The organism is Kitasatospora sp. NPDC056731 (assembly GCF_040687675.1).
In the GTDB taxonomy this organism is placed as follows: Bacteria; Actinomycetota; Actinomycetes; order Streptomycetales; family Streptomycetaceae; genus Kitasatospora.
The window spans coordinates 1-115,343 of the sequence record NZ_JBFBNR010000013.1 but is presented as its reverse complement, the minus strand read 5'-3'; the positions used below and the strand labels follow the sequence as shown (position 1 = coordinate 115,343).

The following is a 115,343-nucleotide window of genomic DNA, read 5'->3' as shown; positions in this document are numbered from 1 at the left end:
TGCACCCGCCGGCCCGGCAGCAGCAGCACCGGCAGCGCCAGCAGCACGAAGGCGTAGAACACCGTGTGCGAGCCGAACAGGTGCTGGCCGAAGTGCACCAGGCCCCCGAGGTTCGGCTTCTCGATCCAGCCCAGCTGCCGGTCCGACTGCCGGCTGCCCAGCAGCACCACCGGCAGCACCGGCACCGCCGCCACCCCCACCGCCACCGGGTACTGCCACAGCAGCCGCCGCTCCGCCGCCCCGCGCGTGCGCCACAGGTGCAGCAGCACCAGCACGGCCTGCCCGGCCACCGTGCTGAACGAGATCAGGTGCCCGGCGCCGGCCACCGCCATCGCCGCGCAGTACGGCGCCCACCGCCGCCACGTCGGCCGCTCCAGCGCCCGCACCAGGAACCAGGTGGCCGCCGCGATCGCGAAGGTCACCAGCGCGTACGCGCGCGCCTCCTGCGCGTACCGCGACACCTCCGGCGGCACCGCGAACAGCAGCCCCGCACCGACCGCCGCCACCCGGTTGCCGAACAGCCGCTCGGCGGTCAGCGCCACGAACGCGGCCGCCCCCGCCATCGCCAGCACGGAGGGTATTCGCAGCGCCACCACGGAGTCGCCGAACACCGCCGTCCAGCCGTGCATCAGCAGGTAGTACGCCCCGTTGCTGGCGTCCACGTGCTGGAGCAGCCGGAGCAGGTCGCCCAACGACCGGGTGGCCACCGTCCAGGTCGCCATCTCGTCCCGCCACAGCTCCGGCGCCCCCAGCCGGTACCCGCCCACCGCCAGCATCACCACCGCGGGCCACACCCACACCTGCCCCAGCAGTCGCACCACCGGGTGCCCAGCAGGTCTCATCGGGTCCTTCGTCTCCTTCGCACGGCGCGGCAAGGCGGTCGAACACATTTCCGGCAGGCTACTTGACCCGCCCTGACCCCTCGTCGGCACCCGCACCCCGACCCGGCCCCGACCCGGCCCCGACCCGGTCCCGGCGCGGCCCCGACCGCTCCTGGCCGGAACGGTCCAGGGCCACTTCCGTCCAGTCGAAGTCCCTTCCACCGCCGTTGAGCTGCGACGAAGCTGGTGACCGCCGCCAGGGAGCACCGCTCCGGGCGGCACCGGAGAGCGCGTCACCGCGGGACGCGACCACCGGATCCCACCCTCACGTCGCAGCAGGAGAGGACACCGTCATGCTCCGCACCGTCATGACCGAGGCCGCCGCGGTCGCCATCCTCGCCGTCGCCGGCCGGGCTGCCGCTGCGGCCGCCCCTTAGGTCCTGTCCAGCCGGCCGCTGCCGCGGTCGCCCCGCGACCCGGCCCGGGGCTGACGGCCCCACCACCTCGCCCCGGCCTCGCCGGGCCCCACCGACCGGCTGCTCCTGCGGGGCGGCCGTCCCGCCGGGCCCGCTCCCGGGGCAGGCAGATCCGAGCGCCGCACCCCGGCCTCGCCGAGCGCCGCACCCCGGCGCCCCGCACCAGCGCGTCGAACCGCCGCCAGACCGGCTGCTCCCGCAGGGCAGCCGACCGGAATCCGCGCGCCGCGTGAGCCGCCCGTCACCGTCGGGCCCCGGGCACCTCGAAGCCGGGCCCACCCGCCAACCCCGTCCACCACGTCCGGAGGTCCGCCATGTCCGCCAACCGTTCGAAGCTCGCCAACGTCGCCCTCGCCGGGGCCCTCGCCCTCGGCGCGGTCGTCTCCACCGTCTCGCTGACCGCACCGGCGCAGGCCGTCGGCACCTCGTCCGTCAACGGCTCGATCAGCCGCTCCGAGATCATCGCCCGGGCCCAGAACTGGGTCGACCAGGCGGTGCCGTACAGCCAGAGCCTGTGGCACAGCGACAGCAACGGCTCCTACCGGCAGGACTGCTCCGGCCTGGTCTCGATGGCCTGGCACCTCGGCTCCAGCCGGGTCACCTCCACCCTCGACGACATCTCCACCCAGCTCGGCAGCCTCGACGACCTGCAGCCCGGCGACATGATCGACAACATCAGCACGCACGTCGTGCTGTTCGCCGGCTGGACCGACGGCAGTCACAACACCGCCGTGGTCTACGAGGAGCCGCGGCCGGGCCTGGCCGCCCGCAAGATCAACTACTCGCGCAGCTCCCTGATCAGCGGCGGCTTCAAGCCCTTCCGCTACGACAGGACCGTCGACAGCGCCCCGCTGCCGCCGAAGCAGACGCCCGTGGGCTGGGGCGCCCAGGTCGTGGTGAACGGCGGCGGCAACGTCTTCCACACCACCCGTTCCTCCAACGGGAGCTGGACCGGCTTCGGGAACGTGGAGAGCGCCGCGGGCGACATCGGCGGCGTCCAGTCCATCGCGGACGCCGGCATCAACGGCGACACCCACGTGCTCGCCGTCGGCGGCGACGGGAACATTTACCACACCATCCGTCACTCCGACGGCAACTGGGACCGCTTCACCGACATCGGCCCGCAGACCAACAAGCTGGGCAACGTCACCAAGGTCTCCGCGGTCTCGATCGGCGGTGACCTGCACGTCGTCGCCGTCGCCGACGGCAAGCTCTTCCACACCGCCCGGCTCGCGAACGGCACCTGGCTGCGGTTCGGCGACATCACCCCGGCGGGCGGCGCCGTGACCAGCGCCTCGGTCGCGAGCGTCAACGGCGAACTCCAGGTCGTGACGGTCTCGGGCGGCACGGTCTACCACGCCATCCGCGCCGTCAGCGGCTCCTGGTCGGGTTGGGGCAACGCCTACGACGCCGCCGGGAACATCGGCCCCGCGCAGGACGTGGCGGTCGCCGGCACCGGCACCGACGCGCAGATCGTCGTGGTGAACAACAACGGCCAGCAGTTCCACGGCATCCGCTACGGCAACGGCACGTGGCAGCCGTTCGCCGAGCTCGCCCCCGTGATCGGCTCGTTCAACGCCAACCGGGTCAGCGCGGCCAACATCGACGGCGAGTTCCAGGCCGTCTTCATCACCAACGACGACCGGATCATGCACACCATCCGTGACGGCTCCGGCAGCTGGGACCCGGCGGCCCCGATCCAGCTGAACGGCGTGAGCGGCAACCACTACGCCGTCTCCATCGGCGGCACCTACAACTGACCGCCCCCGCCCGCCGGTTCCACCCGCCGGCCCACCGCTGCCCCGCCGCGGTGGGTCGGCCCCCTTGTCGCAGCCGAGCACCGCCCCCGGCCCGGCGAGCAGCCGTCACCGCCCGCCCCGACGCCCCGTCGCAGCCCTGAGGGCGGCACGCCCGGGCCCGCCATCGGCAAGATCGCGAAGCCGCCGTCCGGGCGCCGCCCGACCCGCTACACTGAGCCGGTAGCGGCTTGCCCTCGGGCCGGCCGCCCCGGATCCGCTTACGGGATGCAGTCGCTCCCCGGCGGATCCTCGCCTCAGTAGCTCAGGGGATAGAGCACGGCTCTCCTAAAGCCGGTGTCGCAGGTTCGAATCCTGCCTGGGGCACCACCACGCGTGGCCGCAGGCCCCCGCCCACCAGGGCGGGGGCCTGCGGCGTTTCCCGGGCCGGGCCCGGCTCAGGCCAGGGCGAAGAGCGCGCGCGGGGCAGTCGGGCGGGCGTTGGCGGCGGCCAGGTCGGCGAGCATGGTCTCGCTCTCCCGGGCGGCGCGCAGGACGGCCGGGTCGAGGTCGACGACGACGAGTTCGCGCCGGTCCTCGCCCGCCTCGGCGAGCAGCCGGCCGTCCGGGGCCCACACCGCGCTGCCACCGCAGGTGTGCCAACCGCCGGTGTGGCCGATGTGGTTGGCGAGCACCGTGTAGAGGGTGTTGTCGAGCGCGCGGGCGGGGAACCAGGTGCGGGACTCGTGGTGGCCGTGGCCGACGCTGAACAGCGCGCCGACCAGGTAGGCGTGGCAGCCGTCGAGCGCGGCGGCGCGGGCGTGCTCGGGGAAGCCCGAGTCGTAGCAGACGCCGAGGCCGAGCCGCCAGCCGTCCAGCTCCAGGGTGCAACCGGCCGCCCCGGGGCGGTAGTAGCCGCGTTCGGCCTTGAACAGGTGCTGCTTGTCGTAGCGGGTGACGAGGCCGCCGTCCGGGCCGAGGACGAAGGCGGAGACCCGCAGCTCGTCGCCCACCTGCGCGGCGGCGCCGACGATCGCGGCGGTGCCGGTCGCGCGGCAGGCCTCGGCGATCGGCGCGAGGCGCGGATCGCCGGGCTGGACGGCGCACTTGAGCGGGTCGGTGCGGATCAGCTCGGGCTCGTAGCCGGAGAGGAACTTCTCGGCGAACAGCACCAGGCGGGCGCCGGCCGCGGCGGCCTCGCGGACCAACTCGGCGGCCTGGGCGGCGTTGGCGGGTATGTCGCCGGCCACGGCCTGGGCCTGGACGGTGGCGAGCCGCAGTGGGCGCTCGGGGTGACGGACGGCGACGGCGGGGACCGGGTCGGGAGGCATGGCCGTCACGCTAGCGGACGGCTTCGGGCAGTCCCGGACGACCCTGTACCGGCCCTGGGCGGCCCCGGACGACCGCACGCGGATGCCGGTGGTCTCAGTGGACGGCCTCGTCCGGGTGGTCGGTGGCGGCGTCGCCCAGCGGGTCGGTGCCGCGCGGCGACCGGACCGACGGCACGGTGATCCGCTGGACCCTCGGCCGGGTACGCCAGTTGACCCGCCGTACGTCGCGGGCCAGCGCGCCCGGTCGCCAGAGTTCGACGACGGCGGTCACGGCGCCCAGCACGAACCCGGCGGCCAGCCAGCCGGCGACCACGTCGCTCGGCCAGTGGACCCCGAGGGCGATCCTGGTCCAGCCGATGGTCAGTACCGTCGCCGCCGCCACCGCGCAGGCGGCGATCCGTCCGCGTCGACGGACCCGGTACCAGACCAGGCCGACCAGCACCGCGCAGGTGATCGCCGAGGCCATGGCGTGCCCGGAGGGGAAGGCCGGGCCGCCGGCGTGCGAGACCGGGTCGGCGAAGGAGGGCCGTTGGCGGCCGACAGCCAGCTTCAGCGCCCACTGGCCGCCCCAGCCGACCAGGGTCTGGGCGGCCACCCAGCCGGCCAGGACCCGGGCGCCGATCAGCCACAGCCAGACGGCCGCGATGCCGAGCAGGGTGCGCATCGTGACCGTGCCGCCGATGTCGGAGAGCGTCTGCACCGAGGCGGTCCAGATCCGGTGCTGCCGGGCGAAGGTGTGCAGTTCGCCGATCCAGCTCTGGTCGAGCTGTTCCAGCGGATGCCAGTGCCGGGTCACCAGGGCGGCCAGGAGGCCGAACAGCGCGGCACAGACCACCGCGAGCGCCGAATCCCGAAAGAGGCGGCGGTGACGCGCAGTGACGGTGGTCGAGCTGTTGGTCAGGTGCATGGCTGACACCTTCCCAGTGTCCCGGGCCGATCAGGACCACGGGTGATAGCGATTCGGCATCGTTTGTGGGGAGAACCTGCGTGTGCCGGGGTGCGGGCGCCGGCGGAAGGCGGGGGCGGAAGGCGGGGGCGCGCGGGAACGCGCGTACCCGTTCGCGGGTTTCACCCTGTACAGCGGCCGGTGGGGCGGCGCGCGCGTGTGCGGGGCGTGACGAAAGTGCTCGAAAGCGGTCGCGAAAACGACACCGAAGGTGCTCGACCGGTCACTCGGTGTCCATAGCCGGGGTGAAAACCGGCAGCATACTGCATCGCGGGGAAGAATCTGAGTAACTTGGGAATGTTGTCCGGATTCTGTTCGTTGGATCGTTACGTGTGAGCCCCGCGGGGCCCGCATTTCTTGCCCTCTCGGGGGGCAGGCAGGCAGACCTCGGCAATTCCAGCAAAGGGAGCAAGCATGGCCACCCGTGCCGTCGTTCGCGACAGGGCCGACCGGACTCGCGCGGCCCGCCCGACCAACCTTGAGGCCGACCGCGACCTGGTCGGTATGTACCTCGACGAGATCGCCAGGACACCCCTGCTCGATGCCGCCGAGGAGGTCGAGCTCTCACTGCGGATCGAGGCCGGCGTGTACGCCCAGCACCTGCTGCAGGAGGGCGTGTTCCCCGACGGCGTGAAGCGCGAGGAACTGGAGGCGATAGCCGAGGACGCCGAGCGCGCCAAGGACGTCTTCATCCGCTCGAACCTCCGGCTCGTGGTGGCGGTCGCCCGCCGGTACCCGCGCAGTGGCCTTCCGCTGCTGGACCTCATCCAGGAGGGCAACGCCGGCCTGGTGCGCGCCGTCGAGAAGTTCGACTACGCCAAGGGTTTCAAGTTCTCCACCTATGCCACCTGGTGGATCCGGCAGGCGATCACCCGGTCGATCGCCGACCAGTCCCGCACCATCCGGCTGCCCGTGCACCTGGTCGAGGAGCTGGGGCGGATCCGGCGGGTGCAGCGGGAGAAGTCCAAGGAGCTGGGCCGGGAGGCCGAGCCGGCCGAGATCGCGGCCGAGCTGGACACCACCGAGGCCCGGATCAAGGACGTGCTGGACTGGGCCCGCGACCCGGTCAGCCTCAACATGGCGGTCGACGACGAGGGCGAGACCCAGTTCGGCGACCTGGTCGAGGACACCGGGGCGACGTCCCCCGAGGACGCCGTGATGGTCATGCTCCGCCGCGAGGAGCTGGACGGCCTGATCGGGCGGCTGGACGACCGCACGGCCTCGATCATCCGCTCCCGCTACGGGATGGAGGACGGCCGCGAGCGCACCCTCACCGAGGTGGGCAAGCAGCACGGCCTCACCCGCGAGCGGATCCGCCAGATCGAGAAGCACGCGCTGGCCGAGCTGAAGAAGATCGCCGACCACGCGGGCTTCGAGGCCGCCTGAGAACCCGAGCAACTGCCTGCGGCTCCATCCCCGCCCCGGGCCCTGGTGCGGAGCACTCCGCACCAGGGCCCGGGGTGTGTCGCGGGGCTCTTAGGCTGGAGGGACAGGACGATCCGGACGGCAGTCGACGGGAAGCGGAAGTGAGCAGGGTGAGCGAGCAGGGGCAGGCGCGGGAGCAGGAGCAGGGACAGGGGGAGCAGCAGGGACGGGAGGAGCGGCCGGCGGCGCCGAAGGCCCGGCTGGTCTTCCGGGACCCGCTGGACCAGCAGTCCCGGGACGACACCGACACCGGCTGGGGTGAGCGCCCCGGGGCGGGGGAGAGCGGTGGGCGGGGGCTGGACTGGTACCTGAGCCAGCGCCCGCCGCACCACGGGGACTGAGGCGTGGCGCTCAGCGCTGCGGGGCGACCAGCGCGTCGCGGATCTCGGTGAGCAGTTGGACCTCCTTGGCCTCGGCCTCCGCCAGCGTCTCGGCGGTGCTCTTCCGCCTGGCGGCCAGCCTGTTCATGGGCACGATCAGGACGAAGTAGACGACGGCCGCCGTGATCAGGAACTGCAGCAGGGCGCTGAGCACCGATCCCCACAGGATGAGGATTCCGGACGTGACCTCGCCGGTGGCGTTCAGCTCGCAGGGCCCCTTGAGGCAGGAGCTGTAGGACGCCAGGTCCTTCGTTCCGAAGACGCCGACGATCGGATTGATGACGCCCTTGACGAAGGCGTTGACGATGTTGGTGAAGGCCGCGCCGATGACGACGGCGACGGCGAGTTCGACGACGTTTCCACGCAGCAGGAATTCCTTGAAGCCTTTCATGCCGCCGTGAACGACGAAGTCGTTGCCCGGTTACGGGTGATCTTCCGTTGGTCCGGATTGACAACCCGTCCGGCTCACCGGGCCGCCCGGGGGCGGCGGCAGCCCGGCCCGCGCGGGCCCGACCGCGAGCGCCGCGGCCACCGCGAGCAGCACCAGCGAGGGCACCCCGGCCCGGCGCCGTACGGCGTGCCGCCAGCGGTGCCACCCGCCGGCCCCGCGCCGGATCGGCGGGAAGCGCGGCACCTCCCGCCGGGGCGGTACAGCGGGTGCGGGCAGCGGTACGGAGAGGCTCATCGTCGTCATGGTCACCACCGAGGTCGTGGGGGGGGCGCCCCTGTGCGGGCCGGTCGTTCTCCGGCGACCCCTACGATGTGCGCCGCGCCCCGCCCCGGAAAGCCGTTATCCGCAGCCTGTGGACAACTCGGGCCCTGTGGATGAATTCGCACACCCGCACGAGTGCATCCGGCCCGCCCGGGCTGACGAACCGGGGCGGCGAGTGGTGACAGCGAGCAGGGACGACGAAAGGCCCGCCGCCCCGCGAAGAACGCGGGGCGGCGGGCCTTGTCGATGCGCTGTGTGCGTCCGGCGCCGAGGTCAGCTCGCGGCCGGAGCCGGGCTGGAGGAGCTGGAAGAGCTCGAAGAACCGGAGGACGAGGACGTCGAGGACGACGCCGGGGTCGAGCCGGACGACGCCGCCGAGGAGCTACCGGAGGAGCCTGCGCCCACCGTGCTGCTGGAGGACGAGCGGCTGTCGGTGCGGTAGAAGCCCGAGCCCTTGAACACGACGCCCACGGCCGAGAAGACCTTGCGGAGCCGTCCCTGGCAGTCGGGGCACGTGGTCAGCGCCTCGTCGGTGAACTTCTGCACCGCCTCCAGGCCGTTGCCGCACTCGGTGCACTGGTACTGGTACGTGGGCACTTGTCTTCCTCCTGGCACTCTCGCCTGATGAGTGCTAACGATGGTCAATGATGCGGCATTCCGCTGAATCAGTCCAGCGACTCCGATGTGAGATGAGCCGTGGCCGAGCCGCGAACGCTCTTCCACCGCGGCTTCGCGCGGTGCGCCACCGCGTGCCCGCTCAGCCCTTGGCCGCGCCCACCAGCTGCGCCGCGGCGCCGCGCTCCGGTGCGGCCGCGACCACCTGGCCCGGCCCGCCCGGAGCGGTCAGCAGGTGGCGCAGCGACACCAGCGCGATCAGGCCCAGGCCGGCGCCGGCCACCGGCACCAGGAACCCGCTGGACGGCCCGTGGCCGTCGATCAGCTGCCCGGCGATCATCTGGCCGACCGCCAGGCCGAGGCCGATGGCGCCGGTCAGCCAGGTGAACGCCTCGGTCTTGGCGCCGTCCGCGACGAGGGTCTCGACCAGGGTGTAGCCGCTGATCAGGGTCGGCGCGATGGCCAGGCCGCAGACCAGTCCGGCGGCGGCGAGCGCGACCAGGTTGGGCATCGCCCACAGCGTGGAGCAGCCCAGCACCAGCAGGGCGTAGCTCATGACCATCCGCTGCTGCACGGACCGCCGCCAGGCGATCACGCCGTACAGCACGCCGGCCACCATCGAGCCGCCGGCGAAGATCCCGTACACGGTGCCGGCGGCGCCGTGCTGCCCGACCGAGTCGGCGAAGGCGTTCACCGAGACCTGCATGCCGCCGAACACGGCGCCCACCCCGAGGAAGGCCCCGGCCAGCAGCCGGACGCCGGGGGAGGCGAGCGCGGAGGCGCGTCGCACGCCGGGCTGGGGCAGTGCCCGGGCGGGCGCGGTGCGCCGCTGGGCGGCGAAGGCCAGGCCGCCGACGAGGGTCAGCGTGGCCTCGGCGATCAGTCCGGCCGAGGGGCTGACCGTGGTGGCGACGGCGGTGGCCAGGATCGGGCCGATCACGAAGGTGAACTCGTCCGTCACGGACTCGAAGGCGAACGCGGTGCCCACCTTGGCCGCGGACGAGGCGGACGCGCCGTCCGCGGTGAACTCGGCGATCCAGCGGGCCCGGACCATGGCGCCGATCTGCGGAACGCTCGCGCCGGCCGGGACGGCGGCCAGGAACAGGCTCCAGGCCGGTGCGTGGCCGAGCGCCAGCGCGATCAGCGCGCCGACCGAGGCCGCGTGCACCACGACGGTCGGGACGAGGACGGCGGTCTGGCCGTACCGGTCGGCGAGCCGGCCGGTCTGCGGGCCGATCAGGGCCTGGGCGACGGCGGCGACGGCCGCGACGGTGCTCGCGGTGCCGTACGAGCCGTGGGTGTCCTTGACGAGCAGCAGGATGCCCATGCTGAGCATCGCGTACGGCAGCCGCGCGAGGAATGCCGGCGCCAGGAACGTCCAGGCGCCGGGCGTGCGCAGCAGTGCGCCGTATCCGACCCGCACGGGGGCGGGGGCGCCGGCGGCATCGGCGGTGCCGTCGGCGGGGGTGGCGTTGGCGGTGTCACGCGGGGTCGCGGTGTCCGCGGGGTCGTCGACCGTTCGGCGGGCCGTCACGGTCGGTCCTTCCTGCTGCCTGGTAGCGCGGCAGGGCATGGGGTGGCCCCGACGGCGCCGAGAGTCGTCCTCTCGCGCGTCGACCGGGGTAGATACCGGGCCGGACCGGCGTGGTGGCCGAGGTCCGGACCGCGGCCGCCGAACGGTCGCGCCAACTCTGCTTCAGGCAGATGCTGGGTGTGATCTGACCATCATACATATACGCGCGTAGATGTCGCGCGCATCCCCAGACTACAAGGCACGTCCAAAACTGTCCTGCCCATCGAAGGTGAACAGCGGGTGAGGCCTTCCGGTCTTCCGGTCACCACCCGCCGCCCACCCGCCGGGCTCACCGCCCGTGCAGCCACCCCGCGAGCTTGCCGCCCTTGTCCACGGCCCGCAGCCGCCGCTCGGCCGCCTCGCCGACCTCGTCCGTGGTGACCACTAGCAGCTCGTCCCCGCCGCGCAGCACCGTCGCCTTGTCCGGCACGAAGGAGCTGCCCTCCCGCACCACCAGGGTGACGGCGGCCCCCTTGGGCAGCCGCAGCTCGCTGACCTCCACGCCGGACATCCGGGAGCCGGGGGAGAGCGTGACCGACAGCAGGTGCCCGTGCAGCTTCTCCAGCGGGGCGGACTCGATGTCCAGGTCCTGGCCCATCGAGCCGTCGCCGATCCGCAGCTGCTTGGCCACCCAGGGCAGGGTCGGGCCCTGGAGCAGGGTGAAGACGACGACCAGGATGAAGACGATGTTGAAGACGTCCTGGGCCTTCGGCGCGCCCGACACCAGCGGGATGGTCGCCAGCACGATGGGCACCGCCCCGCGCAGTCCGGCCCAGCTGAGCAGCGCCTGCTCCCGGCCCGGCACCTTGAACGGGGTCAGCGTCAGCACCACGGACAGCGGCCGGGCCAGGAAGACCAGCACGCCGCCGATCACCAGCGCGGGGACCACCGCGGAGCCCATGGTCTCGGGCGTGCAGAGTAGGCCGAGCAGCACGAACATGCCGATCTGCCCGATCCAGGCCAGGCCGTCGGCGAAGCCCCGGACGGCCGGGCCGTGCGGCAGCTTGGCGTTGCCGAGGATCACCGCGCAGATGTAGACGGCGAGGAAGCCGGAGCCGTGCAGCAGCGCGCCGCCCGCGTAGGCGAGCACGGTCAGCGCCATCACGGCGATCGGGTACAGGCCGGAGGAGGGCAGTGCGACGTGCTTGATCCCGTACGCGCCGAGCTTGCCGACCGCGAAGCCGACCGCCGCGCCGATCGCCAGCTCGGCGATGATCGTGCCGACCAGGACGTACCAGGAGTCCAGCTCGCCGGTGGTGGCGAAGGCGACGACCAGGATGACCACGGGCGCGTCGTTGAAGCCGGACTCGGCCTCCAGCAGGCCGGTGAGCCGGTGCGGCAGCGGGACCATGCGCAGGACGGAGAAGACGGCGGCGGCGTCGGTGGAGGAGACGATCGCGCCGAGCAGCATCGAGGTCCGCCAGTCCAGGCCGACCAGCCAGTGCGCGCCGGCCGCGGTGACGAACACGCTGACCCCGACGCCGACGGTGGCGAGCACGGTGGCGGCCGGCATCACGGGTCTGACCTCGCGCCAGCTGGTCTTGAGGCCGCCCTCGGCGAGGATCACCACGAGGGCCGCGTAGCCGAGCACCTGGGTCAGCTCGGCGTTGTTGAAGGAGACGCCGATGCCGTTCTGGCCCAGGGCGACGCCGATCCCGAGGTAGATCAGCAGGCTCGGTAGCCCTGAGCGGGTGGATATCCGCACGGCGACCACCGCGACCAGCAGGATCACGGAGAACTCGAGGAGGAGCTGGTTCAGGTGGTCGATGTTCACGCAGTGGCACCTCGTGCAGGCAGGGGCGGGCGGGGTGTCTGGTGGTGCTGGAGGGTGCGACCCGTTAAGAAGGCGTCAATGCTCCTGTTGCGGATCGTTACTCAGTCTAACATTTTGCCATATCTTTAGTTTCTTTTCCTCCCCGGGCCCCCAACCGCCGCTTCCAGGCCTCCTCGTTGACCTCCTCCGATCCCACGGTGAGCGTCCCCCGTGCACGCCGCTCGGCCGACTCGGCCTAATGTGGTGCCCTGTCACGGCCCCCGGCCCTGGACACGCCCGCCCGCCCCGAAGTCAGGACCGCAAGGACCCAGATGCCCCGCTCGAAGAAGTTCCGGCGCGCCCGTCTGATCGTGATCGTGCTGGTCGTGCTGCTGGTGGCCGGCGTCGGCTACGGCGGCTACCGCGGGGTCACCGCGGTCCGCGCGTCCTTCCCGGAGGTCGACGGCACCGTCAAGGTGGCGGGCATGAGCGCGCCGGTCGACGTCAAGCGGGACGCCAACGGCATCCCGCAGCTCTACGCCGACACCAACGAGGACCTCTTCCGCGCCCAGGGCTACGTCCAGGCGCAGGACCGCTTCTGGGAGATGGACGTCCGGCGGCACATCACCGCCGGCCGGCTGTCCGAGATGTTCGGCGACGGCCAGGTCGACACCGACGCCTTCATCCGCACCATGGGCTGGCGGCAGGTGGCGCAGAAGGAGTTCGACACCAAGCTGTCGGCCGACACCAAGAAGAACCTCCAGGCCTACGCGGACGGCGTGAACGCCTGGCTCGGCGAGCACCCCGGCGGCGAGAAGGCCTCGCTGGAGTACGCCCTGCTCGGCGCCGTCAACGGCGACTACCAGCCCGAGCAGTGGAGCCCGGTCGACTCGGTGGCCTGGCTCAAGGCGATGGCCTGGAACCTCTCCGGGAACCTCCAGGAGGAGATCGACCGCTCGCTGCTGGCCCAGGACTTCGGCCCGGACAAGATCGCCGAGCTGTACCCCGACTACCCGTACACCCGCAACGGCACGATCGTGAAGACCGGCACGGTGGCCGGCGACAACTACCGCCCCGCCGACGGCTCGCCCCCGTCCGGCGGCGGCACCGCCACCACCCAGGGCGCGGCCACCACCAAGGCGCTGCTCCAGGGCCTCACCGACCGGATCGACGGCATGCCGCAGCTGCTCGGCCGCCCCGGCCAGGGCATCGGCTCCAACTCCTGGGTCGTCGCCGGCACCCACACCACCACCGGCAAGCCGCTGCTGGCCAACGACCCGCACCTCGGCCCCGGCCTGCCCTCGGTCTGGTACCAGATGGGCCTGCACTGCCGCACCAGCTCGCCGGCCTGCCAGTACGACGTCTCCGGCTTCAGCTTCGCCGGCATGCCCGGCGTGATCATCGGCCACAACAAGGACGTCGCCTGGGGCTTCACCAACCTCGGCGCCGACGTGACCGACCTCTACCTGGAGAAGGTCACCGGCCCGGACACCTACCAGGTCGACGGCAAGGACGTGAAGTTCGACCTCCGCAAGGAGACCATCAAGGTCGCCGGCGGCGAGGACCGCACGATCACCGTCCGCACCACCCAGACCGGCGCCCCGCTCATCTCCGACCAGAGCACCGAGCAGCAGAACGTCGGCAAGTACGCCCCCAACGGCAGCGCCGCCCCCGACCGCGGCACCGGCGGCTACGGCGTCGCCCTGCAGTGGACGGCGCTGAACCCCGGCAAGACCATGGACGCGGTGTTCGAGCTGGACCGGGCCCGCAACTGGGACGAGTTCCGGGCCGCCGCCAAGGACTTCGCCGTCCCCGCGCAGAACCTGGTCTACGCCGACGCCAAGCACATCGGCTACCAGGCCCCCGGCGACATCCCGGTCCGCGGCAAGGGCGACGGCAGCTACCCGGCCCCGGGCTGGGACTCCACGTACCAGTGGAAGGGCTCGATCCCCTTCACCGCCCTGCCGTACAGCCTGGACCCGTCCGCGGGCTACATCGTCACCGCCAACCAGGCCGTGGTGGACCCGAGCTACAAGTACTCGCTCACCAAGGACTGGGAGTACGGCACCCGGGCCAAGGAGATCACCGACCAGATCGAGGGCCTGCTCAAGAACAACGGCAAGATCTCGCCGGACGACATGCAGACCATGCAGCTGGACAACACCAGCATCATGGCCAAGACGCTCGTCCCGCTGCTGCTCAAGCAGCAGATCGACGACCCGTACGTGCGCGAGGCCCAGGACCTGCTGAAGGACTGGAACTACCACCAGGACGCCGACTCGGCCGCCGCCGCCTACTACAACGGCGTCTGGCGCCAGCTGCTCAGCCTCGCCTTCGGCCAGAAGTTCCCGGCCGACCTGCGGGCCAAGGGCAACTGCCTGCTGGTCCGCCAGCAGGACGACCCGACCAGGCCGGACAGCTCCAGCAAGATCGTCACCGAGTGCGGCACCCGCGACCCGGGCAAGGCCCAGCCGGACGGCGGCGACCGCTGGACCGAGGTGGTCCGGCAGCAGCTGGACAAGCCGGACAGCTCCTGGTGGACGTACATCGACTCCCAGCACAAGGAGCAGAAGGGCCTGGACAACCTGCTCAAGGAGGCGATGAAGGACGCCCGGCAGGATCTCACCTCGCTGCTCAGCAAGGACATCTCCACCTGGAGCTGGGGCCGCCTGCACAAGCTGACCCTGCGCGAGCAGACCCTCGGCACCGACGACTCCTCGATCGCCTCCGGCGCGGTCCACCGGCTGCTCAACCGCGGCCCGTACCGGCTCTCCGGCGGCTCCGCGGCCGTCGACGCGGCCGGCTGGAACGCGGCGGCCGGCTACCAGGTGGACTGGATCCCGTCGATGCGGATGGTGATCGACCTGAGCGACCTCGACTCCTCGCGCTGGATCAACGTCGGCGGCGCCTCCGGCCACGCCTTCCACGACAACTACAACGACCAGACCGACCTCTGGCTCAAGGGCAAGCTGCTGACCTGGGCCTACACGCCGGACGCGGTCGAGAAGGCCACCAAGCACAAGCTGGTGCTCACCAACGGCTGACCCCGCACGACCCGCACGACCCGCACGACCCCGGCGGCCCCGCTCCCTCCCCGGAGCGGGGCCGCCGCCGTCTCACCCCAGCCTGCGCAGTCCGGCGGGCGTGACCGCCAGGTCCACCGGGCGGTCGTGCGGCTCGGCCGGCACCTCGTCCAGCAGCTCGTGCTCGTACAGCAGCACCGCCAGCACCGGCCGCGCGCCCGCCCGCCCCAGCCGGGCCAGCACCCGGTCGTAACTGCCGCCGCCGCGGCCCAGCCGCAGCCCCCGCCGGTCCACCGCCAGGCCCGGCAGCAGCACCACCGAGGCCTCCGTGACCGCCTCCGGGCCGAGCCTCGGGCCGACCGGCTCCAGCAGCCCGCGCCCGGTCGGGGCCAGCTCCTGCGGGCCCTGGTAGGCGGCCCAGTCCAGGTCGTTGTCGGGCAGCAGCACCGGCAGCAGGACCCGCACCCCGCGCGCCCGCAGCGCGTCCAGCAACGGCCTGGTCCCGGGCTCGGCGCCCACCGACACGTACGCGGCCACGGTGGTGCCCGGCGCCGCCAGCTCCCCGGCGTGCCCGGCCAGTGCGTGCGCGGCCTCCGCGCGCCCGTCGGCGGAGAGTGCGCGGCGCCGGGTCAACAGCCGTGTCCTCAGATCGCTCTTCTCGTTGTGCATCGGATCCTCCGCAACTCTGTGCCGTCGAGCTGTGCCGCCGACCGGTCTCGCCGACCCGGTCCCGCCGGCCGGCGCCATCGACGCGCAGAGCCTGACACGCGAAAGGCCGCCGCGATTGTCCACCCCGCTGCTGGTCCAGGCCCTGGCCGTGCTCAGCGCCCCCGCGCTGGCCGGCGCCACCGTGCTCGGGCTGCGGCTGCGCCGGGGCGGCGCCGAAGCCGCCGCCCGGCAGGAGCAGCTGCGCGAGCGGATCGCCGAACTGGAGACCCACTGCGCCGACCTGGAGCGCACCGCCTCCTGCGACCCGCTCACCGGCGTGTGGAACTACCGCCACCTGCAGCTCACCCTGGACCGCGAGATCGAGCGCGCCCGCCGCGCCGAGCGGACCGACCAGCCCGAAGGACCGCGCCCGCTGGCCGTGCTGCTGCTGGAGATCACCGGCTTCGACGCGGTCGTCGCCGAGCACGGCCGCGGCCGTGCCGGTGCGGTGCTGCGCGACCTCGCCCAGCGGCTGGCGATGGAGATCCGCCGCGCCGACACCCTCGGCCGCTACAGCGGCGAGGAGTTCCTGGTGGTGCTGCCGGACACCGGCGCCGAGGGCGCCGCGCAGGTCGCCGAGCGCCTGGTCTGGTCGGTCCGCCGGCACCTGCTGCTCGACTGGTCCTCCGGCCCGCGCGAGTCCCGCCCGGCGCACGGCAACGGCCTCACCGCCGCCGTCGGCGTCGCCGTGCTGCCCGAGGACGGCACCCACGCCGCCGTGCTGCTGCGCGCCGCCGACCGCGCGCTCGCCGAGGCCAGGGCGGCCGGCGGCGACTGCTGGCGGGTCCGCCCGGGCCCCGGCGACCGGTCGGCGGCGCGGCCGACCGCCCCGCCCGCCGCCGGTGCGCAGCCCAACGCGACTGCCGAGCGTGACCGTTCAAAAAAGCCGGGTAGTCTGTCGCCCTGTGCCGGCGGGGACCCCCTCGCCCAGCCGGTCAATTCCCATACGCCTGCCGCCGTGGCCGGGCCCCGCGACGTGCTGTCCTAGCCGTCGACCGCGCTCGGCCGGGCGAAAACGTGCCTGAGTAAGGTAAACGCATGACGACGACCAACTCCCGAATCCCGGTAACCAAGGCCGTGGTACCCGCGGCCGGACTGGGCACCCGCTTCCTCCCGGCAACCAAGGCCACTCCGAAGGAGATGCTGCCCGTCGTCGACAAGCCGGCCATCCAGTACGTCGTCGAGGAGGCCTCCTCCGCGGGGCTGTCCGACATACTGATGGTCACCGGCCGTAACAAGCGGGCCCTGGAGGACCACTTCGACCGCGCGTACGAGCTGGAGGAGCTGCTCGCCCGCAAGGGCGACGAGGACCGCCTGCGCCGGGTCCGCGAATCCGTCGAGCTGGCCAACATGCACTACGTCCGCCAGGGCGACCCGAAGGGCCTGGGCCACGCCGTCTCGGTCGCTGAGCAGCACGTGGCCGGCCAGCCCTTCGCCGTCCTCCTCGGCGACGACCTGATCGACCCGCGCGACCCGCTGCTCGCCCGCATGATCGAAGTCCAGCAGGAGCTCGGCGGCTCGGTCGTCGCCCTCATGGAGGTCGACCCCTCCCAGATCCACCTCTACGGCTGCGCCGCCGTCAAGGCGAACGGCTTCGGCGAGGACGTCTTCCAGGTGACAGACCTGGTCGAGAAGCCCGAGACGAACGAGGCCCCCTCGAACTACGCCGTCATCGGCCGCTACGTCCTCGACCCGCTGGTCTTCGACGTGCTGCGGGAGACCCCGCCCGGCCGCGGCGGCGAGATCCAGCTCACCGACGCCCTGCGCGAGCTGACCACCCGCGACCCGGAGGCCGGCGGCCAGGTCCACGGCGTCCTCTTCAAGGGCCGCCGCTACGACACCGGCGACCGCGCGGACTACCTGCGCGCTATCGTCCGACTGGCCTCCGAGCGCGAGGACCTCGGCCCGGAGTTCCGCTCCTGGCTGCGCGAGTTCGTCGCCTCCGAGCTGCAGGACTGACACGACGACAGAGAGCGAGCCGCCGATGACCGGGTCCACCCACCACACCACCGGATCCGCCGCAGCCTGCTGCGACGGAACCACGGACCCGGCACCGGCGGCCCCCCGCCTCTGGACGGTGGACGAACACCTCAGCGACGTCCTGGCCGCGGTCGGCCCGCTGCCCGCCATCGAGCTGCAACTGCTCGACGCCCAGGGCTGCCGGCTCGCCGAGGACGTCCTCGCCGACGGCGACCTGCCGCCCTTCGACAACAGCTCGATGGACGGCTACGCCGTGCGCACCGCCGACACCGTCGGCGCCACCGACCCGTACCCCTCGGTGCTCGCCGTCGTCGGCGACATCGCGGCCGGCGCGGGCGAACTGCCCCGGGTCGGGCCCGGCCAGGCCGCCCGGATCATGACCGGCGCCCCCGTCCCGCCCGGCGCCCAGGCCGTCGCCCCGGTCGAATGGACCGACGGCGGCACCGGCACCGGCGTGCCCGCCGACGCGATGACCGCGCCCGTCGAGGACGAGGAGGTCCGCGTCCTGCGCCCGGTCGCCGAGGGCGCCCACATCCGCCGCCGCGGCAGCGACGTCGCGGCCGGCACCAAGGTCCTGGGGGCCGGCACCCGGCTCGGCCCCACCCAGCTCGGCCTGCTCGCCGCGATCGGCCGCGCCACCGTCACGGTCCGCCCGCGCCCCCGGGTCGTGGTGCTGTCCACCGGCAGCGAGCTGGTCCAGCCCGGCGAGCCGGTCGGCCCCGGGCAGATCTCCGACTCCAACAGCTTCACCCTCACCGCGGCCGCCCAGGACGCCGGCGCCATCGCCTACCGGGTCGGCGCCGTCCCGGACCAGGCCGACCGGCTGCGCGCCGTCCTGGAGGACCAGCTCGGCCGGGCCGACCTGATCGTCACCAGCGGCGGGGTCAGCGTCGGCGCGTACGACGTGGTCAAGGAGGTCTTCGAGTCCTACGGCGGCGTCGACTTCCGCAGGCTGCGGATGCAGCCCGGCAAGCCGCAGGGCTTCGGCCGGATCGGCGGCCCGGCCGGCGTGCCGCTGCTCGCCCTGCCCGGCAACCCGGTCAGCGCCTACATCTCCTTCGAGCTGTTCGTCCGCCCGGTCATCCGCACCATGCTCGGCGCCGCCGACGTCCACCGCCCGGTGGTCCGCGCGCTCTGCCCGGCGGCGCTGCGCTCCCCGGCCGGCCGCCGGCAGTTCCTGCGCGGCCGCTACTCGGCGGCGGACGGCACCGTCGAGCCGGTGGGCGGCGCCGAGTCGCACCTGGTCGGCGCCCTGGCCCGGGCGAACTGCCTGATCACCGTCCCCGAGGCCGTCACCGCCCTGCCCGCCGGCAGCGAGGTCGACGTGGTCCTGCTCGGTCATTAGGTCCTGTCCGGCCGATCTTGCCGGGCCCGCGACTCTCCCCCAGCCTGGCGGCCGGGAGGTGCCCCCAGGCATCCCGCCTGGACGCACGCCCGAATCGCCCAAGTACGCCCAGTACGAGGACGATCCGGGCGCACGCCCAGCCGGGCGCCCAACGCCGCGGGCTGATCCGCCAAGATCGACCGGACAGGACCTGGGACATGTCCCGTGGACCAGGCCCCTCCCACGGGGTGGGGCGGGGGAGCTGTACGGTAGCGCGGTATTCCACCTGCGTGCCCCTGGAGCCACCCGTGACGACACCTCCCCCCGGCGACCGCCTCACCCACGTCGACGACCAGGGCGCGGCCCGGATGGTCGATGTCTCCGAGAAGGCCACCACCGCGCGCACCGCCGTCGCGGCCGGCCGGGTCCGGGTCTCCCCGAAGGTGGTCGAGCTGCTGCGCGGCGAGGGCGTGCCCAAGGGCGACGCCCTCGCGGTGGCCCGGATCGCCGGGATCATGGGCGCCAAGAAGACCCCCGACCTGGTCCCGCTCTGCCACCCCATCGCCGTCTCCGGCGTCACGGTGGACCTCACGGTCGCGGACGACGCCGTCGAGATCACCGCCACCGTGAGGACCGCCGACCGCACCGGCGTCGAGATGGAGGCGCTGACCGCCGTCGCGGTGGCTGGCCTCACCGTCATCGACATGGTCAAGGCCGTGGACAAGGGCGCCACCATCGAGTCCGTCCGGGTGCTCAGCAAGACCGGCGGCAAGAGCGGCGACTGGTTCGCGCCGGAGGCGGGCGAGTGAGCGGGCGGAACGGGTTCACCATCGAGGGGGCGGGCGCATGAGGGCGCTTGCGGTAACGGTCTCCAACCGGGCCTCGGCCGGCGTGTACGAGGACAGGGGCGGCCCGCTGCTGGTGGCCGGCCTGACCGCGATGGGCTTCACCGCCGACGGCCCCCGGGTCGTCCCGGACGGCGAGCCGGTGGAGGCCGTCCTGCGCGAGGCCGTCGCGGCCGGCTACGACGTCGTGCTCACCACCGGCGGCACCGGCATCTCGCCGATGGACCTCACCCCGGAGATGACCGCCCGGGTGATCGACCGGCAGGTCCCCGGCATCGCCGAGTCCATCCGCGCGTACGGCCGGGAGAAGGTGCCGACCTCGGCGCTCTCCCGCGGGCTGGCCGGGCTCGCCGGACGTACCCTGATCGTCAACCTGCCGGGCTCGACCGGCGGCGTCAAGGACGGCCTGGCCGTCCTCGAACCGCTGCTCGCCCACGCCGTCGACCAGCTCGGCGGCGGGGACCACCCCCGGCCGGACGCACCAGCTTCCGGGAGAGCGCACTGAACGCCGGCTGGCCGGTAGAACTCCACGAGGGGGAGGTCGTGCTGCGCCCGATCCGGGCCCGCGACCAGCGCGAGTGGCAGGAGGTCAGCCTCCGCAACCGGGACTGGCTGCGCCGCTGGGAGGCGACCGTCCCGCCCGGTCCGGCCGGGCAGGCCGCCGGGCCGCGCCCGACGTTCCGGCAGATGGTGCGCTTCCTGCGCGGTGAGGGCTCGGCCGGGCGGATGCTGCCCTTCGTCGTGCTCTACAAGGGCCAGCTGGTGGGCCAGCTGACCGTCGGCGGCATCACCTGGGGCTCGATGTGCTCGGCGAACGTCGGGTACTGGATCGACGAGGCGGTGGCCGGCCGGGGCATCATGCCGACGGCCGTGGCGCTTTCCGTCAACCACTGTTTCCGCACCCTCGGCCTGCACCGGATCGAGGTCTGCATCCGCCCGGAGAACGGTCCGAGCCGCCGGGTGGTGGAAAAGCTCGGCTTCCGCTCGGAGGGAGTCCGCCCGCGCTATCTCCACATCGACGGCGCCTGGCAGGACCACCTGGTGTACGCGCTGACCGCCGAGGAGGTGCCGGAGGGGATGCTGGAACGCTGGCGGTCGATCAGTTCAGGTCACGAGCCATGTAATTGAATATATGTTCGAATCAAATATCGATATGGCATCGCCGCGACGGCGGACTGGCACAAATACCGGCAAAATAGTCGGAGAATCAGCTTGATCACACGACACGCCGAGCCAAATTGCTGCCAGGCCTTCCCGGCGCCCGTACGGTGTGGGTCGTGAGCAGTAGCGGCCTTATCTACGCCGTCATCGTAGGGGCCTGGGCCGCCTATCTGGTGCCGATGTGGCTCCGCAGGCAGGACGAACTCAACGAGGCGCGCCCGACGGAGCGCTTCAGCACCGCCATCCGCCTGCTGGCCGGGCGTTCGGGGCTGGAGCGGCGGGCAGCCCGGGCCCTGGGCGACGAACCGCGTGACGACGAGCACAGCAGCGACGGCCCTCCCGGACGGGACGGGGCCGCCTCAGGCGACCCCGCGGCGGACTCCGCGCCGCCCGCCGTGGAGCCCGAGTCCTCGGCCTCCGTCGAGCCTCCACCCGCGCCGGTGCCGGTGTCCGCGCCCTCGCCCGCGCCCTCGCCCGAGCGGGGTGCCCGGGGAGAGCGTCCGGGCTCCGCGCCGCACGGCGGGGAGCAGCGCCGGGCCCGGCTGCTGGCGCGCCGGCGCCGGATGGTCACCGCCCTCTTCCTGGCCTTCGCGCTCGGCGCCGTGGTCGCGGCGGTGGCCGGACTGGCCTTCCTCTGGGTCCCGGCCGTCCCGGCGACCCTCCTCACCCTGTACATCGGCCACCTGCGCAAGCTGGAGCGCCAGCGCTACGAGGTGAAGCTCGACCGCGCCCGGGCTGCCCAGGCGGCCGAGCGGCTGCGCAAGCGCGAGCAGCAGCGCGCCGCGGCCCGGAGCGTCCCCGCCGAGGCCGTCGACACCCAGGCCCATACCCAGGTCCACACCCAGCCCCGCGTCCGGGCCCACGCCCCGGCCGCCGAGGGGCGGGCCGGACGCCGCCCGCACCTGCGGCTGGCCGCCGACCCCGGCGAGGCCGCCGTCTCCGCGCCGTCCGCCTCCGCGCCGTCCGCCTCAGCGGTGGCCGAGGCGACCGAGCATGAGGAGTGGGTCGACGGCATGCGCGAGCGCGGTGCGGCCGGCCCGGACTCCTGGGAGCCGGTGCCCGTCCCGCTGCCGACGTACGTCACGGCGCCGGTCGCCCCCCGGGTCTCCCGCGGCCTCGACCTGACGGCCCCCGGCACCTGGACCGCGGGCCGCCCCGCCGAGTCCGCCCGCAACACCCCGCTGTTCGACCAGTACGCCGAACCGTCGGCCACGGAGACCCGCCCCCGCGCGGCCAACGAGTGACCTCCCCGGCCCCCGGACCAGCACCGCGTCCCCGGGGGTGGTCACGGACCCCCTCCGGAAGGTGCTAGAGTTTCTTCTCGTTGGGGCTGTGGCGCAGTCCGGTAGCGCACCTCGTTCGCATCGAGGGGGTCAGGGGTTCGAATCCCCTCAGCTCCACCCAACGGGCCGTTCACGACTTCGGTCGTGAACGGTTCACGAAATCCCGTCCAGGGGGCAACTCTGGGCGGGATTTCGTGCTTTGTGGGTCTGGTCGAGTCTGGCTGTGGCCTGTGGGGAGGGTCACACTGCCTCGCGGGATGGCCGAGCGGAGCTGGCGGTGCGAGTGCGGGCATGGCGAAGTGGCCGTGGGACCGGAGGGTGTGCGGTCCCACGAGCCGGCGTCGTGTGCTCTGTGGCTGCTCTGACGGGCGGAGGGCTAGCCGAGTTCCGGTGGGTCCGTCCCAGGGCCTTCGCGGCCGGTGCCGGGCGTTGCGGGGAAGTGCCTGGTCGTGTTCGGGGGTACGTGCGGGTCCGGGGTGTCGGTGATGTCGGCGAGCGTGTAGCGGTCTTCGGCCCACAGGCGGCGCTCGCGCAGGTAGACCTCAATGGTGCGCAGGTTCTCGACCATCAGCTGAACCGCGCTGAGGAGCGTCTGGGCGACGCGTCCGCGGCTCTGGCGGAGCTCCCGTTTGTCGAGAAAGGTGTCGACGTTCTTGGCCCGGCCGTTGAGCCCCTCGACGTGGCTGCGCAGGCTCCGGAAGGCCCGCTGCCAGGCTGCGCGGCCCCAGGACAGGCCCTGACGCAGTTTCGGTGTGAGGTCGACGGGCTGAGGACCGCCGCGGCGGAGGCCGAGCAAGAGCTGTTCGACCAGAAGGCTCAGCGCGAGTTCCTGCGCCAGCTGCTCCTGGAGACACAGCAGGACCTCGACTCAACCGAGCAACGCATCGAGGATCTGGAGCAGCTGTGGAACTACCTCCACGGCTTCCTCGGGTCATCGCCCGAGGGCGATCCCACCCCCGCCGACGACCGCGATCGCGAACGGCCTGGAACTCGACCGGGCCGCCGTCGACGCCGGACTCACCCTCCCGTTCCACAACGGCCGCACAGAAGGCGTCAACACGCGAACCAAACGGATCATGAGGCAGATGCACGGCCGAGCCGGGTTCCCCCTGCTCCGCCACCGCATCCTCCTTCGGTGATCACTACAGAGCGCTACCACCGATTACGGGACAGAGCCTAATTCATGACACTCCCCACGAGCGGTGTCCATCGTGCGCGGCGCCGCCGTCGACGCGGTCATCGACGGATCCGAAGAGATCACTGAGCAGGCCTTGCGGCGCCACACGCACCGGCCCGCCCTCGGGCCCAGCGCGGCGCACACCGGCAAGGACCATGTTCAGTAGGCGATTCGTAGCCTTAGTGCCACTGCAGACCACGATGAACAGCCCACGCAGCCGGTACTGGTCAGCTCAGTCGAGGTGAAGTCGACATTAGGGAGCCAGCGATCCAGGTATCCGTCCACCAGTACCTGGGTCGCCCGTAGTTCGGCACCCATCAGATACGGAGACAGATCGCGTCGGCTCACCCACTCCATGCCGCCCTGGTTCCGCCGAAGCAGCCGGGACCAGGACGTGCGATCAGGAAGTGTTCCTCCTCGCACGCGGCTGAGCCGGCATCGGGCGCCGTGCGCTGGTGCCCCGTCACCGTGTCCCAGCGCACCGACGGCCAGCCGATCAGCTTCCTTGCCAGCCGCACCCGGCTGCCCGGCAGGACTCCGCCGGCTCCGCCGGCCGCACCGCTGTGCGAGGCACGTGCCACGCCTGTTCTCCCGGAAGCAGCGCGATCTCCTGCTCTGCGTCGATCGTCAACAGGCATACGTACCGGGTCGGTTGCAGCTCGTAAATGAGAGGCAGGCTCCTCAGCCTCCCCTGGCCGGTGGACAAGTAGCCACCTAGAGGTGGCCGGTCACACAGGTGGAGCAGGCGTGTGCCCTTCGGCCAATCCGCGTGCAGGTCGCTTTCGCGCGTGCCTTCGCCGGATGACCGCGATGTCGAATGCCGGCGAACTGGTTCGCATAGGGCAAACCCCGACCATGCGGGGTGACCGTCCGTCGGCAATGTGCCGTGGCCACCTCGTCGGACGTCAATCCGATGAGGTGGCCACGGCGAGTGAGCGTTTGTGTTGTTGGGACTTCGCGCTGGGGCTTGCGGAACCTTGTTCCTGGCGCTCAGTCAGGTTGTGCTCGTTACTACGGCTCCAGAGGATTTGTCGCTCGGGTCAGCTTCGTGCTAGAGGGTTCCACTTCTGTGCGGGGGTTCCGTTGCAGTCCCAGAGCTGGAGCCAGGCGGTGTTGGTGACGGTGCCGCCAGGGAGGTCGACGCAGCGGCCGGAGACGGGGTTGTAGAGGCTTCCGTCGGGCCTGGGGACGAAGGTCTGCTGCGGTGCACCGTTGCCGCAGTCCCAGATTTGCAAGGGGGTGCCGTTGGCGGTGCCGCGCCCGGTGGCGTCGAGGCATTTGCCGAGGGCGCGGAGGCTGCCGTCGGGCTTGAAGGTCCAGTTCTGAGCGGCGTTGGAGTTGCAGTCCCACAACTGGACGGCGGTGCCGTTCGCGGTGTTGGCGCCGGCGATGTCCACGCACTTGCCGCTCTGGGCGGTGTAGCTGATGGGGCTGTTCTCGGCGTAGGTGCTCAGGACGTTGACCCAGCCGTTGGTCCAGGTGAAGTAGGGGTCGGTGGTGGTGGAGTGGCCGGTGAAGGTCTGGATGACGCCGTTGGGGGTCAGGGCCCAGAGGGTGGGCGAACCGATGCCGGTGAGGTCGCCGTCGGAGCCGATGACGGGCCAGTTGTCGGTGGTGACGCCGTAGCCGATCTTGGTGTCGGTGGCGATACCGGTGAGGGCGGGGTAGTTGGTACTGTGCCCGAAGGGGCCGCTGACGGTTACGGTACCGGCGTTGAAGGTGTAGCCGCGTAGGTCGCCGTTGCTCTCATTGCGTGCCCACAAGCCGGGGTGGCCCTGGTTCGCCCAGTCGCCGGGGGAGATCAGGTCCCAGCCCTTCCAGCCAGTGGCGGCGAGCTTGGTGGGTGAGCCGAAGAGGCCATTGCCAACACTGGGGTAGAACCAGAGGGCGCCGGTGCCGTCCGGGCTCGTCTCGACGGTGAACAGGCCGGTGCGGTTGAGGAACTTCTTGCCGGTGTCGAGCTTGGTGGTGCTCGGGTCGCCGCTGGCGGCGATCTGCAGCGTGGTGGACCAGTCGGTCGCGTTATAGCCGGTGCAGTCCGTCAGCTTCGGGTCGCAGGCCGGCTTGGCCAAGGAGCTGTTGGCGTCGAAGACGCCGGTGACGCCCGCGTTTCCGGGGTTTTGGTAGTACCAGAGGTTCGTATCGCCGTCCTTGTGGACGATGAGGTCGTCGACGTTGTTGCCTCCGCGCAGGCTGCCGCGGTGGGTGGTGCGGTAGTTCGCCCATGAGTCGTGGCCAGGAGAGTTGGCCTTCGGGGCGGCCAGCGGCGCCTTCGCGGCAGTGGCGGGAATGCTGTAGGCGCGCAGGTCGCCGTTCGGGTCGGCGGTGACGATGTCGGGCAGGGCGTCGCCGGTGACGTCGCCGAAGGTCGGCGCGGGGCTGTTGGGGTTCCAGGGTGCGTAGAAGGCGTACTGCGCGACCGGCGACAGGTTGCCGGCGTTGTCCTCTGCCTGGACGTAGAGGACGTTGGTGCCCCAGCGTCCGGCCGTCACCGGGATCTGGCCGGTGGGCATGGAACTGCCGCACTGCCAGGTGGCGTCGACGAGCTGCGGGTCGAAGCTCCAGCGCAGGCAGACGGCTCCGGAGGAGTAGCCGCCGCTGGGGGCGGGGTCGTTCGCGGTGAACGGGACGCCGCCGCTCTGGCCGGCGTAGATCTGGGGCGTCTGGCCGTTGCCGGAGGGCGGGAACTGCTTGCTGGTGTCGGCGACCGTGGTGGGGAAGGTGACGGTCGGCGGGGTGAGGTCGACCTTGAAGTAGCAGGCCGGGGCGGAGGCGGACCAGGGGGTGTCGTCCAGGCCGTCGGTGGCCATCATGCTGTAGCCGTAGGCGTGGCCGTCCTGGATGACGTTGGCGGGTAGCTGGAAGCTGGTGGTACCGCCGTTGGCGACGGGGGCCGTCATGCCCTGCGCGACGTCGGGGACGCCGGACATGCTGTAGTCCCAGATGTGGTCCCAGGTCGCTACCTGGGCCTGGGTGGGGCTGCTGACGGTGGCGTTGAGCCAGACGGCGTTGTTCTGGGCGGAGCCGGCGCCGAGCCAGGCCCAGTGGTCGGCGTTGCTGTCGCCGCAGGACTGGTTCGTCCCGGCGGGGCTGACCGTGGTGGGGGCGGGCCACACCCCGGGGTTGGTGGGGACGTTGGGCACCCGGTCGTACATCACGGACAGCGCGGGCTGGTAGGTGAACCGCTTGAAGGCGTACTGGTTGCTCTCGTCGCCGTAGAGGCCGAAGGTCAGCTGGCCGTAGTTGACGTACTGCTTCATCGCGCCGGTGATGTCGAACTGGAACGGCACGTTGTCGTGGCACGTGCCGTGGCCCGAGCCGCCGACCATGGCGGTGGCGCCGAGCTGACCGCCCTGCTGTCCGGGCTGGTTGGACCAGGCCGTGCCGTTGCCGATCGGCCCGTTGGTGACGTAGAGGTTGAGCGGGTAGGTCTGGGTGCAGGACCAGTCGGCGGAGACGTACTCCTGCATGGTCATCGTCGCGGAGTGGATGACCGCCCCGCCGAGCGAGCTGATGTCGAACTGGTAGAAGCTGCGCTCGATGTCGGCGGGTGAGCAGCTGCCGCCGTTGGGGTAGTAGCCGCACTTGCCGACGCCCGGGTGGTCGGAGTCCTTGGGGCCCTGGCGGTTCCAGTTGCCGGGGCTGTCGTGGGCGGACTGGACCCAGGTCCAGGAGTTGCCTGTCAGGGTCCAGGGCAGGTAGTCGGGGTCGATGTAGTACGGGGCGGTGCCGTGGGCCAGGAGGTCCTGGTCGGGGGTCAGGTCGATGCCGTTGTCGTCGGCCTTGACCGGCATGGTGGCGACCCTGGAGGCCGTCCCGGGGCCGGTGTCGGAGCCGACCGCAGGGGTCTGGCCCGCGTCCGTCGGCGCGGGGGCGTTCGCCGTGGCCGCCCTGAAGGCCAGGGCGGTCTTCGTTACGGGCGCGGGGGCGCTTGGGGCGGGTGTGGCGGGTGCGGTGGTGCTGTCCCACATTTGCGGGGTGCGGGAGACCCAGCGGGGCTTGCCGTCGCCGCCGACGACGGTGACGTTGCCGTGCTCGTCGCTCTTGACGCTGACGCCGTCGAGGGTGGTCCCGAAGTGCAGGTTCTTCAGCATTGGGTTGGCAGCCGCTGCCTGGGTCCTGACGACCAGGACGGTGCTCAGCCCGCCGAACTTCGTGGCGGTGACCTTCAGGTCGATGTCGGAGGCGACGGACGGGTAGACCACGCTGTCACCGCTGACGGTGGGCGCGGGCAGTGCGAACGGTGCGGACAGCGCAAGCTTCTTCCCGTCCGCACTGGTCATGGTCGCCAGCGGCCCGTTTCCGCCCTTGGACAACGCCAGTTGCCACGCCGCGGACTTGGGCGAGAACGTGCCGTCCGGATTGGCCGCCAGGGTGGCGTCCAACCCCTGCCAGGCGCCGCCTCGGCGCACACGCTGCTGCTCCAGGTGGTTGGTGAGCGCGAGGTGCCCCTCGGGGGTGGCGACGGTCTCGCTGTACTCGGTCGTGAGCGAGTCAACCGGGACGTTCTTTTGCGTGGCCTTGGCCTCGGCCAGGGCCTTCTCGGTCGCATTGGCGGGTGGCCGTTCCTGCAACTGCTTCGCGGTGGCGGCATCGATCGCTGCCTGCGACGGCACGGTCGGCGCGCCATCGGCGTGGGCATCGAGCCCTGACAGACCGGTCGCAAGCGCCAGAACGGCTGCTGCGGTCAATGCCCTGAGTGGCACACCGCTGTAACGGCGTTTTCTGTTCAAAACGGGAATCTCCCCCCAAAGGAAACGGTAGACCTGGATTAACTCAGGACAGAGGCAACGTAGGGGGAGGCAATGACATCGGCCAGTTCAATTCGACGCCGAAGTCCAGACTTGTATCGATAAGGCCGATTCGTGGACTCTCGTGAGAGTCCTCACCAGTCACGATGTCTTGACGTTCAGTCACCAGCGGACGCTACCATCCGTCAATTCGGATACAGGACGTGCCTCCCGTATTTGGGGGGCTCAAAAGCTGCGTGGGGGTAAATAGCATGCCATTTGGACGACCACCGATTTCCGGGAGCAAAAGGGGCAGGAGGGGGAGACTGTGTGGACGGCTGGCGGCCGTCACGACGGCTGCTGTCCTCGGCTCGATGCTCGGTCCGCTGCCGCTCGCGGCAGCGGACGGGCCGGACTACTCACGCAAGTGGTCCCCGCCGAATACGGCCCTGCCGACGACTCCGTCCGTGGCGGGAAAGGACGCCGCACCGGTGGCGGCCCCGAAGCCGGAGCACCCGGTGCCGCCGACCTGGCAGCCGCCGGCCGCCACCGCTTCGAAGCCGCACCCGCACGGCACGGCCGACGTCGTGCTCGGGGCCGCGCCGACCGCCGGTGCGCAGACGGCCCAGGCACAGCCGGACGGCACGCCGCCGCCCGTACCCGCCGGCGACCCGGCCCAGGCGCAGAACCTGCCCGTAACCATCGCCCCGCTGGCCGCGACCCCCGGCGACCAGGCCGCCGCGCCGGCCGCCGCGCAGAACGTGCGGGTGGACGTGGCCGATGCCAAGACCACTGCGGCCGCTGGCATATCGGGCCTGGCTCTCTCCCTCTCCCGCACCGACTCCGCCCCCGGCAGCCGGGTCGAGGTGGCGCTCGACACCACGCAGCTCGGCGCTGGTATCGGCGGCGACTGGGCCTCCCGTGCCCACTTGGTGGAGCTGCCGGCCTGCTCGCTGACGACGCCCCAGGAGCCGGGCTGCCTCGCGCAGCAGCCGGTCCCCTCGCACTACGACCCGGCCACCGAGAAGCTGGTCGCCGACGTCACCCTGCCGGCGAGTGGCACGCACAAGGGTGCCCTGCCGCGTGGTGCTGCGAACTCCGCGGCGCGGGCCGACGCGCTCGCCACGGCCGCCGCGCCGATGGTGCTGGCCGCCGTCAGCGGCTCCTCCAGCGGCGCCGGCACCTACGCGGCCACCAATCTGAACCCGTCGCAGGCCTGGACCTCCGGCGGCTCCTCGGGCTCGTTCACCTATAGTTACCCGATCGCTTCGCCGCCCACCCTCGGTGGCGCAACGCCTCAGGTCGCGCTCTCCTACAACTCCTCCTCCGTGGACGGCCTGACCTCCTCCACCAACGCCCAGGCGTCCTGGATCGGCGACGGCTGGAGCTACAGCCCCGGCTACGTGGAGCGCTCCTACCAATCCTGCAACAACGACGACATCACCAACTCCGGGGACGACTGCTGGGCGGGCGCCAACCTGACCCTGTCCCTGGGCGGGCACTCCGGCGAACTGGTGCCGGACGACGCGAGCTGCCAGGCGAACGCCCCGGGCACCACTGAGCAGTCCAACTGCACCTGGCGGCTGAAGAGCGACGACGGCATCAAGGTGCAGTTCCTGACCGGCGCCACCAACGGCACCTGGAACGGCTCCTACCTCAAGGTGACCGACACCGCGGGCAACGCCTACTACCTGGGTCTGAACCATCTGCCCGACGCGAACGGCAACCCGACCGGCACCGGTCCGGCCAGCAACTCGGCCTGGACGGTCCCGGTCTACTCGCCCAAGAGCGGCGATCCCTGCTACGACAGTTCCAAGGGTCAGAGGTCCTGGTGCAACGCGGGCTGGCGGTGGAACCTCGACTACGTCGTCGATCCGCACGGCAACCTGACCACCTACACCTACGCCCCCGAGACCAACTACTACGCGCTCGGCGGCGGCCAGAACAACGGCACCGGGAGCAACACTGCCTACACCCGATCCGGCGTGCTCACCGCGATCGGCTACGGCCAGCGCCTCTCCGACCAGCTCGGCGCGGGCGGCAACTACCAGGCCGCGGCCCAGATCGTCTTCAACTCGGCCGAGCGATGTGTCACGTCGACGACCGCCTGCGACCCGTCGCAGCGCACGAAGGCGAACGCGGCCAACTGGCCGGACGTCCCGATGGATGAGCAGTGCGACGCCACGGGCTCCTGCACCAACTACCAGCCGACTTTCTGGACCAGCAAGTGGCTGACCGACATCACCACCCAGATCCGGTCGAGGGGCACGTACATCCCGGTGGACGGCTACGCCCTAAACCATCGCTTCGTCAACGTGCAGAACGCCACCGAGAACACCCAGGTCCCGTGGCTCGGCTCGGTCCAGCGCACCGGGCAGGACTCCACCGTCGCGGGCACCTCGGTCTCGCTGCCCGCGGTCAGCTTCACCGAGCAACTGCTGCCGAACCGGGTGGACGGCACCAACCTGATCCCCGCCCGGCCGGCGTTCAACCGCCCGCGCATCCAGCTGATCACCACCGAGACCGGCGGCACGATCGGCGTCAACTACGCCCAGTCGGCCTGTTCACGGGTGAACAACATCATGCCCGCCACGGCCGACACCGACACGCTCTCCTGCTACAACGTCAAGTGGCATCCGTCGACGGAGCAACCGAATGCCCAGCCGATCGACGACTGGTTCTTGCGCTACCCGGTGAGCACCGTGACGGTCAACCCGAACACAGCCGGCTCCATGCCGCAGACCACCGCCTACAGCTACGGCAACGCGGCCTGGCACCGCAACGACTCGCCGATGGTCAAGGACATGGACCGCACCTGGGACCAGTTCCGCGGCTACGCCTCGGTGACCACGGTCACCGGCAGCGGCAACGACGGCCCGCAGATGCAGAGTTCGAGCACCTTCCACCAGGGCATGGACGGCGACCTGCTGAGCGGAGGCGCGGCCCGCAGCGTCTCGGTGGCGGGACCGAAGAGCGGCTCGGTGACTGACTCCGACTGGCTCTCCGGCTGGGCTCTGGAGACCGACACCTACTCCGGTGCCGGCGGCTCGATCACCTCCTACACGGTGAACACCAGCAGCGGTCCGAGCACCACCGCGACCCACAGTCGCGGCAGGCTGCCAGCCCTGATCGCCCGCTACGCCTCTACCACCGCGGCCAACACGGCCAAAGCGCTGAAGGTGGACGGCACCTGGCGGACCACCAGCACCACCACGACCACCGACCCCGCGCACGCCAACCGCGTGCTTACCGTCCTGAACAGCGCGGACGGGCTGCCGGACAGCTGCGAGCGAGACTCGTACGCGGCCGGCTCCGACCCGCAGATCTCCTCGCTGCCCTCCGAGCAGCAGACCGTGTCGGGTAGCGGCGCCTGCACCGCAACCCCGACCGCGTCCAACACGGTGACCTGGACCCGCTCGTTCTACGACGGCCAGCCGCTCAACCAACTCGGCACCGCCCACGATGTGACCAGTGCCCAGGCCGTGGAGAGCGTCGACGGCTCGGGCAACCCGACCTTCACCACCTCGGCGATCACCACCTACGACGCCTACGGACGCTCGGCCACGGTGACCGACCCGAACCACACCGACAACACGCACAGCGGCGTCACCTTCACGACGGCGTACTCCTCGGCGAACCCGGGCGAACTGGCCAACTCGATGACGGTGACCACCCCGGCGCCCGCCGGCGCCCCGGACGCGCAGAGCGCGGGCCGGATCACCACCACCACCATGGCTCCCGGGCGCGCCCTGCCGCTGGTGGTGACGGACCCCAACGGGCGGGTCACCACCAAGGCGTACGACGCACTCGGCCGCCTCGCCGCAGTCTGGCAGCCGGGCCGGACCACCGGCCAGAACGCCAGCAAGACCTTCGCCTACTCGGTGCCCGGTGTCGTGAACAACGCGGCGGTTCCGCCGACCGTCACGACCAAGAGCCTGCTGTCCAACGACACCTACACCACGTCGATCCAGATCATGGACGGCCTGGCACGGACTGTGCAGGTACAGGCCGACCCAGCGATCTCGGCCTACCAGGGCCGCATGATCACCGACACGAACTACGACTCGCAGGGCCGTACCATGCGCTCCAATGCGGCCTGGTACAACAACGACGCCGCACCCAGCACCACGCCGTTTCTGACCACCACGCAGAAGGTCCCGGCACAGACCTACACCGTCTTCGACGGCCAGAGCCGACCGGTCACCACCCAGTTCCTGGCCTACGGAGTGGTGCAGACCACCACGACCACCGGCTACCCGGGTGTAGACCGTACCGACGTCACCCCGCCGACCGGCACCACGCCGACCAGCACGGTGACCGACGCCCGCGGCAAGGTGGCGCAGATCTGGCAGTACCGCACCGCCGCCGCCACGGGCAAGCAGTCCGACGCGGACGTCACCGTGTTCACCTCCACCCCCAGCGGCAAGCCGGCCACCCGGACCGACTCGGTAGGCAACGTCTGGAGCTACGGCTACGACCTACGTGGCCGCCAGACCACCTCGACCGACCCGGACAGCGGCACCGTGACCCAGGTCTACAACCCGGGCGGCAGCCTGGTGAACCAGACCGACGGCCGTCACCAGACCATCGCGTACACCTACGATCTGCTGGGCCGCAAGACCGGTTCCTACAACGGTTCGGTGGCGCCGGCCAACCAGCTGACCTCCTACACCTACGACACCGTGCTGACGGGCCAGCCCGGCTCCTCCACCCGGTACACCAACGGCGCCGGCGGCCCGGCCTACACCAGCTCCGTGCTGACCTACGACACTGCCTACCACCCCACCACAACCACCATCACAATCCCCGGCATGGACATCGGCCAGAGCGCGACGACCCCGTTCACCTACACCTACCAGGCACAATACGACCCGATCACCGGCGCACTGACCGACGACGACCGTTCTGCAGTCGGCGACATCGCCGAGGAGACGGTCCACTACACCTACGACTCATACGGCCTGCTGCGCTCCTACGGCGCCCTCGGCGGCGCCACCTACGACCTGTCCTCGGATTGGGACGCATACGGCCGCAGCATCCGCGCCACGGTGAACCCCTGGGGCACCCAGATCGTCCTGACCAACATCTACGACGAGTCGACCGGACGGATGCTCTCGCAGTTCGTGGACAAGCAGACCGCCGCCACCGGCGCGGTGCAGCAGACCACGTACGCGTACAACAAGAGCGGCCAGATCACCGGCGTGCGGAACATTCCCGACAACGTTCCCTCCTCCACCGACCTGCAGTGCTTCGGCTACGACTACCTGGGCCGCCTCACGACCGCGTGGAGTGACACCGGCGCGCTCGCACTGGCCGCGCAGCCCTCGGTCGGCGGACAGGGTTCGTGCGGGAACTCCACGCCCACCAGCGGCGCGCAGGCTCCGGCGCTGACCACGGTCGGCGGGCCGGCCGCCTACTGGCAGAGCTACCAGTACGACGCCACCGGCAACCGGACCCAGTTCGTCCAGCACGACCCGGCGGGCAACACCACCGCCGACCGCACCGTTACCCAGTCCTTCCCGGCTGCAAAGACGGTCAACGGGCTCAACGGCGCGGTCGCGGGTCCACACGCGCTGATCTCCGCCAGCTCGGTCACCGGTGCCGGCACTCCGTCGGTCACCAGCACGCAGTACGACGCCTCGGGTGACACCACCCGGATCACCGACGCCACCGGGAAGCAGACCAACCTGTCCTGGAACAGCGAGGGCCAGCTCGGTCAGTTCACCAATACGACGGCCGGCAAGGTGACGTACGTCTACGACGCCGCCGGCACGCAACTGGAGAAGCAGGACCCGAGCGGCACCACGGTGTACCTCGGCAACGACGAGCTCCACTACAACAGCACCACAGGCGTGGTGACCGGGACCCGGTACTACACCATCCCCGGCGGTCTCACGCTGGTGCGTCAGAGCAACTCGCAGTGCTTCGAGTTCGCGGACAACCGCGGCAGCAACATCCTCTCGATCGATGCGACCACGCTGGCCGAGACCAGGCGTCCGCTCGACCCGTTCGGCAACCCGCGCGGCAGCCAGCCGAGCACCTGGGCCGGCGACAAGGGCTTCGTGGGCGGTCTGAAGGACGACTCGACGGGGCTGACCACGCTCGGTGCCCGGATGTACCAGCCGGGCACCGGACGGTTCATCAGTCCCGACCCAATCACCCAGCCCACCAGTCCGCAGCAGTGGAACGCCTACGCCTACAGCGAGAACAATCCGGTCAACCTGACCGACCCGAGCGGACTCGCGCCCTGTGCCGATGGCGTCAAGGACGTCTGCGGCGGGGGCCCCACCTGCAGCATCTTCCAGGTCGGCTGCAACGCGACCAACTCTTCGGGTGGTGCGGCCCCGTGCAGCTACAGTCCGTGGGCGGTCAACAGCTGCCCGGACACCGCGCCCTCCACATCGACGCTTGCCCCGTACACGCCGCCGGCCGACAAGGTGGACGACGCCAGCCAGTTCGGCTTCGGATGCATCCCACCGGCGGGCGCGCAGCGCAGGGTGCTGTCCACCGCGAGGTCCTCGGAGGACCACGGCATCATCATGGTCCGCTTCTACATCCACAACAAGACCGCAGCGCTCTACAACCTGCTCGGTGACAACCGCGGCCCCTCCGACGACCCTGACGCCGCCTACCGGATGGTGCTGTTCTGGGACACCGCGACCGGCGAGATCAGCTTCACCGTCGCGCCGTCGGCCTCTAATCCGTGGTCCATCCCCGGCCTGGGCACGCGCTTCGATTCCAAGGTGCTTCCCGCCCGACCGCTGGACGTCGGGCCGTACAGCGCCAAGGACACCACGCTGGCCTGGCACAACAACCTCAACCCGCTCGAGCTCTCCGCGGACAAGATCAAGATGGACATCCACGGGATCAACTCCACGATGGACCAGTTCTCCGCCAACGCGACGGTGACGGTCAGCCTCGGCACGCACTCCGTCTCGGTGGAGCGCAAGGGGGACAAGTACCCGGACATGGAGGTGGTGCAGTATCGTCGAGGGATGGCGCCGAACATGGTAGGCAAGGACCCGATGGCGTCTTTCATTATCGACGACGGGCTTAACACGGCGCCCCTGTGGGCCGGTGGCCGGGACGCCAAGATCAACTGCCCCAGCAGCTGCTGATGGCTGCTGAAGTGAGGGACGAGGGCGCGCTGCGCTGGTTCCTGCGGGCAGCAGTCAGGTACATCCTGGCCTTCGCCGTTGGCTGGTTCGTGCTGGCCGGCGTGCTCACCCTGCTGTTCCTCCCGCCGGACGACCAGGTGCCTTACGGGCTGGTTGGGGTGGGGTACGTGCTCTTCCCGCTGTTCGGCGGGATCTCCCTGGTGATCCTGCTGGCCCTCTCGCCGCTACGGTTCTTCCCGCACCTGCGGGCCGTCGCCGGTATCGCGCTGACGGGCCCGCTGCTGTTCATACTGTTCATCAGCGGAACCGGATGGCTAATGTGGCCACTGACAGCCATTCAGCTCGGCTTCGTGCTCAAGCTGATGCCGGAGGCACGGTTCCGGGTCGTCGCCCGTCGGCCCTGACCCGGCTCGTCCGACCCGGCGCCGGCCCGCGAGACACTGTCTTGCGGGCCGGCGTTCACCGTTGTGCCCTGACCGCGGGTTTCGCGGATTTGACCGACTCGATGAGCTGGCGGACCTTCTTGAGCATCGGCTCGCCGAACCGCTCCTTCTCGCGCGTGAACGACGGCCGCAGCAACTCAACACCCAGCTCGGCGAATTCCTGCTCGAACGCCTTCGAGGCGAAGCCCTTGTCGGAGATGAGCACGATGCCCGCGCGGCGGGCGACGAGCTCCGCATCGACTTCGGGCATCGCGCCCAGCACCTCTCGCTCGTCCAGCTTCGGGTTGGCCAGCGCCCGCAGGATGGGCATGCCGGTCGGCGTGCACACCAGGTACAGGGCGCAGAGCCCAGAAAAGCGGGAGTGCGACGCGCAGTAACCGTAGCCGGCCCAGCCGGTCAGGTCGGAGTGTTGAACAGTCGGGCGCGACATGCCGCTCGGCACCGGTGTCGAGTCGGTGATCCACACCGTGTCCGTCCAGAAGCCGCTGCCCCCGGGCCAGTTCCCGGAACACGCGTTTGACCAGCGGCAGAGCCGAGCGCAGGCGCCTGCTGTAGCCCGCACGCTGGGGCAGGTACGGGAACATGTCGGGCAGGTGCTTGTGCGCGTAGCGCAGCCAGCGGGCCTCGGAGTGGTACCCGAGCAGGGCCTGGGCCACTGCGAGGCAGACGAGTTCGGAGTCGCTGAGACGTCCGCTCGGTCCGAGTGGAGGAGTGCCGCGGCACGGGCTCGACTTGGGCCTACTGGCTGGCGTAGCTTGCAGCCCCCTGCGTTACGGCCCGTCCGTCGAAATCGTGGTGGAGTGCCCGCGTCGATCCCGGGGCCAGTCAGGGCCTCGGTGCGGCTGCTCCGGCGGAGCTCTCCAGCCTGACGTCGGATTCACGCCAGTCTGAGCTCGCCGTTCAGCCGTAGCTGAGGGCGGTCCAGTCGAACGACGTTGCTCTGGTGCCCACTGAAGCTGGTGCGTGCGTCGAATGTGTGCCGTACTCAGGATTCGAACGAGTACGGGGGCGGCTCGGCAGCACGCCGGAGTGCCAGAGCATGGGATCTGGTCGATGCGCACGTTCCGCTTGCGCCGTGTCACCTTCCGTTTGCATCCTTTCGGGGCGTGGCCCATCCTGTGGGGCCGGACGGACGAGAGGTGAGCGATGAGTGCTGCCGAAATCGACGTGATGGACCTGGCGACGCGCGCGTCCGAGGCGCTGGCCGTGGAGGTGGCGCGGTCCGGGTGGAGCTTGGTCCGGGAGAAGATCGCCCGTTTTCTGCGGCGTGATGAACCTGCGGCGGTGGAACGGCAGTTGGCGGAACTGGATACCGTCGGCGAGAGGTGCGGCCCGAACGGTGACGAAGCGCCGGAGGCGCTCAGGGCGCAGTGTTTCTGGCAGCTCGGAGCGTATCTGCAGCGCAACCCCGACGCGGTTGAAGAGCTGGAGCAACTGCTCGCCGATCTGGGAGCCGGGGGCGGGACCGTAGGCGCGGCGATGAACGCGAACGGGAACACCAACAGCGTGGTCATCCAGGCCGGTGGCAACGTGAGTACGGGGAAGGGCTCCATCACCGCTTCGACGCGGCCCCGGAGTTGACCGTGGAGCGGCCGATGGAGGAGCCCGGTCTTGAGTTCTTCGGGGGTCAGCGAGCCGACGGCAACCACCGGTCGGTGGTAGTCCAGGCCCAGGCGGTCGGTGGGGCCAATGCGGTCGCCGTGGTCAACATCCACGAGAAGGAACTGCTGCCCGTTCACTCCGTCGAGCCTGCGGTGATCTCGTCCGTGCGGCAGGCATGGGTCAGGATCGATCGCGATGGTGGAGAGGTCCTCGCCGCGGAGGCGGTCCGTGACGTGCTCCTTCGCGGAGACGGGCTGGCAGTTGTGGCCGGCGACGAAGGCAGCGGCCGTTACGGTATCGCTGTCCGTGCCCTGACCATGATGGACAAGCCACGTCGGAGCGAGGGCAAGCCCTCGCTGGAGCTGTGGCAGATCACGCCGGACTGGGACCCACCGGACAGCAGCCTGCTCCCGATCGAGGCGAACTGCGGATACCTCTTGAACGTCTCCGCCGAGATCGCAGAGTGGCCGAAGGAGATGCTGTCGAAGCTGAGCGACCACTGCCGTCGGCTTGCGGAGGTCGGATCCTGTTTGGTCGTGATCGCCAGCCGGGATGGCTGGCCCACCATGGGACACGAAGCGGCCGCCGCAGTCCAGGCTCGACCGCCCGCACCCCGACACCTGGTCGGCTCGCACCTCAGCCTGCTCCACCGTTGTACGGAACTCGTCGAACGGTTGCAGCCCGGATATGAGCCCGATGAGAACGAGCAGGACCTTGCCCGGTTGGTGACCGATGATATGCACCCGGAAGATGCCACCGAACTCGCCCGGCTGCTCGCCGGTGCGGCCGACAGCGAGCAGAAACTCGCAGAGGCAGTCGAACGGTTCACCGGATGGCGCGACTACGTCACTGGGTTCTTCGGACGGACCGTCGAACGGCCGGAGGACCGCGCGCTGCTCCTGGCGGCGGTACTCCTGGAAGGGGTCAGCCCTTCCCAAGTGCACCAGGCTGCCCGAGATCTGCTCGGTGAGAAAGCCGACGACAGCGTGCGCACTGCCCTGTCGGGTCTGGACTTGGGAAGCCGGCTGCGTGACGCAGGAGCAAAGGTCGGAGACAACAAGGTGACCTTCACTCACCGGCCCGGCTACGGCTACGCGGTGCTCAAACACATCTGGACCGAGCTCGCCGATGCACAGAGCCACATCAGAAAATGGATCGCGCGCATCACGGCCAACGGAGAGATCGGAGCCGACCGGCTCGACACCATCGCCGAGCTGCTGGCGAGACTGGCAGCCGAGCACAACGACAGCACCGTCCTGCCCAGCCCGGCCACAAGAGGTGCTGCTGCGGCGCTCAGCCGGGGCGACGCCGCTGCCCGAATGCTCTCCTCTGCAGCGCAACATCCGGTTCTCGGCGCGGCGGTACGCAAGCAACTGCGGGAGAACTGGGCGCCGAGCAGAGATCAAGAGGTCGCCAGAGTCGCCGCCCTAGTCTGCCAGGGCACGTTCGCCGCGCGGTTTCCCGGTCAAGCCCTGGTGCGCCTCCGGCACGTCCTCGCTCGGGACGCCGACGACCAGGCCAACGGCGAGGCGGGGAGGGCGCTGCGCGCGTTGGTGAGCGAGCACGGCAAGCTCGCCTTGACCTGGGCAGCCGTCAACGACTGGATCGGACCCCCGGAAAGCAACACTCCTGGCAAGGCCAGCAGATCACGCGCCGGCCGACGGGCGTTCCTCGCCCTGGCAGATCTCACCGCTGACCCGTATCCCACGGAGCTCCTGCTCACCGCAGCCCGCCACGACGAGTCCGTCACCGACGAGATCGTCGCAGCATGGAATGTCATCCTGCCCGACAAGGCACTCGCGCATACCTGCGAGAACACTCTCGCTGCCTGGGCCGAGGCCAGCATCGACGGGCCCCTGCTGGGAAACCAGGTCCTCGATCTTGTGGAGCGGGTTGTCAGCGGTCGCATCGGACTCGATCCTGTTGCGGCCATCGTCGTCGGCCGTGAGATCGATGCCGAGTCGAAGGCCATGCGCGAGTTCCGTCGGCGATTGATCAGTCGTCGCTTCTCGGCCGCCCGACCGGAGCCGTCGTGAGCCAGGCCGGCGCGACCCGGGCGCAGCGGCGGACATTGCGGCGTGCGGTGACCGCGTTTCCCGCGGTGCTGCCCACCTGTTACCCGGACATCGCCTTCACCACGGAGATCACCGCCACCACGTACCCCGACCACCTGCCGGGATACAACACACCGGTTCTCGCACGGCTTATCCGCACTACACTTCGTCGAGCGGCGGTGGATGCCGCCGCTCAGCTGGATCCGGCCGACCTGCCGGGCGCCCGGGATGCCCTGGCCGACCATCTGGCCGGTCCTCGTCCGTTGGCCGGACACCCTGATCGCATTCTGCGGGCCGAGGTCACTGTAGTTCTGGATCAGGCCGCCACTGAAGCCACTGCCGCGGTGATGCGTGCCCGCCGAAATCAGGGGCTGGAGGACACCGTCTTCCTCCAAGCAGCCAGAGCTCGCGCCCTCGCCCTTGCCGACCCGGCGATCCTAGCCGCGGCTCTGACCATGCCCGGTACGGGAACGTGGGCGGAGCATCTCAAAGACTTCAAGTTGACCGATGAGAGTTCCAGGACCGACTTCACCAAGGCTCTGGCGGGTCTGTCGCAGTTGCTCGCGACCGCCCGTAAACCGTCCACCGATCCGACCGACCTCCAAGTTCTGGAGATCTTGCGCACATTCTTCTCCCGTTTCGACCAGTTACACCAGCGACGGTTGCTCGTGACCTTTACGTCCGACTACATGCGGACTGCCGGCCACGGCGACCTCGCGACCGACCTGGAAGAGGCCCTCAACTTCCACACCGGCGCCGAACCGACGGAGGAGACCGACCGGCCGGAGCCGGTGGGATGAGAACCACCATCCTGCGCTGGTTGCTCGCACCACGGACCAGTTGGTGTGCCTGGCGTCTCACCCGAGCGAGTTCCGAGCAGATCGATTTCGATACTGCCTGGCGATCCGCCCGGGTGTGGCTGCACCGTGACGAGCTCGAGTTCCGCGCTCATGGGCACCAGCCGCCTGGTAAACCAGAAGGTCCAGCCGAGCGGTCGGCGCCGTCGCGCAGCCTTGACTGACGGTTTCCGTGGCGCCAGTGCGCATGGCCTCGAAGCCGCTGCCCATAGACGGCAGGTGAGTCCTGCCGAGACAGGCCACGCTGCGACGGTCGGTGGCTACATGCTGCACGACTTGTCGTGGCTGCGGCAAGGTGGGAAGCGATCTTCCCGGACGTGGGAAGGGTCACGGCGGCAAGGCGCATCGCTGCAGGTCATCCCTACTCGTGAACGGCCCACCCAACAGAAGCCCCGCCCGGTCGTCAGACCGGGCGGGGCTTCTGCGTTGTCCGGGGTCGATCCGGCGCGGGGGTACGGGAGTTGGCCGTGTGGCGACCGTCACGGCGGGGCGGGCCGGTGAACTGACGGTCGGTCGCGGGCGGGAGTGGGAGCGGGAACAATGGCGGGAACTGGAACGGGAACGGCCGAGGGCCGGCCGGGGGAATCCGGCCGGCCCTCGGGGTGGGGCGGGGTGGGTCAGGGGCGCTGGGAGCCGGCGTAGGGGCCGGGCTGGGGGGCGCCGGACTGCGGCGGGACGGCGCCGTAGCGGGGCGGGCGGTAGCCGCGGGGGTGCCGGGTCAGGTTGTAGCCCAGGACGCCCGCCAGGGCGGCCAGGGCGCCGCCGCCGATGGTCCAGTACCAGCGGCTGTTCCAGCCGGAGAACCAGCCGGTGTACCAGTGCTCCTCGGCCGCCACCGGGGCGGCCGCCTTGGCGGTGCTGGCGCCGCCGCCGGCCGGCGGGACCAGCGGGGCCTTGAGCTCGCCGCCCTCCGGCTGGGCGTTGTCCGCGTTGCCCTTGGCGCTGACGTGCAGCTGGACGGAGGTGGCCAGGCCCAGGTCGGGCTGCGGGACGTCGCTGACCGAGAGCCGCACGTAGTAGGTGCCGGGCAGCGGGTCGCCGGACCACGGCTCGGCCCAGGAGCGGATCTCGCGCAGGGTGCAGCTCAGCGTGAGCGTGCCGGTGTTCTGGTCGCCGGTGGCGTTCTGGGTGCCGGCGGTGCAGGACTGGCGGCGGCGGAGTCCGTCGAAGACCTCGGCGGACCAGGTCTGCGGGCCGTGCCGGTCGGTCGCGGGGGCCAGGTTGACGGTCAGGCCGATCGTCGGGGTCTGGCCCTCGGAGGCGCCGAACGCCCAGTACAGGTAGTCACCGGTGGAGGCGGCGACGTTGGCGTCCTGGCCGGGGGAGAGGTTGGTCGCGGTCAGGAAGGAGGTGCCGGCCTTGGTGGCCGGGGCCGGGGCGCCGCTCGCGCTCGCCGAGGGCGAGGGGGAGGCGGCGGAGGCGGCCGGGGCGGCCAGCGCGAGGGCGGGCAGCAGGGCGAGGGCGGCGAGGGCGCCGCGAAGGGTCGTGCGCGTGGTCGATCGTGTGGTCGGTCGCATGGTCAGTTCTCCTGCCAGACAGAGATCCGCCAGCGGGCGATCCAGCCGAACACCAGGCCGAACAGCAGCCCGGCGAGGGTGAGGGTGAGCAGCAGGATCCAGCCGCGGCCCAGGCCCATCGCCGCGCCCTCGGGGGCGGACGAGGCGGTGGCCAGGTCGACGGTCAGCTCCATCGGCAGGCCGGGGTCGGCCTGGACGCCGGCCTGCGGGGCCAGCGAGTTGCTGACGACCAGGCAGACGGTGGTCTCCGGCTTGGCGCTCGACGAGGAGGTCGGGCCGGTGGTGATGTAGCCCTTGGAGTCGCTGGTGGACCAGCGCAGGCCGGTGGAGATCACGTCGGTGCGGCTGCTGCCGGCGTCGGTGCCGCGGACCAGCTCCTGGCCGGTCGCGCTGGTGGCCTGCAGCAGGACGCCGTAGTCCCGGGCCACCGCGCGGTCCAGGCCGACGCTGACCGAGGCGCGCAGCTCCTGGCCGGACTTGACCGGGACCTTGTAGACGCGGTGCTCGGAGAACTTCTCGCGGTCGCTGTACACGCCCGGGGCGAGCACCGGGGCGCTCTCGCACTTGTCGGCGCCGGAGGTCTTCACCGGGGTCACCGCGTAGGTGTCGTTGGAGCGGTCGACCAGCTGCTTCACCTTGTCGGTGAGCTGCTCCTGGGTGCGGACGTCGGTGTAGGTGCCGCCGGTCGCGTTGGCGATGCAGAGCAGCTGCTGGCGGGTCTTGTCGTCGTGGGCCAGGCCGAGGGTGTCGACGACCAGGTGGATGCCCTGGGAGGCGAGTTCACGGGCGACGTCGCAGGGGTCCGGCGGGGTGCAGGTGTCCTCGCCGTCGGTGATCAGCACCACCCGGCGGGTGGTCTCGCCCTTGCCGAGGTCCTGGGCCGCGCCGCGCAGGGCCAGGCCGATCGGGGTCCAGCCGGTGGGCCGCAGGGTGGCGATGGCGGTCTTGGCCTCGACCTTGTTGGTCTTGCCGACCGGGTACAGCTGCTTGGTGTCCTGGCAGCCCTGGGTCTTGTCGTTGCCGGGGTAGTTCGCGCCCAGGGTGCGGATGCCGAACTCGGTCTCCGCGGGCAGCGCGTCGATCACGTCGTTCAGCGACTGCTGGGCCACCGAGATCCGGCTCTTGCCCTGGATGTCCCGCTCGTTCATGGAGCCGCTGACGTCCAGGACGAGGTCGACCCTGGGGGCCTCCTTGGGCGCGGCGGCTCCGGCTGATGGTTCGTCGGCGTGGGCGGGCAGGCCGATGAGCAGCGAGGCGCCCGTTATCGCCAGGGCGCCCAGCAGGCTGCCGAGCCTGGTCTTTGGTCGTCGTCCGGTAGTCACCCGGTGATCCTAGGGATCATCAGTTCGCGATGGCCAAACGAGACCGGATCGTGCGTCACCCCGCCGTGGCGTGAACTCCGGCGCGTGGAAAGGCCGTCGGGGCCGCGCGGGCTTACGTCCGCCCTACCCGGGCTGGATAGCCTTCCGTGCGGGTTTCGTGCGAGTCCGGGCGGGAGTGGGGGCGCGGTGGAGCTGACGGGGGTCGGAAAACGGTACGGGCGGCGCGGACGGTGGGTCCTGCGCGGGGTCGATCTCGCCGTCGGGCCGGGGGAGTTGGTGCGGATCGCCGGGGCGAACGGGAGCGGCAAGTCGACGCTGCTCCGGCTGGCGGCCGGGATCGAGCGGCCGACCGCCGGGCGGGTGGCCTGCCCGGGCGGTGCCGCGTACGTGCCCGAACGCTTCCCGCCCGCGCTGCCGTTCGACGCCGCCTCGTACCTGCTGCGGGTGGGCCGGGTGCACGGGCTGTCGGCGGAGCGGGCGCGGCGGCGGGCCGGGGACTGGCTGGACCGCTTCGGCATCGCGGACCGGGCGGGCACGCCGCTGAGCCGGCTGTCGAAGGGCACCTGCCAGAAGGTCGCGGTCGCGCAGGCGCTGCTCGCGGAGGCCCCGGTCCTGCTGCTGGACGAGGCGTGGACCGGGCTCGACCCCGACGCCAGGGCGGTGCTGGACGAGGCGGCCGCGGAGCGGGCGGCGGACGGCGGGGCGGTGCTGTTCGTCGACCACGACCCGGCCCGACTGGCCGGGCTGACCAGCGCCGCCTACCGGGTCGGCGCGGACGGCGCGCTGCGGCCCGCCGAGGAGGCGGGGCCCGCGCCGGACGGTGGCGGCCCGGTGATGGAGGTCGAGGTGGACGTCCCGGACGGCACCCCGCTGCCGCCCCGGCTGCCCGGGGCGCCGCGGCTCACCCCGCTGGCCGGCACGGCCGTGCGGCTGACCGTGCCGGCCGCGCACACGGACGCGCTGCTGCGCCGGCTGCTGCTCGGCCGCCCGGCCGTCCGGGTGCTGGCGGTGCGGCAGCGGGAGGGGCAGCGGTGAGGCAGATCGGGGCGCTGACCCGGTACCACCTGGAGCTGCTGGTGCGCTCGCACGCCTGGCTGCCGCCGTTCCTGGCGTACGCGCTGCTGCTGGTGGTGGGCGTGTCGGCGGGCAACCCGCTGCTGGGCGACCTCGGCTACGGCGCGGCCGTGCTGCTGCCGGTGAGCGCCTGGTACGTGCGCGGCGCGCTCGGGGCGGAGCCGCCGGCCTCGCGGGCCTGCCTGGTCGCGGCGGCGGGGCCGCTGCGGGTGCACCTGGGCGCGCTGCTGGCGGCGCTGACGGCCGGGCTGGTGCTGGCGGCGGCCGAGGTGACGGCGCTGTGGTGGCTGAGCGGGACGGTGGCCAACCCGGGGGTGGAGCGGCAGCCGCCGGTCGGACCGGCGCTGGCGGCCGGGGCGTCGGCCGCGGTGGTGTGCGTGCTGCTGGGGGTGGCGGCTGGGGCGCTGGCCAACCGGCCGGTGCTGGCGCGGCCGCAGTACGGCATCGCGGTGGCGCTGGCGCTCGCCGCGGTGGCGCTGGTGGCGCCCCTCTCGCCGGCCAACGCGGCGGTCCGCGGCCTGGTCTCCGCCGCCCGCACCGGCCGGGTCGCGGTGCCGTGGGTGGAACTGCCGCCCGCCGTCGTCCTGCTGGCCGCGGCGGCGGTCGGGGCGGCGGCGCTGGCCGGGCGGCGGCCCGAGTGAGCGGAGGATTCCTGACAGGAGCGGACACACCGCAGCAAAAAGCCGATAAATATGGATAGTGCTCGTTAGGGTGACGAATCTGGGTGAACCGGCTTCGTGCCGCCGGTCCATCCCGATTGGCATCCCCCCGGAACAGCGCTCCGGCTCCCCGCGACCCCCAGGACGGTCCGTGGCGACACCCCCCGCCGTGACGAGAATCGCAGCCCGGCCGAGCCGGCCGGTGCCGACCAGGCGCACCACCGAGCTGCTGCTGGTCCTGGCCGCCGTGCTGATCGCCGTGTTCGGCTACGTCGAGGTCGGCGTCAACCTGGACGGCAGGGTGCCGGCCGGCGCGGTCGAGTACGGCGCCGCGCTCGGCGTGCTCGCCCTGCTGGCGCACGCCGTGGTCCGCCGGTGGGCCCGGTACGCGGACCCGCTGCTGCTGCCGATCGCGGTGCTGCTCAACGGGATCGGCCTGGTGGTGATCTACCGGCTCGACCGCGCCACCTCGGGCACCGGCGCGGCCTCCACCCAGCTGCTCTGGTCGAGCCTGGGGGTGGCGCTGTTCATCGCGGTCGTGCTGCTGGTGCGCGACCACCGGCGGCTGCAGCGGTACGCCTACCTCGGGGCGCTGGTGGCGCTGGTCCTGCTGGTGCTGCCGATCTTCTTCCCGCCGGTGTACGGCTCGCGGATCTGGATCGTCCTGGGGCCGCTGTCCTTCCAGCCGGGGGAGTTCGCCAAGATCCTGCTGGCCGTCTTCTTCGCCGCCTACCTGGCGGTGCACCGGGACGCGCTGGCGCTCACCGGCCGCCGGGTCTGGCGCTGGCAGCTGCCGCGCGGCCGGGTGCTCGGGCCGGTGCTGCTGATCTGGGCGGCGTTCGTCGGTGTCCTGGTGCTGGAGACGGACCTCGGCACCTCGCTGCTGTTCTTCGGCCTGTTCGTGGTGATGCTGTACGTGGCCACCGCGCGCACCGGGTGGATCGTGATCGGGCTGGCCCTGGCGGCGGTCGGGGCGGCCACGGTGGGCTGGCTCTCGCCGCACGTGCACAGCCGGGTGACGGACTGGCTGGACCCGCTGGGCTCGATCGCGGCGGGCAAGGGCGCCAACCAGATCGCCCAGTCGCTGTTCGCCTTCGCCTGGGGCGGGGAACTGGGCACCGGGCTCGGCAACGGGCACTCGGTGCTGATCGGCTTCGCCGCCAAGTCGGACTTCATCCTCGCCACCATCGGCGAGGAACTCGGCCTGACCGGGCTCGTCGCGGTGTTCCTGCTGTACGCGCTGCTGATCTCCCGGGGGTTCCGGACGGGCATCGCGCTGCGCGACCCGTTCGGGCGGCTGCTGGCGATCGGGCTGGCCGCGATCGTCGGCCTCCAGGTGTTCGTGGTGGCCGGCGGGGTGCTCGACCTCATCCCGCTGACCGGGATGACGCTGCCGTTCGTCGCGCAGGGCGGCTCCTCGGTGGTCACCAACTGGATCATCATGGCGTTGCTGGTGCGGATGAGCGACATCGCGCGCCGGCCGGCCCCGGCCCTGCCCGTGTCCGCGTCCGTGTCGGAGGAGGACTGATGGCGCGCACCCGCTCCCGTCCGCGCGCCCGGGGCAACGGCCCGCAGGGCCTGCCCGGCATCTCCGTCACCGGGCGCCGCGCGGGCGCCTTCTGCCTGCTGCTGGTCGCGGCGCTGTGCGTCCAGGCCACCCGGGTGCAGGTGTTCCAGGCCGAGGACCTCAACCACAACTCCGCCAACCAGCGGCTCACCATCGAGCGGTACTCGCAGCCGCGCGGCAACATCCGGGTCGGCGCGGACACCGTGACCGGCTCCGAGCCCACCGGCGGCCGGTACGACTACAAGCGCACCTACACCGACGGCCCGACGTACGCGGCCGTCACCGGCTTCGCCTCGCAGGCGTACGGCAACACCCAGCTGGAGGGGGTCGAGGACGACCTGCTGTCCGGGACGGACAGCAGGCTGGCCGGCTGGGCGGTCTGGGACGCCGTCGCCCGCAGGCAGAACCCCGGCGGGGACGTCTACACCACCCTGAACCGGGCCGCCCAGGAGGCCGCGGTGCGCGGGCTCGGCAGCCAGAAGGGCGCGGTGGCCGCGATCGAGCCGGCCACCGGCCGGATCCTCGCCCTGGCCAGCACGCCGTCCTACGACCCGGGCAGCTTCGCCGGCTCCGCCGCGGCCGACCAGGCCGCCTGGAACCGGCTGCAGGCCGACACCGACCAGCCGATGCTCAACCGGGCGCTGCGCCAGACCTACCCGCCGGGCTCGACCTTCAAGGTGGTCACGGCGGCGGCCGCGCTCGCGGCCGGCGTGGTCACCGACCCCGACGCGCCGACCGACGCGCCGTTCCCGTACGTGCTGCCCGGGACGACCACGCCGCTGGTCAACGACACCTCGGCGTGCGACCGGCCCGGCCAGTCGCTGGACACCGCGATGGTCTACAGCTGCAACAGCGTGCTGGGCTACCTCGGGGTGCGGACCGGGCTGGGCCCGATGGTGGCGATGGCCGAGAACTTCGGCTTCAACGACGCCAGGCTGGACATGCCGGTGCGCCCGGCCCGGTCCAACTTCGACACCACGATGAACCAGTCGCAGGTGGCGCTCTCCTCGATCGGGCAGTTCGACACCGCGGCCACCCCGCTGGTGATGGCGATGGTCGCGGCCGGGATCGCCAACGACGGGACGGTGATGCGCCCACAGCTCGTGGCCAAGCTGACGAAGGGCGACGGCACCGCGGTGCAGCTGATGAAACCCGCCGTGTACCGGCGGGCGATGACCCCGGCGGTGGCCGGGCAGGTGCGGAAGCTGATGACCGACGTGGTGGAGAACGGCACCGGCGGCAACGCCCGGATCGGCGGCGCGGTGGTCGGCGGGAAGACCGGTACCGCGCAGCACGGGGTGGACAACAGCGGGACGCCGTACGCCTGGTTCATCTCCTGGGCCAAGCCCGTCGGCTCGGACGCGGTGCCGCCGGTGGCGGTGGCCGTGGTGATCGCGGACAGTGACGCCACGGACGTCACCGGCGGCGGGCTGGCCGCGCCGATCGCCCGCTCGGTGATGCGGGCGGTGCTGGGCCGTTGAGCTGCTGCTTTAGCTGCTGGGCGGCAAATCCGCCGTCTGCGAAGTGTCCGGTTTGTATAGGCTCATGCGCCAATTCGTACAATGCGCCGATCTGGACTGTTCGTTTGCGACACTGGTGCTTTCGCGGGGTACTGTCCCATCTTTGTTCGGTTGGTCCCCGATGACACCCCATGGCGCGTCGAGTGACCGGCCGCCAGGACACCCTCCCCCGCCCAGAAGGACCGCAGCTGTGACCAGCAACTCTCTCGGTGCGCGTCTGCTGCGACGCAAGCCCGTCTCGTCCCTCATCGCCGAGAGCGAGGGCCGGGACGGCCTCCCGGCCGGTGCGCCCGAGGAGGGCGGACGCTCCGGCATCCACCTGCGCCGCACGATCGGCCTCTGGCAGCTGTCCTCGATCGGCATCGGTGCCACCATCGGCACCGGCATCTTCTTCGTGCTCAGCAGCGCGGTGCCCTCGGCCGGCCCGGCCGTCATCCTGTCCTTCGTGCTCGCCGCGGTCACCGCCGGACTCACCGCGCTCTGCTACGCCGAGATGGCCTCCGCGATCCCGGTCTCCGGATCCTCGTACTCCTACGCCTACGCCACCCTCGGCGAGGGCGTCGCGTTCGGCGTCGGCATCTGCCTGCTGATGGAGTACGGCGTCTCCGCCTCCGCGATCGCGGTGAGCTGGGCCGAGTACCTGAACAAGTTCCTCGACCTGGCCTTCGGCTTCACCATCCCGGAGCAGCTGTCCGGCGCGCCGGACCACACCCACTGGTTCAACCTGCCGGCGCTGCTGCTGGTCGCGATGGTCTGTGTGCTGCTCACCCGCGGCGTCAGCGAGTCGGTGAAGATCAACGCGGCCATGGTCGGGATCAAGATCCTGATCCTGCTGCTGTTCGTCGGCATCGCGCTCACCGGCTTCCACTCCGGCAACCTGACCCCGTTCATGCCGCTCGGCATCGGCGGCGTGCAGGTCGCCGCGTCCAGCATCTTCTTCTCCTTCATCGGCCTGGACGCCGTGTCCACCGCCGGTGAGGAGGTCAAGAACCCGCGCCGCACCCTGCCGCTGGCGATCATCATCTCGCTGGTCGTGGTGACCCTGCTCTACATCCTGGTCGCCCTCGCCGGCATCGGCGCCCAGCCGTGGCAGAAGTTCCAGGGCCAGGAGGCCGGCCTCGCCCAGATCCTCCAGGACATCACCGGCCAGACCTGGCCCTCGATCGTCTTCGCGATCGGCGCGATCATCTCGATCTTCAGCATCACCCTCGTGGTGATCTACGGCCAGACCCGCATCCTGTACTCCATGGGCCGCGACGGCATGCTGCCCAAGCGCTTCGCCGAACTCTCCCCGCGCACCGGCACCCCGGTCTGGAACACCCTCGTGGTGGGCCTCGGCGTCGGCGCGCTGGCCGCCTTCGTCCCGCTGAAGGAACTGGCCGACATCACCAGCCTCGGGACGCTCATCGCCTTCTCGGTCGTCTCGATCGGCGTGATCATCCTGCGCCGCACCCAGCCCGACCTGCCGCGCGGCTTCAAGGTCCCCGGCTACCCGGTCGTCCCGCTGCTCAGCGTCGCCTTCTGCGCCTACCTGATCACCGGCCTGCACGCCGACACCTTCCGGGCCGGCGCGATCGCCCTCGCCGTCGCCGTGGTCGTCTACTTCGGCTACAGCATCAAGCACTCCAAGCTGGAACAGCAGGCACAGGCCGCCACGGCGGACAGCTCCACCGGCCACCGCAACAGCTGAGCCGGACGAATCCGGACCTGGGGGGCCGCCGGCCACGACACTCGGCGGCCCCCCTCATGCCACCTCCCGCCACGTGCCCCACGCCATGGCGACAGGGCCCGGCCACCACCCATAACCTTCCACCATGGTGAGCACCCGCACGCCCGGCTTCTCCCGCCCGCGCGGCCGCTTCACCGGCCGCAGCAGAACGCCGGCCCCGCCGACCCCCGCCGCAGCGCCGTCCGGACCAGGACGACCGCCCCTCGGCTTCTCGAGTCGGCCGTTCCCCCGCCAGCGTGGCGAGAGCACGTTCCCACCCACGCCCGATCGGCTGAATCCCGCCCGACTCGCCTCGATGCGCACCGTCCAACTGCTCGGCTGCCTGATCGCGGCCGGCTGGGCGGCCGCCTTCCCGCTCGTCTCCGACCTGCCCAACCAGCGGATGTGGGGTTTCATCGCGGCCCCCGCCTACGTCCTGGCCGGGCTGCTCTGCCTCACCCTGCCGCGCCGCTACGCGGCCCGCGCCGCCGCCGTGGTCGGCCTCGCCGGGGCCGTCCTCGCGCCGCTCGCCCTGCTCGCCGTGCAGGGCCGCCACCAGTCCGAGGTGATGGTGGTCGAACGCTCGGCCCACCTGCTGCTCACCACCGGCAGCCCGTACCTGCCGCACCCGGTGGTGGTCACCGACTACAACCCGTACCTGCCGGCCATGACCCTGTTCGGGATGCCGCGCCAACTGCTGGGCGACGGCTCCGACCTCGCCCAGGTCGCCGGGGACGCCCGGATCTGGTTCGCGCTGGCCTTCGTGGTCTGCCTGCTGGCCAGCTGGCGGCTGCTGCGGCCCACCCGCGAGCGCGCGCCGCTGCTGCCGCTCGCCGTGCTCACCGCCTCGCCGCTGATCTCGCTGGCCCTCGTCGTCGGCGGGGTGGACCTGCCGCTGATCGGCCTCTGCTGCCTCGCCATGGCACTCGCCGAGCGGGACCGCACCGTCGGCGCCGGCCTGGTGCTCGCCCTCGCCTGCACCCTCAAGTGGACGGCCTGGCCGGCGCTGCCGGTCGCCGCCCTGCTGCTGTGGCGGCTGTATGGCCGCCGGCCCGCCGCCCGGACCGCCCTGATCGCGCTCGGCACCGGCCTGGCCGTGCTCCTGCCCTCCGTGCTGACCCGGGCGGACGCGCTGCGCGAGCAGGTGGTGCGCTTCCCGCTCGGGCTCACCGCCATCCGCACCCCGGCCGGCAGCCCGCTGCCCGGCAAGGTGCTGGCCGGCTTCGGGCCGACCGGGCACTCCGTCTCGCTGGCGCTGATGACCATGGGCGGGATCGGGGTGGCCATCTGGCTGCTCGCCCGGCCGCCGGTGTCCGCGATCGCGGCCGCCGACCTGCTGGCCGCCGGGCTGGCGATCGCGTTCATGCTCGCCCCGGCCGGGCGGTTCGGCTACCTCGCCCTGCCGGTGGTCCTGGTGATCTGGCCGCGGCTGGCGGCCCGGCGCTGGAGCAGCCGGCGCCCGATCCCGCCGCACCGGCTCCCGGGCAGACCGGAGCCCGCCCTGCCACGGGGCTGAGCGGGCTCCGGTCGGACGGGGGCGCTGGCCTAGCGGCCCGCGGCCTTGAGCAGCGAGGCGACGGCCGGGCCGGCCGCGTCCACGCCGTGGCCGCCGCCCTGCACCTCGGCGGCGACCGCGATGTTGCCGCGGAAGGCGGTGAACCAGCTGTTGGTGGTGGACGCGCCGGCGACCTCGGCGGAGCCGGTCTTGGCACCCGCGTTGTCGGTGATCCCGGCCATCACGTCCTTGGCCGTGCCGCCGGTGGCGGTGGCGTTCATCATCGCGCGCAGCTTGCCCGCGACGTCCGGCGCGATCTGGCGGGCCGCCGCCTGCTGCGGCAGGCCGGGGACCAGGATCGGCTGCTTGAACGCGCCGCTCTGGACGGTCGCGGTGATCGAGGCGATGGCCAGCGGGTTCATCTGGACCTTGCCCTGGCCGATGTAGTTCATGGCCTGCTCGTCCTTGCTGCCCGGTGTCGGCGGCACCTTGCCGTCGGTGTTCGGCAGGCCGGTCTTCCACTCCAGGCCGATGCCGAACACGTCCTTGGCCGTGTTGGACAGCGTCTCGGGCTTGAGGCTGGTCAGGCCCTGGTTGATGAAGGCCGTGTTGCAGGACACCATGAAGTCCTGCTGGAGCGTGTTGTTGGGGAAGGCGCCCGGGAAGTCGTTCGGGATCGCGACCGGGTTGCTGCTCTTCTCCGGGCAGGCCACCACGGTGTCCGGGTTGACCCCGGCCTCCAGCAGCGCCGTCGAGGTGACGATCTTCATCGTCGAGCCGGGCGCGAGCAGGCCGGTGAAGGCCCGGTTCTGACCGTTGGCCGGCGCGTTCGCGAAGGCCAGCACCTGGCCGGTGCTCGGCTCGATCGCGGCGACGGATCCGGACTTGCCGCCCAGGTCCGTCATCGCCTTCTCGGCCGCCGCCTGGATGGTGTTGTCGATGGTCACCTTGAACGGCTTGCCGGGCTTGGGCTCGACGATGGTGAACAGCTTGTCCGCGGCCCCCTTGCCGGCCGGGTCGCTGATCACCACCGCGCTGCCCGCGTCCTGGTCCTTGTTCGGGTCCGGCGGCAGCAGCTTGTGGGCGTTGTCCTGGAGGGTGGACAGCAGCGCCGGGGTGAGCGAGGCGCCCTGCAGCGGCTTGCCGTTGCGGTCCACCACGGTGGACGGCGGGGCGAAGACCTGCTGGGTGGCGATCGTCTCGTTGCCGGACAGGTGCGGGTGGATCACCGTCGGCGCCCAGTGCACGGCCGGGGTGTTGTCGCTCATCTTCACGACGTTCAGGAAGCCGTTGTAGTCCCAGACCCGGTTGGTGCCGGCGAACTCGGCGCGCGCCTTGAAGCCCATCAGCACACCGGCGGGGCCGGCCGAGGCGGAGGCCGACGGAGAGTCGGCGGCACCCGGGGTCGCGCCCGCCGACGGCGTGGCCGAGGCTGAGGGCTTGGCCGGCGCGGGGGTGCCGGTGGCCGAGGCGAAGGCCTGCGGGGTGGCAGGCCCGGCCGGGGCCAGGGTCAGCGCGCTCGGCTTGACCTGGTCGCGGAACGCCGTCAGCGCGGTGGTGGCCGCAGCCGGGTCGTCCGTCAGCGCGGCCGCCTTGTCCAGCTCGCCGGCCGCCCAGGCCGCCAGGAAGTCCTTCGCACCGTTGGTCGCCTGCTCGGCCGAGGGCGGCTCGGCGACCACCGTGCGGGGCTTCTTCGCCGAGGACGATCCGGAGTCCGAGCCGCCCATCAGGCTGTACGCCCCGTAGCCACCGCCTGCGAGCACGGCGACGGAGACGCCGGTGATGATGCCGATCTTCGCGCCTCTGCGCATGGTGCTGTTCCCCCAAGGGTCTGCCGGACGGGCGCAACCGACCGGGGCCGGACACGCTGTTCCCCCCAGCCTAGGCAGCGCCGATCGGTGCGCCGACGAAATGCCCGCGAGTTGTGACGGATCTGGTACGTGTCGTGCACCGCATACGGACGATTCAGGGAACAGCGGTGTCGATCAGATCCAGCTGTTGAACCACATCCGCTGGCGCCAGTCGTCCATCGGAATCGTCTGCCCGGTGAACAGCGGGAAGAAGAAGAGGAAGTTCCACACGATCAGCAGCACCAGCAGCCCGGCCGCCGCCGAACCGATGATCCGGCGGTCCCGGGAGGCGCCCGGCGGCCCGATCAGCGCACCGACCAGCATGGTCACCGCGAGCACCAGGAACGGGACGAACACCACCGCGTAGAAGAGGAAGATCGTCCGCTGCTGGTAGGCGAACCACGGCAGGTAGCCGGCGGCCAGGCCGCACAGCACCGCTCCGGCCCGCCAGTCCCGCCGCGCCACCCAGCGCCACAGGCAGTACACCAGCGCCACCACGGCCGCCCACCACAGCAGCGGGGTGCCGATGCCCAGCACCTCGCGGGCGCACTCGGCGGCCGTGCAGCCGCTCTGGCCCTGCTTGGGGGACTCGTAGAAGAACGAGACCGGCCGGCCCAGCACCAGCCAGGACCACGGGTTCGACTGGTAGGTGTGCGGGTCGCTCAGATGGGTGTGGAAGTCGTAGACCGTCGAGTGGTAGTGCCACAGGGCGCGCAGCCCCTCGGGTATCCACGGGTAGTCGGTCGAGCGGCCGACCGCCCAGTCCCGGCCCCAGCCGCCCTTGCCCGGCACGTTGCTGCTGGCGAACCAGCCCCACCAGGACGTGACGTAGACGACCAGCGACACCACCACGACCGACACGAAGGCCGGCACCACGTCCCGCGCGAGCGTCGCCAGGTACGGGCGCGGGGCCCCGGCCAGGCGACGGGCGCCGACGTCCCACAGCACCGTCATCACACCGAAGGCCGCCGCCACGTACAGGCCGCTCCACTTGGTGGCGCAGGTCAGGCCGACGCAGACGCCGGCCGCGATCCGGTACGGGCGCCAGCCCAGGTTCGCCCGCTGCGCCAGCACCGCGTCCGGTACCCCGCCGAGCCGGTCGGCCAGCCGGGCCCGGGTGCGGTCGCGGTCCAGCAGCAGGAAACCGAAGGCGGCGAGGATCCAGAACATCACCACCAGGTCCAGCAGCGCGGCGCGGCTGAGCACCAGGTGCAGGCCGTCCACCGAGAGCAGCAGGCCGGCCACGCAGCCCAGCAGGGTCGAGCGGAACAGCCGGCGGGCGATCCTGGCCACCATCAGTACCGACAGCGTGCCGAGCAGGGCGACCGCGAACCGCCAGCCGAAGGGGTTCATGCCGAACAGCATCTCGCCGGCGCCGATGATCCACTTGCCCACCGGCGGATGGACCACGTAGGAGGCCGCCGAGCGGTACGGGACGGCCGCGCCGGGCGTCATGATCTGCTCGTTGGCGCCGTCCGGCCAGTTGATCTCGTAGCCGCCGTGCCAGAGCGCGTAGGCGTCCTTGGCGTAGTACGTCTCGTCGAAGATGATCGCGTGCGGCTGGCCGAGGTTGGTGAAGCGCAGGATCCCGGCGAACACCGCCACCGCGATCGGGCCCAGCCAGCCGGACCAGCGGCACAGCCACGACCACACGGCCGGCGGCACGGACACGCCCAGCCGCAGCAGCAGCGGCGACGGGGGCACCACCGCCGGGGTCACCCCGGGGCCGTCCGGCATCGGCGGGGCCAGGCGCTCGGCCAGCGGGGCCACCGGGCGGCCGGCGTAGCCGAACCCGGCCAGCCGCTCGCGCCAGCCCCGTGCGGCGCTGCCGGCTTGATCGGGGCTGCCGGGCTGGTCGGGTCGGTCGGGCTGCGCGGGGCTCCCGGCCTGGTCGGCGGGCCGCGGAGCCGGGACGGCGGAGGACGGCAGGCCGGCCACGTCGCCGCCATCCTGCGCGGTGTGGTCTGTACCAGTGGGCGTGCGAGCCGCCGTGTCGCCGTTCATCCGCCACATCGTAGGGGCGCTTCTCGCACACGTGACCGCTCCCTCGGAAGCTGCCCGAATCGTCACCAAAAGCCCCCGGGCCGCGGTAGCTGCAAGGATGGGGCCCGTGACAGGAGTACTCGTTCTCGCAGGCACCCCCATCGGCGACGTCTCGGACGCCCCGCCCCGGCTGCTCACCGAACTGGCCACGGCGGACGTGATCGCGGCCGAGGACACCCGGCGGCTGCGCCGGCTCACCCAGGCGCTCGGGGTGACCCCGGCCGGGCGGGTGGTCTCCTACTTCGAGGGCAACGAGGTCGGCCGCACCCCCGAACTGGTCGAGGCACTGCTCGGCGGCGCCCGGGTGCTGCTGGTCACCGACGCCGGCATGCCGTCCGTCTCCGACCCCGGCTACCGGCTGGTCGCCGCCGCCGTCGAGGCCGACGTCAAGGTCACCGCGGTGCCCGGGCCGTCCGCCGTGCTCACCGCGCTCGCGCTGTCCGGCCTGCCCGTCGACCGCTTCACCTTCGAGGGCTTCCTGCCGCGCAAGACCGGCGACCGGGCCCGGCAGCTCGCCTCGATCGCGGCCGAGCCGCGCACCATGGTCTTCTTCGAGGCTCCGCACCGGATCGCCGAGGCGCTCGCCGCGATGGCCGAGGCGTTCGGCGCCGACCGGCCCGCCGCCGTCTGCCGCGAGCTCACCAAGACGTACGAGGAGGTGAAGCGCGGGCCCCTCGGCGACCTGGCGGCCTGGGCCGCCGAAGGCGTCAGGGGCGAGATCACCGTCGTCGTCGCGGGCGCCCCGCCGGCGGCGCCGCAGGAGCTCACCCCCGCCGAGCTGGCCCGGCTGGTGGCCGTCCGGGAGGAGGCCGGGGAGCGCCGCAAGGAGGCCATCGCGGCCGTCGCGGCGCAGCTCGCGCTGCCGAAGCGGGAGGTGTTCGACGCGGTGGTGGCGGCCAAGAACGAGGCGAAGAACGAGGCGAAGAACGAGGCGAAGAACGAGGCCGGGGGCGGGGCCGCGAAGGGGGCCGGGAACGGGGCCGGGAAGTAGCGCCGGAAGTGGGCCCGGCGGCGGCCGGGACGGGGCCCTGAAAGAGGGGTGAATTCCGGGGGTTGCGTGACTCCGGGGGAGTCGTACCTTTGAGGGAAGGCCCCGGTAAACGCCCACGGAGCTGAAGATTCGGTCGCGGTTTCCGGAACGATCCAGGCCTTTCGTATAGGAGTTCCCAACCCGCGTCCAACTCTTCACAAGCAGGGCATCGGCCGAGGCCGTCAGGGCATTTCCTGGAATGGAAAGACCCAGCCGGGCGAGCGCCCGGCGGGCGCTGGGAGACGGCTATGAGCGAGATGATCGGTAGCCCCCTCGGTGGCAACGCGCTGAGCGCCCCCGGCCTGGCCGGACGGCCGCACACTCCCGTCGAGACCGTGCGGGAGGCCTACTCCTTCGCCTGCCTGCGATGCGGGTACGGCTGGGAGCAGGCGTACGACATCGAGCACCACGCCGGCAAGGACGGGCACGTCGTGTTCGAATACCACGCCAACGGTGTCCGGGTACCGTCTCCGCTGCTCAAGCCGACCTGCCCGGGGTGTGGCGGACACACCGTCCGGATCATGCGCGAGGGCCGGGTCGCCACCGCCGACCAGTCCTGGCACCACGCCCCCGGCTACCCGGCGCACGCCGAGCCGGCCGGGGCGCCCCCGGTGTCCGACCCGGTGAAGCCGCGCGGACGCTGGGCCCGGTTCTGGTCGCGGCTGCTGGGCTGACCAGCCGACACCGGGAGCGCACGCGGGGGCGCACCGGGGGCCGCCCGCCGCGAGCAGCGCGGCGGGCGGCCCCCGCCGTCGCCGGTCATGCGGTTATCCGGTCGAGGGCTGCGGGCGGGCCCGACTAAGCTTTCCGACCATGGCGGCCACTGCAGACCACAGCACCACCGGGGCGAGCGCCCCGGCGTACTACGTTTCCACCCCGATCTACTACGTCAACGATCGCCCGCACCTGGGCCACGCGTACACCACCGTGGCGGGCGACGTCCTCACCCGCTGGCACCGCCAGCGCGGTGAGAAGGTGTGGTACCTGACCGGCACCGACGAGCACGGTCAGAAGATCATGCGGACCGCCGAGGCCAACGGCGTCAGCCCGCAGGAGTGGTGCGACAAGCTGGTCGAAGAGTCCTGGAAGCCGCTCTGGGAGCACCTGGAGATCGCCAACGACGACTTCATCCGCACCACCCAGCAGCGCCACACCGACCGCGTGCAGGAGTTCGTCCAGGACCTGTATGACAAGGACGAGATCTACAAGGGCGGCTACTCCGGCCCGTACTGCGTCGGCTGCGAGGAGTTCAAGCTCCCGGCCGAACTGCTCGACGGCGCCACCGAGGACGAGAAGCTCTGCGCCGTGCACAAGCGGCCGGTCGAATGGCTGGAGGAGGAGAACTACTTCTTCCGCCTCTCCGCCTACGGCCCGAAGCTGCTGGAGTTCTACGCCGCCAACCCGGACTTCATCCAGCCGGCCTCGGCCCGCAACGAGGTGCTGCGCTTCGTCGAGCAGGACCTGAAGGACCTCTCGATCTCCCGCTCCACCTTCAACTGGGGCGTCCCGCTGCCCTGGGACGAGAAGCACGTCCTGTACGTGTGGGTGGACGCGCTGCAGAACTACATCACCGCGGCCGGCTACGGCAGCGACCCGGAGCGCTTCGCCGAACTGTGGCCGGCCTCCGTCCACCTGGTGGGCAAGGACATCCTGCGCTTCCACGCGGTGATCTGGCCCGCCATGCTGATGGCCGCGGGCCTGCCGCTGCCCAAGCGGGTCGTCGCCAACGGCTGGCTGATGGTCGGCGGCGAGAAGATGTCCAAGTCCAACCTGACCGGCATCTCGCCCACCGACCTCACCTCGCACTTCGGCGTGGACGCCTACCGCTACTACTTCCTGCGGGCGATCCCCTTCGGCACCGACGGCTCGTTCTCCTGGGAGGACTTCACCGCCCGGTACACCTCCGAACTCGCCAACGACTTCGGCAACCTGGCCTCCCGGGTCGCCGCCATGGTCGGCAAGTACTTCGACGGCGCGCTGCCGGCCGCCGCCGCCCCCGGTGACGCCGAGCAGGCCATCGCGGACGGTCTCGCCACGGCCCTCGCCACCGCCGACCGGAAGATCGGCGAGGAGCTGGACTTCGCCGGCGGCCTCGCGGCGATCTTCGAGTTCGTCAAGCAGGTCAACGGCTACCTCACCGAGCAGGAGCCGTGGAAGGTGGCCAAGGACGACTCGGAGCAGGGCCGCGCCCGCCTCGCCACCATCCTCTACACCGCCGCCGAGGCGCTGCGCGGCACCGCCGTCATGCTCAACCCGGTGATGCCGTCCACCGCCGAGAAGCTGTGGACCTCGCTCGGCGCCGAGGCCGGCCTCGGCGCGCTCGCCGCCCAGACCATCGCCACCACCGCCGACTGGGGCCGGCTGCCCGCCGGCAGCACCGTCACCAAGGGCGAGATCCTGTTCCCGCGCCTCGAAGAGAAGCCCGCCTCCTGATGTCTGCCAAGGACGACGCCCGGTCGACCCCGCCGCCACTGCCGCAACCCCTGGCCGTGGCGGTGGCCGACTCGCACACCCACCTCGACATGCAGGCCGGCACCCCGGCCGAGGGACTGGCCCGGGCCGCCTCGGTCGGAGTCACCACGGTCGTCCAGGTGGGCTGCGACGTGCCCGGCTCGCGCTGGGCCGCCGAACTGGCGGCCCAGTACGAGCAGGTGCACGCGGCCGTCGCCCTGCACCCCAACGAGGCGCCGCGGATCTTCCTCGGCGACGCGGACGGCTGGTCCGGCCAGCAGCGGAAGGCGGGCGGCGAGGCCGCGCTGGAGGAGGCCCTCGCCGAGATCGACCGGCTCGCCGCCCTCCCGCAGGTCCGCGCCGTCGGCGAGACCGGCCTCGACTACTTCCGCACCGGCCCCGAGGGCGTCGAGATCCAGAAGGAGTCGTTCCGCCGCCACATCGAGATCGCCAAGCGGCACGACAAGGCCCTGGTCATCCACGACCGCGACGCCCACGAGGACGTCATCGCCGTCCTGCTGGCGGAAGGCGCCCCCGAGCGGACGGTCTTCCACTGCTACTCCGGCGACGCCGAGATGGCCAAGGTCTGCGCCGAACACGGCTGGTACCTGTCTTTCGCCGGCCCGGTCACCTTCAAGGCCAACCAGCCGCTGCGCGACGCCCTCGCCGCCACCCCCCTCGACCGCGTCCTGGTCGAGACCGACGCGCCCTTCCTCACCCCCCACCCCTACCGCGGCCGGCCCAACGCCCCGTATCTCATCCCGGTCACCGTCCGCTCGATGGCCGACACGCTGGGGCTGCACGAGGACGAGCTGTCCACGGCGATCGCGGAGAACACGGCCCGGGCCTTCGGGTACTGAGCCGGTCGAACGAAAGTCGGATTCCGGCGGAACGATTCGGCACTCCCGGCTGCTTCTTAGGCTGACTAGCATGAGTGCAGTGAGGGAGGTGGCGATGACCGCCGAGCCGATCGACTGGATGCATCCGCCGTCCCAGGGCTGGACGTACGAGCAGGTCAAGGACCTCGACCTGCCGTTCGATTGGGAACTGGTGGACGGAGCCGTCGTGGTTCGAGGGATGGCGAAGTGGTGGCATGACCAGGTGCGCGATCAGCTGCTCATCAGGTTGTCCGGCGCGCGGACCACGCCTTACGTCGTGAATACCGAGCGCTGCGTCCTGCTTGACGAATACAACACCTCCAAGCCCGACGTCGTCGTCATCGACAAGACCGGCCTCGATTTCTTCGAGCTGGAGTGCACCCCGCCCGAGTCGGTGGTCCTGGCGGTCGAGGTCGTATCACCCGGATCCAGGGTCGCCGACCGCATTCGCAAGCCCGGCCAGTACGCCGAGAAGAAGATCCCGTACTACTGGCGGGTCGAGCGCGGCCTCGACAACCTGCCGATCGTGCACGAGTTCCACCGGGACGACGAGAAGGGCGTCTACCTGCCCGTCGCCCAGCACGAAGGCGTGCTCCGCACCTCGGTGCCGTACCCCGTCGAGATCGACCTCGCCGAGGTCGTCGAACTCTGAGGGCCCCGCGCGCCCGTATCCTTGGCGCGTGAGCACCACCGACCCCACCCCTGACAGCCACCTGCTGGGCGCCGCCGACATTCGGGAGCTGGCGGCCGCGTTCGGCGTGAAGCCGACCAAGCAGCGCGGGCAGAACTTCGTCATCGACGGCAACACCGTGCGGCGGATCGTCCGGGCAGGCGGGGTGACGGCCGAGGACGCGGTGGTCGAGGTCGGGCCCGGACTCGGGTCGCTGACGCTGGCGCTGCTGGAGGTGGCCGCGCACGTCACGGCGGTGGAGATCGACCCGGTGCTGGCACAGCACCTGCCGGCGACCGTCGCGGCCCGGATGCCCGGCAAGGTCGACAGCTTCGACCTGGTGTTCAGCGACGCCATGGAGGTCACCGAGCTGCCCGGGCCGGCGCCGACCGCGCTGGTCGCCAACCTGCCGTACAACGTGGCCGTGCCCGTCCTGCTGCACATGCTGGCGACCTTCCCCAGCATCGAGCGCACCCTGGTGATGGTGCAGGCCGAGGTCGCCGACCGGCTCGCCGCCAAGCCCGGCAACAAGGTGTACGGCGTCCCGTCCGTCAAGGCCAACTGGTACGCCGACGTGAAGCGGTCCGGCGCCATCGGCCGGAACGTGTTCTGGCCCGCCCCCAACGTCGACTCCGGGCTGGTCTCGCTGATCCGCCGCGAGCCGCCGAAGACCACCGCCAGCCGCAGGGAGGTGTTCGCCGTCGTCGACGCCGCGTTCGCCCAGCGGCGCAAGACCCTGCGCGCCGCGCTGGCCGGCTGGGCCGGCTCCGCCGCCGGGGCCGAGCAGGCGCTCGCGGCCGCCGGGATCGACCACAAGCTGCGCGGCGAGATGCTCACGGTGGAGCAGTTCGCCGCGATCGCCGAGCACAAGCCGGAGATTGCCGAGCACAAGCCGGAGATCGCCGAGCGCGAGCCCGAGATCGCCGAGCACGAGCCGGAGGCGGACTCCCAGTGATCACCGTGCGGGTTCCGGCGAAGGTCAACGCCCAGCTCGGGGTGGGCGGACTGCGCGCCGACGGGTTCCACGACCTGGCCAACGTGTTCTTCGCCGTCGCTCTCGGCGACGAGGTCACCGCCACGGCGGGGGAGGGCGTCACGCTCTCCTGCACCGGGCCGGACGCCCACGTCGTACCGCTCGACGACAGCAACCTCGCCGCCCGCGCCGCCCGCCTGCTCGCCGCCCACCACGGCATCGCCGAACCCAGCGTGCACCTGCACATCGCCAAGGCCATCCCGGTCGCCGGCGGCATGGCCGGCGGCAGTGCCGACGGGGCCGCCGCGCTGGTCGCCTGCGACGCGCTCTGGCAGCTCGACACCCCCCTCGACACCCTCCTGGAGCTGGCCGCCGAACTCGGCTCCGACGTGCCGTTCGCCCTGCTCGGCGGCGTTGCGCTGGGCCTCGGCCGGGGCGAGATCCTGCAACCGCTCACCGTCGACGGCACCTTCCACTGGGTGTTCGCGGTCGCCGACGGCGGCCTCTCCACCCCCGCCGTCTTCCGCGAGTGCGACCGCCTGCGCGAGGAAGCTGGCACCGGCTCCAGCGACACCGACGTCCGCACCCCCGACGCCGACCCCGCGCTGCTCGCCGCCCTCGCCCAGGGCGATGCCGTCGCCCTGGCCGCCGCCCTCGCCAACGACCTCCAGCCCGCCGCCCTCTCGCTGCGCCCCGCGCTCGCCGCCACCCTGCGGGCCGGCACCGAGGCCGGCGCGCTCGGCGCCCTCGTCTCCGGCTCGGGGCCGACCTGCGCGTTCCTCGTCAAGGACGCCGACGCGGCCGCCGCCGTCGCCGAGGCGCTGCGGGCCTCCGGCACCTGCCGGACCGCGCACGCCACGTACGGGCCGGTGCCGGGGGCGTCGCTCGTGCCGTAGGGACCCCGCCAACGTTTCTAAGGGCTTCGCCGGTACGGGGCCCGCCGGTTCGGGCCCCCGCCACCGCGGGCGGTGAGGGCGCTTCGGCGGGCCCATTAGGCTGGGGAGATCGGGGCGTCCCCGACAGGGGTGCCCGGCCGCGACCGGCGGGCCGCCCCGAGACCGCCAATCCCAGGAGCGCAGCAGACGTGGCCGTCAACCTCGCCACCATCGAGTCCGTCACGAAGGTCTACGGCACCCGCGCCCTCCTGGACGGAGTCAGCCTCGGCGTCAGCGAAGGCGACCGGATCGGCGTCGTCGGACGCAACGGGGACGGCAAGACCACCCTGATCCGGATGCTCGCCAAGCTGGAGGAGGTCGACAGCGGCCGGATCACCTGGAACGGCGGCCTCCAGCTGGCCGTCCTCACCCAGCACGACTCGCTCGACCCGACGGCCACCATCCGGCACGAGGTGATCGCCGACCGGGCCGACCACGAGTGGCTCGGCGACGCCCGCATCCGCGACATCGTCGAGGGCCTCTTCGGCGGCCTCGACCTGCCCGGCTTCGCCGACGGCCTCGACACCGTCATCGGCCCGCTCTCCGGCGGCGAGCGCCGCCGGATCGCCCTCGCCAAGCTGCTCCTCGGCTCGCCCGACCTGATCGTCCTCGACGAGCCCACCAACCACCTCGACGTCGAGGGCATCAACTGGCTCGCCCAGCACCTGCAGAAGCGCCGCTCCGCGCTGGTCTGCGTCACCCACGACCGCTGGTTCCTCGACCAGGTCAGCACCCGGATGTGGGACGTCCAGGGCGGCGCCGTGCACGAGTACGAGGGCGGCTACTCCGACTACGTCTTCGCCCGCGCCGAGCGCTCCCGGATCGAGGCCGTCGAGGAGCAGAAGCGCCAGAACCTCGCCCGCAAGGAACTCGCCTGGCTGCGCCGCGGCGCCCCCGCCCGCACCTCCAAGCCGCGCTACCGGATCGAGGCCGCCAACGCCCTGATCGCCGACGTGCCGGAGCCCCGGGACCGGTCCGAGCTGATGAAGTTCGCCAACGCGCGACTGGGCAGGACCGTCTTCGACCTGGAAGGCGTCACCGTCAAGGCCGGCCCCAAGCTGCTGCTGGAGAACCTCACCTGGCAGCTCGGCCCCGGCGAGCGGATCGGCCTGCTCGGCGTCAACGGCGCCGGCAAGACCTCGCTGCTGCGCGCCCTGCGCGACGCGTACGCCTCCGAGGGCGACGTGCAGCCCGCGTCGGGTCTGATCAAGGTCGGCAAGACGGTGCGGCTCGCCTACCTGTCGCAGGAGGTCGTCGAACTGGACCCGGCCATCCGGGTGCTTCAGGCCGTCGAACAGGTCCGCTCGCGCGTCGACCTCGGCAAGGGCCGGGAGATGAGCGCCGGCCAGCTGTGCGAGCAGTTCGGCTTCGGCAAGGACAAGCAGTGGACGCCCGTCGGCGACCTGTCCGGCGGCGAGCGGCGGCGGCTCCAGCTGCTGCGCCTGCTGATGGACGAGCCCAACGTGCTCTTCCTCGACGAGCCCACCAACGACCTCGACATCGAGACCCTCAACCAGCTGGAGGACCTGCTCGACGGCTGGCCCGGCTCGATGATCGTCATCAGCCACGACCGGTTCTTCATCGAGCGGACCACCGACGTCGTCCACGCGCTGCTCGGCGACCAGAAGATGCGGATGCTGCCGGGCGGCGTCGACGAGTACCTGGAGCGGCGGGCGCGGATGGCCGCCTCGATCGCCGCCGCCGCTTCGGCCGCCTCGGGTGCTTCGACCGCCTCGGCTGCTTCGGCCGCGGCATCGGGCGGCTCGGACGCCGGGACCGCCGCGTCGGCCCTGTCGGGCGGCGACCTGCGGGCGGCGAAGAAGGAGATGCAGAAGATGGAGCGGCAGATCGCCAAGCTGGACCAGAAGGAGTCCAAGCTGCACGCCCAACTCGCCGAGCACGCCGCCGACTTCTCCAAGGTCGCGGAGCTGGACGCGCAGCTGCGCGCCGTCCGGGAGGAGAAGGAGGAGCTGGAGCTGAGCTGGCTGGAGCTGGCCGAGCAGGTCTGAGTTCTGGTCGGAGTCCTGGCCGGTGCCGGGATCCCGTTCGGGCCCTACCGGGCCAGCAGGGCCTCCAACTCGTCCGCCGCACGGCCCAGCGCACTGCGCGCCGGGTCGTGCGGCGCCGTCGGGCGGGCCGCCGCCCCGGTCGGCGGGCGGTGCTCGCGGGCCGCGGCCGTCAGCTCGTCCAGCGCCCGGCGCACCCGCCCCACCTCCGCCGGATCCGGCACCCGGCCGCCGTACCGCAGCTGCGCCGCGAACGCCGCCACCGCGCCGCCCAGCCGCTCCAACGCCGCCGTCGCCGGCAGCCACTGCTCCGCCAGCCGCCCCGTCGGCGGCGGCTCGGCCAGCCCCTGCCGCACCTCCTGGCGGGCGTCCTCCAACGCTCGGTACGCCGTGCGGCGCAGCCACACCTCGGCCCGGCCCGCGTCCCCGGTGACCGCGTCCAGATAGGCCCGCAGCGCGGTGGCCGCGTCCACCAGCCGGGGCTCGATCCGGTGCCGCGGACGCTCCGGCCACAGCAGATAGCCGAAGAGCAGCACGATCGCGCTCGCGAGCACCGTGTCCAGCACCCGCGGCCAGAACTCGGCCGCGCTGCTCTGCCCGCCCAACTGGAGCAGGATCAACGCCATCGGCGTCATCGCCACCGTGTTCAGCCCGTAGTGCGCCGCCGTCACGTACGGCAACAGGGCCACGCAGAACGCGGCGATCGCCGTCAGTACCCACGCGTCGGTCGTGAGCGACACCACGGCTGCCGTGACCGCCACCCCGAGCACCGTGCCGATCGAGCGGCTCACCGCCCGCAGGAACACCGAACCGAGATCCGGCTTCAACACGAAGGCGATCGTCATCGGCACCCAGTAGCTCTTGCTGAGCGGGTAGCTGGCCGTCACCGCCGAACCGACCGCGATGCACAACGCCACCCGCAGCCCGTACCGGACCGAACCGCGCGACAGCAGCCGCACCCGCAGCCGCCACGGATCGGGCGGCGGCGCCGGGGCGGTAGCGACCTCCGCCTCCCGGCCGGCCACGGTGTCGGCCGCCGCGCGCAGCGCCACGTCCAGGGCCTGCCGGGACGGCGTGTCCGGCCGCCACTGTGGAACGGTGACCTCGCCGCCGCCCCGCCGGACCGCGTCCGCCAACCGGAGCGGCACCTCCGCGACCTCGGGCGGCACCGGCCGCCACGCCCACAACAGGCCCGTCGCCGCCTCGGTGGCGGCCAACGCCGCCTCGTACATCCGGCGCAGCCGAACCGTACGGGCGGACTCCGACCCCGGGCGGCGCGGTCGCGGGAGGAGGTCCTGCAACTGGTTCAACCGGGCCGTCAACACCTGGCGCGAAGCCGCGCCCTGCGGCGTGCCCAGATCGGCCAGCGTCCGGCCGAACGCCTCGTACGCGGCCGCCAGCGCACGGTTGCGCGGATCCGAGGCGGGGCGGCGGTGCGCGCCCCCCGGCAGACCCAGCACCACCACGAACGCGGCACCCGCCAGCATCATCGGCGCCGCCGCCCACCACGGATCCGGCAACGGCATCCCGCTGCCCAACGCCGCCGACACCAGCAGCAGCATCCCCGCCGCCGAACCCCGCGGACCCGTCGCACTCAGCGCGCCGGACGCGAACGCCGTGAACGTGAGCGCCGCACCGAGCGCGACCGCCGACACGTGCACGTGCTGGAGGGAAGTGCCGATCAGCATGCCGAGCGCCGAAGCCAGCACCGCCGACGCGATCCGGGGCACCCGCAGGCCACTCGGCTCCGCGCGGTCGTTCATCGTCGCGTGCATCGCGCCCAGACCGGCGAACACCCCCAGATCCAGCCGGTGCGCCAGCAGCCCCGCGGCCAGCGGCACCGCCATGCCCACAGCCGCGCGAGCCATCAGCGCCAGCGGCAACGGCGGCCGGGAAGGACGGGCGGCACGGGCCCACCAGGAGGGGGCGGACTCGTCTGCGGGCATCAGGTCACGTCCGTTCTGCGGCCAGGGGACGCTGCTGTGCGACATTGCGCGGCAGATGGGGGCGTACCCGGTCCAACCGGGCGACGCCAGTCTACCGGGGCCCGGCACGGCACCCCCGAGGGCCGCACGTGTCAAGTTCGTACCGATCCCGCACAGGCGGGCCAAGGGCCCTGCCAGCCCGACAGAGGCGGTGGCTACGATTGCGGAGGCGGAAACCGCCCCCAGGGCGGGCGGTGCACCGACCAGCACTGTACGACCGAGAAGTTGACGGTATGTTGCGGAGCGGCGGCCCCGGGGTTACCCCGAACCACCGCCCGTACGGGGGAGAGGTGAACTGCTATGGCAGGAGAGGTTCCACCGAACACGGGGGCCAGTCCGGACACGTCCGGTGACGTCACGCCATTTATGCTCAGCCACATGATGGGGTTCGGCCCCCTCGTCAGCACCGTGCAGACGAACGTCAGCGCCGCCGACCTGGTGTCCGCCTTCGGCAAGAAGGACGTCAAGGTCGAGCTCGACACGCTCACCGCGTTCGCCAAGAAGATCGAAGCCCTGCTCCAGGCCATGGAAGGCTCCCCGGCGGCCCCGTACAAACTCCAGGAACAGAAGCTGACCGGCGGAAGCTTCGCCAGCGCGGAGTTCGCCGAAGCAACGGCCCTGACCGCGGCCTACGACAAGGTGCACACCCAGCTCGTCAAGCTGCACAAGGACTTCGTGTCGCAGATCGAGGCGATGAAGACCGCGGTCGCAGCGACAGCGGGCAACTACTCGGCCAACGAGGACGACACGACGGCCGCGCAGAACGCCGTCGCGAAGAACGCGGGCGGCACCACGCCGGCGCGGGCCGACTCGACGTTCTGATGGCTGCGCCAGGAGAGACCTACGGGGAAACGGGGAGTAAGTAGTGGCAGGCGGAACGAACTTCGAGAGCTACGAGCACGACAAGCTGCGGAAGATGGTCGACAGCACGGACCCTTCAAAGGTCCTGAGCCGAGGCACCCAGCTGCAGTCGGCCGGCCGTGTCCTGAAGGAACTGAGCGCGGCACTCAAGTCGCACATCGACCAGGTCCACTGGGAAGGCCCCGCCGCCGAGAGCTTCAAGACCTGGGCCGGGAACCTGCATCAGTCCGCCGGGCTGCTCGGTGACTACTCCAAGACCGCCGGCGAAGCCATGCACCAGGCCGGTGAAGCGCTCAGCACCGCAAAGTCCGCTGTGCCCGAACCGCCGCACACGGAGATCGCGACGGTCACCAAGCGCAACAGCCAGACGGTCTACATGCCCTCAAGCGTGCAGCTCGCGGTCGGTCAGTCCGTCGACGATTACATGAAGACGGTCAACAAGGGCTGGGTCACTGGGACCGAGGCCGCCCAGGCCCAGGCGAAGGTCCAGAAGGAGCACCAGGAAGCCGTCCTCCAGATGGAGAAGCTCGCGCAGGCGTACGACGCGGCGACGACGAAACTGGCCGGGCTTGGGCCAGTGGACCTCCCAGGGACGCCTGGCAGTAAGGACAGGAGCACAGACTCGGTGTACACGGGCGGTGGCGGCAACGGAGGCGGCTCCGGTGGCTCCCTCCGAAGCCCTCGTTCGGGCGGTGGTCCCAGCAGCGGTGGGAGTTACCGCCTGTCCGGCGGCAGCTACAGCGGCGGCTCGGTCGCGATTCACAACCCCAGGTCGGACTCGCAGGTGCCGAGCGAGCCGGGACACGGCGACCCGATTCCGCCGCGAAGCGGTGGCCAGGTGCCATCGACGCCAGTGGACCCGGGCTCCTCGACGCCGCCCTTCGTGCCGTCGGAACCCGTCCACCGTCCCGGTACCGACCTCGACAGCCTGCCGACCCTGCCAGGTCAGACCGGCCCGCTCGGCCCCAGTGGTGGTGGAAGCCTTCCGCCTGACGGTCCGAGTGGGATTCCCGGATACCCGAGTGGCCCCGGTGGTACCCCGGGATATCCGGGTGGCGGCCCGGTGACCGGTTTCCCGGTCGGGGCCGGCGGCGGCTCGATCCCGGCCAAGGGTGGTGGCGGATCCGTCTCAAGCAAGGGCGGAGGATCGATCCCCGCCCGTACGGCTCCGTTCGGCGGTGGCTCGGTGCCGGGAAAGTCCGGTGGCAGCCCGGGTCTGCCCAGCGGGACGGTCTTCGGCGCCCGTGAGGCCCAGGCGGGCCGGGCGGGCCGGGCGGGAGCGGCCGGCAGCGCGGGTGGGGTGGGCGGCGGCATGCATCCGGGGATGGGTGGTGGTTCCGGAGCCGTTGGTTCGGGCGGCAGCTCGCGGAGCCGGGGCCTGACCTCGACCGGAGGAGGGGCGGTCGGCGGCCGCAAGGGACCGGCTGCCGGCGGGGAGTTCACGCCGGGTGGTACGGGTCTGCGCAACCGGGCGGCTGCTGCGGGAGCCGTTGAGGGCGAAGCCCGATCGGGGCAGAACGGCATGATGGCCCCTGGAACGGCGGGTCACTCCGGGCGGAACGAACGCGATCGCCGCAAGCGGGCCGATTACCTCCACGAGGACGAGGAGACCTGGACTAGTGGTACGCCGCACAGCAACCCGGACGTGATTGAGTAGGACGGCAACGACTGCCCGGCCACTGGGCTCTCCCGGTGGCCGGGCAGACCTGTTCGGGGCGTATTTCTCGATCGACGGGAACTGACGAGGGGTTGTGATGGGGCGGAAACGAGTGCGTCAGCGTGTGTTTGCAGCGTCGCTCCTGGCTGCGGGAATCATGGTCGGCCCGGTTGCAGTTCCTGCGATTGCCGACGATTCGATCCGTGCCGATCAGTGGCACCTGGATGCCATGCATGCACCGGAGATGTGGAAGATCTCCAAGGGTGAAGGCGTCACTGTTGCTGTGATCGACGGCGGCTTCAGGCTGGATCATCCAGACCTGGCCGGACAATTTCTTCCGGGGAAAGACTTCAGCGGTAGCCCTGGGGGGATCGGTTCCTACGATAACGGGCATGGTACAGAGATGGCCAGCCTCATTGCAGGGACGGGCAAGAATCGAGGGGGTAGTGGGGCCTACGGCCTTGCGCCCAGTTCCAGAATTCTTCCACTGAAGATCAATAACGGGTCTGCGGGTTCGGTTACCACCGCCGATTTTCTCGACCAGATTGGGCAGGCTGTTGCTTATGCGGTCGACCAGGGGGCCCGGGTAATCAACATCTCGCAGGGTACGGCTGCTGTGGCGGCATCCCCGGAGGATGTAGCCAAGTTGAATGGAATTCTCGCGACTGCGAGGAAAAAGGGATCCCTGGTGGTCTCCAGCGTCGGAAATTCGGCACAGTCGGGGAATCTGATTGAATATCCGGGCGCTCTGCCTAATGTCGTCGGAGTTGGAGCCGTCGACCACAATGGAACCGTGACATCGGAGTCTCAGATGGGCCCGCAGGTCGCCCTTGTAGCTCCAGGCATGGACATGATTGAAGCCTGCACCTCTTCCACGGGCTACTGCAAGAGTCACGGAACGTCCGACGCGACCGCCCTGGTTTCCGCTTCGGCTGCATTGGTGTGGTCGGTGCATCCGGACTGGACGGCCAATCAAATTCTGCGGGTTCTCATCAACACGGCGGGCAAGTCGAGCGATGGGGCCATTCGAAACAACGATGCCGGTTATGGAGCGGTCAGGCCGCGGATCGCGCTGACGAGTCCTGGCGACCCGGGGCCGGCGGACGTGTCGCCGATCCCGGTTCCAGAGGCCTCGGTGTCGGCCGCTCCGTCGCCCTCGGCGAGCCCGTCGGCTGGTGCGTCGTCGGCTCCGAGTTCGGCGGCTCCGAGTCCGAGTGATGTGGCCGTGGGGGCGCCGCCAGTGGAGCCGACGGCGGAGAAGTCCGCTGGTTCGGGTGGTGCGTTGCCGGTCGTGGCCGGTGTGGTGGGTGGGTTGGTGCTGGTCGCCGGTGTGGTGTTCGTCGTGCTGCGGCGGCGGAAGGCCAGCGGACAGCCTGTGGTGCCGCCGGGGGAGAACCCTTACGTGCGGTGATCTGGGCGCCTGCGCTGGTGCGCGCCGCGGGTGTTGAGCCGGGGGCGCGTGGGGTGGGGGTGTGCGCGGGGGTCACTCGGGTGGGGGCTGGTGGCGGGGCGGGCTGGTGTCCAGGGTGGTGGTATGGATGCGGAGGAAGCCCGGCGGGCGGGGCAGTTGAGGCGTGCGGCGGCTGCGGCGCTGATCGGTACGGCGATCGAGTTCTACGACTTCTTTTTGTACGGGACGGCGGCGGCCTTGGTGTTCGGGTCGGTGTTCTTTCCTGAACTGGGCACGGTGGGGGCGCTGTTGGCGGCGTTCTCGGTGTACGCGGTGGCGTTCTTGGCCCGGCCGCTGGGGGCGGTGGTGTTCGGGCATTTCGGGGACCGGGTGGGGCGGAAGGCGACGCTGGTGGTGTCGCTGTTGTTGATGGGGCTGTCGACGGCGGCGGTGGGGGTGTTGCCGGGGTTCGGGTCGTGGGGGTGGTGGGCGCCGGTGGCCCTGGTGGTGTTGAGGGTGTGCCAGGGCGTGGGGTTGGGCGGGGAGTGGGGCGGGGCGGCGCTGCTGATCGCGGAGAACGCGCCGGCCGGGCGGCGGGGGCGGTACGGGGCGTTCCTGCAGTTGGGGCCGACGAGCGGGTTCGTGTTGGCGAACGGGGTGTTCCTGGCGGTCCAACTCGGCCTGGACGGGCGGGCGTTCCGGGAGTGGGGCTGGCGGGTGCCGTTCCTGGCGTCGTTGGGGCTGGTGGCGGTGGGGCTGTTCGTGCGGCTGCGGTTGGAGGAGACGCCGCTGTTCCGGCCGGACGAGCCGAGGGACCGGGCGCCGGTGGTGGAGGTGTTGCGCGGGCACTGGCGCACGGTGCTGCTGGGCTGTGGGGCGATCACCGTGGGGTACGCGCTGTTCTACCTGACCACGACGTACGCGTTGGCGTACGCGACGTCCGGGCTCGGGGTGGCGAGTTCGCTGGTGTTGGTGATGCTGTTGGTAGGCGCGCTGGGCATGGGAGTGACGGTGTGGGTGAGCGCGTCGCGCAGTGACGGGTGGGGGCGGCGGCGGACGCTGTGCTGGGCGACGGGTCTGGCGGCGGGGTGGTCGCTGGTGCTGTTCCCGCTGTTGGAGACGGTGCGCCGGCCGTTGATGTTCGTGGCGCTGGCGGGTGCGCTGGTGGTGCTGGGGTGCCTGATGGGGCCGGTGGCGGCGTTCCTGCCGGAGTTGTTCCCGACCCGGGTGCGGTACACGGGTGCCGCGTTGACGTACAACCTGGGCGGCGTGGTGGGCGGGGCGACGACGCCGCTGGTGGCGACGCGGCTGACGGAGGCGTACGGGACGGCGGAGCCGGTCGGCTGGTACCTGGTGGGGTTGGGCGTGGTGGCGCTGGGCTGCCTGTGGCTGCTGCCGGAGACCGGCGGCGCGGAGTTGGGGGCGGTGGACGGCGGACGCCGCCGGGCGCCCCTCCTGGGGGTGGACCCGGCGGCGTAGGTGCCGACCGTGCGGTGCGGTCAGCCGGCGAGGGCGGCGCGGCCGGCCAGCACGACGGCGGTGTGCTGGGCGACCCGCTCGCCGAGGTACTCGGCGGTCGCGACGTCGGCCTTGTGCACGGCCTCGGGGCCGGCGTCGGACGGGCTGGAGGCGGCGGCGCCGTTGAAGAAGCCGAGGCGGTTGAGGTCGTTCTCGGTGGCGGTGGTGGCGTTCCAGCCGGGCTTGAGGCCGAGGTTGACCCAGCTCATGGCGTGCTGGGCGGCGAGGGTCTGGAAGAAGCCGAGGGTGCCGGCCTTGTCGCCGCTCTTGGAGGCGGAGTTGGTGAAGCCGGCGGCGACCTTGTCCCGCCAGGCGTCGGAGAACCAGCGCTTGCTGGTGGCCTCGGCGAAGACGTGGAAGGCGCCGGAGGCGGTGCCCATGTAGGTGGGGGAGCCGAAGACGATCGCGTCGGCGGCGTCGAGCTGGGCCCACTGCTCGTCGGTGATGGTGTCGACGGCGATCGAGACGACCTCGGCGCTGGCAGCGGCGGCGCCGCGGGCGACGGCCTCGGCGATGACGGCGGTGTGGCCGTAGCCGGAGTGGTAGGCGAGGGCGACGGTCGGGCGGATGGCGGTCATACGGGGGCACTCCTGTACGGGAACGGGTGCGGGCAGGGGCAAGGCAAGGCAAGGCAAGGCAAGGCAAGGACAAGCCGAGGAGCGACGGCGGGGCGTGCTGTCGCACCTCGACCCGCCGGCTTGGTCTCCAATATAGACCAAGTCTCCATTGGTTACCAAGGGTGGATTGGAGACCGCGGGGCTACCCTGGACGGCATGACGACGGAGGAAGCGGCCCGGGTGGAGAGCGGCACCGGGCGGCAGGGGCAGGAGCCGGAGGGCGGGCAGGACCGGGAGCAGGAGCTCGACGTCTTCGCCCAGCTCTGTCCCAGCCGCGCGATGTTCGCCGAACTGGCCGACAAGTGGTCGATGTTGATCCTGATGAGCCTCGCCGCCTGCGGGCAGCAGCGGTTCTCCGAACTGCAGCGCGGCGTCGGCGGGGTCAGTCGCAAGATGCTCACCCAGTCGCTGCGCAGCCTGGAGCGCAGCGGACTGGTGCGCCGCACCGTGTTCCCGGAGACACCGCCGCGGGTGGTCTACGACCTGCTGCCGCTCGGCCGGGAGCTGGCCGTGCTGCTGGCGCCGCTCGGCCGGTGGACGGAGCAGCGAACCGGGCAGATGCTGGCCGCCCGCGAGGAGTTCGACGAGACGCACGCCGAAGGCTGACCGCGCGCGTACCGAAGGCCGGTCGCGAGCGCACCGAAGGCTGACCAGGCCCGTGCCGAGGGTCGGGCGCCCGCCCGCCGGGGGTCGGTCCGGCATGCGCCGGGGCCGCGGAGCCGATTTCCCTTCCGGGCCGCCAGCCGTGTAATGTCTTCCTTGTTCGACCGGCCCGGTGAAAGCCCGGCAAGCCCCTATAGCTCAGTCGGTAGAGCGTCTCCATGGTAAGGAGAAGGTCTGCGGTTCGATTCCGCATGGGGGCTCCATTCGAAGGCCCTCGCTTCATGGCGAGGGCCTTTTGCTGTTCCCCGATCAGGCCGCCCGGTCCAAGAGGGCGGCCCCGTGCGGCGGCCGAACGCGGCGGCCTAGCGGGTCGGGTACGGAATGCGCTGTGATGGTGCGTCATCGGCCGCCCGCCCATGGGGTGCGGGCGCGAGCCGAACCCCGACCGGGAGGGCGTCATGGGCGTTCGACTCGTGGTGGTCGACGATCACCGGCTGTTGGCCGAGGCGCTGGCCACGGCGTTGCAGCTGCGCGGCCACCGGGTGCTCGCGGTCGGCTGCCCGGCCGGGGTCGCGGCTGATCTGGTGGTCGGTCGGCGGCCGGAGGTGTGTCTGCTGGGGGTGGCCGCGCCGAGTGAGCCGGCGGCTTTCGACGGGCTGCGCCGGATCCGCCGGGAGCGCCCCGAGGTGGCTGTGATCGTGCTCGGGCCGGTGGGTGAACTGCGCGGTGTGGCGGGGGCGTTCGCGGCCGGGGCGGCGGGGTACGTGCCGAGCGACGAGCGGATCGGGGTGGTCGAGCGGGCGATCGGGCGGGCTCGGGCGGGCGAGGCGGCGGTGGCCGTGGACGTGCTGCGCGGGGCCTTCGACCAGTTGCTGCGGCCGGTCGCCGAGCCGGACGACGAGGCGGTGCGGCTGCTGCGGTTGCTGACCCGTCGTGAGGTGCAGGTGCTGGCCCGGATCGCGGACGGGGAGGACACGGCGGCGATCGCCGCCGGGATGCGGATCGCCGCGAGCACCGCCCGGACGCACGTCCAGCGGGTGCTGATGAAGCTCGGTGCGCGGACCCGGCTGGAGGCGGCCGCGGTGGCGGCCCGTACCGGGCTGCTGGAGCGGATGGCCGGCGGCTGAGGGGGGCTCGGGTTTCGTGAAACCGGTTCCCGGGTGGCCCGTTCACGTGGTCCTGGGCACTCCGGCGGGCAGGGAGAATAGCCTCAGTCGTACACACGTCATCGACGGCCGCCGCTGATCCGGCGGACCGTCGCCCGCTGGAGGTCTCATCATGAGTAAGTACCTGGTCACGGGTGGCGCCGGCTACGTCGGCAGCGTGGTGGCCGCCCACCTGCTGGAGGCGGGGCACCAGGTGACCGTCCTGGACGATCTCTCCACCGGTTTCCGTGAGGGCGTCCCGGTCGGTGCCGAGTTCGTCGAGGGTCGGGTCCAGGAGGCCGGCCGGGTGCTGGACGGTTCCTTCGACGGCGTGCTGCACTTCGCCGCCTCCTCGCAGGTCGGCGAGTCGGTCGTGGATCCGGAGAAGTACTGGCGCAACAACGTGGCGGGGTCGCTGGAACTGGTCGCGGCGATGCGCGCGGCGGGTGTGCGCAAGCTGGTGTTCTCGTCCACCGCCGCCGTCTACGGCGAGCCGGAGGTCGTGCCGATCGCGGAGACCGCCCGCACCTCGCCGACCAACGCCTACGGCGCCACCAAGCTCGCCGTGGACCACCTGATCACCAGCGAGGCCGTCGCGCACGGGCTGGCCGCCGTCTCGCTGCGCTACTTCAACGTGGCCGGTGCGTACGGCGCGTACGGGGAGCGCCACGACCCCGAGTCGCACCTGATCCCGCTGGTGTTCCAGGCGGCGCTGGGTCAGCGCCCGCACATCGCGGTGTACGGCGAGGACTACCCGACCCCGGACGGCACCTGCATCCGCGACTACATCCACGTCGCGGACCTGGCCGACGCGCACCTGCTGGCGCTGGACGCGGCCAAGCCGGGCGAGCACCTGATCTGCAACCTGGGCAACGGCAGCGGCTTCTCGGTGCGCGAGGTGATCGAGTCGGTCCGGCGCGTCACCGGCCGGGAGATCCCGGTGCAGGCGGCCGGCCGCCGGGCCGGCGACCCGGCCGTGCTGGTGGCCTCGGCCGCCCGCGCCCACGAGGCGCTGGGCTGGACGCCGCGCCGCCCGAACCTGGACGACATCGTCGCCGACGCCTGGAAGTTCGCCCTGGAGAAGCACGGCCAGTAGGCCGCAGGACCCCGCAGGCGCCGCTCCCGGAGGTTCGGGGGGCGGCGCCTCGGCGTTGCCCGCTTCGACCGGTGATGGCGTGAAATCCCGCCACTCGCGTACCTCCTGACGAAACTTCACCAAACCGCCACGAGGGGGTTTCCCGGCCCGTACGCTGAGTGCGGCACCGGTGGGGGCCGGCGCCCTTTTTCGGCCTCACCGGCCACCGGTGGGCGGGCGGATTGACGGGCCCGGACCGCGGGTGCCGGGGCCGGTCCCCGCCCCCGGGCTCGGGCCGGTCTGAGCAGGGGGGTAGTGACGATGGGGCGGATCCGCGTCCTGGTGGTCGACGACCACCGGATCTTCGCCGAGGCCCTGGCCGCGGCGCTCGCCGCCGAGCCCGACGTGGAGGTGGGGGCGGCCGGCAGCGGGGCCGCCGCCGAGCGGGCGCTGGAGCGTGCCGCCGTCGAGGGGCGGGCCTTCGACGTGGTTCTGATCGACGCCGACCTGGGGGCCGAGGGCGTCGCTTCGGCGGGTGCCCGGAGCCGGCCCGGCCCGGACGCGGCCGACGCGGCCCGGCGGCGGCTGGCCCCGGCGGTGCCGCCGCCCCGCCACCCGGTCGGCCCGCCGGTGGTGCCGTCCGGCGGGCGCTCGGTGGACCTGCTGCGCCCGGGTGGGCGCGGCGCGGAGTCGGCCCGCTCCGACGCGTACCGGGCCGACCAGCTCAGAACCGCGCCTCCGGCACCGGACGGCATCACCCTGCTCGCCCGGGTCCGCCGCGCCCATCCGGGCCTGCGGGCGGTCGTGCTGGCCGCCGCCGACGATCCGCACCGCGCCGCCCGGGCCCTGCACGCGGGTGCCACCGGCTGGGTGGCCAAGGAGAGTTCGCTGGCTCGGCTGCTCGCCGTGGTCCGGGGGGTGCTGCGGGACGAGACGCACCTGCCGCCCGCGCTGCTGACCGGGGTGATCCGCGAGCTGACCACCGCCCGGCGGGACCGCACCGAGAGCGAGCGGCTGGTCGACACCCTGACCCCGCGGGAGAAGCAGATCCTGCGCTGCATGGTGGCGGGCCTGGGTCGGCAGGCGGTCGCGGAGCGGCTCTACCTGTCGCCGCACACCGTCCGGACGCACATGCAGAACGTGCTCGGCAAGCTCGGGGTGCACTCCACGCTGGCCGCGGTCGCGGTGGCCCGCCGGGCCGGGGTCAGCCCGGCCGAGCCGGCCCTGCCGGCGCCGCCGTCCATCGTGACCGCGGTGGACCGGACGTGAGCTCCGGGGCCCGGATCAGCCCGGGATGTTGTCGAACGGGGCGACCAGCTGCCGCAGGAGCGCGGCGAGTTCGCCCCGCTGGCCGGAGCTGAGCTGGGCGAGCAGTTCGCGTTCGTGCGCGAGCAGTCCGGCGAGTGCCTGGTCGGCGCGGTCGCGGCCGTCGTCGGTGAGCCGGACGAGCACGCCGCGCCGGTCGTCCGGGTCGGGCAGGCGCTTGACCAGGCCCTTGCCGGTGAGGCGGTCGATGCGGTTGGTCATGGTGCCGGAGGTGACCAGGGTCTGGGTGAGCAGCTGGCCGGGGGAGAGCTGGTAGGGGGAGCCGGCCCGGCGCAGGGCGGTCAGGACGTCGAACTCCCAGGGCTCCAGCCCGTGCTCGGCGAAGGCGGTGCGGCGGGCGCGGTCGAGGTGCCGGGCGAGCCTGCTGACCCGGCTGAGTACCTCCAGCGGCTCCACGTCGAGGTCGGGGCGCTCTCGGCGCCACGCTGCGACCAGCCTGTCGACCTCGTCCTCCATGACGATCAGTGTATCGGTGGATGTGTCGATGTGAAGTCTCTTGACGTCGAGAAATGTGCCAGCAAGGCTACCTGGGATATCTTGATGTCGAGATACTTGCGAGGTGGACCATGACCAGTCCCGCCTGGGACCCGGCGCAGTACCTGCGCTTCGCGGACGAACGCACCCGTCCGCTGCGCGACCTGCTCGCCCGCGTCCCCGCCCTCCCGAACCCGGGCGATCCCGTGATCCTCGACATCGGCTGCGGCCCCGGCAACTCCACCGCCGTGCTGCGCGCACGCTGGCCGCACGCCCGCCTCACCGGCGTCGACAACTCCGCCCCGATGCTCGCCACCGCCCGCACCGACGGTGAGCCCACCGCCGACTACCTGCTCGCCGACGCCCGCGACTACGACCCGGCCCCGGCCGGACCCGACCTGATCGTCTCCAACGCCACGCTGCAGTGGATCGACGGCCACCTCGACCTCGTCCCGCGCTGGGCCGGCGCCCTGCGGCCCGGCGGTACCGTCGCCTTCCAGGTCCCCGGCAACTTCGACGCCCCCAGCCACACCCTGCTCGCCGAACTCCGGCGCAGCCCCCGCTGGCGCGGCCTCCTCGGCGACGACGCCGCCAGGGCCGGCGTCCACCCGCCCGAGCGCTACCTGGACGCCCTCACCGCCGCCGGCTGCACGCCCGACGTCTGGGAGACCACCTACCGCACCCTGCTCCCGGGCCCGGACCCGGTCCTCGCCTGGGTCAAGGGCACCGCCCTGCGCCCCGTCCTCACCCGGCTGACCGACCCCGGCCGCCAAGCCGCCTTCCTCGCCGAGTACGGGGCGCTCCTGCGCGAGGCCTACCCGGCCGGACCGCACGGCACCGTCTTCCCGTTCCGGCGGATCTTCGCCGTCGGAACCAGGGTCTGATGCGGGGCGGGAGGGCCTGATGCGGGGCGGGAGGGCCGTCGGTCCTTCCGCCCGCAGGTCAGTCCTTGCGCCCGCCGACCAGCCTCGGGTGCCGCTCCAGGCCCTCCAGCCCGTGCCAGGCCAGGTTCACCAGGTGCGCCGCGACCTGCGCCTTGTCCGGCTTGCGGACCTCCAGCCACCACTGCCCGGTCAGTGCCACCATGCCGACCAGCATCTGCGAGTACATCGGGGCCAGTCGCGCGTCGAAGCCCCGGGACTTGAACTCCAGGCCGAGGATGTCCTCCACCTGCGTCGCGATGTCGCTGATCAGTGACGCGAAGGTGCCGGTCGACTGGGCCACCGGGGAGTCCCGGACCAGGATCCGGAAGCCGTCCGTCGAGGTGTCGATGTAGTCCATCAGCGCGAACGCGGCCTGCTCCAGCAGCTCCCGCGAGTGCCCGCCGGTCAGCGCCCCCGTGACCATGTCCAGCAGCAGCTGCATCTCGCGGTCCACCACCACCGCGTACAGCCCCTCCTTGCCGCCGAAGTGCTCGTACACCACCGGCTTCGACACCCCGGCCCGCTCGGCGATCTCCTCCACCGAGGTGCCGTCGTAGCCGCGCTCCGCGAACACCGTCCGCCCGATCTCCAGCAGCTGCTCCCGCCGTTGCTTGCCGGTCATCCGGACCCGCCCGCCCCGGCGGCGCGGCGCCGGGGCGGGCGCACCTCCCGAGGCGCCCCCGCCCGCCGGTGCAGCGGTTCGCGGACGGGCCGGCGCCGCGTCGGGCGCCGCGTCCGTCCGCGTGCTCTGGTGGCCGCCTGTGCTGTCTGCGCTGCTCCCGTTCACCCCTACATCATGCTGGAAGCGACGACTCATGCGGCGCGGCGGGCGGCGATCCGTTGTGCGTCCGGCCAACGGACGTCCCGGACCCAGCCGGCCAGCTCGAACCAGCGGATCAGCCGGGCCGAGGAGTCGATCTGCCCGCGCAGGACCCCGTGCCGGGCGGCGGTCGGGTCCGCGTGGTGCAGGTTGTGCCAGGACTCGCCGCAGGAGAGCACCGCCAGCCACCAGACGTTGCCCGAGCGGTCCCGGGAGCGGAACGGGCGGCGGCCGACGGCGTGGCAGATCGAGTTGATCGACCAGGTGACGTGGTGCAGCAGGGCCACCCGGACCAGCGATCCCCAGAAGAAGGCGGACAGCGCGCCCGACCAGGACAGCGTCACCAGCCCGCCGACCAGCGGGGGGAGCAGCAGCGAGATCATGGTCCAGAGCCAGAACAGCCGGGAGATCCGCCGTATGGCCGGATCGCGGACGAGGTCCGGCGCGTACGTGAGCTGCGGGGTCTGCTCCTCGTCGAACATCCAGCCCATGTGCGCCCACCACAGGCCCTTGAGCAGGGCCGGGAGGCTCTCCCCGTAGCGCCACGGCGAGTGCGGGTCGCCGTCCTTGTCGCTGAACCGGTGGTGCTTGCGGTGGTCGGCCACCCAGCGCACCAGCGGGCCCTCGACCGCCAGGCTGCCGGCGATCGCGAGGGCGAGCCGCATCGGGCGGTTGGCCTTGAACGCGCTGTGGGTGAAGTAGCGGTGGTAGCCGACGGTGATGCCGTGGCAGGTGAGGAAGTACATGGCGACGGTGATCGCCGCGTCCGTCCATCCCAGTCCCCACCCCCAGGCCACCGGCACGGCGGCCAGCAGCGCGGTGAACGGCAGGAGGATGAACAGCCCGAGCGCGAGCCGTTCGGCGAGGCCCTGCTTCTCCCCGCCGCGGGTGGCGGACAGCCGGGTGGCGGCGGTGTCGGTGGGATCGGGGGATTCGGGGGGAAGCGCGGCGTTCCCCGCGCTCGGCTCGCCGGCCTTGGTGGTCATGGGCGTCCCTTTGCGGCATCTCTGTGCGGGAGGGAGGAGCGGAGGCTACGTTGGCGTAACCTACGGCATCGTAGGTTACGCTCCGTGGCGAAGGGAACACGCCGCCGCACGGCGCTTGAGTGAATTCACCCGACTGGATGGATGAACCGGCGGCCCGGCTTGTTCGACCGTTTCCGGCGGATCGGGGCCTGCGGATCGCGGCAGTTGATACCCATGGCAGGGTCGACTCGGGTAGGGTCTGAGCAACCATCCGCCGTGGTGTAATGGCAGCACAGGGCCCTTTGGAGGCCTTTGTCTGGGTTCGAATCCTAGCGGCGGAGCCTCTGCACGCCTCAGGTTCGGGCGTACCGCCGAACCGCCGGTATTGTCGGTGCTGCTCGGCGGACTGTGCGAATGGCGACCGGCCTCGGTCCGGTCCGGGCCCGTTCTGCCCGCTCTGTGAACCGACCGAGGAGCCTCCCCGCATGGGTGCCAATTCGCTTGCCGCCGTTGTCGTGCTCGCCGCCGGTGGCGGGACCCGGATGAAGTCGAACAAGCTGCCCAAGGTGCTGCACGAGGTCTGCGGCCGGTCGCTGGTGGGTCATGCCGTCTCGGCGGCCCGCGAACTGACGCCGGAACAGCTCGTCGTGGTGGTCGGACACCAGCGGGACCAGGTCCAGGAGCACCTCGCGGCGCACTACCCGGCGGCCCGCCCGGTGGTGCAGGAGGACCAGAAGGGCACCGGGCACGCGGTGCGCACGGCGCTGGAGGCGCTGGCCGCCGACGGCGTGGTGCTGGACGGCACGGTGATCGTGACCGCCGGGGACTCCCCGCTGCTGACCGGGGACACGCTGCGTCGCCTGGCGAAGGCCCACGCCGCCCAGGACAACGGGGTCACCGTGCTGACCGCGGTCGTCCCCGAGCCCTTCGGCTACGGCCGGATCCTGCGGGACGAGGACGGCACCGTCGCCGCGATCGTCGAGGAGCGGGACGCCACCGCCGTCCAGCGCTCGATCGCCGAGATCAACTCGGGCGTCTTCGCCTTCGACGCCAAGCTGCTGGTCGAGGCGCTGGCCGAGCTCACCACGGACAACTCGCAGGGCGAGGAGTACCTCACCGACACCCTGGAGATTCTGCGCACCGCCGGGCACCGGGTGGGCGCCGTGGTCGCGGAGGACCACCGGGACATCCTGGGCATCAACGACCGGGTGCAGCTCGCGCAGGCCCGCCGGCTGCTGAACGACCGCCTGCTGGAGCGGGCGATGCGGGCCGGCGTCACCGTGGTGGACCCGGCGACCACCTGGATCGACGTGCAGGTGACGTACGAGCCGGACGCCCTCGTGCTGCCGAACACCCAGCTGCAGGGCGCCACCCACCTGGGCGAGGGCTGCGAGGTCGGCCCGAACTCGACCCTGACCGACACCCTGATCGGCGCCGGCGCCCGTGTGAGCAACACCACGGCGGACCGCGCCGAGGTGGGCGAGCTGGCCACCGCCGGCCCGTACGCCTACCTGCGGCCGGGGGCCAAGCTGGCCCGCAAGGCGAAGGTCGGCACCTACGTCGAGGTGAAGAACTCCGAGCTGGGCGAGGGCGCCAAGGTGCCGCACCTCTCCTACATCGGGGACACCACGATCGGCGAGGGCACCAACGTCGGCGCGGCCTCCGTCACCGTGAACTACGACGGCGTCAACAAGCACCGCACGGTGATCGGTGCGCACTGCCGCACCGGCTCCGACAACATGTTCATCGCCCCGGTGACGATCGGGGACGGCGCCTACACCGCGGCCGGTTCGGTCATCACCACCGACGTCCCGCCGGGCGCGCTCGGAGTGAGCCGGGCGCACCAGCGCAACATCGAGGGCTGGGTGGAGCGCAAGCGCCCGGGGACCACCTCCGCGCAGGCCGCGAAGGCTGCGACGGACGGGGCCGCGGACGCCTGACGGGGCGGGCGGGAGCCCGAGGGCGGTCCCGGGGCGGACGGTTTCTGCGTGGGCGCGTAACCTTGGGGACATACGTGCGCCACTGGGCTTACGGCCCGTGTCCAGGCGTACCGACAATTCCCCCGACCCCTCGTGCGAGCCGGCTGCGCCTGCCCGCACGGGACGACGGGGTTCAGCGTCAGCAACGCGAGGAGACGGTGCAGTGAGCGGGATCACGACGTCGGGTGAGAAGAAACTCAAGCTCTTCTCCGGCCGTGCCCACCCGGAACTGGCGAGGGAGGTGGCCGAGGCGCTCGGGACCGAGCTCGTCCCGACCAAGGCCCTGGACTTCGCCAACGGCGAGATCTACGTCCGCTTCCTGGACTCCGCCCGTGGCGCGGACTGCTTCGTGATGCAGAGCCACACGGCTCCCATCAACCAGTGGATCATGGAACAGCTGATCATGATCGATGCGCTGAAGCGGGCCTCCGCCAAGAGCATCACCGCGATCCTGCCGTTCTACGGGTATGCCCGCCAGGACAAGAAGCACCTGGGCCGCGAGCCCATCTCGGCGCGCCTGGTCGCCGACCTGCTGCGCCAGGCGGGCGCCGACCGGCTGATGGCCGTGGACCTGCACACCGCGCAGATCCAGGGCTTCTTCGACGGCCCGGTGGACCACCTGTTCGCGCTGCCGATGCTGGCGGACTACGTGGGCGGGAGGGTGGACCGCTCCAAGCTGACCATCGTGTCGCCGGACGCCGGCCGGGTGAAGGTGGCCGACCAGTGGTGCGACCGGCTGGACGCGCCGCTGGCGATCATCCACAAGCGCCGCGACATGACCCAGGCCAATACCATCCTGTCGGCCGAGGTCGTCGGTGACGTCAAGGACCGGGTCTGCGTCCTGGTCGACGACATGATCGACACCGCCGGCACGATCTGCGCCGCGGCTGACGCGCTGTTCGACAACGGTGCGGCGGACGTCCTGGTGGCGGCCACCCACGGCGTGCTCTCCGGCCCGGCCGCGGACCGGCTGAAGAACTCGCGGGTGAGCGAGTTCGTGTTCACCAACACGCTGCCGACCCCGGGGCAGATCCAGCTGGACAAGATCACCACGCTGTCCATCGCCCCCTCGATCGCGGCCGCGATCCGCGAGGTGTTCGAGGAGGGTTCGGTCACGAGCCTCTTCGAGGGCGTGCACTGACGAAGCCCGACGACGGCGGCCCCGGTCCGGATCGGACCGGGGCCGCCGCCGATTTCACGGGAGGCCGTTCATGCGGTTAGACTCGTGAAACTGCTCGGCGAGGGATGCCGTGTGCCTGCTTGCCGGGTGCCCGCTCCGTGATCGACGCGCTGCCGGTACCGGATTCCCGTCCGCCGGCAGAGGCCGTTACCGCCGAGTGACCCCCGAACGTACTGAGGGTGTGGTCCCGGCGGTTTTTCGCGTTGCCTGCACCCCCGCGCCAGTCTTCCCGAGGAGTGCAGTCGTGTCCGAGATCCGCATCGCCGCTGAGACCCGTTCCGAGTTCGGCAAGGGTGCCGCCCGTCGCGCCCGCCGCGCCGGCTTCGTCCCCGGTGTCGTCTACGGCCACGGCCACGCCCCGGTTCACCTGAACCTGCCGAGCCACGACCTGATGATGGCGCTCAAGACCCCGAACGCCCTGCTGGTCGTGCCGATCGAGGGCAAGGACGAGTACGTCCTGCCGAAGGCCGTGCAGCGCGAGGCCATCAAGCGCACCATCGAGCACGTCGACCTGCTGCTGGTCAAGCGCGGCGAGAAGGTCACCGTCGAGATCCCGGTCCTGGCCGAGGGCGAGCTGGCCCCCGGCGGCAACCTGCTGGAGCACGTCCTCAACGCGCTGCCGATCGAGGCCGAGGCCACCCACCTGCCCGAGTCGGTCACCGTCTCGGTCGAGGGCCTGGAGTCCGGTGCCTCCGTCCTCGCCAAGGACATCGTCCTGCCGGCCGGCGTCACCCTGGCCGTCGACGCCGACGCCGTCGTGCTGCAGGTCATCGGCGCCCAGGCCGCCCCGGCCGAGGACGAGGCCGCCCCGGCCGAGGGCACCGAGGCCTGAGCCTCTCCCCACCAGCTGTGACCGCTGCCCCGGTCGCTCCCCTCGGAGCGGCCGGGGCAGCGGTGTGTCCGGGAAGATGACGTAGAGCGCGCACAGGAGGAGAGAGGGCATGGCGGACGAGTACGAGGGCCCCTGGCTGGTGGTGGGGCTGGGCAACCCTGGCGAGCAGTACGCCCGGAACCGGCACAACATCGGGTTCATGGTGGTGGACCTGCTGGCACAGCGGATGGGCGCGAAGTTCAAGGCGCACAAGAGCCGGGCGCAGGTGGCCGAAGGGCGGCTGTCCGGCCGCCGGGTGGTGCTGGCCAAGCCGATGTCGTTCATGAACCTCTCCGGCGGGCCGGTGACGGCGCTGCGGGACTTCTACAAGGCGCCGGCCTCGGCGCTGGTCGCCGTCCACGACGAGCTGGACATCGACTACGCGGCGCTGCGCCTCAAGCTGGGCGGCGGGGACAACGGCCACAACGGGCTGAAGTCGATCACCAAGTCGCTGGGGCCGGACTACTACCGGGTGCGGTGCGGGATCGGCCGGCCGCCGGGCCGGATGGAGGTCGCGGACTTCGTGCTGAAGGACTTCTCCGGCGCCGAGCGCAAGGAACTGGAGTGGTTCGTGGACCGCTCGGCGGACGCGGTGGAGGCGCTGCTGTCCGAGGGGCTGGAGCGGGCGCAGGGTACCTACAACTCCTGACGCTCCATCAAGTCCGGGAGTGGTGTTACGCAACAGTCGTACAACGCTTGCCGGTCCAAACCTGAATCCGTGTGAGAAGCCTGTGCGGGATCGGATAGCGTCGGCCTGGTACGCGAACGAGTCCTGGGGAGTTCTCGATGCGGGGTTTTCGTCCGGTCCGCCGACTGCGGCGGCTCCGGGTGGTCCGACTGAAGCAGTTCGGACGGCGGGTCGGCACGGCCGGTGCGCTGGGGGCGGCCGGGGTGCTGCTCTCGGGCGGCGCGGTGGCGCACGCGGACGCGGTGGCCGAGCCGGATCCGGGGGGCTCCCCGGAGCCTGCGGCGGCGCAGTTCGGGCCGCTGCTCGGTGACTCGATGGGCACGGACGCCGGGCTGCTGGCGGTCGGCGGCGGCCTGGTGGTCGCGGCCGGCGGCGCCGCGCTGTGGCTGAAGCGCCGACGCGCGGGCGAACCGGGCGAGTAGGCCGTGTCCGGGACCTAGCCGTCCGCGCGGCGACACGACACCGGGCCGGCGCCCACGGGCGCCGGCCCTTTCGCGTGCCCCGGGCCCTTCCGGTACGGGACGGGGCCGCCGCCCACCCCGGAGGGCGGACGGCGGCCCCGTCCCGTACGCGCGGTGGCGTCAGCCGGTGTTGCGCAGGCCGGCGGCGATGCCGTTGACGGTCAGCAGCAGCGCGCGGGCCCGCAGCGGGTCCTCGTGGCGGCCGGTGGCGACCTCCTCGCGCTGGCGGCGCAGCAGCGCGACCTGGAGGTAGGAGATCGGGTCGAGGTAGGCGTCGCGGACGGTGAAGGTCTGCTTGAGCACCGGGTTGTGCTCCAGCAGTGCGCCCTCGCCGGTGAGTCGGAGCACCTCGCGCAGGGTGAGGTCGTGCTCGGCGACGATCTGGTCGAAGACGTGGTGCAGTTCGGCGGGCACCAGCTGCTCGACGTAGTGGCGGGCGATCCGCAGGTCGGTCTTGGCCAGCGTCATGGCGACGTTGGACAGGAAGTTGCGGAAGAAGTGCCACTGGCCGTGCATCTCGTCGAGCACGCCGCCGAGGCCGGCCGCGCGGGCGGCGGCGAGGCCGGAGCCGACGCCGTACCAGCCGGGGACGATCTGGCGGGACTGGGTCCAGCCGAAGACCCACGGGATGGCCCGCAGGCCGTCGAGGCCGGCGCCGGAGTCGGGGCGGCGGGACGGGCGGGAGCCCAGGTGCAGCGAGGCGAGCTGGTCGACCGGGGTGGCGGCGAAGAAGTACTTCGGCAGGTCGTCCTGCTCGACCAGGGCGCGGTAGGCGGTGTGGGCGGCCGCGGAGACCTGGTCCATCGCGGCGTCCCAGCGGGCCAGTTCCTCGGGGGCCTGGCGCGGGGCGGTGTGCAGCGCGGAGGCGGAGAGGGTGGCGGAGATGGTCAGTTCCAGGTTCTCCCGGGCGAGGGAGGGGAGCAGGTACTTGTCGGAGATGACCTCGCCCTGCTCGGTGACCTTGATCTCGCCCTCCAGGGTGCCCCAGGGCTGGGCCAGGATGGCCTCGTGGGAGGGGCCGCCGCCGCGGCCGACGGTGCCGCCGCGGCCGTGGAACAGGCGCAGCCGGATGCCGTAGCGGTGGGCGACGTCGCGCAGCCGGCGCTGGGCGCGGTGGATCTCCCACTGGGAGGTGGTGATGCCGCCGAACTTGGAGGAGTCGGAGTAGCCGAGCATGACCTCCTGGACGTCGCCGCGCAGCGAGACGAGCAGCCGGTAGGAGGGGTCGGACAGCATCTCGTCGAGGATGAGGTCGGCCTTCTGGAGTTCCTCGGTGGTCTCCAGCAGCGGCACGATGCCGATCTTGGCGATGCCGCCGTGCAGGTCGATCAGGCCGGCCTCGCGGGCCAGGACGGTGGCGGCGAAGACGTCGTCGGCGCCCTGGCACATGGAGATGATGTAGCTCTCGACGATCTCGTCGCCGAAGCGCTCGAAGCCCTCGCGGATGGTGTTGAAGACGCCGAGGGTCTTGGTGCCGGCGGCGTCCAGCGGGGCCGGGGTGGGGGCGAGCGGGCGGCGCGAGCGGAGCTCCTTGGCGAGCAGCTTCTGCCGGTACTCGCGGGGCATGTCGGCGTAGCGCCAGGCCTCCTCGCCGAGGCGGTCGAAGAGCTGGCCGAGGGCGTGGTGGTGGGCCTCGGCGTGCTCGCGGACGTCCATGGTGGCGAGTTGGAGGCCGAAGGCCTCGATGGTGCGGATGGCGCGGGCGAGGCGGCCGTCGGCGATCAGCTCGCCGCGGTGGGCGCGCAGGGAGTCCTGGATGAGCCGCAGGTCGGTGATCAGCTCGCGGGTGCCGAGGTAGTCGCGGCCCTCGACGTGCGGGGTGCCCTGGGCGAGCCGCTCGCGGGTGTTCTCCAGCTTGAGCCGGACGCAGGTGGCCTTGAGGCGGTAGGGCTCCTCGGCGTTCATCCGCTTGTAGCGGGGGCTGAGCTCGGGGAGCTGGTGCAGGTCGGTGTTGAGCGAGGCGAGCAGTTCGACCGAGGCGCCGGCCAGCCGCTCGGAGGTGGAGAGGGTGCTGCGCAGGTCGTCGACGGCGGCCAGGGCGTCCTTGATGCCGTACTCGTGCTGGAGGTTGAGGACGTCCCAGGTGACCTGCGGGGTCACGTTGGGGTTGCCGTCGCGGTCGCCGCCGATCCAGGTGCCGAAGGTGAGCGGGCGGACGCCGTCGGGCAGGGTCAGGCCGACCCGGCCGAGCTCCTCGTGCAGTTCCTCCAGGACCTGGGGGACGGCGTCGTGGTAGAGCTCGTCCAGGTAGTAGACGGCGTTGCGGGCCTCGTCGGTGGGCTCGGGGCGGGCGATGCGCAGCTCGTCGGTCTGCCAGAGCAGGTCGATGACCTCGGCGAGGCGGCGGTCGGCCTGGCGGCGGGCGCTGCTGGTGCGGGCCGGGTCGGCCTGGGAGAGGCCGGCGGCGATCTCCTCGCGGTGGATGCGGTCGAGGAGTTCGCCGATGCGGCGCAGCTTGTTGAGGACGCTGCGGCGGGCGGCCTCGGTGGGGTGGGCGGTGAAGACCGGGCGGACCGCGAGGTGGGCCAGCGTGTTCTCGAGGTGCTTGGGGTCGGCCTCGGCGAGCTGGTCGGCGGTCTGGGCGAGCAGCGAGCCCTCCCGGGCGCGGCGGGTGGCGAACTCGCGGCCGCGGTGCACCTGTTCGGTGACGTTGGCGAGGTGGAAGTAGGTGGAGAAGGCCCGGACCAGCTTGGCGGCGGTGTCCAGGTCGATGTCGGAGAGGAGTTCGGCGGTGGCCTCGCCGTCGGTGCGGCTGAGCAGGCGGACCTGTTCGACCAGGCCCAGCAGCTGGGGGCCTTCCTGTCGGACGAGCGTCTCGCCGAGCAGGTCGCCGAGGCGGCGGATGTCCGCCCGCAGGGCCGCGTTGTCGGCAACTGGGCCGGTGGCGTGGACAGTGGGGCTGTCCGCCGGGGTGGGGACCGGAGCGGTCACGGCTGGCTCCCTGTGGTGGTGGGGTTCGGCAACGGCTCATCGTCACAGGTCCGCCCGCGTGTGGCGGGTGTGACGCGTGCGGACCGCGCTGTCCGACGCGACCAGCATAGGTGTCGGGGCGGTCGCTGTCCGCGAGGTGGCCGGATGGCGGACAGTGACGCCGCAGGCCGCATGTGGTCTGGACCACTTGAGGGTCCGGCGAGGTGTCGGGGGCAATCCCGGTGGGGAGGGGAGGGGGTTGCCGCTTAGGCTGTCAACCATGAGCAAGTCGCCTGGGGAGCGCGCGCCGGTCCGGCCGTTCTGGTGGTGGGAACGGCCGCGCAGCGCCTTCCTGGACATCGGGCTGGCGGTGCTCGCCGCGCTGGAGTGCGCGCTCAGCACGATCGCCTTCCTCTCCGGCCGGGTGCACCTGGACGCCGCCGGGATGGCCGGCATCTCGCTGCTCGGCGTGGTGGCGGGCGGTTCGCTGGTGCTGCGCCGCCGCTGGCCGGCCGTACCGGTGCTGGTGACCCTGGTGGCGATGCCGGGGATGCTCGGCGTCCTGCTGCTGGTGGTGTCGCTGTACACGCTGGCGGCGACCTGGGAGTGGCCCACCCGGCGCTGGCGGGTGGTGGCGCTGTCCGCACTGGCCTTCGCCGAGACCGTCGCCGTGATGATGGTGTCGATGCTGACGCCCGGCGACACGGCGGTGGAGCAGCCGCCGCTCTGGGGCCAGGTGCTGATCGCGGTGCTGGTCTCCGTCGGCCTGACCGTCCCGCCGGTGGTCACCGGACTGTACGTGGGCGCGCGGCGGCGGCTGATCGACTCGCTCAAGGACCGCGCGCACGGCCTGGAGACCGAACTGGACCTGCTGGCCGAGCAGGCCCAGGAGCGCGCCCGCCGGGCCCGGCTGGAGGAGCGCACCCGGATCGCCCGGGAGATGCACGACGTGGTGGCGCACCGGGTGTCCCTGATGGTGGTGCACGCCGGGGCGCTGGAGCGGATCGTCGCCAAGGACCCGGAGAAGGCCGCGCAGAGCGCCAAGCTGATGGGCGAGGTCGGACGGCAGGCGCTGAACGAGCTGCGGGAGATCCTCGGCGTGCTGCGGATGGACGACGAGCGCCAGCCGGAGCCCGACTCGCTGGCAGGGCTGCCCCGGCTGGTCGACCAGTCCCGGGCGGCCGGCATGGCGGTGACGCTGACCGTCAGCGGCAGCCGGCAGGAGTTCACCGGCGAGGCCGAGCAGACCGCCTACCGGGTCGTCCAGGAGGGCCTGACCAACGCGCACAAGCACGCGGGCGGCGCACAGGTGTCCGTCCTGCTCGCGTACGCGCCCAACGGGGTGCGGGTGAGCGTGGTGAACGCCTGCCCGGGCGGCGGCGGGGGCGCGGCGAAGCTGCCCAGCGGCGGCAACGGGCTGGTCGGGATGCGGGAGCGGGTGATCGCGCTGGGCGGCACCTTCTCCTCCGGGCCGGAGGCGGACGGCGGGTTCCGGGTCGAGGCGGTGCTGCCGTCCCGGCTGGCGGTCCGGGCCGACCGGCTGCGGTGACGCGCCGCCAGGCCCGGCGGTCAGGGCGTGTCGGCCGCCTGACCCAGGGCCCGCCGGGCCGCCGTCAGGACCCGTCGGCGGTGCGCAGCCGCTCCGGGGCGGTGCCCAGGATCAGGGTGGTGACGGCCTGGTCGATGCCGTGTCCGAGGAACCACTCGCCGGTGTGGTCCAGGCTGTAGACCCGGCCCTCCTCGTCGACGGCCAGCAGCGCCTGCCCGTACGCCTCCTCGCCGAGCGGGGCGAGCTGGCTGCCCAGGGCGCGGCCGAGGTCGAGCAGGGTGCGCGGCTGGTGCAGCCCGCACAGCGGGTCGATCAGGAACGGGGTGCGGGCCAGCTGGCGGCCCGGGCCGGCCAGGTCGAAGGCCAGGCCGCCGAACTCGGCCCAGGCCTCCACCGCCGCCGGGAACACCGCGTGCCGCAGACCGGACGGCCCGCCGTACCCGACCAGGGCGTCGGCCCACTCCTCGGCCTGCCGTATCTGCCAGCGGCCGGGGTGCCAGCCGGCCGCCTTGAGCTCGGCGGCGACGTCGGCGGGGAAGCGCGGGCGGGCCCGCCCGGCGGGGGCGGCGGACAGGGTGGCCGGCGGTGGCGGGGGCGGGCTGGGCGGGTTCAGGGCGGACTCCAGGGCTCGGGGACAGGGGGCGTACGAGGGCGCGGTCAGGGCGCGGGCGGCCCGACCGCGACGCTCTGCACGGTGAAGTGCTCCAGCATCGGCGCGCAGGAACGGCACGGCGGGGCGTGGGTGCCGTGCGCCGGGTCGCCCTCCTCCCGGATGCGAACGGTCGTCATCCGGGAGCCCTTGAGCGCCTTGCGGGCCTCGTGCAGGGTCATCGGCTTGCGGGCGGCGCGCTTGGAGCGCCGGCCGTCGACCGCGACCAGGTGCTGGGAGAGCAGGACGGCCTCCGGGCAGCGGCCGGTGAACCGCTCGCGCGCCTCGACGGGCAGCGTGTCCAGGAACTCGCCGACCAGCGGGTGCAGGACCGGCCGTCGGGCGTCCTTGTCCCCGGCCAGGGTGTGCACCTCGCCGCCCTTGAGTGACAGCGCGGCGGCGACGGCGGGCAGCAGGCTGTCGCGGTGGTGGCGCAGCACGGGCGGGCCCGCGGGCTCACCGGTGGTCATGCGTCGTCCTCCTCCTCTGTTCCCGCTGACGGAAGGACCGGTGGGACGGTCCGGGGCAAGCCTGTCAAACGACACCGACATCCGCACAACCGGGGTGCGGGGGCGGACGAACGACCGTGCGGGACCGGCCGGGCCGTCACCCGATCCTCGCCGGACCGGGGCCGGATCCGCACATCGTCGTCACGACTTGTCCGCTGATTTCCCGAAACCACCTCCGGGCCGGGGGCACGGCCGGTACCGTTCCGGCAGCGAGGCCGAAGGGGATCCGGCCGACCGCCCGCGGCCGCGCGGACGGGGCCGGACCCGGTGCCCGCGCCGGACGTTGGGGCCGCCGGGGTGGGCCCGAGCCCGCCCCGGCGGCGGAGCGAAGGGGCTCGTGGATGACGTCGGAGCAGCCCGGTCGGAACGGGCCGCGGCAGCGGTCGGGGGCCTGGGACGCGCAGGCCGCCAACCAGGCGCCCGGTGGGCACGTGCCCACGCCGGGCGAACCGCCCCGGCCGGCACCGGAACGCCCGGTGGGCCTCGCCGTGGTCGGGGCCGGCTACTGGGGCCCGAAGCTGGTCCGCAACGCGCAGGACACCCCGGCGCTGCGGCTGCACTGGCTGTGCGACCTGGACGAGGCCAAGGCCCGTGCCGTGCTGGGGGAGTACAGCACCGTCCGGGCGACCGGCTCCTACCGGCGGGTGCTCGACGACGAGCGGGTCGGGGCGGTCGCGGTGGCCACGCCCGCGGCCGCGCACTACCGGCTGGTGCGGGCCGCGCTGGAGGCCGGCAAGCACGTGCTGGTGGAGAAGCCGATCACCACCTCGGCCGCCGAGGCCGCCGAACTGGTCGACCTGGCCGAGCGCGGCGGGCTGGTGCTGATGTGCGACCACACCTTCTGCTACACCCCGGTGGTGCGCCGGATCCGCGAGCTGGTGCACGGCGGCGAGATCGGCGACATCCAGTTCTTCGACTCGGTGCGGATCAACCTCGGCCTGGTGCAGCCCGACGTGGACGTGCTATGGGACCTCGCCCCGCACGACCTGTCGATCCTCGACTTCGTGCTGCCGCCCGGCGTCGAACCGGTCGGGGTGTCCGCCCAGGGCGCCGACCCGATCGGCGCCGGCCGGGCCTGCGTGGCGTACCTGACGGTCCGGCTGAGCAACGGCGCGCTGGCCCACTGCCACGTCAACTGGCTCTCCCCGACGAAGGTCCGCACCACGCTGATCGGCGGCTCCCGGCGCACCCTGGTCTGGGACGACCTCAACCCGCAGGCCCGGCTGGCCGTGCACGACCGCGGCGTCGACCTCACCCCGCCCGACCAGCTGACCGACGCGATCCGGCACCGGGCGCTGATCTCCTACCGGGTCGGCGAGATGGTCGCGCCCGCGCTGGTCGAGCAGGAGGCGCTGCGCAACGTGATGGCCGAGTTCGCCGCCGCGATCACCGAGCGCCGGGCCCCGCTCACCGACGGCCGGGCCGGGGTGCGGGTGCTCCAGCTGCTGGAGGCGGCTTCGCTCAGCCTCGAACTCGGCGGTGCCACCGTCCCGGTGGGGTCCGGGGACCGGGCGGCCGCCCGGTGAGCGCCGGCATCCCGCTGGTCGGCCCGATCCCGCCGGTCGAATCGATCCCGCTGGTCGACCTGGCGGCCGCGCACGCCGAGGTCGCGGCCGAGGTCCGGGCCGGCTTCGACCGGGTGCTCGCCTCCGGCGGCTACGTCAAGGGCCCCGAAGTGGACGGCTTCGAGCGGGAGTACGCCGACTTCACCGGCGCCCGGCACTGCGTGGGCGCCGGCAACGGCACCGACGCCCTCGAACTCGCCCTGCGCGCCCTCGACCTGCCGCCCGGCGGCGGGGTCGTGCTGCCCGCCAACACCTTCGTCGCCACCGCCGAGGCCGTGCAGCGGGCCGGGCTGCGCCCGGTGCTGGTCGACGCCGACCCGGCGCACCTGCTGATCGACCCCGAGCGGGCCGCCGGGGCGCTGCCCGGCGCGGTCGCGCTGCTGCCCGTCCACCTGAACGGCCAGCTCGCCCCGATGGGGCCGCTGCTGGAACTGGCCGACGGACGGCCGGTGGTGGAGGACGCGGCGCAGTCCCAGGGCGCCCGGCAGCACGGGCGCACCGGCTACGGGCGGATCGCGGCCACCAGCTTCTACCCGGGCAAGAACCTCGGCGGCTACGGCGACGCCGGGGCGGTGCTCACCGACGACGACGAACTCGCCGCCGCCGTCCGGCTGATCGGCGACCACGGCGCACGCGAGAAGTACCGGCACGAGCGGTTCGGCTTCAACTCCCGGATGGACGCGCTGCAGGCCGTCGTGCTGCGGGCCAAGCTGCGCCGGCTGCCCGCCTGGAACGCCGCCCGCCGGGCCGCCGCCGCCCGCTACGACGCCCTGCTCGGCGGTCTCGACGGCCTGACCCTGCCGCGCACCGCGCCCGGCAACGAGCACGTCTGGCACCTGTACGCGGTGCGGATCGGCCCCGGCCGGGACCGCGACGCCGTCCTCGCCGCGCTGCACGCCGCCGGGATCGGCGCCGGGGTGCACTACCCCGTCCCGGTCCACCTCCAGCCCGCGTTCCGTCACCTCGGCCACCGCGCGGGGGCGTTCCCGGTCGCCGAACGGGCCGCCCGCGAACTGCTCAGCCTGCCGCTGCACCCGCACCTCACCGAGGCGCAGCAGACCAGGGTCGCCGGGGTGCTGGCCGGGGCGCTCGGGCAGCGGCCCTGACGGTTCCCCTTCTCCCGGGCGGGGGCCCGGGCCCGGAGACGACCCCCTACGCTGGTGTCCAGCAAGCGCTTCGAGAATTTGCAGCAGCCAGTGGGGGCTCCCAGATGACGACAGGTCGGCCCGGCGTCGCCGCCGCACCGAACGCGGCGTACGCAGGTCAGGTGGTGCAGTTCCCGGACCCGGTCCGCGCGGAGCGACACCCCGCCGGGGTCCGGGTGGACGAGTACGGCTACCCGGACTTCGGCTCGTACGCCGCCGCCGCGGCCGAGGTCGCCGACCCGCCGGACGGTTTCGGCGTGGACGAGCTGCGGCTGACCGACTACGTGTCGGCCAACGCCGCGCTGTTCACCCAGGGCCACCCGCTCTGGGCCGACCTGGACACCGCCGTCGCCACCCCGCCCGGCTGGACCTGGCACCACGCGGTCGGCCGGGCCGCCCCCGGCTGGCGGCGGATGGAGCTCGTCCCGGTGGAGGTCAAGGCGCTGCTGCGGCACCACGCCGGCCTGGCCACCTCCGCCGCCGACCACACCCGCCGCGGTACCCGCCCGTTGCAGGAGCGTCGGCCCGTGCACTTCTCGCTGGCCAAGGACGGCGGCGACCCGATCGGTGTCCCCGAGGACCTGGTGCAGCGCGCCGAGGAGCGCCTCGGCTACCGGCTGCCCGGCGCCTACCGCACCTTCCTCAAGCTGGGCGGCGGCCGCGCCCCGGTCGGGGTGGCGCTGGACACCGAGCTCGGCATGCTGCTCGACCAGCCCTTCCTCACCCTCAGCGAGGAGTACGGCACCCAGGACGTCGTGTACGCCAACAAGTGCCTGCGCGACCACCTCACCAAGGACTACCTGGGCGTCGCCTACGCGCAGGGCGGCATCGTCGCGCTCAAGGTGCGCGGCGACCGGGCCGGCTCGGTCTGGTTCCACCTGTACGACGACGCCCGCGACACCGGCGCGCCGGAGGCCCCGGAGGACCGCTGCGCCCGGCTGCTGCTGCCCTGCGGCGAGGACTTCGACGCGTTCCTGCTGCGGCTGGCCGGCAGCCCGCCGGAGCTGGAGACGGTCGCGGAGCTGATGGTGGACGGCGGGTTCGCCCGGGCCGTCCCGGTGGACTGACGTGGCCGCGGCGGTGCAACGAGCGGGGACGACGAGGATGGGGACAGGGGTGAACCGGGCGTGGTGACGTACGCGCAGGCGCAGGAGCTCGCCGAGGAGTGGATCAACGGCGGGGTGCCGCAGCCGCAGCAGCGCGAGGTACGGGTCCGGGAGTTCGACCTGGGCTTCGTCTGCTGGGCGGTGGCACCCGGGGACGGGACGGCGGGGCCGTCGGGTGCGGGGGACGGGTCGGCCGGCGAGGCGCGACTGGTGATCGCCCGGGACTCCGGCGCGACCACGCTCTGGCCCGCGCTGCCCGTCAACGAGGTGGTCCGGCAGTACGAGGAGGCGTACGGGAGGCCGGTCGCGGCCAACCCGGCGGGGGCGGCGAAGCCCGCGCCCGGGCCGGTCGAGGCGACGTCCTTCCTGCTCAGCCCGCCGCAGTGGCTGCAGGAGGCGGGGGCCGCGGCGATCGCGGCGGAGGCGGAGCGGCTGGGGGGCCAGAGGGCTCCGGCTCCGGCTGCTCCGGTGGCTCCGGCTGTTCCGGTGGCCGAGCCGCCCGCGCCGGTCGCTGCGGCGCCCGCCGTGCCGGCCGCGCCCGCCGTCGAGCCGCCCGTGCTCGCCGTGCCGTCCGGTTCTGCCGGTCCTGCTGGTTTCGCCGTCCCGCCGCAGGCCCCGGCCCCCGTGCCGGTGCCGCCGGCCGGGGCCGAGGCGGCCACCGTCCTGATGCCCGAGGGGCTGCGGACCACCGGCTCCGACCTGCCCGACGCGCCCGCGCCGGCCGGGGCCGAGGCCGCGACCATGCTGATGCCGCCGGAGGGCGGCTACGGCATGCCGCCGGTCCCGCCGCCTGCCGCCCGGGCCCAGGCCCAGGCGCCCGCGCCCGTGCCGCCTGCGGCCGTCGAGCCGGCGCCGACGCTGCTCGCGTCGCCGGACGCCGTGCCGGGCCTGATGGGCCTGCCGGGTGCGCCGTCCGGGCCGCCCGGCGGGGTGGAGCAGCCGCCGACCGTGCTGGCCCCGCCCGCCGCCGCCCCGCAGCCGGTCGCGCCCCCCGCCGCGGCCGCGCCGGTGGAGCACGCGCCGACCATGCTCGCCGCGCCCGGCGGCCTGCCCGGCCCGGGCGGTCCGCCCGCTGCTCCGGCGCCGGCCCCGGCGCCGCAGGCCGGACTCGGCCGCAACCCGGGGTCGGCCCCGCCGCCGCCTCCTCCGGCCGCGCTGCGCGGTGGCGCGTCCGGTCCGGGCGCCGCGCACGGCGTTTCGCTCGGCCGCAACCCGGGCTCCGCCCCGCCGCCGCCCCCGCCCGCCGGGCTGCGGCACACCCCGGGGGCCGGCGCGCCCGCCGCAGGCCCCGGCGGCCGCGCGGCCGGTTCGACCCCGCCGCCCCCGCCTCCGGCGGGCCTGCGCGGGGCCGTCGCCCCGGCGCCCGCCCCGCCCGCCGCCGCCCCGCAGCCGGCCTCGCCCGCCGCCGGCGTGGCGTACGAGGCGACCCAGCTGGCCGGCGCGATCGACCCGGCGCTGCTGGGCGCCGTGCCGGCCGACCCGGGCACCCCGCCGTCCGGGGGCCCCGCCGTCCCGCCGCCGCCCGGCGGTCCAACGGCCCCCGCCGCGCCCGCGGCCGGGTACGGCTACCCGAACACGGGCGGTGAGGCCCCGGCCGCACCGCCGGCGCCGGTGCCCGGCGTGCCGCAGGGCGCTGCCGTCCCGCCGGGGGTGCCGACGGTCGGCCCCGGCTACTTCGCCGCGCTCAGCTACCGGGGCCCGGACGGCTCCGAGCAGAAGCTGCTGCACCGCAGCGAGCCCGGCACCCCGCACCCCGAGTGGAAGATCCTCCAGGACCTGCGGCGGCTGAACGTGCCGCCGGAGCAGGTGCTGGAGCTCTACACCGAGCTGGAGTCGTGCGACCTGCCGGGCGGCTACTGCAACCGCATGATCGCCGCGTCCTGGCCGAACGTCCGGCTCACCCACACCGCCGCCTACGGCCGCGACCACGCGTCCCGGCAGGCCGGCATGGCCGAGTTGCTCGACCACCTGGACGAGCTGCACCAGCTGGCCTCCGGGGCCCAGCGGGTCCGCCCGTCCCGGGTGCCGCTGCCCGCGCCGGGGACGGTCCAGCCGCTGCCGCCGCTCCCGCCGCAGCAGCTCGCCCAGGAGCTCGGGGCGGCCTTCGGCCAGAACGTGTTCCGCTACGAGCAGCGCGCGGTCTCCCGCCAGGGCGTGCCCGAGCCGGTGTCGCAGTCCCTGGTGTGGGCGGGGCTGCCGCGCGACTTCGGCCCGTTCTTCTGGGCGCAGGCGCAGGAGGGCCGGCCGATCCCGACGCTCGCCGAGCTGGCCGCCGAGCGCGGTCTGCCCACGGCCCCGGACTTCGGCGGCTACCTGGTGCTCGGCAACGACTACGGCCGCCAGCTCTGCGTCCAGTACGGCACCGCGAACGTGGTCGCCGTGGACGTCGACGGAACCGGCCAGCCTCCCCGGTTCGTCAACACGGGTGTACCGGAGTTCGTCCGCGCGATGGCCCTGCTGGGCCGGATGTGGCGGCTGCGGTACGGGCTGACCCCGGACCAGGCCGGTCGTTGGACGACCGACTTCCAGGCGCAGCTCGCCGCGATCGACCCGGCGGCCCTGCAGACCGCGGACACGTGGTGGGCCGTGCTGCTGGAGCAGTTCTGGGACGGCCTGCTGTAGCGGGTTGTCGCGGATCCTCGCAGGTGGGGAGGGGTCGTTCCGGTGTTTGGAACGACCCCTCCGGCATGCCGTCGTGGCTGTGCCTCGTTGGGGTTTCGCCCAGATCTGCGCAAAATAGGTCAAGAGGATGGGTCTATTCGTCCAGTCCTCGACGTATTCCGGTCCGCCAGGCGTCCGATTTCGGCCCCGGCCGCCGAACCGGTTCCGGATCCGTCCGTTCCGTCCGATCATGGGCTCCGCAGCCCGCGACATGAGGGGAAGAGCCCATGAGCGACGCCGTCCCCGAGTACGGCTTCACCTCTGCCCGGCGCGGTTACGCGCCCGAGCAGGTCGACCGAGCCCTCACCGCCCTCACCGCGCAGCGCGACGAGGCGTGGGAGCGGCTGAGCGTCCTCGGCTCCGGGCTCCGGCAGATGGAGGCCAGGCTGGCCGACATCCGCCGGGCCGCCGAGGAGGCTCCGGAGCCCGACTACGAGGTGCTCAGCGAGCAGGCCGCCGGACTGGCGGTGATGGCCCAGAACGAGGCGCGCGCCGTCCGGGAGAAGGCCGAGCGCTTCTCCGAGGACCTCCGGGACGAGGTCTACGAGGCCGGCCAGGCCCTCGGCCACGCCGCCAAGGAGTACGCCACCACCACCCGCTCCGAGGCCGACCAGGCCGCCCGGCGCACCGACGAGCGCACCCGCGCCGAGGCCGAGGGTATCCGGGCCGAGGCCGACCGGGAGAGCCGCAGCGACCGGGACGCCGCCACCTCCTACGCCGCCAAGGTGCGGGTGGCCGCCGCCGAGGCCGGCGAGCAGGCCGAGGCCACGCTCGCCGAGCTGCGCCGCAAGGCCGACGAGACCTTCGCCCAGGCCCAGACCAAGGCCGACGCCGAGGACGCCCAGGTCTCCGCGACCGCCGAGCGCCGGGTCAAGGAGGCCGAGCAGCACCGGGAGACCGTGCTCGGCCGGATCAAGCAGCTGGAGACCGACGCCCAGGCCAAGGCCGACCAGCTGATCGAGCAGGCCCGCCGGGAGGCCGAGCGGATCAACGCGGCGAGCGAACGCGAGCAGGGCGAGTTCGACGGCCGTCTGGAGACCGTGCAGAAGCACCTGGACCACATCAAGGCCACGCTGGCCTCGCTCACCGGCGCGGCGGTCGGCGCCATCGAGCCGGAGCGGCTGGCGGCGGCGGTCGCCGGGCCGGCGGACGCCCGGCGGGTCGCGGACGCGGTCGCCGACGCGGGGCCGGTGGACGCGGCGCCGGTGGACTCGGAGGCGGACACCGGTGAGATCGAGGTGGCCGACCTGCGGAAGGCCGTCGCGCCGGCCGCGCCGGCCGCGCGGGAGAAGTCGGCGGCCGGGCTGCGGATGCCGGTCGTGGGCGGGGCCTCCGTCGCCGGGGCCGCGAGCGGTTCCGGCGCGCCCAGTGCGTCCGGCGCGTCCGGCGCGCCCGCCGGGGCGGTGGCGACCGGTCCGGTCGCGCCGGCCGCGGCGCCGCCGAAGCCGGTCGGACCGCCCCGGTCGGGGGAGGCCGACGGCGACGGCGAAGGCGCCGAGAAGGAGCCGCAGGACGAGACCCGGATCATCCCGAAGATCGTCATCGTGGACGACGGTGCCGGCTACGCCACCCCGAACACGGTGAGCTACCGGCGTCGCTGACCGCCGCGCCGGCGGCTCGTCCATGATCAGCCGGGTGAGCTTCGCGTCCTGGGCCCTGACCGCTCCCGCTGGGGTGGTCAGGGCCTTCGCGTTGCGGTCGATCGGCCGGCGCCGGTAGCCGGCCAGGGCGGTGGACCGGAGGTTGGCCAGGTTGGTCCTCGAAAGATGTGCGACGTCGACCTGTTGCGCCGGTAGTCGCCGCACGCCTGGTGGCGGCGGTGGGCCGGAACGCGGTCCGGCAGGGCGGCGACCACGAGTGAGGCCGAGACCCGTGGCGCCCTCCAGGAAAGGGCGCCACGGTTCCCGGCGCTTGGGCGGGCGCCCCCACCCAGGGTCGCCCGGCCTCGCACCTCCGACCCCCATCGGGGGTGCGACAGTGCCGCCACAGCCATCCCCCACGGTTGGGTGCGGCGGGCACATTCACCATGGTGCGCGATCTCCATGGACAGGCAGTGACAGGAGTATGTCCAGTTCGTGGCAGATCGCGGAGCCGAATCTGACCAGGGTCCGGCCGGTTCGTCCACCGGCCGGTCCGGTGTTCCGTCCAGTCGTTCGTCCGCGGTCCGGTCGCGGTCCGGTCGCGGTCCGGTCACCGGCTCCGTCCGGGGCCGTTCGTCGCCCCGGACGGTGGTTCGTTCCCGCCCGGCCCCGCCGGGCCGTACACCGCGTGCGCGTCCGTGCCGCGGCGTAGGCTGGACACCCCCGGCCGCTCGGCGTGCCGGGCCGTTCGCGTTGCCCCGGCAGGCCTCTGCCGCCCGGAGGCAGCACCAGCCACGGGACGAAGAAGAGACCCTGATGAGTCTGACCGGACTGCTCGATGTCGTCGCGCGGGACTCGGCGCTCGCCGAGGCCATCGAGGCGGCGACCGCCACCGGAGCCGCGGCCGACGGCCGCCGCCACCTGGACCTGGTCGGACCGCCCGCCGCCCGGCCGTTCGCCATCGCCGCGCTCGCCCGCGCGCTGGCCGGCCAGGCCGCCGGCGAGCGGGGTCGTCCGGTGCTCGCCGTCACCGCGACCGGCCGGGAGGCCGAGGACCTCGCCGCCTCGCTGCGCTCGCTGCTGCCGCCGGACGCGGTCGCCGAGTACCCGGCCTGGGAGACCCTGCCGCACGAGCGGCTGTCGCCCCGCTCGGACACCGTCGGGCGCCGGCTGGCCGTGCTGCGCCGGATCGTGCACCCGCGGGCGGACGACCCGGCGGCCGGCCCGGTGCAGGTGGTCGTCGCGCCGGTCCGCTCGGTGCTCCAGCCGCAGGTCAAGGGGCTGGCCGAGCTGGAGCCGGTGGCCGTCCAGCGCGGCGAGTCGCACGATCTGGAGGAGGTCGCCCGACGGCTCTCCGCCGCGGCCTACGCGCGTGTCGAACTGGTCGAGAAGCGCGGCGAGTTCGCCGTCCGCGGCGGAATCCTGGACGTCTTCCCGCCGACCGAGGAGCACCCGCTGCGGGTGGAGTTCTGGGGCGACGACGTCGAGGAGATCCGCTACTTCAAGGTCGCCGACCAGCGCTCGCTGGAGATCGCCCAGTACGGCCTGTGGGCGCCGCCCTGCCGTGAGCTGCTGCTCACCGACGAGGTGCGGGCGCGGGCCGCCGAGCTGGCCGCCGCGCACCCCGGGCTGGCCGAGATCCTGGACAAGATCGCCGAGGGCATCGCGGTCGAGGGCATGGAGTCGCTGGCGCCCGTCCTGGTGGACGACATGGAACTGCTGATGGACGTGCTGCCGCTCGGCTCGGTCGCCGTGGTCTGCGACCCCGAGCGGGTCCGCACCCGGGCCGCCGACCTGGTGGCGACCAGCCAGGAGTTCCTGCACGCCTCCTGGGTGGCGGCCGCGGCCGGCGGGGACCGGCCGATCGACCTGGAGACCATCGACGTCTCCGCCGCCTCGCTGCGCTCGCTCGCCGAGGTGCGCGAGCACGCCGCCGAGATCGGCCTGCCCTGGTGGTCGGTCAGCCCGTTCGCGACCAGCGAGTCCACCGTGAACGAGGTGCTTGCCCGCGGCGGAGCCGCTGATTGGCACGGCGATGCCAACACGCTCACCCTCGGCATGCACGCCGTCGAGGCCTACCGGGGCGACACCGCCCGGGCGATCGCCGACGCCAAGGAGCGGCTGGCCGCCGACTGGCGGGTCGTGATGGTGACGGAGGGCCACGGGCCCGCCTCCCGGCTCGCCGAGGTGCTCGGCAACGAGGGCATCCCGGCCCGGCTGGTCGCCGACCTCGCCGAGGCGCCCACCCGGGATGTCGTCTACGTCTCCTGCGGCTCGATCGAGCACGGCTTCGTCGACGAGGCCCTGAAGCTGACGGTCATCACCGAGACCGACCTGTCCGGCCAGAAGTCCTCCACCAAGGACATGCGCCGGATGCCGTCCCGGCGCCGCAACGCGATCGACCCGCTGGCCCTGGCCGCCGGCGACTACGTCGTCCACGAGGCGCACGGCGTCGGCCGGTACGTCGAGATGGTGCAGCGCACCGTCCAGGGCGCCACCCGCGAGTACCTGGTGCTGGAGTACGCCCCGGCCAAGCGCGGCCACCCCGGCGACCGGCTGTTCGTGCCGACCGACCAGCTCGACCAGGTCACCAAGTACGTCGGCGGCGAGGCCCCGACGCTGCACCGGCTCGGCGGCGCGGACTGGGCGAAGACCAAGCAGCGGGCCAAGAAGGCGGTCAAGGAGATCGCCGCCGACCTGATCAAGCTGTACTCGGCCCGGATGGCCGCCCCCGGCCACACCTTCGGCCCGGACACCCCCTGGCAGCGCGAGCTGGAGGACGCCTTCCCGTACGCGGAGACGCCGGACCAGCTGACCACCATCGCCGAGGTCAAGTCCGACATGGAGAAGTCCGTCCCGATGGACCGGCTGATCTGCGGCGACGTCGGCTACGGCAAGACCGAGATCGCGGTGCGCGCCGCGTTCAAGGCGGTGCAGGACGGCAAGCAGGTGGCGGTGCTGGTGCCGACCACGCTGCTGGTGCAGCAGCACTTCTCCACCTTCGCCGAGCGGTACGCCAACTTCCCGGTGTCGGTGAAGGCGCTCTCCCGGTTCCAGAGCGACAGCGAGGCCAGGGCCGTGCTGGAGGGCCTGTTCGAGGGCTCGGTGGACGTCGTCATCGGCACCCACCGGCTGTTCTCCTCCGAGACCAGGTTCAAGGACCTCGGCCTGGTCATCGTCGACGAGGAGCAGCGCTTCGGCGTCGAGCACAAGGAGCAGCTGAAGAAGCTGCGCGCCAACGTCGACGTGCTCACCATGTCCGCGACGCCGATCCCGCGCACCCTGGAGATGGCCGTCACCGGCATCCGCGAGATGTCCACCATCACCACCCCGCCGGAGGAGCGGCACCCGGTGCTGACCTTCGTCGGCCCCTACGACGAGAAGCAGATCTCGGCCGCGATCCGGCGTGAACTCCTGCGCGAGGGCCAGGTGTTCTACATCCACAACCGGGTGGAGTCGATCGACAAGGCGGCCGCCCGGCTCAAGGACCTCGTCCCCGAGGCGCGGATCGCGACCGCGCACGGGCAGATGGGGGAGAACCAGCTGGAGAAGGTCGTCGTCGACTTCTGGGAGAAGGAGTTCGACGTCCTGGTGTCGACCACGATCGTGGAGTCCGGCATCGACATCTCCAACGCCAACACCCTGATCGTCGAGCGCGGGGACACCTTCGGCCTCTCCCAGCTGCACCAGCTGCGCGGCCGGGTCGGCCGGGGCCGCGAGCGCGGCTACGCGTACATGCTGTACCCGCCGGAGAAGCCGCTCACCGAGACCGCGCACGAGCGCCTGGCCACCATCGCCCAGCACACCGAGATGGGCGCCGGCATGTACGTGGCGATGAAGGACCTGGAGATCCGCGGCGCCGGCAACCTGCTCGGCGGCGAGCAGTCCGGGCACATCGCGGGCGTCGGCTTCGACCTCTACATGCGGATGGTCGGCGAGGCGGTGGCCGAGTTCCGCGAGTCGCTGGCGAACGGCGGCGAGCCGGAGGAGGAGCCGCTGGAGGTGAAGATCGAGCTGCCGGTCGACGCGCACGTGCCGCACGACTACGCGCCCGGCGAGCGGCTGCGGCTGCAGGCGTACCGCTCGATCGCGGCGGTCAACTCGGAGGCGGACATCCAGCAGGTCCGGGACGAGCTCGTCGACCGCTACGGCAAGCTGCCGGAGCCGGTGGAGAACCTGCTGCTGGTCGCGGCGCTGCGGCTGTACGCCCGGCGGTGCGGCATCGCGGACATCACCCTCCAGGGGGCCAACGTCCGGTTCGGACCGGTGGAGCTGCGGGAGTCCCAGCAGCTGCGGCTGAACCGGCTCTACCCGCGCAGCCAGGTCAAGGCGGCCGCCCAGCAGCTGCTGGTGCCGCGGCCGAGCACCGGGCGGATCGGCGGCAAGCCGCTGGTCGGGCGGGAGCTGCTGGGCTGGTGCAGCGAGTTCCTGTCGGCGATGTTCGACGACCTGGCGGGGTCGAAGAAGTAGCGCCCGCCAGGCCTGGCGGGCGGGGCGGGTCCCGTCGGGCCCGCCGCCTGCCCGTCCCCGCCCCGTCCGCCCCGGACGGGCGGCGGGTAGGTTCGGGGTGTGACGACGAATGTTCCGGACGCGAAGCTGATCCTGCTGACGACCACCCACCGGGTGGCCCCCGGATTGCTGGCGTGGCCGGCGTGGGAGGCACTGCGGTCGGCGGGGCGGGTGCTGGCGGCGGACGCGGGGCATCCGCAGGTGGCGGCGGTGCAGCAGGCCGGGGTGGAGGTCGAGGTCGTGGCGGCGGGGTCGGCGCCGGCGCTGGCGCGGCTGCTGACCGGGCAGCCGGGCGGGGCCGGGCCGACGGTGTGGCTGGGCAGCCCGGACGGGGATCCGGGGCTGACGGACGCGCTGGCGCGGCTGGCGGTGGAGCACGCGGGTGAGGTGCCGGAGATCGAGGTGCTGCCGGGGTCGTACGACCTGCCGGGGGCGCGGCTGCTGGACCTGGTGTCGGTGATGGACCGGCTGCGCTCGCCGGGCGGTTGCCCGTGGGACGCCGAGCAGACGCACGAGAGCCTGGTGAAGTACCTGGTCGAGGAGGTGTACGAGCTGGTCGAGGCGATCGAGGAGGGGGACCGGGAGACGCTGCGCGAGGAGTTGGGCGACGTGCTGCTCCAGGTGTTCTTCCACTCCCGGATCGCCGAGGAGCACCCGGAGGAGGCGTTCTCGATCGACGACGTGGCCGGTGACATCGTCGAGAAGCTGATGTACCGGCACCCGCACGTGTTCGGGGACGTCGAGGCGGAGGGCGCCGCCGAGGTGGAGGCGAACTGGGAGCAGCTGAAGGCGGCCGAGAAGGCGGACCGGGAGTCGGTGCTGGACGGCGTGCCGGCCGGGCTGCCGTCGCTGGCGTACGCGGCGAAGCTGGTGTCGCGGGTGCGCCGGGCGGGCTTCGCGGGCGTGCCGGACGAGCCGTACGCGCTGCCGGCGGAGCTGACGGCGCAGTCGGCGGGCCGGCTGCTGCTGGCGGTGGCCCAGCGGGCGCACGACGCCGGGGTGGACGTGGACGCGGCGCTGCGCTCGGCCGCGCGCGGTTACCGGGACGCGGTGCGCGCGGCCGAGGGCCTCAAGCCGGTCGGCGAGTAGCGGGCCCGGGCGGGGCCTCAGGCGGCCGTGGCGGTGTTCTCGATCGGCCGCCGCTGCCGGGGGACGACTTCGCCGATGGCCTCGCCGACAAGGGCGAGGAGTTCGGCGAGGCGTTCGAGGTCGAGGCGGGCGGGCAGTTCGGCGAGGGAGACGATCCGCTCGCCGTCGGGGCCGGCGACGCAGAACAGGTCGATGGGGCCGAGGTGCTTCTCGGCGGTGTCGACGAGGGCGGCGATGTCGCTGGGGCGGCGGATGTCGCCGCCGACGCCGACGACGGGGCAGCCCGGCCGGTCGAGTTCGGTGGCGAGGTCCTCGGCGACGCCGGCCCGCTGGTCGGCGATCAGCACTCCGGCGGCTCCGGCGGCGGCGAACCGGCGGGCGAGCTCGGCTCCCGATCCGCCGTCGAGTACCGCGATGACGACGACTGACCCGCTGACCCGCATGGTCTGCTCCTCCCTGTGGGCGACACCGCACCGGCGCCCACGATTTCTGCGGAGGATCGTAGGCAGGTCCTGACCCTCCGCAACAGGGATTACCCCTCAGGTGACCAGGGTCACGCCCGCCGCCCGGCCAAGAGCTGTCCAAGAGCTGTCCACGGACCGTCCACAAGGCGTCCACGGAGCGTTGGCGGGCCGTCCGCCGGGTGTTGACGATCCGGCCCCGCCGGTCGCGGCCGCCGGAGACGGTGCGGCCCCGACCCACCGGATACGGTCGACGCATGCCAGCGCAGCCCGACCCCGCCGCCCCGCAGCTCTTCACCTGGGAGTTCGCCACCGATCCGTACCCTGCCTACGCCTGGTTGCGCGAGCACGCCCCGGTGCACCGCACGACGCTGCCGAGCGGGGTGGAGGCCTGGCTGGTGACCCGCTACGCGGACGCGCGGCAGGCGCTGGCGGACGGCAGGCTGTCGAAGAACCCGGCGCACCACAGCGAGCAGGCGCACCGCACCGGGCGGGTGGGAATTCCGGGGGAGCGCCAGGCGGACTTGATGACACATCTGCTGAACATCGACCCGCCGGACCACACCCGGCTGCGCCGGCTGGTGTCGAAGGCGTTCACGCCGCGCCGGGTGGCGGAGTTCGAGCCGCGGGTGCAGCAGCTCACGGACCGGCTGATCGACGGCTTCGCGCAGCGCGGTTCGGCGGACCTGATCCACGAGTTCGCGTTCCCGCTCCCCATCTACGCGATCTGCGACCTGCTGGGCGTGCCGGCCGAGGACCAGGACGACTTCCGGGACTGGGCCGGGATGATGCTGCGACACACGAAGCCGGGCCACGGCGGCAGCCAACGCGGCGGCGTGGGGCGGGCGGTGAAGCGGATGCGGGCGTACCTGCTGGAGCTGATCCACCGCAAGCGGGCGGATCCGGGCGAGGACCTGATCTCGGGCCTGATCCGGGCGAGCGACCACGGCGAGCACCTGAACGAGAACGAGGCCGCCGCGATGGCGTTCATCCTCCTGTTCGCGGGGTTCGAGACGACCGTCAACCTGATCGGCAACGGCACGTACGCGCTGCTGCGCAACCCGGAGCAGCGCAGGCTGCTGCAGGAGTCGGTGGTGCGCGGCGAGACGGCGCTGCTGGACACCGGGATCGAGGAACTCCTGCGCTACGACGGGCCGGTGGAGATGGCGACGTGGCGCTTCGCGACGCGGCCGCTGTCGATCGGCGGGGTGGACATCCCGGTGGGCGATCCGGTGCTGGTGGTGCTGGCCGCGGCGGATCGCGATCCGGCCAGGTTCGCGGACGAGAACACCCTGGACCTGGCCCGCACGGATAATCCGCACCTGGGTTTCGGCCACGGGATCCACTACTGCATCGGCGCCCCGCTGGCTCGCCTGGAGGGGCGGAGCGCACTGACCACGCTGCTTTCCCGGCTGCCGGACCTGCGGCTCGCGGAAAACCCGGAGAACCTGCGCTGGCGGGGCGGCCTGATCATGCGTGGCCTGCGGGAACTCCCGGTCGAATTCACTCCGGAGGCCCGTTCTCCGCACGCGCCGGTCACGCCGACCGACGCTCCGACACGCTGACGGCACGTCTCCGGCGGGTCGTGGAGCCAGGTCTGAACCCGCATTAATCCGGACATACCGCCGCCGGTGGTAGGCGATTGACCACGCGCCGTAATTTGTGTGTGATATCGGTGATATGAGCTTGTTATTGGTCTGATGATCTGTCTACTCTCCCTGGAGTTCGCAGCTGCGGACCTCGTGCGCGGAACGCCGAATCCTGCCCGCCGCGTCACGGGAAACCGACCAGACCCTGGGCAGGGGCGGGGGAACCAGGTTTGTTGCCGTTCCCCAACGGCTTGGGGTGAAGCCGCCCGAGCGGAATCGTTTCCGCTTTCGGCGGCCGGGCCACCTCCCGGTCCGAACCCGACAGCTCACCTCGCAGGCGTGCGGAGAGGGACCTCGTCATGCTGTTCGTTGGAACTGGCCGCCACCGTCGTCGCACCCAGACCGAGAAGGCCATCGCCGTCGCCGGTGTGGCCGGCGTCGGACTCGCGATGCCGCTCCTCACCGCCACCGGCGCCTCCGCCGCCCCGGCCTCCACCTGGGACGCCGTCGCCCAGTGCGAGAGCGGCGGCAACTGGAGCATCAACACCGGCAACGGCTTCTCCGGCGGCCTGCAGTTCACGTCCAGCACCTGGAAGGCGTACGGCGGTACCTCCTACGCCCCGCAGGCCAACCAGGCCAGCAAGGCGCAGCAGATCTCGGTCGCCGAGAAGGTGCTGGCCTCGCAGGGTCCGGGCGCCTGGCCCGTCTGCTCCCAGAAGGCCGGTCTGAGCAAGGGCGGCGCCCCGGCCTCCGTGGACACCTCCACGGACGCCAAGCCCGCCAAGCAGTCCGCCGCCAAGCCGACCCAGCAGGCGCAGACCCCGAAGCCCGCCCAGCAGCCGGTCCAGCAGGCCGCCCCGAAGCCGGCCGCCCAGCAGCCCGTCCAGCAGGCCCCGCAGCAGACGCAGCCGCAGACCCAGGGCTTCTCCGGCAAGGCCGGCTGGGACGCCGATGCGAAGGTGTACTGGTACCAGAACAACGGCGCCTGGTACTGGACCAGCCACCAGAGCGTCTACCAGCAGTACGCGGGCCAGCCCGCCGCCCAGCCGCAGTACGCGCCCCGCGCCGCGCAGCCCGCACAGTCCGCCCCGGCCGCGCAGCCCGCCGCCGCGCAGGGCGGTCACGACTACGCCGTCCGGGCCGGCGACACGCTGTCGACGATCGCCGCCGCCCAGGGCGTATCCGGCGGCTGGCAGTCGGTGTACGACGGCAACCGCGGCACCGTCGGCGGCAACCCCAACCTGATCATGCCCGGCCAGGTGCTGCACCTCGGCTGAGCGGCCCGGGCCCTGAGCGGCCCGGGCCCTGAGCGGCCCGGGCCCTGCGGGCGAAGGGGGGCGGGCGCCGTCCCCCTTCGCCCGCATTCCCCCGTATTCGCCCGCTTCGATCGGGCAAGCAGGTGAACTACTGGTGGGTAGCCGGGCCACACGCTGAGACGGGACCGAGGCCAGCGCGGCCCCGGGGGCCGGGGCGGTTAGGCTCTGGTCGTAACGACTCCGCAATCGTCCCGCCGGCAGCACCCAACGTCAGCCGGACCCTGCTTCCGCAAGGAGATGCCTCGTGCCGTCCATCGATGTCGTCGTAGCCCGTGAGATTCTCGACTCGCGTGGCAACCCCACGGTCGAGGTCGAGGTCGGCCTCGACGACGGCAGCACCGGTCGTGCCGCTGTCCCGTCGGGTGCCTCCACCGGCGCCTTCGAGGCGCTGGAGCTGCGCGACGGTGACAAGAACCGCTACTTCGGCAAGGGCGTGGAGAAGGCCGTCCTGGCCGTCATCGAGCAGATCGGCCCGGAGCTGGTCGGCTACGACGCCACCGAGCAGCGCCTGATCGACCAGGCCATGCTCGACCTGGACGCCACCCCGGACAAGTCCTCGCTCGGCGCCAACGCGATCCTGGGCGTCTCGCTGGCCGTGGCGCACGCCGCCTCCGAGGCCAGCGACCTGCCGCTGTTCCGCTACCTGGGCGGCCCGAACGCGCACGTGCTGCCCGTTCCGATGATGAACATCCTCAACGGCGGTTCGCACGCGGACTCCAACGTCGACATCCAGGAGTTCATGATCGCCCCGATCGGCGCGGAGTCCTTCTCCGAGGCCGTCCGCTGGGGCGTCGAGGTCTACCACACCCTCAAGGGCGTGCTGAAGGAGCGCGGCCTGTCCACCGGCCTCGGCGACGAGGGCGGCTTCGCGCCGAACCTGGACAGCAACCGCGAGGCCCTGGACCTCATCACCGAGGCCATCCAGAAGGCCGGCTACGTGCCCGGCCGCGACATCGCGCTCGCCCTGGACGTCGCCGCGTCCGAGTTCTACGAGGACGGCGCCTACCAGTTCGAGGGCAAGGCCATCTCCGCCGCCGAGCTCATCGAGTACTACGCCGAGCTGGTCGACTCCTACCCGCTGGTCTCCATCGAGGACCCGCTGGACGAGTCGGACTGGGACGGCTGGAAGGCCATGACCGTCAAGCTGGGCGACAAGGTCCAGCTGGTCGGCGACGACCTGTTCGTCACCAACCCGGCCCGCCTGGCCAGGGGCATCGAGACCGGCACCGCCAACGCGCTGCTGGTGAAGGTGAACCAGATCGGCTCGCTGACCGAGACCCTGGACGCCGTCGAGCTGGCCCAGCGCAACGGCTACCGCTGCATGATGTCGCACCGCTCCGGCGAGACCGAGGACGTCACCATCGCCGACCTGGCCGTCGCCACCAACTGCGGCCAGATCAAGACCGGCGCCCCGGCCCGCTCCGAGCGCGTCGCCAAGTACAACCAGCTGCTGCGCATCGAGGAGATCCTCGACGACGCCGCCGAGTACGCCGGCCGCGGCGCCTTCCCGCGCTTCCGCTCTGCGGAATAGCAAGCACAGCCGCTCTGCGGAATAGCAAGCACAGCCGTTCCGCGGAGTAGCAAGCACAGCCGTTCCGCGGAGCAGCAGGCTCAGCCGCTCCTCGGAGCGGCGAGCACGGTCGCTCCGCCGACCGGTGAGCACGCCTGACCGGTGCCCCGCCGTTCACCCCGTAGGGTGGACGGCGGGGCACCGTCGCGACCAGGAGGGGAACGGGAGATGGCAGGCTGGAGGATCCCGGGCTTGGCGGCCCGGCCTCGCTTCACGAGCCGGGCGACCGTCCTCGTCCTGGTGCTCTGCTCGCTGGTGGCGATCCTCGCCTACCCGACGCGGCAGTTCATCTCCCAGCGCGCCGAGATCTCCGCCCAGCAGGCGAAGGCCGACCGCTCCCGCCAGCAGGTCGAGCAGCTGCGCCGGGAGAAGGCCCGCTGGCAGGACCCCGAGTACGTCAAGGCGCAGGCCCGCGCCCGGCTGCACTACGCGATGCCGGGGGAGACCCCGTACATCGCGGTGGATCCGGCCGGTCCGGCCGCCGCCCGGCCCTCGGCGTCCGCCACCGGTTCCGCTGCCGCCACCGGTTCCGCTGCCGCCGCCGGCTCGGCCGCCTCCGACGGCGCGTCCGGCGGCTCGGCGCGGGCCGCCAAGCCCTGGTACGCCAGCATCTGGGACTCGGTCGACGCCGCCGACACCACCGACGCCGCCGCCCCGGCCCCCGCCTCCCCCCGTCCGCTCCCACCGTCCCCCGCTGGAGACACCTCCCCCCATGACCACTGAGAACCACCCCGCCGTCTCCGACGCCGACGTCGCCGCCATCGCCGCCCAGCTCGGCCGGGTGCCGCGCGGCCTGCGCGGCGTGGCGCACCGCTGCCCCTGCGGCAACCCGGACGTCGTGGAGACGGCCCCCCGACTGCCGGACGGCACGCCGTTCCCGACGCTGTACTACCTGACCTGCCCCAAGGCCGCCTCGCTGATCGGCACCCTGGAGGCGGACGGCGTGATGAAGGAGCAGACCGCCCGGCTCGCCGAGGACCCGGAGCTGGCCGCCGCCTACCAGAAGGCGCACGAGGACTACATCGCCCGGCGCGACGCCATCGAGGTGCTGGAGGGCTTCCCGAGCGCCGGCGGCATGCCGGACCGGGTGAAGTGCCTGCACGTGCTGGTCGGCCACTCGCTGGCGGCCGGCGAGGGCGTCAACCCGCTCGGCGACGAGGCGATCGGCCTGCTGGAGGACTGGTGGGCCAAGGGCCCCTGTGTCTCCCCGGCCGAGGTCGAGGCCGCCGGTGGGCGGGTCGCCCGCAACCGGGCCAAGGAGCAGGACCACCAGGCCGTGATCGAGGCCAAGCAGCAGAAGGCCGCCGAGCGCGCCGCGAAGAAGCGGGCCGCCGAGGAGTCCGACCCCGGGGAGTCCGCGTGAGCATGACCCGGGTGGCCGCGATCGACTGCGGCACCAACTCGATCCGGCTGCTGGTCGCCGACCTGGACCCGGCCACCGGGGAGATCACGGACCTCGACCGCCGCATGATCATCAACCGGTTGGGCCAGGGCGTGGACCAGACCGGCCGGCTGCACCCGGACGCGCTGGCCCGCACCTTCGCGGCCTGCCGCGAGTACCGGGAGGTCATCGCCGGGTTCGGGGTCGGCCCGGAGCGCACCCGCTTCGTCGCCACCAGCGCCTCGCGGGACGCCGAGAACAGCGCCGAGTACGTCGAGGGCGTGCGCGCGATCCTGGGCGTCGAGCCCGAGGTGGTGAGCGGCGAGGAGGAGGCGCACCTGTCCTTCGTGGGCGCCACCAAGGAGCTGACCGGCGGCCAGTTCCCGGCGCCGTACCTGGTGTTCGACCTCGGCGGCGGCTCGACCGAGTTCGTGCTGGGCGGTGCGGACGTGCAGGCGGCGCGCTCGGTGGACATCGGCTGCGTCCGGCTCACCGAGCGGCACTTCGGCGGCGCCGAGCTGCCCTCGCCGGAGCAGATCGAGACGGCCCGGGCGCACGTGCGGGCCGAGCTGGACAAGGCCGAGGAGGTCGTCCCGCTGCGCGGCGCGGCCACCCTGGTGGGCCTGGCCGGGACGGTCACCACGGTGTCCGCGATCGCCCAGGAGCTGCCGGCCTACGACTCGGCGGCGATCCACCACTCGCGGATCGGCCGGGAGCGGGTCGCCGGGATCGCCCGTGAGCTGCTGGGTGCCACCCACGCCGAGCGCGCGGCCATCCCGTCGATGCACCCGGGCCGGGTGGACGTGATCGCGGCCGGCGCGCTGGAGCTGCTGGAGATCATGGAGCGGACGGGCGCGGCCGAGGTGGTCGTGAGCGAGCACGACATCCTGGACGGCATCGCCTGGAGTATGGCCTCCTGACCTCCTGCGGGCCTTACCCGACCGGCCCCGGCACCCCTTTCGGGGGTCCGGGGCCGGGGCGCGCCCGGACCGGTGCGGGAAAGTTCGTGAATTTCTTCACATGGCGATCCAGTCATTCGTCGCACCCGCTCGCCCGCTACGTCCGAAATGTGGGACCGAAGGTCTGCTCGCCGTGACGACCCCTGGATCGCAGGTCAAGCCTCGGTTGAGGTTTGAAAATCGAAATCACGAGCGGGAACCCGGGCACCGTACGGATCGTTGCTGCTCAGCAGGGTGGTATTCCGGCGTGCGCCCACGAGGGGGCGCCCAAGGCCGTGAGCCGGCGCGCTGGGCCCGGATTTGCGGCCGCGCAGTGTAGCACGGGGTGTCCAGAAGCTTGTGACCGGGCTCACGAAGGCTGCTCCGGACGGTGCTGGATACTTTCGGATATGAGCACCACGGAGCGTCCTCGCATCCTCATTGTCGGCGGTGGTTACGTCGGCCTGTATGCCGCGATGCGCATCCTCAAGAAGATGCGTTACGGCGAAGCGACCGTCACGGTCGTGGACCCGCGGTCGTACATGACGTACCTGCCCTTCCTCCCCGAGGCGGCCGGCGGCAACGTCGCGCCCCGCAACCTCGTCGCGCCGCTGCGCAGCGCCCTCAAGAAGGCGGAGGTGCTCACCGGTGCGGTCACCGGTGTGGACCACGCCCGCAAGGTCGCCACCATCCAGCCCGCGGCCGGCGACAGCTACGAGCTGCCCTTCGAGTACCTGGTCGTCGCGACCGGCTCGGTCTCCCGCACCTTCCCGATCCCGGGTCTGGCGGAGCACGGCATCGGCATGAAGACGGTGGAGGAGGCCATCAGCCTCCGCAACCACGTCATGGCCCAGCTCGACAAGGCCGAGTCCACCGCCGACGAGGAGGTCCGCCGCAAGGCCCTGACCTTCGTCGTCATCGGCGGCGGCTTCGCCGGTGTCGAGACGATCGCCGAGGTCGAGGACATGGCGCGCGACGCCGCCAAGATCTACAAGACCGTCAGCCGTGACGACATGCGCTTCGTCCTGGTGGAGGCGGCCAACCGCATCCTCCCGGAGATGGGCCCGGACCTCGGTCTGTGGACCAAGGAGAAGCTCGAGGAGCGGAAGATCGAGGTCTACATCGAGACCTCGATGGACTCCTGCGTCGACCAGCACGTGGTGCTGAAGAACGGCCTGGAGATGGACGCCTCCACCATCGTGTGGACGGCCGGCGTGAAGCCGAACCCGGTGCTGGCCAACTTCGGCCTGCCGCTGGGCCCGCGCGGCCACGTCGACACCGCGCCGACCCTCCAGGTCCAGGGCTTCGACTACGTCTGGTCCGCCGGCGACAACGCCCAGGTCCCGGACCTCGCCTCCGGCGAGGGTGCCTGGTGCCCGCCGAACGCGCAGCACGCCGTGCGCCAGGCCGCCGTCCTCGGTGACAACGTCATCTCGGGCATGCGGGGCTTCCCGCAGAAGAACTACGAGCACAAGAACCTCGGTGCGGTCGCCGGCCTGGGCCTGCACAAGGGCGTCGCGATCCTCTTCGGCAAGGTCAAGCTGAAGGGCCGCCTGGCCTGGTGGTTCCACCGCGCGTACCACGGCGCCATGGTCCCGACCATGAACCGCAAGGTCCGGGTCTTCACCGACTGGACGCTGGCCATGTTCCTGAAGCGCGAGATGGTCGGCCTCTCCCAGATGGAGCAGCCGCGCCTGCCGATCCAGGAGGTCACGGCGCCCACGAAGCCCGTGGAGGCCGCCAAGCCGGCCGCCGAGAAGGAACTCGCCAGCAAGTAAGCGACTGCGACCCCGGTGTGGGAGCACCGGGGTATGAGTCGGAGGCCCTCCGCCCGGCAGTGTCGCCGGACCACGACCTCCGTGGTGCTCAGCCGGCCGTGCGACCGGGCGGAGTACAGAAGTAGAAGGGCCCCTGCCGAAACCCTCCGGCAGGGGCCCTTTCTCGTCGTCCGCCCGCTGGGCGGGCCCGTGAGGGGCGGTCAGTCGGTCTTGATGCTCTCCAGGATGTCCAGCTTGGACGCCCGGCGGGCGGGCCAGATCGCGGCCACCAGGCCGACCACCCCGGCCAGGGCCAGGAACAGCGCCAGCTGGCCGAACGGCAGGACGGTGGTCAGGCCGCTCAGGCTGGACTTCAGGGTGCCGTTGATCGCCCAGGCGATGAAGCAGCCGAGCAGCAGGCCGATGCCGGCGCCGAACAGCGAGATCACCACGGACTCCAGGCGGACCATCCGCTTGATGCCCCGGCGGTCCAGACCGATCGCCCGCAGCATCCCGATCTCGCGCTTGCGCTCGAAGACCGACATCGCCAGCGTGTTGATCACGCCCAGGATCGCGACCAGCACGGACATCGCCAGCAGGCCGTACATCAGGTTCAGCGCGAAGGTGATGGTCTGGCTGAAGTCGTCGCGGACGTCCTGCTTGGACTTGACGTCGATCACCGGGTTGGCGCCGGTGGCGTCCTTGAGGGACTGCTTGAGCGCGGCGGTGGCGCCGTCCTTGCCCTTGACCAGGACGTCGGTGATGTAGGGCTTCGCCTCGTGCTTGGCGACCTCGCTGTTGGCCAGCAGGGCCGAGCCGAGCATGCCGCCCTTCTCGTACACGCCGCCGACGGTGAGCTGACCGGTGGACTGGTCCGGGTAGGAGACCGCCATCGTCGAGCCGGCGGTGACGTGGAGCTTCGTGGCGAGGTCCTGGTCCACCAGGACCTTGCCCTGGCCGAGGGCGGCGGTGGCGCCGCTGGTCAGCTTGACCTCGGCGAGCTGGTCGAAGGAGCCGGCGTCCATGCCGGTGACCGCCACGCCGGTGCCGTCGAGCTCCCACCTGGCGGTCGTCACCGCGGAGGAGGCGGCCACCCCGGGGGCCTTGGCGATCTCACCGGGCACCTGCTCGGACAGGCTCATGTGGTTGGCGCCCGAGACCATGTAGTCGGACTTCATCGAGCTGGTGACGGCCCTGTCGATCGCGCCGCCGACCGAGGCACCGATCACGGTGAGGCCGCTGACCAGGGTCAGGCCGATGGTGAGCGCGGCGGCGGTGGACGCGGTGCGGCGCGGGTTGCGGACCGCGTTCTGCTGGGCGAGCTTGCCCGGGGTGCCGCCGAGCCCGCGCAGCAGCGGGCCGATCAGTGCGACCACCGGGCGGGAGAGCAGCGGCAGCAGGACGAACACGCCGATCAGGGCGAGCAGGGCGCCGAGGCCGACCGGCAGGCGGCCGCTGTCGTTGCCGGTGGAGGCGCCGAAGCCGATCAGCGCGAGGCCGCCGGCGGTGAGCGCCGAGCCGATCGCGTTGCGGACCAGCAGGCTCTTCTGGCTGGTCGGCTGGTCGCCGCTGCTCATCGCCGCCACCGGGGCGATCCGGGAGGCGCGCACGGCCGGCAGCAGGGCGGACAGCACCGTCACCAGGACGCCGACGGCCAGGGTCACCGCGATGGTGAGCGGCTTGATGACCAGCGTGCCGTGCGGCATGTTCTCGTTCAGCTGGCTCATCAGGGCCTGCATGCCGGCGCCGATTCCGATGCCGGCGAGCAGCCCGGCCAGCGCCGCGACGGTGCCGATCGCCAGGGCCTCGACCAGCACCGAGCGGGTGACCTGCTTGCGGCTGGCGCCGATCGCCCGCAGCAGCGCGAGTTCCTTGGTGCGCTGGGCGACCAGCATGGTGAAGGTGTTGGCGATGATGAAGATGCCGACGAAGAGCGAGATCCCGGCGAAGACCAGCAGCATGGTGCGCATGCTGTCGGTGGCCTTGGTGATCATCTCCTGCTCGTCGGCCTTGAGCTTGGCGCCCGTCTCGACGTCGAAGTGCTGGCCGGACGGCACCTTGGGCTGGACCTGGGCGAGCAGCGCGTCCTCGCTGGTGCCGGGCTTGGCGGTGAGCACGATGCTGCTGAAGTGGCCGGGCTCCAGCAGCAGTTGCTGGGCGGTGGCGCGGTCGAACAGGGTGAGGGTGCCGCCGCTGTTCACCACCGGGTCGTCGGTGGTGAAGACGCCGGTGAGCTTCGCCTCGACCACCGGGCCGTTGATGGCGATCCGGACGGTGTCGCCGATCTTGTAGCCGGCCTTGTCGGCGGTCTTGCGGTCGAGGGCGATCTCTTTGCCGTTCTTCGGGCCCTGGCCCTCGGCCATCGGGTAGCGCGGGTCCTTGCCGTCCGCGGCCGGGGCGAAGTTGGCGCCCTTGGCGGCCCAGAACTGGCCGATCAGGTTGCCGCTCCGGTCGGCGACCCCGGTGAAGCCGCTGACCACGCCGCGGGCGTTGGCGGTGCCCGGCAGGGCGGCCAGCTGCTGGACGGTGGCGTCGGTGAGCGAGGCGTTGCCGCTCTCGCTCTTCTGCTTGGCGCTGGCGCGGGAGCCGGCCGAGTAGTCCACGACCTGGACCGAGACGTCCGAGTAGCTCTTGGAGTTGTTGTCCCGCATGGCCTTGCCGAAGGTGTCGGAGAAGACCATGGTGCCGGCGACGAAGGCGGTGCCGAGCATGACGGCCAGCGCCGTCATGAGGAGTCGGCCCTTGTGGGC

At 72.3% G+C, this 115,343-nt stretch carries 86 protein-coding genes, 4 tRNA genes, 1 pseudogene and 1 riboswitch (1 of these 92 running past the window's edge); of the genes and pseudogenes, 65 read left to right on the top strand and 26 right to left on the bottom strand.

Translation table 11 applies throughout. The features are described from left to right. A protein-coding gene (locus AB0R04_RS16320; protein WP_363371597.1) for a glycosyltransferase family 39 protein crosses the window boundary here: on the bottom strand, positions 1 to 842 show its 5' portion. The gene continues 691 nt to the left of window position 1, outside the view; the window shows 842 of its 1,533 coding nt (coding positions 1-842); it begins with the start codon at positions 840 to 842; its stop codon lies beyond the left edge, outside the window. Positions 843 to 1,611: 769 nt separating this feature from the next. Here AB0R04_RS16320 and AB0R04_RS16315 point away from each other — a divergent pair. Together AB0R04_RS16315 and AB0R04_RS16310 are read left to right on the top strand one after the other, a co-directional pair. Next, complete coding sequence (locus AB0R04_RS16315; RefSeq protein WP_363371594.1) at positions 1,612 to 3,057, top strand: hypothetical protein; 1,446 nt, start codon at positions 1,612 to 1,614, stop codon at positions 3,055 to 3,057. 290 nt (positions 3,058 to 3,347) lie between these two features. After that, a tRNA-Arg gene (locus AB0R04_RS16310) sits at positions 3,348 to 3,423 on the top strand. Between the two features lie 68 nt (positions 3,424 to 3,491). Here AB0R04_RS16310 and AB0R04_RS16305 read toward each other — a convergent pair. Both AB0R04_RS16305 and AB0R04_RS16300 read right to left on the bottom strand, forming a co-directional pair. Continuing rightward, positions 3,492 to 4,364: a carbon-nitrogen hydrolase family protein gene (locus AB0R04_RS16305; RefSeq protein ID WP_363371592.1), complete on the bottom strand. Its 873-nt coding sequence runs from the start codon at positions 4,362 to 4,364 to the stop codon at positions 3,492 to 3,494. Between the two features lie 94 nt (positions 4,365 to 4,458). Beyond that, positions 4,459 to 5,271 (bottom strand): phosphatase PAP2 family protein, encoded by an 813-nt coding sequence (locus AB0R04_RS16300; protein ID WP_363371590.1) that lies wholly within the window; start codon positions 5,269 to 5,271, stop codon positions 4,459 to 4,461. A 453-nt stretch (positions 5,272 to 5,724) separates the two neighbouring features. On the opposite strand from AB0R04_RS16300, the gene AB0R04_RS16295 reads away from it, so the two are divergent. Further along, the gene (locus tag AB0R04_RS16295) at positions 5,725 to 6,696 is read left to right on the top strand and encodes a sigma-70 family RNA polymerase sigma factor (RefSeq protein WP_363371588.1); all 972 of its coding nucleotides are present in this window, start codon (positions 5,725 to 5,727) and stop codon (positions 6,694 to 6,696) included. A gap of 140 nt (positions 6,697 to 6,836) precedes the next feature. Continuing rightward, positions 6,837 to 7,076, top strand: a complete 240-nt coding sequence (locus tag AB0R04_RS16290) for a hypothetical protein (protein ID WP_363371587.1) — start codon at positions 6,837 to 6,839, stop codon at positions 7,074 to 7,076. Between the two features lie 10 nt (positions 7,077 to 7,086). On the opposite strand, the gene mscL is transcribed toward AB0R04_RS16290, so the two are convergent. The 5 genes from mscL to AB0R04_RS16265 form a co-directional block, all read right to left on the bottom strand. Then, positions 7,087 to 7,506, bottom strand: a complete 420-nt coding sequence (mscL, locus tag AB0R04_RS16285; protein WP_063348087.1) for a large conductance mechanosensitive channel protein MscL — start codon at positions 7,504 to 7,506, stop codon at positions 7,087 to 7,089. A gap of 30 nt (positions 7,507 to 7,536) precedes the next feature. Then, positions 7,537 to 7,800, bottom strand: a complete 264-nt coding sequence (locus AB0R04_RS16280) for a hypothetical protein (protein WP_363371584.1) — start codon at positions 7,798 to 7,800, stop codon at positions 7,537 to 7,539. A 300-nt stretch (positions 7,801 to 8,100) separates the two neighbouring features. Then, positions 8,101 to 8,424, bottom strand: a complete 324-nt coding sequence (locus tag AB0R04_RS16275) for an FmdB family zinc ribbon protein (RefSeq protein WP_363371583.1) — start codon at positions 8,422 to 8,424, stop codon at positions 8,101 to 8,103. Positions 8,425 to 8,584: 160 nt separating this feature from the next. Further along, positions 8,585 to 9,865, bottom strand: coding sequence for an MFS transporter (locus AB0R04_RS16270; protein ID WP_363371769.1), 1,281 nt, complete (start codon positions 9,863 to 9,865; stop codon positions 8,585 to 8,587). Between the two features lie 439 nt (positions 9,866 to 10,304). Continuing rightward, entirely contained in the window at positions 10,305 to 11,789 is a 1,485-nt protein-coding gene (locus tag AB0R04_RS16265; protein WP_363371582.1) for a potassium/proton antiporter, read from the bottom strand. Between the two features lie 311 nt (positions 11,790 to 12,100). Here AB0R04_RS16265 and AB0R04_RS16260 point away from each other — a divergent pair, with 311 nt between their 5' ends. Then, positions 12,101 to 14,812: a penicillin acylase family protein gene (locus AB0R04_RS16260; RefSeq protein WP_363371580.1), complete on the top strand. Its 2,712-nt coding sequence runs from the start codon at positions 12,101 to 12,103 to the stop codon at positions 14,810 to 14,812. 72 nt (positions 14,813 to 14,884) lie between these two features. Here AB0R04_RS16260 and AB0R04_RS16255 read toward each other — a convergent pair whose 3' ends face one another. Further along, positions 14,885 to 15,460 carry a 5-formyltetrahydrofolate cyclo-ligase gene (locus tag AB0R04_RS16255; RefSeq protein WP_363371578.1) on the bottom strand — a complete coding sequence of 192 codons (576 nt, stop codon included), beginning with the start codon at positions 15,458 to 15,460 and terminating at the stop codon, positions 14,885 to 14,887. A 115-nt stretch (positions 15,461 to 15,575) separates the two neighbouring features. Here AB0R04_RS16255 and AB0R04_RS16250 point away from each other — a divergent pair, with 115 nt between their 5' ends. The 8 genes from AB0R04_RS16250 (at position 15,576) to AB0R04_RS16215 (ending at position 22,209) form a co-directional block, all read left to right on the top strand. Then, positions 15,576 to 16,487: a GGDEF domain-containing protein gene (locus tag AB0R04_RS16250; RefSeq protein ID WP_363371577.1), complete on the top strand. Its 912-nt coding sequence runs from the start codon at positions 15,576 to 15,578 to the stop codon at positions 16,485 to 16,487. Between the two features lie 50 nt (positions 16,488 to 16,537). Then, positions 16,538 to 17,458 (top strand): UTP--glucose-1-phosphate uridylyltransferase GalU, encoded by a 921-nt coding sequence (gene galU, locus AB0R04_RS16245; RefSeq protein ID WP_063348081.1) that lies wholly within the window; start codon positions 16,538 to 16,540, stop codon positions 17,456 to 17,458. A gap of 25 nt (positions 17,459 to 17,483) precedes the next feature. Then, on the top strand, positions 17,484 to 18,824 hold the full coding sequence (gene glp / locus AB0R04_RS16240; RefSeq protein ID WP_363371575.1) for a gephyrin-like molybdotransferase Glp: 1,341 nt from the start codon (positions 17,484 to 17,486) through the stop codon (positions 18,822 to 18,824). Between the two features lie 287 nt (positions 18,825 to 19,111). Continuing rightward, positions 19,112 to 19,612 (top strand): cyclic pyranopterin monophosphate synthase MoaC, encoded by a 501-nt coding sequence (gene moaC / locus AB0R04_RS16235; RefSeq protein WP_363371573.1) that lies wholly within the window; start codon positions 19,112 to 19,114, stop codon positions 19,610 to 19,612. A gap of 37 nt (positions 19,613 to 19,649) precedes the next feature. Continuing rightward, on the top strand, positions 19,650 to 20,153 hold the full coding sequence (locus AB0R04_RS16230; RefSeq protein ID WP_063348079.1) for a MogA/MoaB family molybdenum cofactor biosynthesis protein: 504 nt from the start codon (positions 19,650 to 19,652) through the stop codon (positions 20,151 to 20,153). After that, a complete protein-coding gene (locus AB0R04_RS16225; RefSeq protein WP_363371766.1) occupies positions 20,150 to 20,776 on the top strand; it encodes a GNAT family protein in 627 nt (208 codons plus the stop codon). Before AB0R04_RS16230 ends, AB0R04_RS16225 begins: the two co-directional genes overlap by 4 nt. Positions 20,777 to 20,925: 149 nt before the next feature. Continuing rightward, positions 20,926 to 22,053 carry a gephyrin-like molybdotransferase receptor GlpR gene (gene glpR / locus AB0R04_RS16220; protein ID WP_363371571.1) on the top strand — a complete coding sequence of 376 codons (1,128 nt, stop codon included), beginning with the start codon at positions 20,926 to 20,928 and terminating at the stop codon, positions 22,051 to 22,053. Positions 22,054 to 22,135: 82 nt separating this feature from the next. After that, a tRNA-Ala gene (locus AB0R04_RS16215) sits at positions 22,136 to 22,209 on the top strand. A 259-nt stretch (positions 22,210 to 22,468) separates the two neighbouring features. Here AB0R04_RS16215 and AB0R04_RS16210 read toward each other — a convergent pair. Beyond that, on the bottom strand, positions 22,469 to 22,888 hold the full coding sequence (locus AB0R04_RS16210; protein ID WP_363371570.1) for a hypothetical protein: 420 nt from the start codon (positions 22,886 to 22,888) through the stop codon (positions 22,469 to 22,471). A 181-nt stretch (positions 22,889 to 23,069) separates the two neighbouring features. On the opposite strand from AB0R04_RS16210, the pseudogene AB0R04_RS16205 reads away from it, so the two are divergent. Together AB0R04_RS16205 and AB0R04_RS16200 are read left to right on the top strand one after the other, a co-directional pair. Then, positions 23,070 to 23,231, top strand: a pseudogene (locus AB0R04_RS16205) (ISL3 family transposase); the annotation flags it as partial. 63 nt (positions 23,232 to 23,294) lie between these two features. Continuing rightward, positions 23,295 to 23,435 (top strand): hypothetical protein, encoded by a 141-nt coding sequence (locus AB0R04_RS16200; RefSeq protein WP_363371568.1) that lies wholly within the window; start codon positions 23,295 to 23,297, stop codon positions 23,433 to 23,435. An 874-nt stretch (positions 23,436 to 24,309) separates the two neighbouring features. On the opposite strand, the gene AB0R04_RS16195 is transcribed toward AB0R04_RS16200, so the two are convergent. Continuing rightward, entirely contained in the window at positions 24,310 to 27,885 is a 3,576-nt protein-coding gene (locus AB0R04_RS16195) for a ricin-type beta-trefoil lectin domain protein (RefSeq protein WP_363371566.1), read from the bottom strand. A gap of 581 nt (positions 27,886 to 28,466) precedes the next feature. Between AB0R04_RS16195 and AB0R04_RS16190 the strand changes: the two genes are divergently transcribed. Both AB0R04_RS16190 and AB0R04_RS16185 read left to right on the top strand, forming a co-directional pair. After that, positions 28,467 to 35,117 carry an RHS repeat-associated core domain-containing protein gene (locus AB0R04_RS16190; protein ID WP_363371564.1) on the top strand — a complete coding sequence of 2,217 codons (6,651 nt, stop codon included), beginning with the start codon at positions 28,467 to 28,469 and terminating at the stop codon, positions 35,115 to 35,117. Then, a complete protein-coding gene (locus AB0R04_RS16185; protein WP_363371563.1) occupies positions 35,117 to 35,521 on the top strand; it encodes a hypothetical protein in 405 nt (134 codons plus the stop codon). Before AB0R04_RS16190 ends, AB0R04_RS16185 begins: the two co-directional genes overlap by 1 nt. 55 nt (positions 35,522 to 35,576) lie before the next feature. Here AB0R04_RS16185 and AB0R04_RS16180 read toward each other — a convergent pair whose 3' ends face one another. Beyond that, positions 35,577 to 36,026 carry a hypothetical protein gene (locus AB0R04_RS16180; protein WP_363371562.1) on the bottom strand — a complete coding sequence of 150 codons (450 nt, stop codon included), beginning with the start codon at positions 36,024 to 36,026 and terminating at the stop codon, positions 35,577 to 35,579. Positions 36,027 to 36,706: 680 nt separating this feature from the next. Here AB0R04_RS16180 and AB0R04_RS16175 point away from each other — a divergent pair. From AB0R04_RS16175 to AB0R04_RS16165, 3 genes are read left to right on the top strand one after another with little or no spacing between them, the layout of a single operon-like run. Continuing rightward, positions 36,707 to 37,141, top strand: a complete 435-nt coding sequence (locus tag AB0R04_RS16175) for a hypothetical protein (RefSeq protein ID WP_363371560.1) — start codon at positions 36,707 to 36,709, stop codon at positions 37,139 to 37,141. Between the two features lie 14 nt (positions 37,142 to 37,155). Further along, positions 37,156 to 39,198 (top strand): hypothetical protein, encoded by a 2,043-nt coding sequence (locus AB0R04_RS16170; protein ID WP_363371558.1) that lies wholly within the window; start codon positions 37,156 to 37,158, stop codon positions 39,196 to 39,198. Further along, positions 39,195 to 40,016, top strand: a complete 822-nt coding sequence (locus AB0R04_RS16165) for a hypothetical protein (protein ID WP_363371557.1) — start codon at positions 39,195 to 39,197, stop codon at positions 40,014 to 40,016. The genes AB0R04_RS16170 and AB0R04_RS16165 overlap by 4 nt, the downstream gene beginning before the upstream one ends. Before the next feature lie 674 nt (positions 40,017 to 40,690). Here AB0R04_RS16165 and AB0R04_RS16160 read toward each other — a convergent pair. Both AB0R04_RS16160 and AB0R04_RS16155 read right to left on the bottom strand, forming a co-directional pair. Further along, positions 40,691 to 41,590, bottom strand: coding sequence for a hypothetical protein (locus tag AB0R04_RS16160; protein WP_063348076.1), 900 nt, complete (start codon positions 41,588 to 41,590; stop codon positions 40,691 to 40,693). Between the two features lie 2 nt (positions 41,591 to 41,592). Continuing rightward, positions 41,593 to 42,912 carry a VWA domain-containing protein gene (locus AB0R04_RS16155; RefSeq protein ID WP_363371555.1) on the bottom strand — a complete coding sequence of 440 codons (1,320 nt, stop codon included), beginning with the start codon at positions 42,910 to 42,912 and terminating at the stop codon, positions 41,593 to 41,595. A gap of 186 nt (positions 42,913 to 43,098) precedes the next feature. On the opposite strand from AB0R04_RS16155, the gene AB0R04_RS16150 reads away from it, so the two are divergent. From AB0R04_RS16150 to AB0R04_RS16125, 6 genes are all read left to right on the top strand, one after another. Next, on the top strand, positions 43,099 to 43,947 hold the full coding sequence (locus AB0R04_RS16150; protein ID WP_363371553.1) for an ABC transporter ATP-binding protein: 849 nt from the start codon (positions 43,099 to 43,101) through the stop codon (positions 43,945 to 43,947). Further along, positions 43,944 to 44,627: an ABC transporter gene (locus tag AB0R04_RS16145; RefSeq protein ID WP_363371551.1), complete on the top strand. Its 684-nt coding sequence runs from the start codon at positions 43,944 to 43,946 to the stop codon at positions 44,625 to 44,627. Before AB0R04_RS16150 ends, AB0R04_RS16145 begins: the two co-directional genes overlap by 4 nt. A 187-nt stretch (positions 44,628 to 44,814) precedes the next feature. Then, a complete protein-coding gene (locus AB0R04_RS16140) occupies positions 44,815 to 46,173 on the top strand; it encodes an FtsW/RodA/SpoVE family cell cycle protein (RefSeq protein ID WP_363371549.1) in 1,359 nt (452 codons plus the stop codon). Further along, on the top strand, positions 46,173 to 47,693 hold the full coding sequence (locus AB0R04_RS16135) for a penicillin-binding transpeptidase domain-containing protein (protein ID WP_363371547.1): 1,521 nt from the start codon (positions 46,173 to 46,175) through the stop codon (positions 47,691 to 47,693). Before AB0R04_RS16140 ends, AB0R04_RS16135 begins: the two co-directional genes overlap by 1 nt. Positions 47,694 to 47,922: 229 nt before the next feature. Beyond that, positions 47,923 to 49,422 (top strand): amino acid permease, encoded by a 1,500-nt coding sequence (locus AB0R04_RS16130; protein ID WP_363371545.1) that lies wholly within the window; start codon positions 47,923 to 47,925, stop codon positions 49,420 to 49,422. Positions 49,423 to 49,756: 334 nt separating this feature from the next. Then, positions 49,757 to 50,956 carry a glycosyltransferase 87 family protein gene (locus tag AB0R04_RS16125; RefSeq protein WP_363371543.1) on the top strand — a complete coding sequence of 400 codons (1,200 nt, stop codon included), beginning with the start codon at positions 49,757 to 49,759 and terminating at the stop codon, positions 50,954 to 50,956. 29 nt (positions 50,957 to 50,985) lie between these two features. On the opposite strand, the gene AB0R04_RS16120 is transcribed toward AB0R04_RS16125, so the two are convergent. Continuing rightward, positions 50,986 to 52,746 carry a penicillin-binding transpeptidase domain-containing protein gene (locus AB0R04_RS16120; RefSeq protein ID WP_363371542.1) on the bottom strand — a complete coding sequence of 587 codons (1,761 nt, stop codon included), beginning with the start codon at positions 52,744 to 52,746 and terminating at the stop codon, positions 50,986 to 50,988. A 174-nt stretch (positions 52,747 to 52,920) separates the two neighbouring features. Beyond that, positions 52,921 to 54,789: a phospholipid carrier-dependent glycosyltransferase gene (locus AB0R04_RS16115; protein WP_363371540.1), complete on the bottom strand. Its 1,869-nt coding sequence runs from the start codon at positions 54,787 to 54,789 to the stop codon at positions 52,921 to 52,923. 106 nt (positions 54,790 to 54,895) lie between these two features. Here AB0R04_RS16115 and rsmI point away from each other — a divergent pair, with 106 nt between their 5' ends. From rsmI to AB0R04_RS16075, 8 genes are all read left to right on the top strand, one after another. After that, positions 54,896 to 55,819, top strand: a complete 924-nt coding sequence (rsmI, locus tag AB0R04_RS16110) for a 16S rRNA (cytidine(1402)-2'-O)-methyltransferase (RefSeq protein WP_363371539.1) — start codon at positions 54,896 to 54,898, stop codon at positions 55,817 to 55,819. A gap of 287 nt (positions 55,820 to 56,106) precedes the next feature. Further along, positions 56,107 to 56,532, top strand: a complete 426-nt coding sequence (locus AB0R04_RS16105) for a hypothetical protein (protein ID WP_350877715.1) — start codon at positions 56,107 to 56,109, stop codon at positions 56,530 to 56,532. 139 nt (positions 56,533 to 56,671) lie between these two features. Next, positions 56,672 to 58,291, top strand: a complete 1,620-nt coding sequence (gene metG / locus AB0R04_RS16100; RefSeq protein ID WP_363371538.1) for a methionine--tRNA ligase — start codon at positions 56,672 to 56,674, stop codon at positions 58,289 to 58,291. Then, positions 58,291 to 59,169, top strand: a complete 879-nt coding sequence (locus AB0R04_RS16095) for a TatD family hydrolase (protein WP_363371536.1) — start codon at positions 58,291 to 58,293, stop codon at positions 59,167 to 59,169. Before metG ends, AB0R04_RS16095 begins: the two co-directional genes overlap by 1 nt. A 70-nt stretch (positions 59,170 to 59,239) precedes the next feature. After that, the gene (locus AB0R04_RS16090) at positions 59,240 to 59,839 is read left to right on the top strand and encodes a Uma2 family endonuclease (RefSeq protein WP_363371535.1); all 600 of its coding nucleotides are present in this window, start codon (positions 59,240 to 59,242) and stop codon (positions 59,837 to 59,839) included. Positions 59,840 to 59,867: 28 nt separating this feature from the next. Next, on the top strand, positions 59,868 to 60,812 hold the full coding sequence (gene rsmA / locus AB0R04_RS16085) for a 16S rRNA (adenine(1518)-N(6)/adenine(1519)-N(6))-dimethyltransferase RsmA (protein ID WP_363371533.1): 945 nt from the start codon (positions 59,868 to 59,870) through the stop codon (positions 60,810 to 60,812). Then, positions 60,809 to 61,726, top strand: coding sequence for a 4-(cytidine 5'-diphospho)-2-C-methyl-D-erythritol kinase (locus AB0R04_RS16080; protein WP_363371531.1), 918 nt, complete (start codon positions 60,809 to 60,811; stop codon positions 61,724 to 61,726). The genes rsmA and AB0R04_RS16080 overlap by 4 nt, the downstream gene beginning before the upstream one ends. A 188-nt stretch (positions 61,727 to 61,914) precedes the next feature. Continuing rightward, positions 61,915 to 63,774 carry an ABC-F family ATP-binding cassette domain-containing protein gene (locus AB0R04_RS16075; protein WP_363371530.1) on the top strand — a complete coding sequence of 620 codons (1,860 nt, stop codon included), beginning with the start codon at positions 61,915 to 61,917 and terminating at the stop codon, positions 63,772 to 63,774. A 44-nt stretch (positions 63,775 to 63,818) separates the two neighbouring features. Here the strand turns inward: AB0R04_RS16075 and AB0R04_RS16070 are convergent, their stop codons facing one another. Then, a complete protein-coding gene (locus tag AB0R04_RS16070) occupies positions 63,819 to 65,717 on the bottom strand; it encodes an FUSC family protein (RefSeq protein WP_363371529.1) in 1,899 nt (632 codons plus the stop codon). Positions 65,718 to 66,134: 417 nt separating this feature from the next. Here AB0R04_RS16070 and AB0R04_RS16065 point away from each other — a divergent pair, with 417 nt between their 5' ends. The 4 genes from AB0R04_RS16065 to AB0R04_RS16050 all read left to right on the top strand — a co-directional run bounded on the left by AB0R04_RS16065 (position 66,135) and on the right by AB0R04_RS16050 (position 71,143). Next, on the top strand, positions 66,135 to 66,578 hold the full coding sequence (locus tag AB0R04_RS16065; protein WP_363371527.1) for a hypothetical protein: 444 nt from the start codon (positions 66,135 to 66,137) through the stop codon (positions 66,576 to 66,578). A 43-nt stretch (positions 66,579 to 66,621) separates the two neighbouring features. Continuing rightward, a complete protein-coding gene (locus AB0R04_RS16060) occupies positions 66,622 to 68,274 on the top strand; it encodes a hypothetical protein (protein WP_363371525.1) in 1,653 nt (550 codons plus the stop codon). 112 nt (positions 68,275 to 68,386) lie between these two features. Beyond that, positions 68,387 to 69,685 (top strand): type VII secretion-associated serine protease mycosin, encoded by a 1,299-nt coding sequence (gene mycP / locus AB0R04_RS16055; RefSeq protein WP_363371524.1) that lies wholly within the window; start codon positions 68,387 to 68,389, stop codon positions 69,683 to 69,685. Between the two features lie 123 nt (positions 69,686 to 69,808). Next, entirely contained in the window at positions 69,809 to 71,143 is a 1,335-nt protein-coding gene (locus AB0R04_RS16050; RefSeq protein WP_363371522.1) for an MFS transporter, read from the top strand. Between the two features lie 20 nt (positions 71,144 to 71,163). Here the strand turns inward: AB0R04_RS16050 and AB0R04_RS16045 are convergent, their stop codons facing one another. After that, complete coding sequence (locus tag AB0R04_RS16045; protein ID WP_363371521.1) at positions 71,164 to 71,760, bottom strand: flavodoxin family protein; 597 nt, start codon at positions 71,758 to 71,760, stop codon at positions 71,164 to 71,166. A gap of 195 nt (positions 71,761 to 71,955) precedes the next feature. Here AB0R04_RS16045 and AB0R04_RS16040 point away from each other — a divergent pair, with 195 nt between their 5' ends. From AB0R04_RS16040 to AB0R04_RS16020, 5 genes are all read left to right on the top strand, one after another. Beyond that, the gene (locus tag AB0R04_RS16040) at positions 71,956 to 72,405 is read left to right on the top strand and encodes a helix-turn-helix domain-containing protein (RefSeq protein WP_363371519.1); all 450 of its coding nucleotides are present in this window, start codon (positions 71,956 to 71,958) and stop codon (positions 72,403 to 72,405) included. A 184-nt stretch (positions 72,406 to 72,589) separates the two neighbouring features. After that, a tRNA-Thr gene (locus tag AB0R04_RS16035) sits at positions 72,590 to 72,665 on the top strand. 195 nt (positions 72,666 to 72,860) lie between these two features. Next, complete coding sequence (locus tag AB0R04_RS16030; RefSeq protein WP_063348056.1) at positions 72,861 to 73,529, top strand: LuxR C-terminal-related transcriptional regulator; 669 nt, start codon at positions 72,861 to 72,863, stop codon at positions 73,527 to 73,529. Positions 73,530 to 73,680: 151 nt separating this feature from the next. Then, a complete protein-coding gene (gene galE, locus AB0R04_RS16025; RefSeq protein ID WP_063348055.1) occupies positions 73,681 to 74,643 on the top strand; it encodes a UDP-glucose 4-epimerase GalE in 963 nt (320 codons plus the stop codon). 300 nt (positions 74,644 to 74,943) lie between these two features. Continuing rightward, on the top strand, positions 74,944 to 75,891 hold the full coding sequence (locus AB0R04_RS16020; protein WP_063348054.1) for a response regulator transcription factor: 948 nt from the start codon (positions 74,944 to 74,946) through the stop codon (positions 75,889 to 75,891). 15 nt (positions 75,892 to 75,906) lie between these two features. On the opposite strand, the gene AB0R04_RS16015 is transcribed toward AB0R04_RS16020, so the two are convergent. After that, entirely contained in the window at positions 75,907 to 76,404 is a 498-nt protein-coding gene (locus tag AB0R04_RS16015; protein ID WP_188307908.1) for a MarR family transcriptional regulator, read from the bottom strand. 110 nt (positions 76,405 to 76,514) lie between these two features. On the opposite strand from AB0R04_RS16015, the gene AB0R04_RS16010 reads away from it, so the two are divergent. Continuing rightward, complete coding sequence (locus AB0R04_RS16010; protein ID WP_363371517.1) at positions 76,515 to 77,306, top strand: methyltransferase domain-containing protein; 792 nt, start codon at positions 76,515 to 76,517, stop codon at positions 77,304 to 77,306. 58 nt (positions 77,307 to 77,364) lie between these two features. Here AB0R04_RS16010 and AB0R04_RS16005 read toward each other — a convergent pair whose 3' ends face one another. Together AB0R04_RS16005 and AB0R04_RS16000 are read right to left on the bottom strand one after the other, a co-directional pair. Continuing rightward, a complete protein-coding gene (locus AB0R04_RS16005; RefSeq protein WP_063348051.1) occupies positions 77,365 to 77,967 on the bottom strand; it encodes a TetR/AcrR family transcriptional regulator in 603 nt (200 codons plus the stop codon). Between the two features lie 191 nt (positions 77,968 to 78,158). Continuing rightward, positions 78,159 to 79,151, bottom strand: a complete 993-nt coding sequence (locus AB0R04_RS16000) for an acyl-CoA desaturase (RefSeq protein WP_363371515.1) — start codon at positions 79,149 to 79,151, stop codon at positions 78,159 to 78,161. Positions 79,152 to 79,400: 249 nt separating this feature from the next. On the opposite strand from AB0R04_RS16000, the gene AB0R04_RS15995 reads away from it, so the two are divergent. The 6 genes from AB0R04_RS15995 (at position 79,401) to AB0R04_RS15970 (ending at position 84,270) form a co-directional block, all read left to right on the top strand. Further along, positions 79,401 to 79,471 (top strand) — tRNA-Gln (locus AB0R04_RS15995). Positions 79,472 to 79,615: 144 nt separating this feature from the next. Further along, positions 79,616 to 81,070: a bifunctional UDP-N-acetylglucosamine diphosphorylase/glucosamine-1-phosphate N-acetyltransferase GlmU gene (glmU, locus tag AB0R04_RS15990; RefSeq protein WP_363371513.1), complete on the top strand. Its 1,455-nt coding sequence runs from the start codon at positions 79,616 to 79,618 to the stop codon at positions 81,068 to 81,070. A gap of 202 nt (positions 81,071 to 81,272) precedes the next feature. Next, positions 81,273 to 82,250, top strand: a complete 978-nt coding sequence (locus tag AB0R04_RS15985; protein WP_063348048.1) for a ribose-phosphate diphosphokinase — start codon at positions 81,273 to 81,275, stop codon at positions 82,248 to 82,250. A 283-nt stretch (positions 82,251 to 82,533) separates the two neighbouring features. After that, entirely contained in the window at positions 82,534 to 83,121 is a 588-nt protein-coding gene (locus tag AB0R04_RS15980) for a 50S ribosomal protein L25/general stress protein Ctc (protein WP_363371512.1), read from the top strand. 109 nt (positions 83,122 to 83,230) lie between these two features. Then, the gene (gene pth, locus AB0R04_RS15975) at positions 83,231 to 83,809 is read left to right on the top strand and encodes an aminoacyl-tRNA hydrolase (protein WP_063348046.1); all 579 of its coding nucleotides are present in this window, start codon (positions 83,231 to 83,233) and stop codon (positions 83,807 to 83,809) included. 137 nt (positions 83,810 to 83,946) lie between these two features. Beyond that, complete coding sequence (locus tag AB0R04_RS15970) at positions 83,947 to 84,270, top strand: hypothetical protein (RefSeq protein WP_159398448.1); 324 nt, start codon at positions 83,947 to 83,949, stop codon at positions 84,268 to 84,270. Positions 84,271 to 84,429: 159 nt separating this feature from the next. Here AB0R04_RS15970 and ppc read toward each other — a convergent pair whose 3' ends face one another. Next, a complete protein-coding gene (gene ppc, locus AB0R04_RS15965) occupies positions 84,430 to 87,165 on the bottom strand; it encodes a phosphoenolpyruvate carboxylase (protein WP_363371763.1) in 2,736 nt (911 codons plus the stop codon). Between the two features lie 334 nt (positions 87,166 to 87,499). Between ppc and AB0R04_RS15960 the strand changes: the two genes are divergently transcribed. Beyond that, positions 87,500 to 88,768 carry a histidine kinase gene (locus tag AB0R04_RS15960; protein ID WP_363371511.1) on the top strand — a complete coding sequence of 423 codons (1,269 nt, stop codon included), beginning with the start codon at positions 87,500 to 87,502 and terminating at the stop codon, positions 88,766 to 88,768. A gap of 64 nt (positions 88,769 to 88,832) precedes the next feature. On the opposite strand, the gene AB0R04_RS15955 is transcribed toward AB0R04_RS15960, so the two are convergent. After that, entirely contained in the window at positions 88,833 to 89,342 is a 510-nt protein-coding gene (locus tag AB0R04_RS15955) for an SUKH-3 domain-containing protein (RefSeq protein ID WP_063351179.1), read from the bottom strand. An 83-nt stretch (positions 89,343 to 89,425) separates the two neighbouring features. After that, on the bottom strand, positions 89,426 to 89,887 hold the full coding sequence (locus AB0R04_RS15950) for a YwqJ-related putative deaminase (protein WP_063348043.1): 462 nt from the start codon (positions 89,885 to 89,887) through the stop codon (positions 89,426 to 89,428). Positions 89,888 to 90,267: 380 nt separating this feature from the next. Here AB0R04_RS15950 and AB0R04_RS15945 point away from each other — a divergent pair, with 380 nt between their 5' ends. The 7 genes from AB0R04_RS15945 (at position 90,268) to AB0R04_RS15915 (ending at position 103,581) form a co-directional block, all read left to right on the top strand. Further along, a complete protein-coding gene (locus AB0R04_RS15945) occupies positions 90,268 to 91,452 on the top strand; it encodes a Gfo/Idh/MocA family oxidoreductase (protein ID WP_363371509.1) in 1,185 nt (394 codons plus the stop codon). After that, the gene (locus tag AB0R04_RS15940) at positions 91,449 to 92,597 is read left to right on the top strand and encodes a DegT/DnrJ/EryC1/StrS family aminotransferase (protein WP_363371508.1); all 1,149 of its coding nucleotides are present in this window, start codon (positions 91,449 to 91,451) and stop codon (positions 92,595 to 92,597) included. Before AB0R04_RS15945 ends, AB0R04_RS15940 begins: the two co-directional genes overlap by 4 nt. 104 nt (positions 92,598 to 92,701) lie before the next feature. Then, positions 92,702 to 93,703 carry an SMI1/KNR4 family protein gene (locus AB0R04_RS15935; RefSeq protein WP_063348042.1) on the top strand — a complete coding sequence of 334 codons (1,002 nt, stop codon included), beginning with the start codon at positions 92,702 to 92,704 and terminating at the stop codon, positions 93,701 to 93,703. Positions 93,704 to 93,763: 60 nt separating this feature from the next. Then, a complete protein-coding gene (locus AB0R04_RS15930; RefSeq protein ID WP_363371507.1) occupies positions 93,764 to 96,364 on the top strand; it encodes an SUKH-4 family immunity protein in 2,601 nt (866 codons plus the stop codon). A 266-nt stretch (positions 96,365 to 96,630) separates the two neighbouring features. Then, a complete protein-coding gene (locus AB0R04_RS15925; RefSeq protein ID WP_363371505.1) occupies positions 96,631 to 98,004 on the top strand; it encodes a hypothetical protein in 1,374 nt (457 codons plus the stop codon). A 795-nt stretch (positions 98,005 to 98,799) separates the two neighbouring features. Beyond that, entirely contained in the window at positions 98,800 to 102,453 is a 3,654-nt protein-coding gene (gene mfd, locus AB0R04_RS15920) for a transcription-repair coupling factor (RefSeq protein WP_363371504.1), read from the top strand. Positions 102,454 to 102,552: 99 nt separating this feature from the next. Continuing rightward, the gene (locus AB0R04_RS15915; RefSeq protein WP_363371503.1) at positions 102,553 to 103,581 is read left to right on the top strand and encodes a MazG family protein; all 1,029 of its coding nucleotides are present in this window, start codon (positions 102,553 to 102,555) and stop codon (positions 103,579 to 103,581) included. 17 nt (positions 103,582 to 103,598) lie between these two features. Here the strand turns inward: AB0R04_RS15915 and AB0R04_RS15910 are convergent, their stop codons facing one another. Next, positions 103,599 to 104,024: an SDR family NAD(P)-dependent oxidoreductase gene (locus AB0R04_RS15910; protein ID WP_063348037.1), complete on the bottom strand. Its 426-nt coding sequence runs from the start codon at positions 104,022 to 104,024 to the stop codon at positions 103,599 to 103,601. Between the two features lie 275 nt (positions 104,025 to 104,299). Between AB0R04_RS15910 and AB0R04_RS15905 the strand changes: the two genes are divergently transcribed. The 7 genes from AB0R04_RS15905 to AB0R04_RS15875 all read left to right on the top strand — a co-directional run bounded on the left by AB0R04_RS15905 (position 104,300) and on the right by AB0R04_RS15875 (position 112,614). Then, positions 104,300 to 105,607: a cytochrome P450 gene (locus tag AB0R04_RS15905; RefSeq protein WP_363371501.1), complete on the top strand. Its 1,308-nt coding sequence runs from the start codon at positions 104,300 to 104,302 to the stop codon at positions 105,605 to 105,607. Positions 105,608 to 105,817: 210 nt separating this feature from the next. Then, positions 105,818 to 105,985: riboswitch (cyclic di-AMP (ydaO/yuaA leader) on the top strand. A 5-nt stretch (positions 105,986 to 105,990) separates the two neighbouring features. Further along, a complete protein-coding gene (locus AB0R04_RS15900) occupies positions 105,991 to 106,908 on the top strand; it encodes a transglycosylase family protein (RefSeq protein ID WP_363371499.1) in 918 nt (305 codons plus the stop codon). Between the two features lie 283 nt (positions 106,909 to 107,191). Beyond that, complete coding sequence (eno, locus tag AB0R04_RS15895; protein WP_063348034.1) at positions 107,192 to 108,478, top strand: phosphopyruvate hydratase; 1,287 nt, start codon at positions 107,192 to 107,194, stop codon at positions 108,476 to 108,478. A 231-nt stretch (positions 108,479 to 108,709) separates the two neighbouring features. After that, positions 108,710 to 109,240 (top strand): septum formation initiator family protein, encoded by a 531-nt coding sequence (locus tag AB0R04_RS15890; protein WP_363371497.1) that lies wholly within the window; start codon positions 108,710 to 108,712, stop codon positions 109,238 to 109,240. Next, positions 109,212 to 109,880, top strand: a complete 669-nt coding sequence (locus AB0R04_RS15885) for a DUF501 domain-containing protein (RefSeq protein WP_079136261.1) — start codon at positions 109,212 to 109,214, stop codon at positions 109,878 to 109,880. The genes AB0R04_RS15890 and AB0R04_RS15885 overlap by 29 nt, the downstream gene beginning before the upstream one ends. A gap of 2 nt (positions 109,881 to 109,882) precedes the next feature. Continuing rightward, entirely contained in the window at positions 109,883 to 110,818 is a 936-nt protein-coding gene (locus AB0R04_RS15880; protein ID WP_363371758.1) for a Ppx/GppA phosphatase family protein, read from the top strand. Between the two features lie 428 nt (positions 110,819 to 111,246). Next, positions 111,247 to 112,614 (top strand): NAD(P)/FAD-dependent oxidoreductase, encoded by a 1,368-nt coding sequence (locus AB0R04_RS15875; protein WP_063348030.1) that lies wholly within the window; start codon positions 111,247 to 111,249, stop codon positions 112,612 to 112,614. 200 nt (positions 112,615 to 112,814) lie between these two features. On the opposite strand, the gene AB0R04_RS15870 is transcribed toward AB0R04_RS15875, so the two are convergent. Further along, on the bottom strand, positions 112,815 to 115,343 hold a 2,529-nt coding region (locus AB0R04_RS15870; protein WP_363371495.1), incomplete at its 5' end, for an FtsX-like permease family protein.

Excerpts from the sequence above, each read along its gene's own strand:
- AB0R04_RS16315 (WP_363371594.1), top strand. The coding sequence starts at position 1,612 with ATGTCCGCCAACCGTTCGAAGCTCGCCAACGTCGCCCTCGCCGGGGCC.
- AB0R04_RS16280 (WP_363371584.1), bottom strand. The coding sequence starts at position 7,800 with ATGAGCCTCTCCGTACCGCTGCCCGCACCCGCTGTACCGCCCCGGCGG.
- AB0R04_RS16175 (WP_363371560.1), top strand. The coding sequence starts at position 36,707 with ATGAGTGCTGCCGAAATCGACGTGATGGACCTGGCGACGCGCGCGTCC.
- AB0R04_RS15905 (WP_363371501.1), top strand. The coding sequence starts at position 104,300 with ATGCCAGCGCAGCCCGACCCCGCCGCCCCGCAGCTCTTCACCTGGGAG.
- AB0R04_RS16115 (WP_363371540.1), bottom strand. The coding sequence starts at position 54,789 with ATGAACGGCGACACGGCGGCTCGCACGCCCACTGGTACAGACCACACC.
- AB0R04_RS16170 (WP_363371558.1), top strand. The coding sequence starts at position 37,156 with ATGGAGGAGCCCGGTCTTGAGTTCTTCGGGGGTCAGCGAGCCGACGGC.
- AB0R04_RS16090 (WP_363371535.1), top strand. The coding sequence starts at position 59,240 with ATGAGTGCAGTGAGGGAGGTGGCGATGACCGCCGAGCCGATCGACTGG.
- AB0R04_RS16105 (WP_350877715.1), top strand. The coding sequence starts at position 56,107 with ATGAGCGAGATGATCGGTAGCCCCCTCGGTGGCAACGCGCTGAGCGCC.
- glp (WP_363371575.1), top strand. The coding sequence starts at position 17,484 with ATGACCGGGTCCACCCACCACACCACCGGATCCGCCGCAGCCTGCTGC.
- galE (WP_063348055.1), top strand. The coding sequence starts at position 73,681 with ATGAGTAAGTACCTGGTCACGGGTGGCGCCGGCTACGTCGGCAGCGTG.
- AB0R04_RS15970 (WP_159398448.1), top strand. The coding sequence starts at position 83,947 with ATGCGGGGTTTTCGTCCGGTCCGCCGACTGCGGCGGCTCCGGGTGGTC.
- AB0R04_RS16050 (WP_363371522.1), top strand. The coding sequence starts at position 69,809 with ATGGATGCGGAGGAAGCCCGGCGGGCGGGGCAGTTGAGGCGTGCGGCG.
- pth (WP_063348046.1), top strand. The coding sequence starts at position 83,231 with ATGGCGGACGAGTACGAGGGCCCCTGGCTGGTGGTGGGGCTGGGCAAC.
- AB0R04_RS15880 (WP_363371758.1), top strand. The coding sequence starts at position 109,883 with ATGACCCGGGTGGCCGCGATCGACTGCGGCACCAACTCGATCCGGCTG.
- AB0R04_RS16010 (WP_363371517.1), top strand. The coding sequence starts at position 76,515 with ATGACCAGTCCCGCCTGGGACCCGGCGCAGTACCTGCGCTTCGCGGAC.
- AB0R04_RS16065 (WP_363371527.1), top strand. The coding sequence starts at position 66,135 with ATGATGGGGTTCGGCCCCCTCGTCAGCACCGTGCAGACGAACGTCAGC.
- AB0R04_RS15925 (WP_363371505.1), top strand. The coding sequence starts at position 96,631 with ATGAGCGACGCCGTCCCCGAGTACGGCTTCACCTCTGCCCGGCGCGGT.
- AB0R04_RS16255 (WP_363371578.1), bottom strand. The coding sequence starts at position 15,460 with ATGCACAACGAGAAGAGCGATCTGAGGACACGGCTGTTGACCCGGCGC.
- AB0R04_RS15900 (WP_363371499.1), top strand. The coding sequence starts at position 105,991 with ATGCTGTTCGTTGGAACTGGCCGCCACCGTCGTCGCACCCAGACCGAG.
- AB0R04_RS16125 (WP_363371543.1), top strand. The coding sequence starts at position 49,757 with ATGCGCACCGTCCAACTGCTCGGCTGCCTGATCGCGGCCGGCTGGGCG.
- AB0R04_RS16005 (WP_063348051.1), bottom strand. The coding sequence starts at position 77,967 with ATGACCGGCAAGCAACGGCGGGAGCAGCTGCTGGAGATCGGGCGGACG.
- AB0R04_RS16160 (WP_063348076.1), bottom strand. The coding sequence starts at position 41,590 with ATGCGACCGACCACACGATCGACCACGCGCACGACCCTTCGCGGCGCC.
- mfd (WP_363371504.1), top strand. The coding sequence starts at position 98,800 with ATGAGTCTGACCGGACTGCTCGATGTCGTCGCGCGGGACTCGGCGCTC.
- AB0R04_RS16045 (WP_363371521.1), bottom strand. The coding sequence starts at position 71,760 with ATGACCGCCATCCGCCCGACCGTCGCCCTCGCCTACCACTCCGGCTAC.
- AB0R04_RS16300 (WP_363371590.1), bottom strand. The coding sequence starts at position 5,271 with ATGCACCTGACCAACAGCTCGACCACCGTCACTGCGCGTCACCGCCGC.
- AB0R04_RS15875 (WP_063348030.1), top strand. The coding sequence starts at position 111,247 with ATGAGCACCACGGAGCGTCCTCGCATCCTCATTGTCGGCGGTGGTTAC.
- AB0R04_RS16120 (WP_363371542.1), bottom strand. The coding sequence starts at position 52,746 with ATGCGCAGAGGCGCGAAGATCGGCATCATCACCGGCGTCTCCGTCGCC.
- AB0R04_RS16000 (WP_363371515.1), bottom strand. The coding sequence starts at position 79,151 with ATGACCACCAAGGCCGGCGAGCCGAGCGCGGGGAACGCCGCGCTTCCC.
- AB0R04_RS16070 (WP_363371529.1), bottom strand. The coding sequence starts at position 65,717 with ATGCCCGCAGACGAGTCCGCCCCCTCCTGGTGGGCCCGTGCCGCCCGT.
- AB0R04_RS16295 (WP_363371588.1), top strand. The coding sequence starts at position 5,725 with ATGGCCACCCGTGCCGTCGTTCGCGACAGGGCCGACCGGACTCGCGCG.
- AB0R04_RS15935 (WP_063348042.1), top strand. The coding sequence starts at position 92,702 with ATGACGACAGGTCGGCCCGGCGTCGCCGCCGCACCGAACGCGGCGTAC.
- AB0R04_RS16260 (WP_363371580.1), top strand. The coding sequence starts at position 12,101 with ATGCCCCGCTCGAAGAAGTTCCGGCGCGCCCGTCTGATCGTGATCGTG.
- AB0R04_RS16230 (WP_063348079.1), top strand. The coding sequence starts at position 19,650 with ATGAGGGCGCTTGCGGTAACGGTCTCCAACCGGGCCTCGGCCGGCGTG.
- AB0R04_RS15950 (WP_063348043.1), bottom strand. The coding sequence starts at position 89,887 with ATGACCACCGGTGAGCCCGCGGGCCCGCCCGTGCTGCGCCACCACCGC.
- AB0R04_RS16135 (WP_363371547.1), top strand. The coding sequence starts at position 46,173 with ATGGCGCGCACCCGCTCCCGTCCGCGCGCCCGGGGCAACGGCCCGCAG.
- AB0R04_RS15945 (WP_363371509.1), top strand. The coding sequence starts at position 90,268 with ATGACGTCGGAGCAGCCCGGTCGGAACGGGCCGCGGCAGCGGTCGGGG.
- AB0R04_RS16305 (WP_363371592.1), bottom strand. The coding sequence starts at position 4,364 with ATGCCTCCCGACCCGGTCCCCGCCGTCGCCGTCCGTCACCCCGAGCGC.
- AB0R04_RS16015 (WP_188307908.1), bottom strand. The coding sequence starts at position 76,404 with ATGGAGGACGAGGTCGACAGGCTGGTCGCAGCGTGGCGCCGAGAGCGC.
- AB0R04_RS16040 (WP_363371519.1), top strand. The coding sequence starts at position 71,956 with ATGACGACGGAGGAAGCGGCCCGGGTGGAGAGCGGCACCGGGCGGCAG.
- AB0R04_RS15910 (WP_063348037.1), bottom strand. The coding sequence starts at position 104,024 with ATGCGGGTCAGCGGGTCAGTCGTCGTCATCGCGGTACTCGACGGCGGA.
- AB0R04_RS15960 (WP_363371511.1), top strand. The coding sequence starts at position 87,500 with ATGAGCAAGTCGCCTGGGGAGCGCGCGCCGGTCCGGCCGTTCTGGTGG.
- mscL (WP_063348087.1), bottom strand. The coding sequence starts at position 7,506 with ATGAAAGGCTTCAAGGAATTCCTGCTGCGTGGAAACGTCGTCGAACTC.
- AB0R04_RS16185 (WP_363371563.1), top strand. The coding sequence starts at position 35,117 with ATGGCTGCTGAAGTGAGGGACGAGGGCGCGCTGCGCTGGTTCCTGCGG.
- glmU (WP_363371513.1), top strand. The coding sequence starts at position 79,616 with ATGGGTGCCAATTCGCTTGCCGCCGTTGTCGTGCTCGCCGCCGGTGGC.
- metG (WP_363371538.1), top strand. The coding sequence starts at position 56,672 with ATGGCGGCCACTGCAGACCACAGCACCACCGGGGCGAGCGCCCCGGCG.
- AB0R04_RS16095 (WP_363371536.1), top strand. The coding sequence starts at position 58,291 with ATGTCTGCCAAGGACGACGCCCGGTCGACCCCGCCGCCACTGCCGCAA.
- AB0R04_RS16030 (WP_063348056.1), top strand. The coding sequence starts at position 72,861 with ATGGGCGTTCGACTCGTGGTGGTCGACGATCACCGGCTGTTGGCCGAG.
- galU (WP_063348081.1), top strand. The coding sequence starts at position 16,538 with ATGACGACGACCAACTCCCGAATCCCGGTAACCAAGGCCGTGGTACCC.
- AB0R04_RS16020 (WP_063348054.1), top strand. The coding sequence starts at position 74,944 with ATGGGGCGGATCCGCGTCCTGGTGGTCGACGACCACCGGATCTTCGCC.